The sequence below is a fragment of the Roseiconus nitratireducens genome (genome assembly GCF_008629675.1).
GTDB classification, from domain to species: domain Bacteria; phylum Planctomycetota; class Planctomycetia; order Pirellulales; family Pirellulaceae; genus Stieleria; species Stieleria nitratireducens.
The window spans coordinates 57,672-173,014 of the sequence record NZ_VWOX01000002.1; the positions used below are offsets into that span (position 1 = coordinate 57,672).

Below are 115,343 nucleotides of genomic sequence, written 5' to 3' on the forward strand. Positions count from 1 at the left end.
TCGACATCCGTGATAGAAAGTCCGACCATGTCGTAGCGACCACTTTGGTTTCGCCCTCGCTGCTACACCAGACGACGGATGGGTTTCGTTTCGTCCCGAACCAAAAAGAAACAAATCCGCCATCAGGAAGTCGAAGGACGGGAACCATGTGGCCCTCCGGTTCAAATCCCAGCAGGTCCTTCGGTTTGGTGTGCTTGATTGCGAACCAGCCAAGGTCACCTCGCTGCGATTGCTGACACGCCTGGACAAACGCGTGAAACGTCGCTGGTAAATCGAAGTGCTTCGGTAGCTGTCGTTCGATGGTGGAAAGCTTGATTTCGTATTTCATCGGCCAAGTGTTCAATGAATTCTTTGAAAACGGGTTTCGCGAAATATGAGTTCGTTCTGGCTGGTCCGCGACGAATGAAAACGCTTCCCGATCCTTCTGTCAACGAACTGCGGCTTGATTGGACACGCTCAGGTCGCCCGGATGACGGGCATCCAGATTTGACCTGCCCAACCGTTCTAAAGTACTTCTTGTTGAGCGGGATGAAAGTTGCTTGGCTTGTCTTTGCCCAGTGATACCCTCTGAATGTACAGGGTCAGCGACTGGCCCAAGCCCGCAGCAGTGGACGGCACTTGGAAAACAACAGCAGTCCGGGAAACGTGTCGCATCTCAAGGACGCACCGTGTTTCTTTGGCAATTTCATTCGCCACCGCGCCGGCCAACCGGATGGACTCGCTGTAGCTGGACAGCGGCACTTTGGGTAAGCCGCATGGCGCTGATTGCACTGAGAATCACGGTGTTTTTTTTGATAGTGGCGCTGTCCAGCTATTTCACGCGTTCGTCGGACTGGATTGAGCTCCGATTGACAGCCGCTTAGAATTGAACGGGGCTGTCTAGAAAGTGAGGATCAGCATGAATTCCGAAGACACCGAGCCGACACCAGACGAACCGAAAGAACAAAAAGAAACGAAGATTCACGCCGAGGAGGCAAAGGATCGGCAAACCACGCACTGGGATATGGACTATCTCCCAGCCAATCAGATTGAGGATGCGTATAAAGAGGGTGAGGAAGATGGCGACGCCTGATTCCGGGAGTGGGTGTTGATCCGTCTCACCGCGAACCAGACGCGTGAGGTGCCGTTTTCTGAATGCACTGCTGACTCCTCATTTTGGTGCCGGATTGCACTCGGGACTCCTGAAGTTTCTGGTACGGTATTGAGTCAATTCAAGGCAGGGAGCCCCGTCCACTTTATTCTGAGCCCCCCTGTTGATTGCTTGCGAGCCCAAGTCGAACTTCGAAGTCCTTTCTGTCTGGTTCGTCGTTTGAACCCGCTCCGATTGACGAAGACGGCTTTGCTTTAGATTACTGGCGGGGGCATCTCCGCCATCTCAAGGAGTGGGACTCAAAAACGTTCAGCTGATGATCAAATGTAAGCTTCCTGGATTGGCCGGGGCACTCTGAGAGTTCTTTCAGGCTGCGGACTGGCAGCGTGACACAGCTTACGTTTGTCGGTACGTCCTCAAAATTTCTAGCGAGTCATTGAATCTGAGGGTTGATTGGCTGCCGCCAGTTCGGTGCGAAGCGAGTCACGTAGATTGAACGTTTCTTTTGGGCACCCCGGAATCTGTGTCGCAGTTGCTAGTTCCGCTAGTGCGCTATCGATTCGCCCATGGTCGAGGTCCAAGACCGCAACATTGTGATGGGAGCCGGCAGGCCCGTAGAGCTCCCTAAACACCTCAATCGATTCCTCGCGCTTTCCGAGTTTGTACAGCACGATAGCCAGAGCCGATCGAAGACGTTCATCTTCGGGATGTTTATTCAAACCTTGGCTGATTATCAATTCTGCTTCGGCATTCCGCTTGGACTCGATAAGTGTCCAAGCAAGGTTGTTGTAAATCTCGGAAGTAGCAACTCCCTTCGCCAGCACACTTTGATAGCGGCTGAGTGCTTTTTCCGTTTGTCCCGTCTGTGCGTACAGCGGAGCCAGCTCAAGATCTAGCGCTCCGGCTTTGGAGTCTAATTGCTCGGCTTTCTCGTACAGCAAGATGGCCTCTGACGCGTGCCCCTTCGCCGCGACAGACCTCGCAGTTTCAATGCAGAGTTCTCTTTCGTCGGGCTTTTCGCGAAGTAGCTGAGAGTTTGGCTCGCTGCTCAGCGGTTTAAGAAATTGGCTGGTGCTTCGTTTTTCAAGGCTGCTGCAGCCAACGTGAATGGATGCAAGGAGCAAAGCCAGGAAGACGGTGAATCGGGCCATCAGAAGCTTCCCCCCAGCCCATTCACACCACCGAATCCGAATCCTCTCCGGCCAGAGCGAGCGGACCCTCGAGATCGGCCTCCCAAAAGACTGCCCTCAGCGACCGGCCCCGATAGACCAAGTGCCGCTGGAGTTGCCAGCTCGAGATGGATACTGGCGATGCCAAGCTCGGCGAGCCTGTTGCCAACAGCCTCCAGTCTTCTTTGGTCCAAGTCTCTGTCACCGGACGGCTCAACAATCAAAGTTTCGTTGCCAAGTCGTCCTGTCACGTTGTGGCGGGCAAGCCGGTCCAATGCGGCGGGTGCGAGGTCGGTGGACTTTCCAACGAAATCTGCCCGGTAGAGGACATTCTGGTCGAGATTTGCCGCTTCCACTTGGGACTGCTGAACATTGCACAGCTTCGAGCCAGCTGGCTCGGGCACTGCGCCGGCAGGGATATCCGAGCAACAATCGACTCCCAGGATTCCGCCCCGACTCGCGCAGCCCGCTAAACCAACGCACGCGCAAAGTACCAGCATCAGGCTCTTGACCTTCCCGATCTCAGGGTGACTATGGCCTGACGAAGCGTTTCGACGCAATCTCATGGTCAGGATTCTCTTCACGGTTCTATTCATTCGGGCCCCGACGGATCAGGCCCTCAAAGTCAACACTTTGTTCGATTTGCATAACGTCCGGTCCAATCGATTCGACGGTCGCTTGCACTCCAAGTGGCGAATACGGCAGGTGAGGATTCGCCATTGAACTCGCGCAGCATCGATCCGTTGGCCCTACCTGCCCGATCATGTATCGATCGGCACGGCAATGCTGGGCACGTTTTTGACGGGCGTGATCCGTTCGAACCGAGGCCCGATAGTCCGTCGATCGACGACTCTCTAAACGATTTGCGATGAAGAACTCGATATCTGTCGGTTCATGGACATCGCTGCCGGGTAAAGCCTGGCAGTTGCACGCGTCGCTGGGTGCAACAAGGTGCGGCGTCACAAGAATCACCAGTTCCTGCTCTCCACTACTGCTTCGATTGACTCCACCGGTCGACCCGATGATCGGAAGATCTCCCCAGAACGGAACGCGGTCCGTGCTTGCGCCGTAGTTGGTTTGTAAGAGCCCCGCGACTGCAATTGACTGTCCACTGCGCAATTTGACAGTTGTGGCAAAGTTGCGACTGTTGAGTCCAGAAACCTGCGTTCCGTTTCCCGCACCACCGATTGTGGTCCCCAAAGACTCATCCCGAGTGCTAACCTCCGCGTTCACTTGAAGGCGGATGACATCGCGATCTTGAATGAACGGGGTGAACTGCAACTGAACGCCGAAAGGCACAAAAGAGACGCCCTGCAGGTTTTGCCCGTTTCCGACGCCGCCTGCAGAAATGATCGGCACGGGAAATCGCCCTCCCGCCTGGAAATCGGCCGGCTGACCATTCATCGTGATCAAATTCGGTTCCGCGAGCGTTCGCGAGAGATTGAGTCTGCGTAATGCCTCGATCGCGAGCCGAACTTGTCCCATGTCGAGTGATGCAAGAATGTTCGCTCCGGATTGGCTGTCGCCTCCCGGTTGCACCAGATTGCCGGCGAGAGATTGAAAGACGGTGAACCCGTCGTTGTCATCGACTGCGAAGTTCAGGCCGATACTGCGGGCCGCGCTACGGTTGACTTCCGCAACCGTCACTTTCAACATGACCTGCTGCTCGCCGACTACCTTCATTTGGTTGATGATCCCTGCTTGTGCGAGAGCAATCGGATCAATCACCCGGCGTCTCTGTGCGGCTGCTTCTTCTGCGGCGAGTGGATCAATGGTTTCCTGAAAGCTAAATGCTCCCGCGAGGGTGACCGGGTTGACGGCAGCAACGGGTTCGTCGGGTCGAATGAGCCCGGCATTCACGCCACGAGCACCGGCAAGCACCTGTAAGATCTGACCCATTTCGACGGTGTCAGGCGTTTGCCCGCGAACGATCATGCGATCTTCGATCTGGTCGAGTTCAATGAAGCTGTTGGGAAACTTCTGGTTGAGCTCTTGTTCCAGTGACTCAATTGGGCGAGCCAGGATTGGATCAGCGAAGACCCGTACCAAATAGCTTACGGTCGATTGGCCCGATGGCGCGCTGCCGTCCTCGAACCATAGGATCAACGTCGTCGAACCAGGCTGCAAACCCGTGATCGCAATCTCCCTGCCGCTTTGTTCGTCGATCACTTCGGTTCTGACGGTCTGGTCGTCAGGCACATAGATTCTTTTGGGAGCCTTGGCTAGCTGCAAGACTTTCGGCCGGCCAAGCACCAGATTGAGCGGCAGTTCGGGATCGATGGTGTTCTCAACAAATCGCTCCGCGCGGCGGACCGCGGCGGCGGCCGGAGGCGGCAAGATAAGGTCCGACGGAAAACCACTCTGGATTCTAGAACTCGGCTGGATCGGCTCGCGTGGTCCGGCCTCTTGCTCCCCACGACTCGCACTCGGGCGTTCGATCGCTTGCATGACATCGGCAGGGGGCAGATCCATCCCGCCAGCCGCCCGCGGGTCGCTCGGAAACGGGTCCTGGCCGGAAACCCGATTCGCCGCCCCACCCAGCACGGTCAGGCTAAATAGAAGCAGTGGGCAGATGGTTGCAGGAAATCGCACGACGTCAGTGGCCTCAGTTGAATTGACACGCACCGCACTCGGCCGGGAACGAGCGAGTGCGTTTGCTTGTGAACGGGCGTAGCCCATTCGGTTGAGTCCGACCACCGGATTTTTCATCTAATCGGAGTAAACCGATCCCTGCTTTAGCAAATAGTGCGGACGAGCTAAGATTTGCTGAAGTCTTTGGTCGGACCAGGTCTTTCACCCTCATTTACGAGAGCCCAGAGATGTATAGAGTCCGCGTTTTCTCCGTTGCCCTGTTGATGTTTGCTTTTTCAACGTCGGCCTTTTCGCAGGACAAAGATCCGCACGAAGGAATGAAGCAAGAGCACGCGGCAGCTCACGTCGACCACGATCGGTGGCAGGCAGAGCACAGCAAGTGGCGGGTCGAGCACTTACGTGCCATGGCGATGCTGGCCAAGCTGCAAGCCAAAATCTACGAACATGAAGCGGAGCTCGAAGAGCATGCTGAAGAGATTCGCGCTCACGAGGACCACGCCAGGCATCACGGGGACGAGATTGCTGAGCATGAGGAATCGGGCAACGACGACGACCACAACAAGCTTGCGGAGGAGCATTCCGACTTCATGAAAAAGCATCAAGCAATGTCAGCAAAGCATGACTCGCTACATGCGGGTCATGAAGAGTTGATGACCTTGATCAAGAAGCTTTTTCAGGCCGACAAAAATTAAAAGCTTGGCGTTAGCGAATCGCCCTGACCAACACTGGCGAGCGAGCTAAGACAGAGTTTTCCTCTTGAGCAAGTTCGCGATGACGTGCCAGAACGGCGTCGCGAACTTTTGGCGGCAATTCGTTGAGTGTTTGCATCGCATCGTGCAATCGAGGCGATGCATTTGGCTTCCTGGAGTCGGTGTCAGAAGCATTGATGTTCAGCATGAAGCCGACAACGTAGTCATTTTGCTCGTAAGTCAATAGTGCTGCGACGTAGCCCGTTGGTACGTCGCGTTCGTCAACCACCGCTCCTGCCGAAACAATCTCTCCCAAACGACGGGGCGCACTGTCGAGCACATGAAAGTCGGCGTCTGGGTACACCCCGTAGGAAGTTGCCGAGTAAAGGGCATCGTCTACACCGGTTCCAACGTAAACGATCGGTCGGCTATCTGAGATTGCGGTCGCGCGGACGGTGACGCCGTCGCGACGTAGGTCGAAGCCCGCTGTTGAATTCGGTATGAACGGCAGGAGATGTCCCACAAGCAGAGGTGATCCGTTTCCGCTTGAGCTTACCCCTTCGATGCGATCCAACGGGGTTGCCACGCCGACCCGCTGAGGCGTTCGCCGAATTCGGGCCAGAAATGCCTGACCTTGAATCGACGCATTAAAATCTACCCGTTGATAGTTGCGCATTTCGGCATGCGAATTCGCATTTTCCTGGTAGTCGCCACTAACCAGATCGCCATGAATTTCGTTGTCGGGATTCAACTCAGGCACAGGCCGGTAAACATACTCGTGGCGATCCGCAAAGAGGGAACTGGCATCCGCCCGCGCCGCAAACCGTGGTCGGTCATTCCCATCGCGTTGGACAAGCGTCTGTTCCGGACCAGCACCCAGAGTGCTCAAGTTGTCCGTCGGATCTAAGTCGTCATCAAAAACATTCCGGATCACTTCGCGAGCCTCCATCCGCCCGCGCTGATCGATGTCGCGGGCACCCTCAAGGGCACCCGTGTTGACTGCTGACTGCATCGTTCGCCGCGATAGCAAGACAAATCCGTAGTCAAGCGTCAGGGTAAGCAGTCCGACCAACACCAGCAGAAATAGCACCAACAGGATCAGTGTTTGACCGCGACGGCTTTTAGCGTTCCTAGGTCCCACTGGAAAACACCTCGCGCCGATAGATCGCTTGAAACGACATCACCTTTCGGTAGGGGCGAACAATTCTGGTAAACGCCTCAAGTTCCCCCAGTCCGTACAAGCCAGCATTGGCATTGGAACCGGGAAGATTCGTCGCCGGCGAAAGTCGCGGCGTAGGATCTTGAATCATGTAGCACCCCGTGGTGGCGCCGGAATCAAGAACGGTATCACCCGCGATCACGATCATGCTGGCGGTTTCGCCGCTCGGTTCGGTGGCTGAGCCCGAAACAGTCTTGCGATTGATCAAGGTCGTTGATTGAGCCGGATAGTTGATTCTCAATGCGACCATGCCGGGCTCAAAGGAGCCCAGAGTAGCGTCGGCTGCGGAATCGAGAGCGAAGGGCCCCTTGCTTGGCGATGTTTCATCACCGTCATGGTCGACTCGGATTTCTTCCAGCGGCGCCACCCATTGGATGACCGTTTCTCCCGCCGTGCGAATCGAAGAGGGAGCGAAGCCACTCCCCGGTGGGTTATCGTTTGGGAACGGGAGATCGTCTTCAAATCCTCGGATGCTATATTCAACGATTGGAATCAAAACAGTTTCTTCCCCGGAAGCCGCGTTCACCACGATCGTGCCGGGATATCGCGTCATACCGTTGTCGCGAATCATCGCCGGGACAATCAGCCGGTTGATCAATGGCAGCTGATCGACGAAAGCTCGGAAGTCGCCATTGAACTCCGTTGAACTGTCCCATTCGCTATCGTGAATCACTAGAAACTGCTCGTCAAAGATTGCGTCTTTGAAACGTTGATCGTTGCAGGCGAAGTTCGATTCATCGCAACTTTCTAGTTGCCCTAATCCCAACTCCTGGTTTGGCCCGAATGGCATTCGAGAGATCTCTTGAGCTGCCACATCGACCGCCTGTTGCAGCACGTTGGCCTGAAAGAAGAACAGGCCAAAGCTGATGGTTGCACCGATCAAAATGATGATGACCGGGACGAGTATCGCAAACTCCAGCAGTGCTTGACCTCGCGGAATCCGTCTCACCGACCGCCGTGGATTTTCGACAGCCTTCATCGGTTGCGATCTTTCAAGTAAACGCTTGTTCCAATCACCAAGCTTTTCGTGCCACTGGGAACTTCCAGCACGGAGCGGGAATCCTGGCAGGGAACGACAATCGACCATGGAGTGACACGTAATCGGTGTTCGACGATTCGTCCGTCTTGATCGATGAAATAGACATCGATCGGCACGCGCATCCACATCGTGTGAATCGAACGGCAGGGCTGCAACCAGAGGCCATATCCTTCGCAAAATTTTCGTCGAAACATCAAGCCACGAAACCGCTGCCAGATTGTGCTCGCGACCTCGACGCTCGGGAGCAAGATCTCCTGCGTCTGGGAATCGATTAATTGCATCCTTCACTGTCCCGTTACTCCGCGCATTGTTTGTCCCATCGCACCGAAGGCCTGGAAGATCATGGGGCCAAGCAAAACGACAAAAATGCCCGGCAAGAATCCGACGACCATCGGAACAACCAACAAGGTGGGGACAGCCATCGCGGCCGCGGAAGCTTTCTCACGTCGACGGGTCCGCATCTCTTTCGCCTGGATTCGAAGTGTCTCGCCCATTCCCGCTCCCACCTGTTCGGCCTGAACAACGGCCGAAACGAACGTCGAAAACACAGGAACTTCCACTCGCCGCATCAGTCGCCGAAGAGAATCGATTCGCGACCGGCCGGCGAGATTGTCTGCTTGAAAGCTGCGTAATTCTTTTGCAAGCGGCCGGTCGGGTGATCCGGCATCGAGGACTCGATCGAGTGCGGCATCAAATCCGACGCCGGCCCGCGAAAGCGTATTCAACAAATCCAGAAGCAGCGGGAGATCTTGCTCGATCTCCAGGACACGCTTTCGTCGAATCGAACGCACGACCAGCATCGGGACCAGCGACAAAACGACAATCAGAACCCACGGCATCGCCAGTGCAAACGGAACCATCACGTTTCCGACTCCGCCCGGTATCGATCGAATGAAGTCGGTCGCAAGATCGATCGTGCCGGTGCTGTACAGGCGAGACCAAACGACTAGCCCCAGCACGAACAGAAGGGAGGTCGAGAGCCAAAAAACCATGGGCGCAAAGGGGCTGCGGAGTCCAGCACGAAAGAGCCAGCCGTGAACACCGCGCAGGTCCTCTTGGCCCAGGACAGACTCGTCAACACCGGCCGCTTTATTCCGGGAGTCTTGCTCTTGAAGGCGAGCATGAATGCTCGACTGACTGGACGCAGCATTCCAAGTCCACAGCCCGATCACCGGTACGAGTACGAGAAGGACAATCCACACGGCAAGTTCCATCCTGAATCTCCGTCTAGACCTTCGGACGACTGATACGTGAGACCAAGGCGACACCGACACCTTGTAAGAACAGGCTGACGGCGACCAACCAAGATCCGACACCGCTCTGCAGGAAGGCCACGAACCGCGGCGGATCTGATTGCCACATCATCGCTGCCATGAACCACACCACCGCCAATACTGCGAGGGTCGTCAACGTGCCTTGTGTGCTGAGTGTGCGAATCTGCCTGGCAATCGCAAGGCGATCACGAATGGTGCTCCCGATCGCCGCAAGTGTCTCCGCCAATTCACCGCCTACTGTCCAATTGACGGTCAGAGTCGTTGCAAATAAGCGGAAAGTTTCCGTCGGGACACGCTGTGCCAACAAATCGAATGCATCCGGGGGTGAGTCCCCCAGCCGCAACCGGGCCACCATCTCGGATAGCTCTCCACGGAGAGGCATCGGCGAGTATTCCGACGCCTGCCGCAGCGATGCCTGCAGCGATGCGCCCGAACTGACGCTCGCAACCAACACGTCAATCGCATCGGCCAATTGGGATTCCATTCGGGACAAACGCAATCCGTAGATCCAGGCATCGATCTCGGTACCGATGAACCCAGCGACAATGACTAACCCGATCACGATGTTCCACGGCCATCCCCAGATCCAACCTAAGCTTAAACCGATTGGCGTGACCACCATCCATGGCAGGAGGTAGTGACGAGCCACAAAGGGCCTTTCGATGTCCGGAAACGACCGATTGCCGGCATCGGCTTCGTTCAACCTCGCAAGAATCATCTCGCGCGTCGCCGCTTTGTACCAATAGACCGCCAAGCCTGCGATCGCCGCGATCAGTCCGCCGGCAGGGAGGAGAATGCCGGTCATCTAAGCTTCCCTCCCAAACCAATTGCGATCCACCTCGCTGATTCCGCGGGACGCTAGCTCGTCGACGATCCGGGGAACCACTCCCGTCGCTTGGAACCGTCCCTCGATTCGGTTTTCCGAGCGTCCGGTTGGTTGAAACGTGAAGATGTCTTGTAGCTGGGGGGTTTTGCCTTCGATGCCAACGACTTCCGCAATTCGCTCGACGCGCCGGACGCCATCTTCGTAACGACGAACGTGCACCAGATAGTTCACCGCAGAAACGGCGTGTTCACGAATTGACTGAGATGGAAGGTCCATACCGGCCATCATGACCATTGTCTCCAGGCGGGCGAAGGCATCCCGGGGGCTGTTTGCATGAATCGTTGTCAAGCTGCCGTCATGGCCTGTATTCATCGCCTGCAGCATGTCGAGCGCTTCGCCGGCGCGCACTTCGCCCATCACAATTCGATCAGGCCGCATCCGCAATGCATTGACGACCAAGTCACGCTGAGTGATGGCCCCTTTTCCCTCCGTGTTCGGAGCTCGTGTCTCCATCCGGATCACGTGCGTTTGCGATAGCATCAGCTCCGCCGCATCTTCGATCGTGATGATTCGTTCGCGATCCGGGATCGCTTCGGCGATCGCACCGAGCAACGTCGACTTGCCGCTACCGGTACCACCCGTCACGATGATACTTTTTCGATGTCGAATGAGTGCTTCGAGAAATCGATCCATGACGTCGGACAACATCCCGAGCCGAAGCAGATCGACGCGAGTGAGTCGTCGGCGTCCAAATCGACGGATGGAGAGAGTTGGTCCATCGATGGTGACCGGGGGAAGTGTCGCGTTGACGCGGCTTCCATCAGGAAGTCTTGCATCCACCATTGGTGAGGACGTGTCGATTCGCCGGCCGACACGAGAAGCGATTCGCCCAATGATCCGAACCAAATGTTCGTCGTCACGAAAACGAACGTCAGTTTCCTCTAGAATCCCGAAACGCTCAACGTAAACGTGATCGTAGCGATTCACCAAAATGTCGGTGACAGCGGGATCGGCCATCAGAGGTGCCAGGGGTCCCGTCCCGAGTGTTTCCTCGAGCAGATCGCTGGCGAGGCGACCACGTTCGTCTTCATTTAACGGCCAGTCTTCCGTCTCCAGAACGTCCGCAACGAACTCATTGATCAGCGGCTTCAATTCACTGTCGCCCCGCGCCAGCGCCCCCTGCCGATTGAGCTCATCGATCAACCGCTCGTGTAAATCACCCTTGATCGCGTGATACTCGATGTTTCGGTTGGCACGCCGTGTTGTCAGCTGTTCAGTATTCGATATTCCAGGCTCGGAAGCTCTCGATCTCAGCCGATCTCTGGGGACTTCGATCGCTTTGCGTTGTAGTCGGTCGCGTAGCGATTGACGATCGCTCATGACGCCTCACTCCCAAGGATGCGACTGGACGCATCGGATGGAACCGGCGCACTTTGCTGGCTAGCCGGGACCGTGCGAGAAGGGGATCGGACGGGTTCGCTTGGAAATTGCTCTTCCCCCAACAGCTCCAAGTCGTCAGCAATTGCTCGAATCGCCGCCGCCGATTTATTCCAGCGAGACGCACCGAGGACGAACGGTTTACCCGTGTTCGCGGCCAGAATGACCCGGCGGTCGAACGGAACGACGTAATCGGGCTTTCGTCCCAGGTAGCGAGCGACCTCGGATACGCGGGGGCCGCCCCCGCGCTTGGAATAGCGGTTCAGAAGGACTTTCTGTCGCCTATCCGGGAACTCAACCTCCTCGAGCAAATCGAAATAGCCGCGCACCGTTTGAAGAGTCGGAACCACATTCTCGACCACAATGATGGCCTGGTCACAGAGGTCCAGGATTGCCATGACCGTTCGATCGAACAGCGGAAAGGTATCAATGATGACATAGTCGTACGCTCGACGAGCCATCAGCAGGACGCGTGAAAGAAACGCGTCATCAATCTCCGCTGCTTCAATAGCACTAGTCGGAGCGGCAAGCAAGTGTAGGCCCGATTCATGAATCGACATCAATTGAGTGAGCAGCTTCTCATCGAGCCGATCCCGCTGCTGCCAAGCGTCGACCAGGGTAGCCTCGGGACGCAGATTGAGTTGCGTGGCGCAAACTCCCATCTGCAGCGACCCATCGATTAGTGCGACGCGATCTGGGTGAGTCGATGCCAATTCAACCGCGACATTCACGGCCGCCGTGCTCTTTCCGACTCCGCCCTTATTGCTGATGAAACTGATCAGTTTCCCGCTCGCGAAACTTTTCCTGCGACGCGGTGACAATCTTCGTTGAAGCACCTGAAGCAGGTCGCCTCCGGCAATCGGCCGACGAAGGAAATCTTCCACCCCTAGTCGCAGCGAGCGCATCATCATTGTGCTCTCGGTCTGCGATGCTGGAAGGCGGTTGACGTCGTAGACGCCAACGATTGCCGCGTCTGGTGCAGCTGCAATTGATTCGTCAACGAGCGCTTTCAGCGTTTCCAAATCGTCGCCGATCTCGAGCATCACGATGGACGGCTGAAAATCCTTTGCGGCACCGATCGTACTCCGTAAATCACTTTGGAAAAGCAAAACCGGATGAACTTCCGCTGAACCCGCAACGGCTGCACGCAATTCATCATCAAGAGACTGGTCCGTGCGATGAACCAAGATACGAGGGCTTGTCATGGTGACCTCCGGTATGCGCGCACCTTCCGTCTACCACCAATCAGTGTTTCCGTGATTGAAATCTCGCTCATCGGATCGGGGTCGGAGACGAGCACGCCAACTGTCTCAGGCGATTCCGATGGGCGGACCATCTGGTTGGCCATCTGGTTTGGATCAGCCGTTCCTGTTCGGGCGACGCAGAACACTTGCGTTTCCTGGGCCAGTGCCTTCGCAACGAGAGAAATTTCGCTCGGTCGGATCGCGACGACAACTTGTTCCTCCGATGTTTGGATGACAAGAGCCTCCGTCGCCAAGACACGATTGACAGCACTCGATTGCAATTCAGTCGCTAAAGATGGAGAAATTTCCACGCCCCGCATCGTCTTCCGCAGATCCGGACGAGTGGATGCCAACAGATCGAAGCGGTCCCCGCGGGACAACTCCGAAGCGCCTCGTATGTCGTCAACGTTGATCGTCAGTGCCATTCGATTCGACGGAATTGCCGAAGCGATTCCGGGCTTGGTTCCGGGAGGAAAGAAATCAGCCTCGCTGAGTTCGGAGCCCGCACTCAGATCTCGCGCCGCGACACGTTCGACCCATTTTGATGTTGAACCCTCAACAACCTGGCCAGGCAAAACCGACTCGTACGCTTCTACATTCTCTTTCAGACTGCCTGGCGGAAGAAAATCGCTCTCGCGAAAGATATATCCGGGTTCGATCGCACGACGAACAACTCGTCCAATCAGCTGCTCGGGTCGCGCGATCCAATCGTTTTCAACATCACCTGGAAGGAAGAAGTATTGGCGAAGTTCTCCCGTGTTCGGTTCAGCAAGATGCTGGGCCTGAATCGACTGAAAAGCCTCGATAGGAACTGCATTTGCCGGCAAGGCGATACGTCCGGCCAGAACGTCGGCATCGTCTTCGGCACCGGACTGCTGGCCGCTACGGGTGACCATGTTGATCTCCAAGCCTGCTCCCAGGGCACCGGTCAGCGCTACCGCTTCGTCTGGATCAATTGCAATGCAAACGCGTTCCTCTTTGGTCGTGTTCACACTACGCCCTCGCGATTCGGTATTCGCCAGGTCAAGACCACCTTGCGTGGTCATGCTGCGGTTCGTTGCCAGTGCGATCAACTCGGCATTCTGGGCCAGGATCTGCACGCCAGTCAGTGGAATCGGTTTTCCTCCCCGTGCTTTGATACCACCCATGAGTAATCCATACTCTGAACTTGAATCCTTCGGCTCATCCGGATTACTGGCCAGCAGATCAAAGCGATCGCCGGATTTTAGAAAACGAAGTCCGGGGATCTTTTCAGCATCCAGGAAGAAGCCTTGTTTTCCATTCGGTACACCTCCCGCAATGCCACTTCGACTACCCTCGGGTAAAAAGTCCTTCTCGCTAAACACGAAGTCTGCCCGCTTTTCGCGCGCCATCACGCGACCAATGATCTCATCGAAACGTGTAATCCATTCTGGATGGTCTGCAACTTGAGCTTCAGGCAACCAGAAATAGCTGTCGGAACCAAGAGTTCGATCGTAGACGTCTTCGCGCTGAACAACATCAAACGCTTTCAAGCGGACCAAAGACTTGGGAACAGGAACCATGCCTTCTCGCGAGGGTTCTTGTGCCAAGGGTGCCGTCTGGTCCAGCCAGCCTGCAGCCCGGACGATTCCGAAGGTCAGCGCGCAACCAGCGAACAGCACCGCGACAACGATTGCGGATTTTGGGATCGACCGTGTTTGGCGTCGACGTCGATTGACCATGATTCTCTCTGCATTCATTTACCAGCCAGATCGTTCCGATCACTGGGCTGGCTAAACATCAAGCCAGGCAGCCGCTTGGGACTGCCTGGCAGACATCGTCTAATTAATGGTCTGATCTCTCTCCCAAGGATCAGTCAGCCACGAAGGCTTCACCGTCAGCAACGCCGCCGTTGACGACGACATTGTTTTCAAGTTCACCATCACCGTCAGCATTGCCGGTCACGCTGGCCCAACTGACTTGACCATTGCCTTCGATGGCACCATCGGCGTTGATCTGCGTATCCGCAAATCCGCCTGTCGCAATTGCATTGTTGTCTTCGGCGTGTGCCCCCGGCAGCATGCCGGCACCGATCGCGTACTGGTCCGCGACTTTGTGTCCAAAGACGGAAACCGCAACAAGCGCAATCAGGGCGACGGCGGCAACGATGACGATGTACTCGACCAGTCCTTGGCCGCGACGATTCTTTCGAGAAGCGAGTTGCTTCGGCATAGCTGTTTCTCCCTTTTGGAAAAACGAGTCAAAGAAAACTGTATTAGCCGCCTGACCAGTTCTCCGCGCGGCAGCGGCCAAGCGAGGACCGCACGAAGCCGAAAGCCGTCAGGAACGCGCCGAAGACGGGTGGCCACGGGAATGGCACCCCTGGCTTCGGGCGTCGAACTACTTCCAGATTGTCTTGTCTTAGGTGCGCCTCGGGAGCCATTCGCTCCCGTGGGGCGCACAAACTTTCAGCGATGATTGCGAATCAAAAGGAGCCCCACCGCGCCGGCACAGCCGATCGGGTTTGGTCGGACCGTTGACCAACTGCACCGCACGCGGCGGAACGTGTTGGCTTTGAAAAAGTCCAGGCAGCAACGACACGCACCTGTTACGGCACACGTCAATCACATCAAGGCGGGGAGACTACGCGAGCGGCGCAGGAGGGCCCCGGGGCTGAGGAATCGACAGAGAGGTCGATTCAAGAATATGAAGGGCGGGAAGCTTCGCGGTCCGAACGTCCAAGCGGACGATCGACAGCGAATCCGGTTTCCACAGCACCCCATTCGGAACGCTCAATGACTGGCAGAGGACACAAGAGTCCGAGTCATGGTCACCATGCGAATGGCGAGGCTCTTCCCCAGATCCGTGCTCGCCTGAGCGTTCAGAACTCTGGGGCGGGTGATGGCAACAATCGTGTCGACAACCACCGCCTTCGGACGCGCTGGACTGGGTGCCAGCCAGCTGCCTTTCGTGGTCGCAACCAGCCACGTGCAGCCAAGCCGGTGCATGACCGAGAGCGGCCATGACGCACAACAGACTGACGGCAAATGGTCGGACGAACGAAGTCATCGACGACTTTCGGGTGCGAGTGAGTGAATGCTGAGATGGTCCGACCAAGGACAATACGCTGGCATACGATGGGCATGCCTACCGGGTTCGTCAAGAGGCGAAAGAATTTTTGTGATGAAGTTTCTGCGTGAGCGGGCCATGCCATGAACTCAATGCATTGACCGTTCGTAAGCCAGCAACGAAACTACAGACGTTCCTTGGTCGGACCGGACAGTTTGTCATCGCCCGAGCAATCTGCTCACTTGGGCTCTCTCGGACTCTTTCGCTTATTGGTTACGGCCTTGGAATTTCGTCGCCAGCTTTGTGCCCATCTTGCTATTGCGTCGTTGCTGCTCGGCAACGTCGCAGGCTGGTTGCACGTTGGCTGTGCAGGCTCCGGGGGTTCTTTTTGCGATCACTCCCCAACGGCACCTGCCTTTTTCGACAAAGCGGAAGCCGGATCTCGGCAACATGAGTGTTGCCATCATTCACATTGCCATCCGGAACCTCGCAAACAGAGCGAGAACGCGGATTGCGCCGACTCCGCGCCGATGGCGCCTGATTGTCCGGTTGAGCATGACTCCGACCGATGCAGCGTCTGCCAAAGCTTCGGGACGTCACGAACTGCTGCTCAGATCGTTGAGAAGACGATCGGAAAATTCGAGCAGGGCTGTGAGTTCGCGTTTGCCGCAACAGACGGCGTGTGTGACCCAAGCACACTCTGGAGCAGCATCACAGTGAGGGGACCGCCGCGAGTCTAAGCGACTCGTAGCATTCTTCACCCCATTCCTGACTCCTCACACCCGAGGTGCGTACTCATGGCAATCGTCCATGATGTGCCCGAGGGCAAGGGATTGGTAGCGCGCCTGCTGACTACCGACTTTTGTCCCTGGGCCAACCGTTTTGTCTTTTGGTTGAGAGAACCGGTCGGTTGGTTCGTACTGGCGACTGCCGCAAGTGTCGTCGTTGGACTCTATGTTGCTCCCATCGGTTGGACGCTTGCGGCTTCTCTTGCATCACTCATTGCTGTTGGAATGCTGTGGCCAGCAGTCGCGGTTCATGCTGCGGAGTGTTCTTTGGGCCCTTATCAGCAGCAAGTTCATGAAGATGAACCTTGCGAGTTACAGCTTGCCGTGCGGAACCGCTGGCCACTTCCGATCTGGGGCTTGGCGATCGAAGGATACCTGGATCGTCGACAGGAGACCGTGGACGAAGCGAACGTCCCCACCGTTGCACTCGCCTTCGTGCGTGCGATGGCAACATCGACTTACCGTATCTCGATTCGACCCGAAATGCGTGGACGCTATCCCGACGGCAACGCCGTATTGACGTGCTCGTTCCCATTCGGGATTTGGACTGCCAAACGAAAGCTGAAAGACGTTTCACCGATCACAGTCTGGCCCAGGGTCTATCCCATTGCAGGCCAAGCCGCGATCGCCGGTAGTAGGGCAGCAGAGTCCGGTGAAGGCCAGCGTCGCGGTCGTACCGGTGATTTTCTGGGTGTCCGTGAATATCGCCGTGGAGACAGCGTGCGCCAGGTCAACTGGATCGCAACGGCAAGATCCGGTGACTTGGTCGTCACCGAACGCAGCGGCCCGCAGTGCCCCACCGTGCTCGTCATTGTCGATACAGCAATCGACGCTGCTAATCCTGACGAGCTTGCTGATCGGGTTCGTGTCGCCGCGAGTCTATTGGCAAACTTGCATCAGTCATCGGTGCCGTTGCGGGTACACGCGGGATCGCCTTGCCTTGCTGTCCGCCGCGGCAGAGAGGGCTTCATTCAGATCATGGATCGATTGGCGGACATTCCGGCTGACGGTTTCGCCCATTCACAGCTCCCTGATTCATTGAAGGCGACTGCCTCGCTCTTGATTTCGTCGAACGGTCGCGGCGAAGTCTTGGTTTGTATCTCCGACCCGTCGGTGAATCCTCGATCCACCGACAGGCGTGCACATCGAGTGATCTGTCGCAATCGGGACCTGTCGGCCCAGCTGCTCTCATTTTGGGGGGAGGTGTGCGATGAAAACCTGGTCGCGTAAGCGAATCGAAACGATCGCGTTGGCGATGCTGGGGATCGGCTCGGTAGTGCCCTTACGGATCTTTGTGGAATCCACCGGTTGGTTCCTCGCAGAAATTGGGTGCTTGTTGATTGCCTGCGTGACGGCAGCATTCGCCCGGTCTCTCGGCGCCCGGTCTCTCGGCGCCCGGTCTCTCGGCGCCCGGTCTCTCGGCGCCCGGTCTCTCGGCGCCCGGTCTCTCGGCGCCCGGTCTCTCGGCGCCCGGTCTCTCGGCGATCGGTCTCTCGGCGCCCGGTCTCTCGGCGATCGGTCTCTCGGCGATCGGCGAAACCACGCAAAACGAATCGCGATCCTCGCATCAATCGTTCTCATCTTGTTGCCAGCCGCCTTTGCCGTGACGGCTCGTGCCTTCGGTTCGCCAATCGCCTTTGAGATGTCAGCGCTTTCGACGTTTGGTGCGGTCTCGCTAGCTATCTCCGTGATCGCAGCGACGGGTCGGACTCTTGCGTTGTCGCTGATCACTAGTGGATTTTTGGTGCTTTTCTGCGCATCGATCTCTGACGACCATGACGCCATTGTGTTTCCGGTCGCATGGATGCTTCTGTGCGTTTGGCATCTGGTCGCTAATCATTGGGAGCGTCTTGATTTAGCGATGCCCGATTCCGTCCAGCGGAATTTCTATCTTCGACCGAGTGTCGTTCTGCTAACCCTGCTCGCATTGACGATCTCAGGTTATGCGATTCGGAACCGCATCCCGAACTCAAAGCGTCTGCCGTACAGCTTCATGCCCACCAGTGGCGGCAGCGTGTGGTCCGACCCGGCATCGCGTGGAGGAGTCGGCACGGGAGATGCCGCGATCGCAGCGAAGGATCACGCGGAATCCTTCGGCGCCGTTGACTCGGACCTTTTCTTGGAATCGACGGAGTCGACCTTGTTCGACATGGTCAATGACATGATCGGAGAGCCAAAGAAGAAGAATATATGGGAAAGACGACAAGCAATGGGGAATGACAACGTGATTCCCTCCCATGAGCAGGCGGCAAAAACCGAACAGGGCGGCGGGACATTCTCGACCGAGCGAATGCCGCCAAAGGAGCACCGTCACTTCAACGATGTCACCGATCCCGCGGTGGTGCAATGGGATGGCCCCACGGGCATCCGGCTAGCGATGCAGCGGTATGACACGTTCAATGGCAGCGATTGGTCCCAGTCCGATGACCTTAGAAATGAGAGGCTCGCGCGGGTCGACATCGGCGATTCTCCGTGGTTCTTCGATCCGACGATGCATCGGTTCTTGCCACGCCAAATCCAAGCGGCAAATGTGGGATTACTGAGGATCCTGCGGCTTGATTCCCAACGCCTGCCCGTGCCGATGATGACCGCCGGCGTCCATATTGGGAAAGTTGATCGACAAGACTTTTTTGGCATCGCGGAGGATGGCAGCTTCTTCATGCCCGGTCGCGATCGAGTTCCACCGTTGACCGTTGTGCATGTCGCCAGCGTGCAGGTCATGGAAGATGAAGTCCGAGAACGATTGGTCGCACGGGCTGACGTTCAGATTCCAACTGTTGGACAAGATGGAGAATCAACGGCAATCAGACTCCATGCGCTTGTTGATTCCGCCGCCGACGGAAGCACTCTTCCCGCTGATCAGCTCACCTCATGTGTCGAGTTGCTTCGTCGTGAATTTACCTTCGCACGCGACGGAGAGACTTCCGCGAATTCCTTGAATGATTTTCTGCAGTCGCGTTGCGGCGGCGATCATCTGTTTGCCACCACCGCTGCTTTGATGGCGCGGCGACTGGGTCTGAAATCACGTCTGGTAATGGGACTTTATGTTCGCCCAGAGGCGTTCGACATCGCGGCTGGCCATGCGTCCGTGCTGCCCAACGACGTTCACGTGTGGACCGAAGTCCAACTGGACGATGGACGCTGGATCGAAATCGAGCCGACACCGGGCTATCGACAGCCCGACTACCGCCCCTCGTGGTGGTTGGTCGCCCGTCGAATGGCCACAGCAAGTTGGCCGATTCTGACCGGCGGGATCGTGGCACTGGGAAGCGTCTATGCCTTGCGAAGGTTCTGGATCGATTGGCTGTTGACTGTCATTTGGAATCTTTCCGGTTGGCTGCGACCGCGTCGGCGAATCCGGCTTGCTCTCCGGATCATTGAAGCGCGAGCAAGACTGGCTGGGCAGGGTCGTCCCGTGGGGAAGACTCAGCGGGCTTGGCTCGAACAACTCACACACGCCGATGCGACCATCGCTGGTGCGGCGACACGGTTCTGCGACGCCGCCGACGCCTTGTGCTTCGGCCACGGAAACGATTCCGCGGCGTTTAATGCCTGCGGCCTGGTTGGCGTGCTTCGCGTCCGAACCATACAAACCATTACAAGGGAGCCAACGAGATGAGTTTGATCGCTACCACAAAAGTTCCGCTGCAATCGACCAATCCCCCTGCGTCACATCGCGTTTCGTCACTACGTGATTACCTCCGCAGCGTTCTGTTGGGAAAGGAGGAACAGGTTGACCTAGTCATCGCGTGCCTACTCTCGCGTGGACATTTGCTGCTGGACGATCTTCCCGGCACAGGAAAAACCACTTTGGCGAAGGCGATTGCAGAAGGGATCGATGGGCGGTTGGCTCGCGTGCAGTGCACTCCCGATCTGATGCCCGCCGACATCACGGGATTCAGCATGTTCAACCAAAAGACTCGCGAGTTTGAGTTTCATCCCGGTCCAGTGTTCGCCGACGTTCTGCTGGCGGACGAGCTGAACCGGACGACTCCGCGAACACAGAGTGCACTGCTGGAGGCGATGGCTGAAAGGCAGGTCACGATTGACGGAAAACCTCAACCGCTGTTACCGACATTTTTTGTGATCGCAACGCAGAACCCGATTGATTCTCACGGCGCGTACCCGTTGCCCGAGGCTCAATTGGACCGATTCGCCATCAAACTACGCATTGGTTATCCGGATCGTGATTCCCAGCGAAAAATCCTTCGGCGAGAGATTCTCGTGTCGGAACGAGACCAGGTAACCGAGACCACGACGACGTCCTCATCGCTTTCGTTGAGCGACTTGCAATGCCTTCAACGAGAGGTGCAGGCGGTGAGTGTCCACCCACGCGTCGCCGATTACCTGCTCGACCTGGTCGAGGCCAGTCGTCAGGACGGAGCAGTCGAGCTGGGGGTCAGCCCGCGCGGCATGATGCAGTGGCAAGCAATCTCGCAAGCTTGGGCCACGTTAAAGGGACGTGACTTTGTCACGCCAACCGATGTTGCCGATGTCGCACACTCGGTGTTGTCCGTTCGGCTTTTGACGCGTGGTGAATCGGTCGACGCTGTGATTGACCGAATCATGAGTTCCGTTCCCTCACCGGAGTATCAGTGATGCCCAAGCTACTCGTTCTTCTCGTGGGAATCTCGCTCCTGGTCGGCTGTGGGGCCAACGACACGCCCAAATCATCCCACTTTGAACATGATCATGAGGTTGCTCAGCATTGGCCCGATGATCTTGCAGATGCGGCAAAGAAGATTCGCGAGAGACTCAATTCACCTGGCCTTGAGACCGTCCACGACCACCCCAGCGACGAACACTCCGGCGACGAACACCATCATGGGAACATGCACGAGCATGACCATGAGCGATTTGGCCAGAACCCTGGTGATGAGATCGCGGACATTGTCAGTTGGTTGCCCGAAATTGCGGCCGACACAAATCTGTCTGAACAAGACTGGAATAGGATCGACAACGCCGCCAGATCGTTGTCAGCGGACCTTAACGAAGCGGGGAACACGTTGACCCAGTCCAATCAAGAGCGGGCGAGTGCACTTTGCGAATTGATCGCACAGGTGCTTCCAAAAGTTTCTGATCAACCTCCTGCATCGAGAGTATCGTCGCCATGAATTCACTCGAAATGATACTGGTCGGCGGATTGGTGCGCGTCACTCAGGGACTGATCGCTTCCGCCCCAACGCTGTTGGCGGGCCTATTGATTGCGGCCATTCTCCGATACTACCTGGGTCGGGATGCCACTCGGCGATTGTTCGGAGGCGATTCGCTGCGGAGCTTGCCTCAATCATGGCTGGTCGGCATGTTGCTACCGGTGTGTTCGATTGGCGTGTTGCCGATTTTGATTCAGATGCGCAAGTCCGGTGTACGTCCGGGTGCGATGTCGGCGTTCGCTCTATCCGCACCGCTCTTCAATCCGCTGTCGATACTTTACGGTCTGACTTTGAGCCGGCCACTGGTGATCATCCTGTTTGCGGTTGGATCGCTCGTCATTGTCACGACACTTGGCTTCCTGTGGGACGCTCTAGATCGGCGTCGGGGCACTGCTGGCGAAAGCGGGGACGATATCGAACGCAATCTGATCGGCCCGCGTCGGCTGGCAGCTTCCATCATTCAGATGGGACGCGATGCTACCGGAAAACCAATGGCGTTGACGCTTCTGGCACTTTCAGGACTCGCGATTCTGGCAGCCGCATTGCCATACGGGGCGATGCAGCACAGCGTCGAGCGTGACGATCCGATGGCGCCGATCACCATGATGGCGGTGTCCGTTCCGGTCTATGCGACTCCGATGCTTGCGATGAGTCAGCTGGGAATGATGTTCCAGCACGCGAACTCGCCTGGCGCCGCGTTCACTTTGCTGATTCTGGGAACCGGAATCAACCTTGCCACGCCAGTCTGGTTTGCCAAACACTATGGGTGGAAATCGGCCGCCGTGTGGTTGACGTCGCTACTGTTGATTGTCTTGGCCATCTCGTACGGAATCAATAAACCGCTCGTGCCGCCCGGCGTCGAACCGGCCGGCCACACCCATGCCTTCGACATCTACGCGAATCCGCTTTCGACGTACCATCAGGATTTTTGGCAGGCGTCGAAGGAAGCTGTCGGCAAGCAGCTGAACATTGCAGGATTGGTCGCATTGGGCGTTTTGGCAGGTTTGATGTTGATCGGCACGGTCGTCCGTACCGCGGGATTTGACGAAAGCGGGCTGGCATACGAAGAGCAGAGCAATCTTGAGCCAATCACACGTGGACGTTTTGACGTCATCGTCCCGCAAAGTGTGATCGGTGTGACGATGCTTGCCGGGTTGATTGCACTAAGCATCGTCGCCTGCTACGCGTACTATCCGTCCCCAGAAGAGTGCCTGGAAGAAATTAGGATGGCTCGTACAGAATGTCTATCAGCCGCGATTAGCGGCGATGCCGACCACGCGCTCTTTTGGCTACCGGTCTGGGAAGAGTGGAGTCGTCGCTTGGAGGTCGGAACCTTTCTTCGTCGCGGCGAAGTGCGGAGATACCAGAGTATGCAGGGGTACTTGATTCGCAAGAAGCTGGAATTGCTGGAACACGAGCTCGAACATGACCCCTTTGAGCCTGAAGAGGTTAGAGCGGTAGTTCGGAGTCTGATGGCGACGGACACGCGCTGGGTGCAGAGTTTCAGGAGTCCGTCTTAGAGCGACACGTGGCTTCGTAGGGGCAGCGAATTACAAGTGGAAGCAGTCGACGGGATCGCCATTTGGAAAATGGCGATCCTATCCGGAATTTTACGAGGACTACGGCGAAGCAACTCGCGCTCGGCTCGGCCGGCTTCTATTCCGGTTTCCAGGTGACCGCCGTGCCGGCCTTTTGGAAGATGAACGGATCGCACTTCCGGAATTTCCCCGAGACTTCGCCTGCTGCTTCGATATCGTTGGCGAGATCGAACCTCTGTTCCGAAGCACCCTCGCTGAGGTCAAGCTTGTCCAAGTCCACCCACACGACGTTGGGCATCCGGGAGAATTCAAAGTAATACCGTTTGTTCTTCAGATCACAGATCGTGGTCCACTGCGTCGGGGAAACGTTCGGCTTGACAGGATCCACAGCACCGAGAGGCGTTGCCATGTTCCGCATCACCGTCAGGACACCGGCGACGGCCTCCTGATAAGATTCAGGCTTTTTGGGGAGTTTCGTCAGATAAAACGCCCCTCGGGCAAAGCGGTCCTCCGCATCCATCGTCCCGGGGATGGGCTTCTTGCCGCCAAGGCCCTGGTACTGCTTTAGGAGAACAAGCTGCTGGTCGTACACGGGGGAGTTCGTCATCACGTTGTACTGTGGCCCGTGATGAATACGAGTTTTGCCGTCGATGATCTCAATGATGGCCGAATCGCCGCTCGCATCGGCAAGGGAAAGGTGGACCGGCGCATCGGCGGGCTCACCCTGGTGGATGAGCTCAAAGGGTTTAACCTGAAACGAATCAGCCGCTTTCACCGCCTCGGCAACGGTCGCGAAGTTGTCAAGGAAATACTGGGCCCAAAGGCTGACCGCAAGTCCCGGGCGTGTCGGATCGCGGTCGCCGTACTTGGTTTCGGCTAGATACAGCAGGTTGGCGTTCAGCCCCGCTTCGTTGATGCCATCGGAGGTTGCTCCATCCCAGATCGTCGCCACAACGCTCCCGTACTTTGAAGTCCATTTGAGCGGGTTCTGGTCGGTCATCCCCTCGCGTGCGATGCCCCTGGGCATCACTTGGAGCTTGGTTCCCATCTTGCCGGTCCAGTCCATCGTGCGGCCGACGAGGACGGGCTGTCCTTCCGATTTCCACAGCGTCCGGGAACAGGCATGGGAGAAGGAACCAGCAGCAGCCAAGCAGGACACGGCGACGGCTGCAGTCGTCAGCAGTCGGTTCGGTAGTCTCAAGTTTCTCATTGGGGTTCCTTTCGGGATTGTGTTGTTCGAAGAAAGCCTCCAAGGCGTCACCACGTCCAGCATCCAAGCTGTCGGTCACCGTGCGACGCAACCAGAGTGCCGAAACAAAAGCATCGCTGTCACCCTTCATCTGTGGCGCGCCCGATCGCCGATCGCCAGCATCACACCAAGAATAAGCGTGCGGCCTTGCACACAACGCCACGAGAAAGGCACACATCTGGGCGAGTCCGCACCGTCATCTGCACAGTCGATTTCACTTTCCTCGAATCGTGAAGTTCGATTTAACAACCGAGCATTAGCGATGAATTTGGAAAGTTGAGTGATAGCCCGGCATCTGGTTCTCGATCCAACTTTCCAGACTGGCTGCGGTGTCGTGCCACCGCGGGTCTTGTAGGGTCTTGGACCAAGCGTATCCTGCCGATACGAGTTCTCTGAGAAGATCGGCGTTCTGATCGGCAACATTTGTCGTCTCACCCGGATCATCGACGATGTTGTGGATTTGCCATTTGCCGCCCATTTTCCGGTACGCCTTCATGTCGCCCTTGCGAATGGCCACCTCGTTGCCCGATCCATGGTGGCGGAGCCACGGAATGAATTCTTCCGCATGGGGGTTGGTTCCAGACTGGATGTCGTTCCAGATGTCCTTTCCATCGAGCACCTTTTCCGCTGGTACCGTTGTTTGCGCGAGCCCCGCGAATGTTGGATAAAGATCCATCGCAAGAATTGGATCATTAAAAACTGAACCCGCAGTAATCGCTCTTGGCCAGTGCATGAACATCGGGACGCGGATTCCCCCTTCATGTGTTGACCCCTTGTCATCGCTCAGCGGCGCATTATTGCCTGCCTGAAGAATCTTGCCTCCATTGTCACTTAAGAACACAATCAACGTGGATTCCATGATCGAATCCGAGTCTTCGCCGTCTCGATTCGGGTCTCGGAGGGCATTGGCGATCTGTCCGATACCGCGATCAACCGCGTACACCATTGCGACGTAGTTCTGGCGCTTTGAATAGTCATGAAAGTCGATCCCGTTGGCAGGATTGCTCGGTTGATGGTTGGGAAAGAGATGAAGCAGATCTTCCGCTTTCCCCTGGAGCGGTGAATGCGGTGCGTTGTAGGCCAAATACAGAAAAAATGGCTCGTCGGATTGTTGCGTGATGAATGAGACAGCTTCTTCGGAGAACATGTCCGTGAGATACTCGCCATCGGGCGATAGCACGGTGTCATCGCTTCGACGCAACAGATACTGGTAGTCGTTGACTTTCGGATGGGTTTTGTCCGTCACCGATGGGAAATAGTGGTGCCCACCGCCGAGGAACCCAAAGAAGTGGTCAAAGCCGCGAGCGCAGGGCCGGAAAGGCTTCGCATCGCCCATGTGCCACTTGCCGATGCAGCCGGTTCGATAGCCTGATCGCTGCAGTAGCGTGCTGATCAAGGTCTCGCTTTGAGGGATGCCTTTGTCATTGTAGTCCTCTAAGTTTTTCGCGACATCGGGGAGATTCTTCTGGCCCCCAAAGCAATGGGGCATCCGCCCCGACATCAGTCCCATTCGACTTGGGCCACAGAATGGATGGGCAACGTACGCCTGCCTAAAGACCATTCCAGCCTTGGCGATGGCGTCGATGTTCGGGGTGACCACTTCGGTCCGAACGCCAAAAAGCTCCGCATTGAACCCCACGTCCGCGTAGCCGAGGTCATCACAAAGGATCAGCAGGATGTTCGGCCTTGTGTCGTTTCCGCCAGCATGCGTCGGGTGCGAGCCCACGGCGAAACAGCAGAGAGCAACCGCGATCTGAATGATTCTGTTCATGGCCCAGGCAAGCGATGGAGTGATAGCGTCGATTACTGATGTAGATAGCCCTTGAACCACGAACCTAACGGTCTTCCAGAAAAAGGCTCTCTTTTCCTGTTAGCTTTGCCCCCGCACGTCTATTCACTTTGCAATGAGTCACTCTAATCCGTCATCGTCGTCACCCCCCGAACAAGATCTCGCCGTGGAGATGGCGAGCATCCAACCGCGACTGTACGGGTTTATCTTGAAGCGATTGGCCGACCGCGAGCAAACACTCGAAGTGCTGCAGCGAACGAATCTGGTGCTCTGCCGGAAACAGGACGAATTCGAGCCCGGGTCGAGCTTTGCAGCATGGGCGTTCACGATCGCCAAATTTCAGGTCATGGCGTGGCGAAAATCAGAGGGCGCTCAAAGGTTGATCTTCACCGATGACGTCAACCAACTGCTTGAGCGTTCCGTAGACCAGGAGATCGAGTCCGTCGATCAGCGAATTCCCTTTCTCAGGCACTGCATGGAACGCCTCAAGAGGCAAGATCGCAACCTGATACAAGAGCGATACCGAGATGGGATTCCCATCGCAGACATCGCCAATGCCGCATCAAAGTCAGCTGACGCGGTCGCGATGCAATTGTCTCGCATCCGGGCTCAGCTGCGGGACTGTGTCCGCATGAAGTTGGAAACGGAGGGGCAGGCATGAACGGCAATCCCGACGATGAAATCGACATTCTGATTTCGGCCCTCGTGGACGGAAAACTTTCTGATCAACAACGTTTGGACCTGAATCGTGTTTTGCGGGAATCCCCCGCTGCGGTTGAACGTTATCACGAGCTGCTCGACAACCATGAAGCTCTGTGTGCGATTTATCCAGGCGAGGTGTTTGCCGAGTCTTTGGCAGATGATTCGTTGGACGGCGACATCGAAAAGAAAACTCGCTCGCGAGCCACGACGCCTCTTGTGTCATCGTTTTCGCGACGACTGATGATTTTCGCATCAGCGGCAATCTTGTTGATTGCAGTCGGTTTGGCCGGCTACTTGGTAGGTACCGATCCGGGTCGGCAACGAGCGGGCGAAAATGAATCCACAGGTAACAATCAGGAACAAACGGTTGCGGGCCACGCGATGCTGCACCGTTCGGTCTCTGTCCAGTGGGCGAAGAACACCAGGCCTTATCGCGATGGTGACGTCATCCCCAATGGCCGACTGCGATTCGACGCGGGTATCGCGGAAATTGAATTCTTCTGTGGAGCGACCTTAACCGTCGAAGGCCCCGCAGATCTCGAGGTTCAATCAGACTGGTCCGTCAAAGTCAGTCAGGGGCGATTGCGTGCTCGCGTTCCGCCGGCCGCACGGGGGTTTGTTGTTCATGCTGATGAGACTGAAATCGTCGATCTGGGCACTGAATTCGCCTTGGACATTGATGCCGAGAATGCACGCGTCGAAGTATTGGACGGTGAAGTCGCGCTCAAGGGTGGAATGCATGACGGCATTCACTTAACAAGCGGACAGCAACGATGGCTTGGACAGTCCGGTCAAGCGAATCCCGACACCTCGATCGACCTTTCGCTTGACGTCGAACAGCAGCGCGATGATGCCGAGGCTCAGCGGTTTGCTGCCTGGAATCGGTATTCCCGGCAGAGGGCTGAAGACGAGCGTTTAGTCGCGTATTACAGAATCGCTAACATGCCGGAGGGACGAACCGTCCCCAACTCGGCACGTGAGCGCCAAGGCAACGAGGCGACGCTGGTGGGTCCTGTCGAGAGGACTAACGGGCGATTTGGGCAGCCATCAACTGGCCTGGAATTTGACCGAATCGGTGCGCGAGCACGGACCAGAATTGACCAACGATTTGAAGCTTTCACGTTTGCTACTTGGGTTCGCATCGATAGCCTCGATCATGTCTACAACGCACTGTTTATGAGCGACGGGTACGAGACCGGAGAACTGCATTGGCAGATCCGGGAAGATGGATCGTTGATGTTTTCGGTCATGGTCGATGACACTCAGGAAGTTCGTCATTTTAGCCAACGTGATAACGCGGAGGTCAAAGCCGCAGGGCTGGCGAAGGTCTACTACTCCGAACCGTTCTGGGACATCTCCCAAAGTGGTCGATGGTTTCATTTGGTCGCGGTTTACGATCCGATCGGACGACGGGTGACCCAATACGTCAACGGACAGCGATTGAGCGACGAACGGATTCCAGAAAAGTTCTACATCGAGGATTTGAAGATCGGGCCAGCCGAGATCGGGAATTGGGGCCAGCCGTTTCGAAAGACACCCTGGTTCGCGGTCCGTAATCTGAATGGAACGATCGACGAACTTGCGATTTACAACGCTGCACTTGAAGAAGAAGAGATTCGTGAGATTTATGAACAGGGAAAACCGCTTGGATACTAAAAGATCACAACGACCGGCTGCGGTGCTGCGATACCTGGCCATTCTAATCCTGTCGTGCGTTCCGCTGTCCGCAGGCGCGGCCGACAAGCCCAATGTGCTCTTCATTGCCGTCGATGATTTGCGTCCCGAACTCGGTTGTTACGGTTCACCCGTTGCCATCACGCCGAACCTCGATCGCTTAGCCGGCGACGGATTGCTATTCGAGCGAGCCTACTGCCAGCAAGCGATCTGCCGGCCTTCGCGAGCGAGTTTGCTGACTGGAGCTCGCCCGGAAACGACCGGGCTCTTCCATAACTACGTTGCCCTGCGCGAACTTCAACCGGACATCGTGACGTTGCCGCAACACTTCATTGCAGGCGGCTACGAGACCGTTTATTGCGGAAAAATCTTTCACAATGGCGATACGGACGAAGGCGTATCGTGGAGCCGCGATCCGGTCAAATGGCTCAAAGGAATCAAGCCACCGAACGGAACGTTTCGCTTGCCGGAGAATCAACGCATCCAAGCGGAAGACCGCAATGCGATGATCGCCAAATACGGGGACGCGGCAAAACGCGGATTAGCCAGCGGACCAGCCTACGAAAAGGCGGACGTGGCCGATACCGCCTATATCGACGGCTACAACACGGAAAAAGCAATTGCGACATTGAACCAGCTTGTTGCTGACAAGGACAAGCCGTTCTTCTTGGCGATGGGCTACAAGTTGCCGCACCTCAATTGGTGTGCCCCAGCAAAATATTGGGACCTTTACAATCCCGCCGACATCCCGATGGCCCGCGAAACATCGGCACCGATCGGCGGTGCGGCGATGGGGTTGCACGCGTCGTTCGAACTTCGCACACGTGCCGGCATCCCAAAGTCCGGTCCGCTCGGTGACGACCTGTCGCGGACACTCAAACACGCCTACCTAGCCAGCACCAGCTACGTGGATGCTCTGATCGGTCAATTGATCGACGCGTTAGAGAGAGCCGGTGTTCGTGACAATACGATCATCGTCGTCTGGGGTGACCATGGTTGGCACCTCGGGGACATGGGAGTTTGGGGCAAGGCAACCAATTACGAGATCGCGACTCGTGTGCCATTGATGATCTGGACCCCCGAGATGAAGACGCGTGGCGCAAAGACGGAGGCGTTGGTCGAGTTGGTGGACATCTTTCCGACGCTTTGCGAATTGGCGGGATTGTCCAAGCCCGAGCATCTTGAGGGACATAGCTTTGCACCTCTCCTCGATGACCCACACAAGCCCTGGAAGAAAGCCGCCTTCAGCCAGTATCCCAATCCGGCGCTGCGTGAATGGGCCGCCAATCCCTTGTCGCCCGCGATGCGAGAAACCTGGTTTGGTCCGCTGATCGCTGAGGTTGAGAACCGTATCAAGTCACAAATGGGTGAGCGGTGGGATCGTGAATTATTTGAGCAACACCTCACCGGATTCACGATGCGAACGGATCGATACCGTTTGGTGCTGTGGAAAGACCGACGCGATCTGCAAGCACCGCCACTCTACGTTGAACTGTTCGATCACCACTCTGATCCCGGCGAGACTCGAAACATCGCTCAGCAGCATCCAGAGTTGGTCGAGCGCCTGATTGCACAACACTCCGCCGGATGGGAGGCAGCGAAATGAGCCGAAGCGTCCTGTTTTTGATCACGGTTGGCACGTTTCAATGTTTTCTGGCGCCAACATTGTCGGCGGTGGATTTCGAACAAGATGTATTGCCGATCTTGGAAGACAATTGCCTTTTTTGTCATGGAGAAGACGAGCAAGAGTCAGGTCTTCGGCTTGATCGCCGTGTGAGCATGATTCGTGGCGGAGACTCGGGACTGGCGGCGTTGGTTCCGGGAAAACCTGACAAGAGCTATTTGATTGAGGTCATCAACCACGTCGATCCGGACATGGCGATGCCCCCCGATGAGGACAAACTTCCCCAAGAACAAATCGACTTGATCACGCGTTGGATCCAAGAAGGTGCCAGGTGGCCGGGCCAGATGGAGGAGGCAGCTGAAGACGAAGTTGATCTGTGGTCATTTCAGCAAGTCGTTCGACCTGAAGTTCCCCAACAGGTTGAGCGTGATGATGTTGGCAAGCCGATTGATGCCTTTCTGCTGAACAAGCTGGAAGAGCATGATCTCTCATATTCCCAACCAGCCGATCCCCGCTCTCTGCTCCGCCGGGTCTCGATCGTGCTGACCGGGTTACCTCCGACACCGGAGCAAACGAAGGAATTCCTCGCGGCTTTCGCAAGCGACCCTGAAAAAGCGTACACCGAGGCGGTTGATCGCCTGTTGGATTCTCCGCACTTTGGCGAGCGGTGGGCACAACATTGGCTCGACGTCATTCGCTGGGCGGAAACAAACGGCTCTGAGGCGAATTTGTATCGCAAGAACGCCTGGATCTATCGCGATTACGTCATTCGTTCTTTCAATGAAGATAAGCCATACGATCAGTTTCTACGCGAACAGATTGCCGGCGACACGATGGGGGTTGGCGAAGCGACCGGATTTCTTGTTGCAGGCCCACACGTTCCCGCTGCCACGGTCGGCCGCGAGCCTGCCGCGATTCGCCAGGCGCGAGCGGATCGCATGGACGAAATCATGCAGACGGTCGGTGCCTCGGTCATGGGTGTCACAATTGGATGTGCCCGCTGCCACAACCACAAATTTGATCCCATTTCGATTCGCGACTATTACGCCATGACGGCCGTTTTCCAAGACATTGAATTTGGAAGTCGGCATCCTGAATACTCACCCGACCATCCGCTACGCGAGCGTGGTGCGGAGTTGTGGAGGCAGATCGCCGAGCAGAGACAACAGCTAAAGCAAATGGGCGGTTGGGAAGAAGACTGGGGCGCCTACCGTGAATTGCACTTCAAACCGGTGTCCACGAAAGCGATTCGCATTCGCTTCAAAATGGCGAACGTCTTCGTGGATGAATTGGAGGTGCTTGGTCCCGACGCTCAGAATTTGAACCTCGCTCTGGCGAGCCGCGGCACCAGGGTTTCTGGGCACCCGGAAAAAGGATTCGAAACCCGGAATCCGATTCAACGGATCAACGATGGAGATTACGGCACGATGATTTGGCGAGCCCAAGTCGAAAAAGACGAGGATCGCCCCTGGGTTCGGTTCGAATTCGAAAAGGCAGAGACGATCAATCGGCTGCGTGTGAGTAACAATCGTGAGTACTTCTACGAGACCGATTACCTGACGAAAAAGCCAAATCTACCGAGGTATGAGTTTGACGTTGACGTGATGACAGATACCGGCGAGTGGCAACCCTGGGTCGGCACTTGGAGCGTCAATAAAAAGCTCAACCAAGAGCACCCCGAGCGAAAAAAACTGCTTGATAAGATTCAGCGTTCCATCGCGTGTCTGTCTGAAGAGGGACCCCGGCCGAGTTTTGTCGGACGACTGATCGAACCGGAAATCACCCGAGTTTTACTGCGTGGAAGCCCTGAGAGCCCGCGTGATGAAGTGTTTCCGGCTGGCCCCAAGATGCTCGGCGGTGATCTCGACTTAACTTCTGAGACATCGGGTCCTCGCCGTCGACGGACCTTCGCTGCTTGGATCACCAAGTCCGATCATCCGCTGACGGCACGAGTGATGGTCAACCGAATCTGGCATCATCTGTTTGGAAATGGACTCGTTCCGACGACCAGCGATTTCGGAAATGCGGGGGCACCGCCCACGCATCCTGAATTGCTTGACTGGCTTTCCGCCGAATTCACCGAGCCGACGGTTTCGCAACGACCTGCATGGTCGGTGAAGTCGATCATCCGTTTACTTGTCTTGTCCGATGCTTTTCGGCAGTCCAGCCATCCGAGAGATTCTGCGCTGAAGGTTGATGCCGGGTCGCAACTGCTGTGGCGATATCCTCCCAAGCGGGTCGAGGCGGAAGTGATTCGAGATGCCGTGCTTCAGGCATCTGGCGTTCTCGACACCACGATCGGAGGAAAAAGCTATCGCATTCACAATGAAAAGGACACCTATGCCCAATGGCAAGTCACCGACAATCACGGTTCTGACACCTGGCGGCGAATGATTTATCAAGAGCGGATGCGCCGCGTCGACGACCAATTGTTCACGGCCTTTGACTTTCCCGACTGCGGACAAGTGAGAGCAAAACGTCCTGTTTCGACAACTCCGCTACAGGCCTTGAATCTGATGAACAGCGACTTTGTGGTGGAACAGTCAGAGTTAATCGCCGAGCGAGCGGAGAAGGAAGCCGGTGGCGATGAGGTCAAGTCTGTTGATCGCTGCTTTGAGCTTCTTCTTGGTCGCGCACCCGATGCGGACGAGCGACGAGACTGTCTTGAACTGGCCAGTGCGAGTGGCTTACCACTGGTGTGTCGCGCCATCATCAATTCCAACGAATTTGCATTTCTACCATGATCAATCCTGAACATCTTTCAGCACAAGGTCGGCGACTTCTCGATCGACGTGGGTTCCTTGGGACAGCGGGTCTGTCAACGGCAGGGCTTGCTTTGACGAGTCTGCTTGACGCCGATGGCCTGTTGGCCAGCGACACACAAACGATAAGTGGTAAGCCGCCGCTTCGACCGAAAATTGACCCGAACAATCCCTATGCGGCCCGCAACCCTCACTTCGAGATGCCGGCCAAACAGGTCTTGGTCATCTATTGCCCTGGTGCTGTGAGTCATGTCGACACGTTCGACTACAAGCCCGAATTGTGGAAGCTTCACGGCCAAAAGCCTCCAGGGATCCCGGCTGTGACCTTCGAGGGACCGACAGGCAATATCGCAAAGCCGTTTTGGGAGTTCAAACCACGTGGCGAAACGGGGAAGATGGTTTCTGAACTACTGCCTCACCTTGCCAGGCAAGTCGACGACTTTTGCTTTCTGCATGCCCTGACGACCGATACCAGTGCTCACCCACAAGGTGAGAACTTCATGAACACCGGCTTCACGATGGAGGGGTTTCCGTCGTTTGGAGCCTGGGTGACGTACGCGCTGGGGACTGAGAATCAAGAGTTGCCCGCGTTCGTTGCCATCAACGACCCACGCGGTCTCGCACGGAGCGGAAAGAACAATTTTGGCAACGGTTTCCTCCCTGCCGCGTTTCAAGGAACGGACTTCACGGCAAAGAACCCACCGAATAATCTGCGACGACCGGCTGAGTTCAGCGGCGAGGCGGATCGGGGAACGGTTCAATTGCTCAAGCGTCTCAATGCGAAGCATCTTGAAATGTACCCGGGCGATGCGAACCTGGCGGGCCGAATTGCAAGTTACGAATTGGCAGGCCGAATGCAGACATCGGTTCCCGAAGTGATGGATCTGTCGGGCGAAACCGAGTCCACGCTCAAGGCATATGGCGTCGAAGGCGGCAGCGAATTGCGGGGGCACTACGCTAGAAACTGTATTCTCGCCCGCCGGTTGTTGGAACAAGGCGTCCGAGTCGTCCAACTCTTTAATGGCAGTGACCCCGCAGGCGGCAACGGCATCACGAACTGGGACTCCCATTCCAATATTGCCGAAACGCACGCGATGCAAGCCGAGATCATGGATCAGCCAACGGCTGCCTTGCTCGCCGATTTAAAACAGCGAGGCCTGCTGGAACACACACTCGTGGTGTGGGCGACGGAGTTCGGCCGTATGCCATTCCTGCAGGCTAACGGCACGGGTCGCGACCACAATCCGAGCGCGTTCACGTGTTTTCTTGCCGGCGCAGGGGTGAAGAGCGGCTTTAGTTACGGCGAAAGCGACGAGTTCGGTTTTAAAACCGCCGTGAATGAAACCACCGTCTATGATTTCAACGCAACGATCCTGCATCTGATGGGGCTCCATCACGAACGACTGACATACTACCACAACGGTCTGGAACGTCGCCTTACCAACGTACACGGACACGTCATTGAAGACGTGCTCGCGTAGCTCCAGATTCGACCTTTCCGCCCGCTCCGAGTGCATTGTCGCAGTAAAAGCAGTATCACCTTCTTTGCGACGCCACTGCAAAATCTTTAGCCAGCGAGCGACTCACCGTGATGGTCACTACTTCACTCCTCGCGAAGACATGTGCTCGCTACGGACAAGTTATGCGACGATTTGTTTACGTCCTTGCGCTCATTGCCTTCGCCAGCCATCCTGTCATTGCCCAACAGCCCGTATCAGAGATCAACTCAGATAAGACTTGGGGAATTCGATGGGCCGCATCCGACGAGTTCTCCGGTGACAGCCTCGATTGGAGGAAATGGGTAGAACAAAGCGGGTTACCAGAGACATCATCATGGAACTGGGACAATGCGGAAAATATCAAGCTTGCCGATGGAAATGCGAAAATCTCACTGCGGTACGGTCCGAAAGACGGCCGCCATTTCTCATCGGGCATTTTGAAGTCGTATCGAACCTTCACCTACGGCTATTTTGAGGCGCGGATCCAGGGCATCGGATGGAATGCTTCCGGAGCGTGTCCGGCCTTTTGGCTTTTCAGTGGCTTCGATGATGATGTGGCAGAAGGCGAGACCATTTACTGCGAAATCGATGTAGTGGAATTACAGCAACTCGATTGGTATCAGGGCCATCAAGATGACGCACATGATATCGATCTGAACCTGCATTGCGTTGTCAAGCAGAACGGGGCTCGGCAATGGCGACGCCCAAAGCGTTTCCCGGATCACCAACTGGGTAAATGGAGAGCGTCTTGGCATCCGGGCGATGGGTTCCACGTCTACGGATGTGAGGTCAATCGCGAAGAAATCATCTGGTTTATCGACGGAGCAGAAATCGCTCGAAAACCCAATACAAACTGGCATGGAGAAAAACACGTCGCTGTTTCACTCGGATTGCGAAAGCCCTTCGTGACTTTCCACAACAACCGAAATCTGCCAGTGGATCCGATGCAATCGCCCGAAGTGAAATCGCGATTGAAGGAGTTTCCGGTCTCAATGCTCGTCGATTATGTAAGAGTCTGGGAAGGGGAGTAAAAATCTCTTTGATGCGTGAAGCGTATGGGGAGGCGAGGCAAAACGAGCGTGGTTGAACCAGCCTCCGCGTGTTTAACGACTCGTGTCGGCTTGAACGACCGATGGTATTCCCATCAACTTGATGATGGTGGTGTTGGTCGACGGTCGCCCGTTGCTCTACCTCCGGCCGTCGATTTCCGCCCGTGCATTAGCGTGCCCGAACGACGCCACTCGACAATCGGCCTCTCCGTGCAATCGGCCGATGCGGTGATCGCAAGGTTCAATGAGGCGGCCAGTCGCTAACCGGTCCACCAACGCAACCATCGCAGCAAGGGTCTTGAGCTCCGCTCGCGCGGCGTTTGCCGGGAACGCACGACCGTTCGCAGTTCCTGTTCGTAGGCGTCCACCATGGCGTCCCAGCCGAAATCTTCCACGACGGATCTACCGGCTCGCCCCAGTCGTTCACGCTCCGCCGGTTCGTTGACCCAGCGCTGCAATCCTTCGCGCAGTCCTTCGACCGACGGCTCGACGAGCAAACCATTCATGCCGTGTTGAATGATCGCACGCGGTCCACTCTCGCAATCCACGCTGATACACGGCACTCCCAAGGCCATGGCCTCCAACAGTGCCGACGGAAACCCTTCGTATCGGCTGGGCAGACAGAACACGGTGGCTTCGGACAACGGCTGCCAGATCGGGCGAACCCAGCCGGGGAGTGCCACACGATCGGCGATTCCCAACTGATCGGCCTGCTGCAGGAGTTGCTCCCGTTCGGATCCTTCGCCATAGATCAGCAGCCGCCAAGATGCATCCTGCTCGGAGAATCCGGCGAATGCTTCGATCAAGCGATCGAAGCCTTTCTCCGGTTCCAAACGGCCCACACCGACGATGGTTTTTCGCTCCGCCGCTGCGACACGATCTGATTCCAGCGGCGGCGGATCGACGGCGGACGGAATGACGATCACCCGATCACACAAGCGTCGCAAAAACCTGGCGGATGTTTCCGTCAGGGCGATCGCCGAAGACGATCGATGGTAGACACGGCGCCGCAGGGAATTCCAAAGCATCCCGAGCGACTGTTGGGCAGGATCGCTTCGCTCACAAATGACGATCGGTGGCGACCGGCGCGACGCCGACATCAGGACATCGATGTTGTTGCGGTCACAAAAAGAGAGCACAACGTCGGGAGATTCCGATGCCATGACACGCGCCACCGCGCGATGGCGTCGGCGGACCTGCATCCACTTTCCCGGCCGCCAGGTTGCATCATGCCGAAGTTCCAAACACCGCCGTCGCACCTCCGGGTCGAGCGGATAGCGATCCCCGCCAGTGTCCGCGTACGTGACCAGGGTCACGCGATGCTGACGCCGGGCCAGTCGCGAAGCCAACCCGGCCATGACGCGTTCCGCACCGCCACCGTCAAGTGAGTGGATGACGCACAGGATGGACAGGGGTGTCGACTCGGCATCTTGCCGCTCGTTCACATCGGCTTCCTTCAGGCAGTTCGTACCAGTCGAAACGCGCTAAATGGTTTCCGGTTCCGCTGCGGGACTGGGCAGGATCTCCACACCCTCTTGCAATTCCGACTCCGGCTCAACCGCCGGGGTTTCGGCCGACGGCTGGCTTTCGTCCGAGGGTTCCACCGGAAGTTCCCATTCCAGGGCTTCGGTCGACGGGATTGGACCGGACGGTACCGGTGTCTCCTGAACCAGTTCACTCAGACGAAGTCGGGTGCTCTCGAATCCGGGAAGCCGGGCGATGTGGCGCAGTTCCGCATTGCGTTTGACGCCGTTGTAGCGTCCCAGCAAATCGTTGAGCTGGTCCAGCGACTGTCCAGCATCCACGGCGTTGATCACCGCCATGGGGTCCAGGAAGTCCATCCAAATCTGGCCCTGCTCTCCTTGGCGCTGCAACGAGCGAAGCAACAGTTCCGCTGATTCACGTAGCGTCGCGGGCGAAGAGAATGGATCGATCTCCGCATACTCGGTCGGCAACGGGTCGGTCAGTTCCGGAATCCCGCCGTTCTCTCCCGGCGAGTAGGAAGGCCCAAAGTATTGACCCGTGATCGGCGGGTCAGAGATCGACGGTCGATAAGAGCGGACGATGGCGTTCGGCGGCGCGCTGCGATAGCGGTCGCCATACCACGGCGAGCCGTATCGATCGTCGCTCAATCCGCGATACCGCAGCGACGACCGATAGCCGTCGTAAGGATAACCGTAACCATAATCGGGATAATCCGGCCAATCGTAGCGTGGGATCGAGGCGCCGATGGACAGCGAAAAGAAGGGAGCGCGGATTCGCAGCCCACGCGACCGCGGGGCGAGTGCGGGTGACCCCCACATCGGCGGCATCAGCCAGGGATCGGTTGCTGAGGGTGGTGGCAACACCGGGATCCCCGCCGGAACCGCGACCACGCTGCGACGCGAATAAATGACTTGGCCGCAAACGAAGTCGACACCGGTCGTAAAAAGAAAAAACATCGCCAGCAGCGGAACCGTCCAGCGAAATCCCACCGTGGTCCGGCGGAACGAACGATCGTTGCTATTCATCACGAATCGTGCCTGATACAGGAGTGAGAGCAGAATGTAACCCACCAGTCTAACTTTCTTTTTGTGACGATACGCCAACGCGTTGCGAATTTGCGGGCGGATTTGGGCGCTTCAAAGCCGTAAATTGCCATCTTTTCCTGGTTTCGGTGGCTCAAATCCACCATGCGCCGCACTTGAGGCGGTGAGTCACTTGTTAAGCTAGGCGGCCGCCAGACAGTGCCGTGTGATCCGTGCGCGTTTCCAGGTACCGACTTCGCCAGAGCGCATGGCATGTCACCAACACCCGAACCAACGGTGAAGGGTGACGGTCGACATCAATCGGTTCGTCCACTGCCTGCTCCCTCCTTCACGCCCCACCTGTCAGAGGAATATCCGATGAAATCTGATCACCAGCCCGCGTCCCCCTCCACGCAGCCCTCACGAAGAAACTTCCTGAAGACCTCCGCGGCAGCCTCATTGGCCGGGAGCAGCTTCCTGATCATCGGGACCAAAGCCAGCGGCGCCATCAAGGGCGCCAACGACCGCGTCCGGATCGCGGTCGCCGGTTTGAACGGCCGCGGCCAATCGCATATCAATGGTTGGAACGACGCGTCGAATGTCGAAATCGCCTACGTCGTCGATCCGGCAAAAAAGGTCCTCAGCCGCACCATGGCCAGCATGGAACGACGCGCCGCGGGAAACTTCAACACCAAAGGGATCGGCGACATTCGCGGTGCCTTGGATGATTCGAACCTGGACGCGATTTCAATCGCCACCCCGAACCATTGGCACTCGCTGATGACGATCTGGGGCGCTCAAGCGGGCAAACACGTTTACGTGGAAAAACCGATGAGCCACGACATTGCGGAAGGCCGCGTCGCCGTGGAAGCGCAAAAGAAGTATGGCGTGGTGATTCAGCACGGCACCCAGCGACGAAGCAATGCCGGTGTCGCGGGACTCCATGAAGCACTCAAATCCGGAAAGCTGCCGCGACTGAAGATCGCTTACGGCTACGCCTGCAAGCCGCGCAACGGGATCGGATTCGAACCGATTTCCGAACCGCCGGCAGATCTGGATTGGGAACACTGGAAGGGCCCTGCGGTGATCGACCACTACCACGCCAACTACGTCCCCTACGATTGGCACTGGTTCTGGCCGACCGGAAACGGAGACCTGAACAACCAGGGCACGCACCAACTGGACGTCGCTCGGTGGGCCATCGACGACGACCAAACCCACCCGGTTCGGGCGATGGCCATCGGCGGGCGTTTCCAGTGGGACGATCAGGGTGAAACGCCCAACACGATGTTCGCAATGGCGGAGTATGCCAACGGCCAAATGGTCTTCTTCAATGTCCGCAACGTGAACTACAAAGACTACAAACGCCAGGTGATCAATGAGTACTACCTGGAAGACGGAAGCGTGATCACCGGCGAAGGCAGGTACCAGATCCTGCGTCCGGGCGCCAAGTCACCCGAACCGCTGGAGATCGAACCCGGGGACGTGACGCCCGGCGGAAACTGGAATGCGTTCATCGCCGCCGTGCGAGCCAACGATCCCTCGATGGCCAACGGCAACGTGCACGATGCCCACTACGGATGCGTGCTCGGCCACATCATGAACAACTCCTACCGTCTCGGAAGCGAAGTCCCCTTCTCTGCCAAGCCAACGGACTTTGGCGGCAACGAAGACGCCGTGGAGCATTTCGGACGGCTACACCGGATCATGTCCGACGGTGTCGGGCTTTCCGCCAAGGACGCGAACTACACCCTCGGACCGATGTTGGAATTCGATCCTTCCAGCGAGCGATTCGTTGGCGAGCGTTCCGAAGAGGCGAATGTTTTGCTCAAGGACGCCGACAATCCGGGATACGAGATTCCCAGCGTCGAGAACGTCTGAACCGGTCGACCGGCGCCCGCCGACAGGTCGCTTCGCTGTCCGGCATGACGTCCGATGGAGGCCTGTCCCACAGGCCTCCGCGGTGATCCTGCTTGGAATGTGGTGAGCAGCGGCGGGCTCAGCTTCTTCGGTGAGCCGATGCCTAGCGTTTCTCGCATGCCACGCGCATCACTCAACCCATGTTGATTTCCTGCCTAACTTGAAAAGTCTTCGTCCTATGTCCATTTGTCGTGCGTCCGTTTGCCGCGCGTGTGTCTTGGGATTCCAACTGGTGCTGCTGGTAGTGGCCGCGCCCCGGTCATCGGCTGAAGGTCCCGATCTGCCACTGCTGGACCTTTCCGACCAGACGTCGCGTCAGGTCGTGATTGCCGAAGGAAGTGAAGCGGTCTATCAGGGACACCCCACCACGTTGTTGATGCCCGATGGCAAAACGATGTTCTGCGTGTGGTGCGTCAATCATGGCGGACACGCCGGACCGATGGCACGCAGTGACGACGGCGGCTTGACTTGGCGGCGGCTGGACGACGGGCTGCCACCCGGATTTTCCACACACCAAAACTGTCCCAGCATCTACCGGATGACGGATCGACAAGGGGTCTCGCGATTGTGGGTTTTCTCCGCGGCCCTGGGACACCGGGGCGGACCCGGAATGCCCAGCATCATGAGTGATGACGGCGGCGCCACCTGGACGGAACAGAAGCCGTTGGGCTTCCCTTGCGTGATGACCTTCAGCAGCATGGTGCGGCTGAAAGACGGCCGCTACCTGGGGCTCTATCACAAGGGCCCGGATGGCGAGGACCGCGCGCCGTTGCGAGTCTATCAAACGCTCAGCGATGATGGTGGCTTTCACTGGTCCGAACCCGTCTTGGTTGCCGCCGTGGAAGGGAAGAACCCTTGCGAGCCGTTTGTCTTTCGCTCTCCCAATGGCGATGAGCTGTGCTGTCTGATGCGTGAGAACACCCACCGGGGACGCAGCCTGATGATGTTCTCGCGCGACGAAGGCCAGACCTGGAGCGAACCGGTTCCGACACCTTGGGGATTGAGCGGTGATCGTCACATGGGGGTCCAAACCGACGACGGCCGCTGGGTGATCGCGTTTCGCGACATGGCTCCCGAAAGTCCCACCCGCGGTCACTTCGTCGCCTGGGTCGGAAAGTATGACGACATCAAACAAGGTCGCCCGGGCGTTTGCCGAGTCAAGCTGCTCCACAATCACGCGCAGCGGGTCACCGATTGCGGCTATCCGGGCGTGGAGAAACTTCCCGACGGCACCATTGTTGCCACGACCTATGTCAAGTATCGGCCCGGACCGGAGAAGCATTCGATCGTCAGTACGCGTTTCATACTGTCGGAGTTGGACGCGATGCTGGAGACGCGAAAGGATTAGCCGAGGAAGCCGGGAACAGTAGGGTGACGCAAACGCTCAGCTCCAACCGCAAAGTGACGAATGACAGCCAAGGAGGTCGTGCAGCTTTGCTACACCCTCCCTCCGGGAGGGTCGCGGAGGAGCCCCGCGACGACGCGGGGAGGGCACGTCCGGCGCCATAGATTTAAGCTGTTTCTGTAAGGCACCCTCCCCAAAGGCTCGTGCCTCGCCTTTGACCCTCCCGGAGGGAGGGTGAATCGCGAGGAACTTCGCGTCCGGCAGATCGCAAACGTCTGGACGGCAATCAATCAGCCACGCGCTTCGATTCGATCGATCGGCTCGGGCGCACCGCTCTTCACCGAGGCGGTCGCGGCCAGGCACATGGCAACCGACCAACGTCCGTCCTCGGCGGTGCAATGCAGCGGACGCCCCGTCTGGATCGCGTCGGCAACGCGTTCGATCTGGTCTTCCAATTCGAACAACTCGCCGGTCGGCTTTTCAATCGGAACTTCCACGACTTCTTTTCCATCGAAAGCACGCAGCGAAAAGGTGGGATGGCGGGTGCGGTCCATCGCACCACTCCACGATGCCCACATCGCACCCTTCTCACCGGTGATTTTCACGGTCTGGTGATGTTCAAACGCGCTCAGTGTCTGAGAAACAACCGCGTAGGCGTTTCCGGTGAAATGCATGATCGCGCTGAAATTGTCCTGCAACTCCGGATGATCGGGTTTCCGTGAATTGGCCGTGGCATAAATCCGTTCCGGCTCGCCGGCGGATTGCAAGTACCAGCGGGCGAGGTCGAAGAAGTGGATCGGTTCTTCCAGAATCCAGTTTCCGACTCTCTGAATGTCGTAACGCCAGCCGTCGGCGCCCAATCGGTAGGGATTGCGGGAAAGTTCCACCAGGCAATACTGCGGACTGCCGATGTAACCCTCGTCAATCATCTGTTTGGCTTTGCCCCACATTGAGGACAGGCGAAGCTCATGTCCGACGCACAGCAGTCGTTCTTTCTGTCGCGCCAGCGTGATCATCGCATCGCACTCCGCCAACGAGATCCCCATCGGCTTTTCAAGCAACAGGTGCTTGCCTGAGTTCAGGACCGCCGTCGCCACCTCGTGGTGCAAGTAACTGGGAACGACCACATCGACCACATCCAGATCGTCACGCTGCAACAGCGTCCGGTAGTCGTTGGTCACCGCGGCGTCTGGATAGGCGTCTCGCGCCGCTTGAACCGAAGCGTCACTGCGCGCGGCGACTGCGACCAGTTCAGCGTTCTTGGCCTTCGCGATTGCGTCCGCGTGGTGCTGTCCCCAGGCGCCGAACCCGATCAAGCCGTATTTTACTTTTTCCATTGCCACTTTGATTCTAAACGCCTTCGATTTCATAGCCCGAACGGTAGGAGCGATCCATCAAAGCATTGGCGACATCGTCACCGGAGACGCGCTCCGCCTTGGCATCCCATTTCAACGTGCGATTGAGTCGCAATGAAAGATTGGCCAGGTGACAGGTCGTCAGAATGCGATGGTGGGAATCAATGTCCGAGATCGGTGTCGCACGCGTCTTCAGACACTCCATGAAGTTCTGCATATGGGAGACTGGCGGCTTGCCGTTGTAAAGCCGGGTGATCGCGTCTTCGGGTAACGGACGTTGGCGAAGCGCCTGGACCGGGACGCCTTCCAGCGTTCCACGATTGACAAAGAACCGGCCTTGATCTCCCTCGAAGGTGATGCCGTTGCGGCCGGCATCGATCACCATTTCGACATCGTTTGGGAACTGGCAGGTCACCGAGAAGTCGATCGGTGTGTTGTAGCTGTCCGAACGCGTGGGCATTCCGGTCTCGGTCAACGGCTGATTCCAGGTCGCCGTTCCGCCAACTTCCCGGGGGCCCCCGTCTTGTTGGCCGATCGCCCATTGCGCGATATCCACGTGATGCGCGCCCCAATCGCAAATCTGCCCGCCGGCGTATTCGTACCACCAACGAAACGTGCGGTGGGTGCGCTGCTTGATGTAGTCGGTCAGGGGGGCGGGCCCCAGCCACCGTTCCCAATCCAAACTTGCCGGGGCAGACTCCGTCTGGAACGGTCCGCCTTCCCAGCCCGGCCCCAATCCGATGTGAATCCGTTGCAGTTTCCCGACGCGGCCGTCCCGGACCAGGGCAATTGCTTTCAAGAATCGGCTGTCATATTCACTTCGCTGCTGCGTCCCGACCTGGAACACGCGCCCGGTCTGGTGCACCGTTTCCCGAATCTTCTTGCCTTCTTCGATCGTCGTCGCGACCGGCTTCTCGCAGTAGACGTCCTTGCCGGCACGCATGGCCTCGATCGCGATCTTGGCGTGCCAGTGATCCGGTGTGGCGATCAGCACGGCATCAATCTCCGGACGATCCAGAACCCGCCGGTAGTCGTTGACCAATTCGGCGCGTCCCTCCGTCAGCTGTTCGCGGGCAAATTCTCCGGCCTCGGAATCCAACTCACAGATCACCGGCAAGTCCGCAAACGCGGTCGCCTGCTGTCCGATTGCGATGCCTCGTCCCCGGCGTTTGGTGTCGCTCTGCCAACCGGCTCCGATCAGCGCGACGGTGGGACGGTCATTCTTTGACAGGTCGTCAGCGGCAAGCCGGTAGGCGACCGTGGACGACGCGGCTACCAGTGTCGATCGCGCCAAAAACGTCCGTCGAGAATATTGCATGGGTGCCGAGCCGGTGCGGTGGGGAAAGTCGCTGACGCGAGCAGGTCGGCGTGGTGTCCGAGTGAAACGCGTCAAAGGGGGGGCCGCGCAGTTTACACAACTGGCACTCTGGAGTGGGCGACGCACCAATCGGTTTCTGTGATCGCGCATCGCTTGATGGAACCCGGCGGCCAATCTAGAAAACAGAGGTTCCACCGCAACACGGTTGTGACGTCGCGCTGTAAGCTTCACTGTCATCACGTTGCCCCCCTCCTTCCCAGCCCCCCTCATGAACACGCCGACCGGTATCCGTCTTTCTCCAGTTCCGGATCAGCGGCACGAAAGTGATTCGGATTTTCCTCTGGCCTACCTGTGCGACGATTCGGCAATCGACCTGGATCAAACTTGCAATTGGGTCGGAGAGAACCGTGACCAGTTGCTGGCGCTGGCGACCGAACATGGCGCGGTCGCATTTCGCGGGTTCCCAACGCCCAACGTCGAGGGCTTTGATCGATTCATCACCAGTTTGATGATCGAGAATTTCCCGTATGAGAAATCGTTGTCCAATGCGGTGCGAATCAATCGGACACCCAGGGTGTTCTCAGCCAACGAAGCGCCGCCGGATGTGAGGATTTTTTTCCATCACGAGATGGCCCAGACGCCAATCTATCCAAAGTACATCCTGTTCTTTTGCGAGGTGGCACCTGAGATTGGCGGCGAAACACCGCTTTGTCGCAGCGACATCCTGTATTCCAGGTTGGCCGAGCGGTGTCCCGAATTTGCGGCGAAGTGCGAGCAGGCCGGCCTGCAGTACACCAACGTCATGCCGGGCAGCAACGATCCCAATTCCGGGATGGGACGGAGTTGGCAAAGCACGTTGGGGGTCGATTCCAAAGAGGGTGCCGAGGCGCGTCTGGAGTCGCTGGGCTATACCTACCAGTGGCTTGAGAACGGTTGTTTGAAGGCCACCACGCCGCCGTTGCCCGCGGTGATGGAAACGACTCCCGGCCAGAAAACCTTTTTCAATCAACTGATCGCGGCGTACTGCGGATGGAAAGATGAACGCAATGATCCCTCGGAGGCGATTCGCCACGGCGATGGTTCTCGCTTGGATGCCGATGCGGTTCGTGTGGCCATCGATCTGTCCGAAGAATTGGCCTACGACCACCGCTGGCAGGTCGGCGACATCGTGCTGCTGGACAATACCGTCGCCATGCATGCCCGCCGGTCCTTCGAAGGCACCCGCAAGGTACTCGCGTCGCTGGCTGAAATGCGAACGCAATCGTTTGCCGTGCAGGGTGGCCCGAGATGACGGTGGACCCGAACGACCCTTACGCGCCGCCAAACGACGCGGAATCGTCTGCGCCGGCAGTCTCAAACGATGACGACTCGTCCGGGCCCTGGTACCGCGGGGTCACGCGCTACCAGTGGTTGATCCTGGTCATCGCCTGCGCCGGCTGGGTCTTTGACGTCTACGAAGGCCAGATTTTCAACATCACCCGCAACGACATGCTGTTGCAGGTGCTCGACGGCAACACCGCGGCCGTCAAAGCTTGGGGCGACAACTTTTTGGCGATCTTCTTGGCCGGTGGCACCATCGGCGGCCTGCTGTTCGGCTCCCTGGCGGACCGGTATGGGCGGCGGCCGATCATGATCGCCACGATCTTGATGTATTCCATCTTTTCGGGGCTGACGTTCTTTGCCAACGACATTTACGTCATCGGGATCTTGCGGTTTCTGGTGGCGTTGGGGATTGGCGGTGAATGGGCCGTTGCCGCCAGCTTGGTCGCAGAAGTGTTCACGCGCCGCGCCCGCGCCCAAGCCGCCGGCATTTTTCACGCCTCCAGCATTTTGGGCACTTGGCTGGCAGCGCTTTCGGGGATTCTGGTGGGCAGCCATTGGCGTTACGCCTACCTGCTGGGCGTGCTCCCGGCGTTGCTGATCGTTTGGGTGCGCGCCAGTGTGAAAGAACCCGAACGTTGGCAGGCAACGAAGTCCAAGACGGCGGGTGCCCGCGCCGGCAGTTTTCGCGACTTGCTACTGAATTCCCGTTGGAACGGGTTGGCGATCCGCGGCATGCTGCTCGCCGCGGTGGGGCTGGGAACGTTTTGGTCGGTCACGGTCGCCGGCCAGGATCTGGTGCGCGAACTGCTGCTCTCACTGGGGATCTCTCCGGAAGAAGCCGGAACCCGTAGCAAGTTCGCTTACGGGATCGTCCAGGCGACCGGCGGCGGGTTGGGATTGCTCTCGTTTGGGCCACTTGCCGCACGCTTCGGGCGCAAGCCGACGTTCATCGCGTTCCAAGCGATGGCGCTGCTGATCGTTCCGATCGTGTGTTTTTTGCCACAGTCGTACGCTCAGATGCTGGTCATTCTGCCGGTGTTCGGTTTCCTGACGCTGGGGATGCATTCGGGTTACGCCATTTATTTTCCCGAGCTTTTCCCGACTCACATCCGCGCCACCGGAGCCAGCTTTTGCTTCAACGGCGGGCGGTTGCTGGCGGTGCCGGTGCTGTTGTTTTCCGGTTGGCTGAAAGGGCGCGAAGACGTCCCGCTGGAATACGCGGTGAGCGGGTTGTCGCTGCTGTTTCTCCTGGGCATCGCTGTCATCCTCACGATGCCGGAGACCAAGCAACGGGATTTGGTTGAAGAATGATCACGCCCGACGGGTACCTGCTGCTCGTTGCCGTCGGCGTGATCGCGTTGGTCGCCGGCTTCATTCACAGCGCCGTCGGATTCGGATTTGGGATCGTCGCCGTCACGCTGTTGCCATGGGTGATCGATGTGGAACAAACCCACGTCGTGACGTCGACAGCCAGCGTGCCCGTGTTGATGATGGCAACTTGGGCCTACCGCCGCGGCGCCGACTTTCAATCGTTGCGACAAGCTTTGATCGCAGCTGCGATCTGCCTTCCGCTGGGGCTGTTTGCATTCGAGCGGATGCCGAATGATCTGTTGGTTCGTGCCACCGGAATCGCCGTCCTTGCGATGGTTTTCCAAAGTTTTCGCAATCGCCGCTATTCCGCCGGGAGTTCCAGCAAAACCGGATCGGCGTGGCTGGCGGGCGGCTTTGCCGGATTCCTTGCGGGTGCGGTCAGCATCGCGGGCCCTCCGATCGCCGCGTTTGCCCTGCAGCAGCACTGGCCGCAGGTTCGGTTCAAAGCATTCGTCAATCAATTCCTGCTGGCGGTTTCGATCTACAAAGTTCTGGGACTCTCTGTCCGCGGCTTCATCGACTCGACCGTTCTCTATCAGGTCGCCTTGATTGCTCCCCTGGCGATCATCGGCATTCAGCTTGGGGCCAGAGAAAGCCAGAATCTATCCGCCCAATCGTATCAACGCTTTGTTGCTGCCGCGCTGATTCTTCTGGCATGCTACTTCCTGCTACGCGGGGCGGGTTGACCCTTCTGTATCGATTAGAATGTCGTCCCCTCCCCCTTTTCCGCCTGCGTCGTCCGACCGTTCCCACTTACCTGCGAGATTGACGATGACTCATTCACGTTGCGCTCCACTTTTGATTCTGTTTGGGGCACTGACCGCCTTGAGCGGTTCCGTTGCCGGCGCCGCCGAGCGTCCAAACGTGGTGATTATCTTTATCGATGACATGGGGTACGGCGATGTCGGCTTCAACGGAGCCACGGTTCCGAAGACGCCGCACCTGGATCAGATGGCCCGTGAAGGGATGAAGTTCACGGATTTTTATGTCGGATGCGCTGTCTGCTCCGGTTCGCGGACCTCGCTGATGACGGGATGCCACTACCAGCGTCTGAGCATGCCGGCCGTCTTATTTCCCAACAGCACCCAGGGGCTTCATCCTGACGAAGTCACGATTGCCGACATTCTCAAGGACGCGGGATATCGAACCGCTTGCGTCGGCAAATGGCACCTCGGTCACCTGCCGCCCTGCCTGCCAACCAACCAGGGATTCGACAGCTACTGGGGCATTCCCTACAGCAACGACATGTGGATTGACCCGGCAAATCAGTTGTCCGATGACATTCACTTGCGGCAGGGTATCACGCGCGACATGTTGGAAGCCGGGCACAAGGCGAAGAACGTGGTGCCGATCCTGCGAGATGAGGAGGTGGTCGAGTATCCGGCGGATCAGTCGACGATCACGCGTCGCTACACCGAACATGCGATCGAATTCATCCGTCAGGAATCCGATCAGCCATTTTTTCTCTACCTTCCGCACACAATGGTGCACCTACCGCTGGCCGTCTCGGAAGCCTTCAATGACCCGAGCAAGGAGATGATCACCAACGCGATAGAAGAAGTCGATTGGTCCGTCGGGCAAGTGCTTGACGCCATCCGTGATGCGGGTCTCGCCGAGAACACTTTGGTCTTATTCACCAGCGACAATGGTGCCGCCGTCGGATCCTCCTTGCCCTTGCGCGGCAAAAAATCAAGCGTTTATGACGGGGGCATTCGTGAACCGACCCTGATGTGGTGGCCGGGGACCATCGAAGCCGGTTCCGTCTGCAATCAGGTCGCTGCTTCGATTGACGTCCTGCCCACCCTCGCGACGCTGTGCGACGGAAAGTTGCCCGACCGTAAGATCGACGGCAAAGATCTGTGGCCCTTGATCCGCGATCCCGAACACGCACCCAGCCCGCACGAGCACTACGTCCTGATGCACGGTCCGGGAACCGTCCGTAGCGGGAAGTGGAAGTTCTATCCTTGGCGTGAAGGCTCCGTCAAACAACGCGGTGCCGAACGAGAGGGACCCGACTCCGAATATCCGGTGCAGTTGTACGACACCGTGGCGGACATCGGCGAAACCCGCAACTTGGCGGCCGACCACCCCGACTTGGTCAGCGATCTGCAGAAGGTCTACGACTCGCACCTGCAGGAGATCCGCGAGAACCGACGTCCCACGGCGCGACTGCAACGTCGGCCCTATGTCGCACCCCCGAATCGCCCCCAAAAGAAGGCGGCAGCGAAGCGGAAGAATTGATCTCCGTCTGCTCGCGGTGGAGGTGGAAAGGCGGAATGCCTACTTTCGATACCATTCGATGTCGCAAGACGGATGCGACTTTTCGAAGGCGAGAACTGCCTCGGTCGTGACAGGTCCGTTGGCCGACAAATCAGCCTCAGTCAGCTTTGGCATCTTGTCCAGATGTTCAAACACCGCATCGGTGACCTGGGTCATGGAGAGCCCCAGGTCCGTGAGTGATTGGCACTGAACCAGAGATTCGACACCTGAATCGTCGACATCGGTGTGATACACGTCCAGCGATTTCAGACGTGGATGCCTGGCAAGGGACTTCATCCCAACGCCCGTCACTTCGGTGCCGCGCAAGCCAAGATCTTCCAATTCAGGCAACGGCCGCAAGGCTTCCAGAAAGGTGTCCGATACCGATGTTGCGTTCAGTTGAAGAAAATCCAGGGATCTCATTTGCGAGATCGATTCGGCGGACGCATCGCTGATCTGTGTGCTTTGCAACCACAATTCCCTCAACGGAAGATGAACGATCCACTGGAGTCCATCGTCGTCAATCTTCGCGTTGCTCAGGTCCAGCCGCCGAACTTCGCTCAAATGACCGATCTGTTTCAGCAGTTCGTTGTCGACGGTTCCCTTGCGGAGGTCGATTTTGTTGACAACACCAAACAACTCCGGACCGAACCATTTTTCAAATACCGTTGGCTCACCGATTCCCATTTGAATCTCGCCACCCGCTTCCCGGACGGCTTCGAACGCGGCCCAGCGTTTCTGAGCGTAGTTGGCGAACCACGCAATGCCGATTGCGACAGCCGTGAAAGCAATCAACAACATTCGCAGGGAAACTCGAAGCCATCCTCGTTTGTTCGACATCTCAATCGATCCAATTGTCTGCCCATCGGGACATTATTTGCGCCATTTCCGTCGGCTTGCGCCGACGGCAGGCAGCTGTCGTCGCTTTGCGACTGGAGTGGAGGAAGGTCGAGCGTCAGCAACCGGCAGGGCTGCCCGGTTTCTCACCCCCTCCCAAGCTACCCGCAGAACAACGGATAGGTTGATTATGGCAAGTCAATCTTGCAAGCAGACCGCTACGAAGTCGGGGCCGAAGTTTCCCGGTCCGCCGGCGGTCCGCTTTCATCAACCGTGCCCTCTTCGGCGCGATGGAACGTCGTTCCGACCAGCGAAATGGATTTGATGGAGCCGCCTTCAAACTGAATGGTCAAAGCCTCCTTCCATTTGAACCCCACCAAGACCGTCGTGCCGTTGGGGTGGGCTCTGACCCAGCCGCGAGTCATGGGCGCGTCGTTCCCCCAGTCGATCGAACAAAACAATTGCCCCTCTCGTTCTGTCAGCGTTAAGGTCTGGTCCTTCTCATTGACGTACTGATCGGCCGCTTTGGCTAATGGGCACACCATGTCGAACCGCACGTTCGCAACGGATAGAGCAAGCACTTTGCCGTCTTTCCGCTCGATCTCCAACAGCTCCGCTGCCCTCGGTTGTTGGAAAGCGATCTGACCGTCATCTCTCAACGTGAGTTTGCCGACGCTTCGCGGAGCGTTTTTGCCCCAGAAGAAGACGGCTTCGAACTGCTGCTCCTGCGGAAGGATTGTCAGATGCCGGCCCTCCTTCGCCTGATACCAGCCGCTGACGCGACGTAGCTCGTCGGCCGGTTTCGCGGGTGTTTCCTCCGCGACCGCGGCCATGGGGACAGCGAACAGAATGATCCCCGAAAGAGCGGACAATGTTCGACACATGGCGGACTCCTGTGTGCATTGACGGTCGGTGCGGCCAGTGTATCCGATTCACCTGCCAAAGGAGAATTGAATTCGGTTTGAGACACTGCTGGGCGAGATTCTCAGCAAGTCATCGTATTGGACACGTTCGAAGTCCGGCGGAAGCTACCCGGTTTCCGTGGGATTTCTCTCGAACGCATCCGGTTCTCCAGTCGAGGCCTGGGATTGCGACTGCACCCGATCCCACGCGTCGCCGATTGACCGCAGAGCGTGTATTCTATTGGCGATCGCGTCATCGACGGATCATCCAACCCTGAACACCTTCACCTTCGTTTTTGCTTCGAAAACCATGCAAAGCGTCCTCAAATCTCTGTCTGTCCTCGCGTTGATGGGTGCGGTCACCCTGCCCGTTGTAGCTGAAGATTGGCCCCAGTACCGGGGCATCACGGGCGATGGAAAATCTCAAGAGAACCTCCCGGCCGCGGACTGGAAAGCAACGGGGCCCAACGTTGCTTGGAAAGTCAAAACTCCGTTGGGCTTCAGTTCCTTCGCGGTGTCCGACGGGCGCTTGTTCACGCTGGTCGCCGTGGACGGCCATGAAGTGTGCCTGGCACTTTCAGCGGACTCGGGAAAGGAACTTTGGCGGGCGGAGTTGGGAGAGAATGATTACGGCCACGACGGCGGCAACTCAGGTGCACCGGGTAACCGTGGTGGCGATGGTCCCCGATCGACACCGGCGGTCGAAGGCGACAAAGTCTACGTGTACGATTCCCATCTGGTGCTCCGCTGCTTGAACGCGACCAACGGGGAAGTCCTTTGGAGGCACGATATCGTCGCCGAGTACGCCGGTCGCAACATCAAATGGCTGAACGCGACCAGTCCCGTGTTGGGTGATCAAGCCGTCTTCGTCAGTGGAGGCGGCGCAGGCCAATCGTTCCTGGCATTCAACAAAGACGACGGGAGTCTGATCTGGAAAAGCGGTGACGAAACGATCACCCATGCCACACCGACGCTGGCGTCGGTCCACGGAACCCGACAACTGGTTTGCTTTGTTCAATCCGGGCTTGTCGGAGTGGAGGCGTCCAGCGGCCGAGAACTGTGGCGCGCCTCCTTCCCGTTCAGCGTTTCGACGGCAGCCTCTCCGGTCGTGTCGGGCAACCAAGTTTATTGCTCAGCTGGCTACGGCGTCGGCGCCGCCCTGTTCGAAATCGCCGGTCAAGGCAACGCGGAAGAGATTTGGTTCAAATCCAACGAATTGATGAACCACTGGAGCACGCCGGTCGCCCACAACGGATACCTGTACGGCATTTTCGAGTTCAAGAAATACGGTCGCGCTCCGCTGCAATGCGTGGAATTGGCAACGGGTGAAATCAAATGGTCCGAACGCGGTTTCGGTCCTGGCAACTGCATTCTGGTTGGCGACAAACTGGTAGTCCTGTCCGACGCCGGGGAAGTGGCCATCGTTGCCGCGGATCCCAGTGGCTACCGAGAGCTGGCTCGGGCCGATGTGCTGGAGGGTAAATGCTGGTCCACTCCAGCTTACAGCGACGGCCAAATCTACGTCCGCAGCACGGAAGAAGCCGCACGGATTGACTTGGCAGAGTAAGCCGCCTTCCGTCAAGCTGATTGCAGAACAGTACCACTGAATCAGTTCTAGTCGCGAAGCGCCGACAGCTCCCTGCCGTCGGCGCAAGCCGACGGAAACGGCTGCCCACCGTCAGCGAGAAGAGCGGCATTCCTCCCTCGCTGACGCTCGACCGTCCTCGGAAAGGCGGATGATCGAAAGCCGGGCAAGTGCCCGTCGCTTATCCTTTCCGTGCCGCTTCGATCAAGAAGTCGATCAGCGGCTGGCAGCGGAAGAAACCCGGCCAGGCACTGTGCCCCTGGCCGGCGGCCTGTTCCAGTTGGAACAACTCCTGTTGTCCACGTTCTCCGTAGACCTCGCCCAACGCGGCAGAATTCGATGCGATTGGCACCAACCGGTCATCGGTCCCGTGGATGATGTAAACCGGGATCTGGGCTTCCGCCAGAACCTCACTTTGCTTGATCGGGTTCCAACGTTCCTGGTGGAATTGCAGTTCATCCGCGCTGACTCCGTAGACAGCCGCGGCACGCTGAACGCCGGGGTAATCCGTGTAATCGAAAACCGGATAGATCCCGCCAATTGCTGCCACGCGGTTGGGCCGTTCGATGGCAAACCGAGCCACATACAGCCCCCCGCGGCTACGCCCCAGCAAAGCCGGTTTGCGGCTGTAGCCCTTGGACACCATGTCATCATACAACGCGTCAAAATACCGTTGACTGTGCGGGCTGCCATAGGCCTCCCCCACATCGATTCCGGCCACCGCCACTCCCGCATCCAGGAACTGCTGGTGCATCCAGGATTCATTCCGATCCGGGTACGGTGACAGCGTGGGGGCGTAAAAGATCCACGGCTTGCCCGTGGCCCCGTCGGCAGGTTCATTCGGTCTCATCAGAAAGGCGTGTCGCCCCTTGATCCGGAACGTTTCCGCATTGATCAGGACCTGGGTGCGTTTCGGCTTGGCCGCTTGCTGGGCTTCCCACATGCGTCCGCTGCGCGCGTTCTGATCCTCCGCCGCGCCCAAGACGCTTTTGGGCAGATCACGCGATGCCAGCTCGATCATGTCGTCAAGCATTTGCTGCCAGGTGGCGACCATTTGATCCAGTCGGTCGCCGCGTGGTAAAGCCAGATCGACCGATTCGGTTCGATCCGTCGACAGGTCATAAAGCTCCCAGGGCTCGCCTTCCGGAGCGACCGCTTTCCAGTCTCCCTGGCGGATCGCGCGGTGCTCGTCGTGATACCACCACAGGGTTCGAGGCTCCGATGGAACTTCCGAGGCAAATTGATCCAGGAAACTTTGACCGGGAGGCTCAGGGGCATCGGCGGGGTGCTTGGTCCCCGTCAATTCCAGCAATGTGGCCGCGATGTCAATCACATGTTGAGGCTGACGTCGGAATTCACCGCGTGCCGTCATCCCGGCCGGCCAGGACAGAATCATCGGAGTGGAGATGCCGCCCTCGTGCGTCCAGGTCTTGTGCCTTCGAAAGGGGGTGTTGCAAGTCGTTGACCAACCCGGCCCCAAGCACAAGTAGCTGGCCGCCGATCCCGCCGGCGCCTCCGGATCGTGTCCATCACCTCTCACCATGATTTCGGCGCTCGCCCCGTTGTCAGACAAAAACATGATCAGCGTGTTGTCCCATTGATCCATTGCTCGGATCTGCTGAAACACGCGTCCGATCGCGACGTCCATTCGGTGCACCATGGCGGCGTGAACGGCCATTTTCTTCGCCTGAAACTGTTTCTGTTCCGCAGTCAAGCTTTCCCAGGGCACGGGCTTGTTGATTTCTCCGTCGCCCAGGATCTCGAATGCCTCCGGAAAGTGATAGGGTGGCCCCAGCTGTCGTTCCGGGGCGGACGGTGACGACACCGCATCATCATCCAACAACCCCATCTGCTGCATTCGCTTCCACCGCTGCTTGCGAATCACATCCCAACCGACTGTGTAGATCGGATCGTACAGCGCAATGTCTTCCGGCAACGCCTGCAAGGGGAAATGAGGCGCGGTGAACGCAAGGTACTGAAAGAAAGGTTCTCCGGCATGGTTGGCGGCGTGATCCTTCAGGTCCTCCACGGCATAGTCAGCCATCGCGCTGGTCAAATAGAACGAGTCGCCATCGTTGATCGCTGGCAAGCGGCGGCCGTCACGCAAGTGCCGGGCTGGATTGAAGTACCGGCCCAGATCTTGAAGGTAGTAAGAGCGGTCAAAGCCGGATTCGGTCGGCATGCCATCCAGATGCCATTTCCCGATGTGATAACTTCGATAGCCGGCCGGATCTAGCAATGCCGGTAATAACGTCGCCCACGCGGGACGTTGCCCCCGATTCCCTCCTCCGGTCGGCACGCCGGGAAGATGGTCGCGGCGAATCTGCTGCGCGTAGTAACCGGTCAGCAGCGATCCGCGCGTGGGCCAGCACCGTGCGGTGTTGTAGAACTGTGTGAACCGCAGCCCCTGCTCGGCAATCGAATCCAAGTTGGGAGTCTTGATCTCTCCGCCATAACACCCCAGATCGGAGAAACCTAGATCGTCTGCCAGGATCAACAGCACATTCGGCGTCGAACTTGGCGGTGCCGCCATGCTGCGACCGACGGATCCAACCCCGGCGAAGAAAATGAACGCTGCTACCGCGGCGAAAGCACTCGGGCGGTAGGTCGAACGTATTCTGCGTCGAAGCGACCGCAGGGGTGTCTCATCCAATTGAAGCATCATCTGGCTCTTTCAAGAAACGTGGATCCGGTGGTCGCACCATCATAGCGGAGGCACGATCCGCGAGGCGGAACGTCTATCAGCCGATCCGCATCACTGGATCACTGGTCTCCCGACGACTGGCCTCCCGAATACTGGGCCCCCGAATACTGGGCCCCCGACGACTGGGCCCCCGACGACTGGGCCCCCGATCACTGCGACGCAGACGGCCAGTGCATTCGGACGCTGACGCCGCGGTGGTCGGATCCGATGTTGCTTCCGATCCAGACGCGATCGACGGAAATCGAATCGCTGACCAGCACGTGGTCCAGGACCAATCCGGCAAGAAAACCGAGACGATTGGCGTACCAAGTCGGCCTTAATCCCAGACCTTCGAAGCTGCGTCGAAGACCGGTCTGACTCTGCAGGTCATAAAACCAGGGCGACCAAGGTGTCAGATTCAAATCGCCCATGACCACGATCGGGGCGTCTTCATCTCGCCGACGGTGCCCCTGCACTTGGTGCACGAGTTTTTGAAGTTGCTCATTTCTCGATTGAAAGTTGGCGGCATTGACTGGTGGCAAGGGGTGCGCGAGGATCATGCGGACCCCATCGATCTCCGCCTGAATCGTTGGCACGCCGCGCTGCCATTGGATTACCTGGGAATCGCTTAGAGGCCGGCGGCTGAACAGTCCGATGCCAAAATTTCCCGCGTCGCTCGGTACGGTCAGTTTGTGGGGATAACGTTCCGAGAATCGCTTTCGCAAGAAAGCATCCAAACCCGGCCCCAGTTCGAGAATCCCGACCGCATCTGGATCGTCTTGCACAATCTGATCAGCGATCCAGTCGTAATGAGTGTTCGCTGACAATGCGTTCAATGTCATGACGGTCATGGTCGACACGTTGTCAGCCTCCTCGGCCATCTCGATCTCCCTGGAGGGACGCCACATCTGCGGCAATAGGAAGCTCGCGTGAATCACCATGCAGGTGGTGATCACACCAGCATTCCAGAAATCGCGATCTACCAATGCCACCAAGAGGAGCGCAGCAGCGCCGATCGAGATTTGGACGCGTAAGCTGGCCACCAGTTCGGCCAGGAACAGCGACCGTGCAAAAAGACTAAACAGGGTCAGAATGACCAGGGTCAAAACGGCTAATCGAAGCACGTATTTGATCGCACGGCGAACGGGTCCAACTGGCTTGGCCATCTTCGAAATTCGGCTCTTAACCGAATGGGAAAGGAGTACGCGACCTGATCTCCGACGGCATCGACGTGTCCGGAACGTCGACGCTACTTGCGAAGTGTACTCTCCCGCATCCGATCAATGACTCTGGAAAGCAGGGTTCGGTTGTCTGGAATGGTCAAGCGACCGATCTGTCCGGCTCGGACCTTCAGACTGGTGTAGGAATCCAGCGGGATCGCCGACTGCAGATGCGGCTTGACCGACCGCGCGCGGCGCTGATCTCCCACGGTTTGTACGGCCAACGGGCCTCCCGCGGTCGCCGCCAGAGCTGCGTGGGGGATGTTTCGGTTCGCGGCGGGTTGCAACTCCGCCAGGGGCGCGCGGAGCGAGACGCCGCCGCGCAGGCGAATCGATGCGACCGCACCGACCTGGGCCGTTTTTCGATAGGAATCCAAGTCGTCTTCGGCAACAAGTGCCAGGATTTCTTTTTGGTGCGGGTCCGACAGCCGCAGCAATTCTTCCCCGGCGGAGACGTATCGACCGACCATGGACTCCGTCTGCGGGCTGGTGATTCTGCCATCGCGTTTGGCGATCACTCGCAAAGATTCCAATTGCTCATTCAACTCCGCAATCTGGCGATCAAAACTGGCCGCGCGATCACTTTCCGCCTTGCCGAGCGCGATTTCGCCCCTGCGTCGGTATTGGATGGACTTTGCCAATGCCGCGTCACGCCGGTCCAACAATTGATCACGACGAATATCCAATTCGGGATGCTCCAGGACCATCAACAAAGCTCCCTTCTGGACGCGTTGTCCGCACTGAACCAAGACCGATGTCACGAACGCATCCACGGGGGCTCGGGCGACCTGCTCGTTTTCGTAGCGAACCACAACGGGGATCCGACGTGCGAACGGTGACGTCTCCACCGCCGCATAGTGTCCCATCAACAACGTCAAAGAACACACCGCGATCAATCGACGCTGATAGACGCTCAACACCATTCCCGACGCTGGCTGAATCGTCCAGATTCGATGCATCCAACGCACCAACGGAATCACGCCCCACAACATCGTCGCGACGATGCCCAGAAAGATCCCGAGCCCCTCCGCCCAAGAAGCAATCGCGACCACCAACCCGGCCATCCAGACAAACTGGAACACCACCGAACAGGCGGCATGGGCCACGGCAAAGTCCGCACGCCAACCGGGCAGCGGACATGCGGGCATTGGCAATCCGAATAGCAATCGCTCCAACAAGCCCAACAGTCGCCGACGGCCGTGATACCGCAGATTTGGAATCTCCAGCCAATCGCTCAACACGTAGTAGCCGTCCAGTCGCAGCAACGGGTTGGCATTGATGAGCAAGGTGGCCGGTCCCGCGATCAAAAAGACCTGGGAAGCCAAGTGCCTTAGAAAGCCCAACGGCAGACTCCACCAGCACCACGCGGCGACCGCCGCCACCGCCAGCTCCAGATAAACGCCTGCGATTCCGATTTGAATCCGATCGCGACGACGCACCAGCTTCCAGGCATCCGTCGCATCCACGTAGGCCAACGGAGCACATAGAAAAAGCATCACGCCCATCCGCCCCACTCGAACCCCGTGACGCTTGGCGCACACGGCATGGCCACACTCGTGCAACGCCTTCATGGTTGCCCAAATCAACAACACGGGGATCCAAAGCTGCTGATCAAAAATGCGGTTCAGTTCCGCTTCGAATTCTTCCGTGTGCTGCCAGACAAGCCCCACGCCCGTGGTCACCAACAACGCCCAGGCGATTGCCGCCGGGAGGGAAAACATCCAACCGAACATCGGCAACAGCCGACTGGCAACCCGGTCCCCGTCAGCCAGGGGAAATCGTTGCGTCAGTAATGCTCCGCCCCACTGCATCAAGCGTTGCCAGCCAGACGGAGCTCGATCGGACGCGGCGGACGTCGGAGCGACATTGCCACCGCCGCCCGTTTTCGGTGACACGAGCGTCGCCATCGGTCCGCCCGAGGTGACCACCTCCGCCAGACGCGACTGAACCAATTGACGGGCAAACGAAACCACTTCATCGCCGGACCAGGGCACGCCGTCAACGTTCAACCGCCGATGGACTTCAGACAGATCAATGGACCCGTCCATCATTGAGGCGGCATGGTACTCGCGAGCCCCGAAGCGGTAGAACTTTCCCGACCGCGTGTCCAGAGCCACGTAGCTTAGCGAAGCGCCCGCGCTTCGCTGTGAGAATTCGATCCCATCAATGATCGCGAGCCGGAGCCCTAACCCGTTGGGCGGCTTCGACGCGTCATTCGGCGGTTCGCTGGAAACGTTCATTTCCGATCAGTACCCGATCCACCAAAGCGTTCGCTCCCACCCAGTTCGAACCATGGACCACAGCCAGGGCCGCACCGGCCCGTAGGCAATTGCGTCGCCGCGCATCCCGGGACGAAGCTTGCGGTCTGCGTTGGGCAGATTCACGCACGCCACAAATACGTTCTGGTCGTCTCGAACTTCGGCCGCCGGGTACAACCGGTCCAAAGGCTTTTCGATCGCGTCGCCTCCTCCCGCATTCAGTCGGATTCGGGCGACAGTGTTGGGTTGGATGAAACCGATTTCGTGATCCGGAATCTCCAGCTCAACCACCATCTGGTCCAGCGGCGCCAGCTCCAGCACGGTCTGACCCATCTTCAATGTCGCGCCGATTGATTGGTCCAGGTCGCCGGAAACGACCACACCGTCAATCGGACTGACCACCTGCAATTGTTCCAGCCGGTCGAGCAACAGCTCCTTTCGGCGTTGGAGCTCCGTCGCCTTCAGCCGAGCCTGCTGGGCATCCGCAACTCGGCCGCCAACCATTGCAATGTCGCGTTCCTTCTCCGCTTGCCCGATTTCCGCATCAAGCGACTCCAATTCCAGCCGGATCGGACGGCCGTCCAGCACGAAAAGCGTGTCACCTTGCCGAATCGGATCCCCCGGCTGCACCTGACTGGACAGCAAGGTCGCGTCGAACGGCGCCGACACCACACGTGAATGTTGGGGTCGGACGACCACGGAACAACGCACCCGGTAGGAGACGGGCCAGATCGAAAGCAGCAACACCAACAGCACGCACAGCCCGATGTAGATGCGGGTCGTCATGCCGCTGTTTGCCAAAAACCGAACCAGCTGCGAGAACATCCCTCCGGTCCGTTGCCAGATGATGGCTCGCAGTGCCGGCAGCGTGCTACGGAGCCACCGGCGGTCGACATCGTCGACTTCCGCTGTCTGCAGAAACAGAACACATCGGCCCAACCCAACCTCGTCGTCGATGTTCAGTCGTAGCAGCCCCGGCTGGGCTGCCACTCGATCTTCCGAGACCTGGGACTGGTTCTTGTCCCGCATCGGTAGCGCCGCCGGATCATCGTTCCAGCAGGAAGATGCGTATTGAAACAGATCGCTCGAAGGGCCAAGCCAGCCCAATCGATTGTCATACAGCCGCCGGATACTGGTTCCTCCAATTCCACAGCGCACCGAAGCGCCCGGAAGACGTCGCGAGATCTCGGCGACCAGCGTCGTCACCGTCTCTGACTCCGTGCGTGCCTTCGCCACGGCTTCAACCAGCGCAAGCGAATTGATCCAACCAGCATTGACGGACCTTTCCACGCTCCCCACGGTTTTCGGCGAAGGAACGTTCCGAACATTCCCCGCGCGATCGACCGCATCGGCGCCGAATGCAGCTTCACCGGTGTCGACCGTTTGTCGCGGGTTCGAATTGGGAGTCCGGCCGATACTCATCGCTGGTATGCGTCCTCCACCGGACCGGCATCAAGATTTCCCATCCGACGGACCGGAAGACTTCGGGTGCGTTTCGCGGACTGGTTTTTCGACTCCGATCGCACCATCCTCAGCCGGCATCGGTCTCCGCTGCGCAAGTCTCCATCCGGGTTCTCCAGCAAGACTTTGACACGGACGGTCCCGCTTTCGCCGTCAATGGCGGGCGAAACGGAATCGATCACGCCTTCCAGGTTGGCCCCCAAACTGATCAGGAATACGACGGCCGATCGCCCGGGCTGCATGTCGTCGACGTTTTCGACCGGCACATTGAAGACCGCATAGATCTGGTCCAGCACCAGTAAGCGGACGACGGCCGGGTCCGAAGGCGTCACGTACTCTCCGGGTGCGTGAAAGATTTCGGACACTGTCCCGTCCATCGGAGATTCAATGCGACGTCGTTTCAACTGCAATTCGTAGCGTTCCAGTTCCAGCTTTCGAAGTTGGTTCTGCTCCATCGCCGACAGCTCTTTGGCCTTGGCGATCTCCCAATCGGCCCGAGCACGTTTCAGTTCGTCCGGGCGAGCCATCTGTTTGTCAGCCAGAGATTGCAGTTGATCCAGACGGATCTTCATCAGCTCCGTTTCGGACTTGGCGGCGTCCAGTTCGCCATGCATCGACGCGCGCCACCGTGCCGTCTTGACCGCATCCTGCTGCAAAGCGTCTTCCATCTTTGCGATCACCTGTCCCCGTTGGACACGGTCTCCGATGGCCACGTACAGATCGTCAAGTCTCCCGATTTCCGTTGCCGCCACCAGCACGTCAAACTTCGGTTCGGTGAATCCGTCGTAGTCGACTGCGATCGAGACGGGACGTTGGTGCTCTCCTTCGATTGCCGATTGGCGAATCGAAGGAGGAACTTGCGCGAGCGAAGTGCCGGATGGCTTGAGCGCCATGCCCAAGACGACGCAGCCGCAGCTGATCCCCGCGACGATGCGAGCCCATGGCAGCCGCTCACGCTTCTGGGCAATTGCACGCTCGGAAAACTTCTGTGTGGTCGTGTTTCGCTGGTTTCTAAACATGATTCAGTCTCAAGGCATCTCGTCTCAAGGCGTTGCGTGCGTTGGACAGTGTTGCTGCCGCTGGGAGCGGCTAGCGTGGGGAAACCGATTCCTTCGGATCGCGACCGGCCCACGCACCGACGGGCGTCGCCCACGAGGGCGACGTTTCGGAAGGAGGCGCGCCTTCAATCAGAGGCGCCGTCGCCATCGGCGGACTCGCGTCCCGTGCCGGGGCTTGGACCGCATCCTGAATTGGATCGGTAACCGGGATCGCGGGCCGATCCGCTCTGTCGCCCGTATCAAATCCTTCGTCGGCGTCTTGGTGATGCAGAAAATCGACCTTCCCAGATCGCTGGTCCTGAGTCGGCTGGATCCCTTCATTGATCAACAGCGTCCCCATCGATCGTTGCATGCGAACCTGCGAGATCATGTAAGCGGCTTCTGCCGCAACCAAGTCTTTTTCCGCATCGGTTCGCCGTCGCTGCGCATCGAGCAGGTTTTCCAGCACGATTCCGACGCGTGATTCGTCGCCTCCGATCAAACGCCAACGCGTCGTCAAGATCGTTTCCTCTTCGAGCGCCGTTTGCAGCACCTTTCGCTTGCTGACAAGTTGACCTGCGTACCGCTGGACATCGATCAGTGCGCTTTGGACTTCGAATTGGGTCCGCTGAATGATCTCACGAAGCTGCTCACTTTGCTGGCGATAGCGGTACTGGGCTTCCCGGTGGCGGGCACGGCTGGCCCTTCGTCCGTAGGGCATGTTGTACAAAACACCCGCGGAAGCCCCCGGCACCGTATCAAACTCGTTCCAAAACGACTGGGCGACGTCGCTGTTTCCGGTCAATTGTGCCAGGTAGCCGTTGAACACCAGATTCAGTTGCGGCTCCAGTTCGGCCCGAGTCACACGCATCGCCAGCGCCGACAACTCCAATTGATGCGTCGCTTCCCGAATTTCCGGCCGGTTCTCCAAGGCCTGCGTCACGGCGTCGCGCAGCGAGAATTGTGTCGGATCGTCGCTGGGAGCAACGGTCGGGATCAATTCCAGTTCGTTGTCCGCACCGATCAACGCTTCGCTTCCGACCAACACCGCCAACCGGCACTGGCTGCGTTTCAGTTCCGCTTCCAGATCCAGGACGCCATCGGCACGCCGCGCGATGCGACCGCGCGCTTTGGCGATTTCGATCCGCCCCGCATCAAAGTGCTGCCTGCTGGAAAGCACGGTCTCCAGTTCGCGACTGCGATCCAGCAGGGCGCGCTGCTGAATCAGCTGGGTCCGGACCTGGTAGAGTTGCCAGTAGGCTGTGATGACGTCCGCCAGGCGTTGTTCGACGTCCGAACGCATGTCCTGCCACGCGACGTGACTTTCCAGACGTGCTTGCGTGATCAGCCGTTCGTTGTAGTACCGGCCGCCACGGGACAACAGCGGCTTGGTCAGGCTGAGACTCAAACGGGAGTTGCCCTGGTTTTGCGGCACGAAAAACGTGCTGTTGCTGTCAAGCAGTCCCAACTGTTGCGTCCATTCGACATTGGTGCCGCGACGAGTCGTCTGACGGGCCCCACCGCGGACGTTCATGGATTGTTCAATCAGGCGGGGCGCTCCGCCGGTGGTCAACGTGTTTCCCACCGGATCGTTGGTTCGCCCCACGTTGCTGCCCAGCAGTACCGCCGGGTCGAATGCCGCGTCCTGTTCGATGATCCGCTGGACAGTCGCGCTGGCTTGATAGGCAACGCTTTGGATCTTGGGACTGTTGGCAAGCGCGTCCAGCAGCACGGTTTCCAGATCGAAAGAAACCCACCGCTGCCGATCCAGAATCTGGTCCGTTGTCTTGTCGGTCCACCAGCAAATCGAGCTATCACCCGGTGACGGCGGCCGTGCGCCGGGGTCAAGCGGAACGGTCGGCCGCGGCAGAATCTCCACCGGATCCGGAGCGGGGTCGGGCGTCAGGCCTGGCAGGGCGATCGGCGATTGGGCGCGCAGGGAGCCTCCGGTCGCGATTGCCGCAGCGACGGTCAACGCGATACTCAGCCGGCAACTCTGCCTGGATGTTCCGAATCGTCCCATGAACACGTGTGGTTCTTCCTGATTCCCAACGCGACCGCAGCATGCTGCCACGGTTGACGGTCCGTCGCATTCCCAGCGCGGGATGATTGGGTCGGACCGGTTCGCATTGGGTCAAATCGGACGCAACGGTCGCATCGGACGGCAGGAGCCGACGGAAAATGCGTCTCGATCCGATCCTAGGGGGGAACAACCGATGCGGCCGCCAAACTCAACCACTTCATGACTCCCGACCGAACCTGCGGGACCGTCAAAGTCGGCTCCAGATCTTCCCTTCGTAGGGGCCTGGGAACCGATCACTCCGTGGCCCCGAGAAAAGCCAGTCGGCACAATCGGCACAATCCATCACCGCGGCGCAAACCCCCTGGCTTTTGCTTCCGGACGGTTTCTTGGTTGCAATCGGAATCGCTCCCCAACGATCGGCAAGCAAAACTTCCCTCGACAACTCCGGATCCGACCGGACATTCCGTCTTTCCTTTCGTTGGTGTGATTGAGCTTTGGCTAGGGTTTATTTCCAATCGCTTCGCCTGGCGATCGCACTGGTGTGTCTGGGGGCCAGCCTGATTCTGGCCAGCCACTGGTTCGGGCTGCTTCCCGATGTCGCGGCCATCCAAAAGGACTCCCGGCGACGTTTGAGCGAGGCGATGGCGGTCAACGCCGCCGCGCACGTTCGCAAAAACCAATGGCTGGATCTGCGCTACGCGTCTCAGACCGTGGTGGACCGTGACGGCGACCTATTGTCCGTTGGGATCCGCAACAACTACGGCGATTTGAAAGTCGATGCGGGGCACCACGCGGAACTGTGGGAGCGCGCCCAAAAGGACGGCGAGGGCATGGACCCGGTGAAGGTCCCGATCACGCTCAACCGCCGTCCGTGGGGATACGTTGAACTGTGCTTCCGAGCGGCCGATCAATCCTGGGCCGGAGCGATCATCGAGCACCCGCTGCTTCGCCAACTTGCCTTTTTCTGCATTCTCGGCACCTTCGGCTACACGTTGTTTGTCGGCAAGGTGATGAAGGTCTTCAATACCACCCAAGTCGTTCCGGAACGAGTCCGTCAGGCTCTGGACACGCTGGCCGAGGGCTTGTTGGTCCTGGATGAGAAAGCACGGATCGTGTTGGCCAATCGCGCCTTTGCCGACACGGTCAATGTTCCCGGCAACGTGCTGGTGGAATCCTGTGCCAATGACTTGCCATGGACGCACCCCGATTCGACGCCGTGCACGGATTTTCCTTGGATGTCCGCGATCGATGAATCGGCCACCCTGACCGAACATATCCTGCACCTGCAAATCGACCAAAGCAATCGCCGCATCTTTTCGGTGAACGCCGCGCCGCTTGGATCTGGACGTGTCCGGCGAGGAGCATTGGCAACCTTTCGTGATGTGACCCACATCGAAGAGCATCGCGCGGAATTGGAAACCATGTTGTCGTTGCTACGGAGCAGCCGCGATGAGATTGAACAAAAGAACAAAAAGCTGGAGATTCTGGCGACGCAGGACGCTCTGACCGGATGCCTGAATCGCCGAGCCTTTTTCGAGCGATTCGGCCGCCTCTGGAAGCGCGAAGCAAATGCGCCCTCGACGCTCGCTTGCATCATGATCGACAACGATCATTTCAAGAAGGTCAACGACACGTACGGCCACTCGGTGGGTGATGACGTGCTGCGTGAAGTGGCGCGGGTGTTGAAACAGCATCACAAGGATCAAGGGCTGGTCTGTCGTTACGGCGGTGAGGAGTTCTGCGTTCTGCTTCCCGGCGTCGACTTGCCCGGTGCGATGCAGATTGCCGAAGCAACGCGGGAAGCCATCACCGAAATCCGGTTCGACGATCCCGAAGAGTTGCGATTGACCGCCAGCTTGGGAGTTTCCGAACTCCGTTTCGGCGCCACGGATCCACAAGAACTGATCAACCAGGCCGACGTTGCTCTGTATGCTGCCAAACGCGCCGGCCGCAATTGTGTGATGGCATTCTGTGAACGGTTGGCACAGTCAGCCGACGAGCTGGCCGAGCACAACAACCGCAAGGGCCATGAAATCCCCTACCAAGCCGTCACCGCCCTGGTTTCCGCATTGTCCTTCCGTGATCCCAACACGGCCGAACACAGTCGTCGAGTCGCGGATCTGTGCATCCGCGTGGCAACTCCATTGATGGACCCGCTGGAGTTGTACGTGATGGAGATTGCCGCATTGCTGCACGATGTCGGAAAGATCGGTGTTCCCGATGAGATCCTGCTCAAGCCCGGAGAACTGACCGAGGACGAGTGGAAGATCATGTCGCGAAACGATCGCATCGGCATCGAAATCATCGAAAGTGCGTTTGAATGCGAGGAGCTGACGCAGTTGGTGCAGGCCTGTCACAAGCAGTTCCGGGACCAGGAGCGCTACGACGACAATCTCCACGGGAGCCAGATTCCGCTGGGCGGGCGTTTGCTGGCAATCTGTGACAGCTACGATTCCATGATCTCCGATCGCGTCTATCGCGCCGGACGTAGCCACGACGATGCCATCGCCGAACTCCGCCGCTGTGCGGGCACTCAATTTGACCCCGAGTTGGTCGAGCACTTTGCCCAAATCGTGACGCGAAAACCCCACGAAGACGGATTCATCAATCGCAACGAGACGGCGATTCAGATTGGTTTTCAGGTGGAAAGGCTAGCAACGGCTGTCGATGAGCAAGACACGGACAGCCTGCGGACGCTCTCGGCCCGCTTGGAATTGTACGCCCGCAGCTGCAACATCGTACCGATTGCCCAAGCGGCGGACCGGATCCACCACCATGCCTCCCAGACGGACATCGCCTGGTTTGACTTGCTGCGTGATACCAACGAATTGCTGGATTTGTGCCGTTCGACTCAATCGGAGATCCTTCGCCAATCGCTTGGGCAAACCCAGGAACTGGCGCGGTTGGAGGTCGAGTTCTGACGCGGGACGCCCCTGGTTCCAAGGCTCCGGCCTTGGAACCCACTGATCGCCCAGCTCTGCCTGCCCCATCACGCCCCGCTGACGGAGCCAGCTTGCAGTACGTTCCCGGGCGGGAGCCCGGGAACGAGGTTGCTCACCTGGTTCCCCCTGGTTTCCCCCTGGTTCCAAGGCTCCGGCCTTGGAACCCACTGATCTCCCAGGCTCCGCCTGCCCCATCGCGCCCCGCTGGCGGAGCCAGCTTGCAGTGCGTTCCCGGTCGGGAGCCCGGGAACGAGGTTGCCCCCCCTGGTTCCAAGGCTCCGGCCTTGGAACCCACTGTTCTCCCAGGCTCCGCCTGCCCCATCGCGCCCCGCTGACGGAGCCAGCTTGCGGCGCGCTCCCGATCTCCGATTTCGGTTCCCCGCACCGGCGAAATCGGCCATACTGTGCCCCGGCGTGATGACAGGGACGAATGACAGGGAGGGCCGGCCATGGACGTGCTCGATTCAAAACAGACGCAATTCGGGTTCGGGGTGGACCCGTTCAACCCACGACCCGCCCGGCCCGTCGAGGCCGTCGGTGGCGATAGCAAGGACTCACTGCGTCGACAGATCGTCGAATCCTGCCCTCGAGTTCCCGGCGTGTACGGGATGCTCGATCGAACCGGCGACCTGATCTACGTCGGAAAGAGCAAGTCACTGCGTTCGCGTCTGCTGAGCTACTTCGCCGCGTCCAACGAAGAGGAAAAAGGCGGACGACTGATCGAATCCGCTCGTGCGATCCAGTGGGAAACGCAACCGAGTGAGTTTGCAGCGTTGCTGCGCGAACAACAGCTGATCCGACAGTTCTCCCCTCGCTGGAATGTCCAAGGGGTGCCCAAGCGCCAGCGGCCGGTGTACCTGTGTTTGGGACGAGCACCGGCGGCGCAATTCTTTCTTGCGCCCAAGCCGCCGAAGGAATGCCAGGCGATTCAGGGTCCGTTCTTTGGCGCCAAGCGGATGGGCGTTGCGGTCGACACGCTTAACAAAGTGTTTCAACTTCGTGATTGCAGCCAGAAGCAAACCTTCCAGTTCGCCGAACAACTGTCGCTGTTCGAGATCGACCATCGACCGGGATGTCTGCGATTGGAGTTGGGGACCTGTCTGGGGCCGTGTGCGGCTGCGTGCACGCAGAAGGAATACGCCAACCAGGTCGACGCCGCGCAACGTTTCCTCAGCGGTGCAACAGACGAACCGTTGCTCGAGTTGCAGCAGCGAATGGAGTCCGCATCGCGCGACCAGCAGTACGAGCTTGCCGGTAAGGCTTACCAAAGCCTGCGTTGCTTGCAGTACGTCCACCGCAAGCTGACGATGCTGGCCACGGCGCGGCGATCCTACAACTTTGTGTACGCCGTCCCCGGGTACGACGGATGCCACACCTGGTACTTGATTCACTGCGGCGAAGTCAGCGCCGTTGCTGCGACACCCGTCGGCCGCGACGCCTATCGTCAAATGAAACCGATGCTCAGCGCTTGGAAAGCGACATTGGAAAGTTCGGTTCAGCGTGGGCACGGACCGTTTCCCTACACGCTGGGAACAGTTGCTTCCTGGTTCCGCCAGAACCGGGCTGAATTGAAGCGATCTTTTTCCCCCTCCCAGGCAGGCCGGAAGTATCACCGTCGGTCCATGGTCGCTTGACCCGACGGACCAATCCTACCGATCAGACAGCGATCGGTGCTTGGCCAGCGTATGAGCAAAGTCGGTGACCGTCTGAACGATCGCGCCGAGATCGTCCGTGATCGTGATCAGCGTGTTGTAGTCGCGATTCGCGGAAATCGTCTTCAGCGCCGGGTAGATCGGTTTTTGGTTCGTCCAGTAGTCACGCCCAAAAAACACCATCGGGCTGGCGTGTTCAAAGGTTTTGTAGCGGTTCTGGGCGGCATCCTGAAACACTTCCTGGATCGTTCCCTCGTTACCCGGCGTAAAGATCACGCCACAGTTGGCGATCGCCAACAAGCCCTCCTCACGCACGCTGTTGGCAAAATACTTCGCGATCTTGGTTGCAAAGCAAGTGGGCGGCTCGTGACCGTACAGCCAAGTCGGTATCCCCAGGCTTTCGCAGGCCGATGACGACGTCAGCGGAAAGCATTCGCAAACGCGAAATGCCGCATCCATCCATTGGGTGATCGGCTGGTATTGGGGGGCCGCGGCAAGCATCGCATTGGCCTGCTGCAGTTCCTCGTCATCTCGTTCAGCAAACCAGGCACCCAGGTGCGTCGCTTCCATGGCCCCTGGTCCGCCGCCACTGGTAACCAACAGCCCCCGACGGGTCAGATCGCGTGCAAGCCGTGCGATCTGCAGATAGAGCTCGGTCCCCCGCGGCATCGAGTGGCCACCCATGATCGCCACCACGTTTCGACCTTCGATTAGTTCCTGCAGCGCATCGGTGATCGAATGGTCGTGCAGTCGCCGGGCCAGAGTCACGTACGCATCGGCCGCATGGGCCTGATGCGTTTGTTGGTAATGCCGAAAGCAGCGGCCGTCCAGGGTTTTCGCATGCCCCTCCGGATCGCCGATCTTGTATCCGCCCAACAGCTCCTCCGGCGTGTACAGATCGCCGCGGTAGGCACGAAACGGTAAATCGTCCAACGGGGGAAAGACCACCGGATGTTCCATCGCATCCAGGGTCGGATCGTCGACTCGGCAACCCAACAGGATCGGCCGACGCGGTTTGGCCGCCAACAGCTCTTCCCGTAGCGGCCGCAGATCCAACGCGTGAAAGACGGCATGATCCACCGACTTTCCAGCCTGCAGATGCTGTTGCAATTCCTGCAGCGTTTCAAACTCTAACCGTTGCATGCCCCGCTACTCCTGCGCAAGCGAGTGGCCGGGCCATCAAGAGTCGTTGCGATCAACCGTCACGTCATCGACCCAGGCCTGTTTTTCGACCGCCAACCGCAATCGGCTCTTGGTGGGATGGCCGATGCCCGGCGACAGGAACTGCCCGACGGTTGATCCATCGATCTGCACGGTCATCGTCTCGCCCTTCAGATCGACCTGGAGATCGTGCCAGGTGTCGGCGGACAGCTGCAACGGGAACTCTTTTTGCTTCGCGGCAATTCGCTTTCGATCCTCAGCCGTCAATTTCCCCGCCTTCGACCGATCTCGCGTCTCCAAGTTCATTCGCCCCGTTTTCAAATCCATCAGCGTTAGCTTATTCAAGCGGATTTTGGCGACACAAAGGTGACCGGCATGCACACTCTTTTCTTTCATGTCGGCAATGTTGATTCCCAACTGATCTCCTTCTCCAATCCGAAATCGCAACGATATCGTCGCGTCCTTGAACTCCAAGTCGTGGACAACGGACACCCCGTGGTCAGCCACCGGATGCCGCGTGATCTTGAGCGCGCCATCGACCAGATCCACCTGTTTGTTGCCTTTGGCCCGTGACGCACTGTTGGTTCCCCAGCCGTTGCCGACCTGTTCCTCCTGGTCGTTCTGCTCCGAGCGTTCAAAGTGGTCTTCCAACAAACGTTCGCCGGCCAGCGCGGGTGTGGCGACCAGAATCAATGACAGCACTCGCAACAAGAAGCCAGTCATTTTCAGATTTCGAATCATGTTCGTACCGGTGGGGAATAGGAGGGCGGATCGAATTGGAAAAACTTGAAGACGGGTTGAAGCCGGGAAGCATCTAGTTCGAAGCGGAGTCGTCTACTTTGGAAAGCGATTGCAACTGTTCCATCAGCGGCCCCTTTTTGAATTGCGGTTCGGCAGACGATTCGCCGTATCCCATCAGCTCCTTTGCCAATCGGCGAACGGTTTGACGATTCTCTTCCTGACCGATCGCATTCTTCAATTCATTCGGATCGCTCTGCAGATCGAACAGCCAGGGGCGTTCGGACGTGGAGACAACCAACTTGTATCGGTCGGTCACCGCTGCCAGCCACGACGGGGGTCCGGCGCCGGCGGCCCGCAAAAACGTGATGTCGTTCCAGTCAGCCGGAGGCGTTCCGCGGAAGAAACCCGATGCGTCTCGGCCATCAAATTCCTGCTTAACGTCTTTGCCAAGAAGTGAAAGAACGGTTGGCATGAAATCGACCGTTCCCAAAGCGTGATCGATGCGTGTGCCGGCTGGAACCACACCGGGAGCAGCTAATAGCATGGGAACTTTTGCGCTCCCTTCGTAGGGATTCCCTTTGTTCAGCCGCCCATGCTCATAGCACAGGTCACCGTGATCGGAGGTGAAGACAATCATGGTTCGGTCCGTTAGATCTAGCTGATCCAAAACCTTCAGAATCTTTCCGACGTTGTCATCGATGCAGCGCACCATGCCGAAGTATCGTGCCATGCTGGCAGCGTTGAATTGCATCGTGCCGTTCTTGCCCTGGGGCGCGGCCCAAGCCGGATTGTCTTTCACCATCGAGAACGTCATCGGCGATCGGATGACCCGGTCCATGTACATGTCGTCGTACGGCGGGCGCACCGTATTGGGCCCGTGGGGATCCGGAAGGCTGAGGTGGTAACAAAACGGGCCTGCTGAGTTTTTACGAATGAATTCGATCGCGCGGTCGGCAAGCCAATCGGTTGAGAAGCTCTTTTCGTCGGCTCCCTCGACACCGTAGGTCGGTTGGTCGCGTGCGTTCCTCGCGGCAACTCGCGGACCGTCGTCCGTCAATTCGAACTGCTTCCAGTGACCACGGTTGAACATGAAACGGTTGTCATCAAAACCGAACTTGCGGCGCGGCTGCCACTGGGGTTTGCCAGGGCCGTCCAGATGCCATTTCCCCGCGTAGCCGGTCGCGTAACCGTCAGCACGCAACACTTCGGCAAAGGTCACCACGTCGCTGTTCATCGGCAGGTTGTTTTGGGGACTGCCGGTTCGCTGGGGGTACAACCCCGAGAAGAGCGACGCGCGCGACGGCGTGCAGACGGGGCTGGTCGCATAGAAAGACGTGCAGATGGCACCCCTCGCGGCGATCGAATCGATCGCCGGAGTTTCGACGACCGCATCCTCTCCCCAGATCAACGCCTGGTCCGCGGGCAACGTGTCGCGGTAGCATCCCAAGGTGCGAAAATTATGTTCATCCGTCTGGATCACCAACAAATTCATCGGTGGGTCCGCACCGACAGCGATCCCCCGGAAGCCCAGGAAGGATACGATCAGGATCAGCGGCAGCGACGGTCGACTCATGAGTGGTGCTCCGTGGGAAAAACCATGCGATTGCCCCACGGCTACTTCCGACGCGACTCTAGCAGCGTATTGATTCTCGATCGTCGCCTTTCACTCTGTGAAAGTTGCGTTCTTGCCGCTGCTTTTTTGGAACAGAAGACGTACGTTGCGGAACGCCCGGTTTGAAAATCAACCGACTGCTAGTTGCCAAACGTGCTCTGAATCAGCACCAGCATCTCGCCCTGGTTGTCCGTGGGGTCCACATCATACATCCGCAGAAACAGGTGGCCGGTCCGGTCGGCAACAAAATCGTCGCCAGCTCGGATCAAAAACGGCTTCTGTTTGTCCAGGTCACCGGAGGAATCCGCAATGACGCCGATCAAAGCGCCCAACTTGATGCGAGAATCCGGGAGCTTTTGATCGTCTGGAATTTGAACTCCTTCGGGCCCGGTTTCCAGAACCACCTTCCAGGTCCCCTTCACTTCCACGTGCACCGGCATCCCCTTTTGCAACTTTGCCCCTGAATCTTGCCAGGATCCGGCCGCGGAAACCTGGGCAATCTTGCGATCCTTCATGGTTTGCATCTGCAGCATGCGTTGGACGCCCGCTTCGCCCTCCGCATAGTTCGGAACCAGCCGAACCATGGCCTCGTAGACTTCCCGGGCATTGTCGTACTGCTTCTTCCGCTCGTACTCACTGGCCAACTTCTCGGCCTTGGCGATGTACTCTTTGTGCAACGACAGAAGTTGGGGATCGGCAGGCAGGTCGGGCTGATTGGCCGCCGCCTCCTTGAGCCGCTGCTCCATCTGCCGTTGCAGTTGCTTTTGTTGCTGTTGAAATCGTTTCAGGTTTGGATTCTGAGCCGATGCATTTTCGAAGCCACCAATCGCTGCGACGAAACCGAAACAGAGACTCGCGGTCAGCACGGCGCGACAAGAAGTTCGCGGAAAAGATGGACGTTGCATGACAAACATTGAGACCGCCGCGTGCGGTGGAAGTGGAGGGGAAAAGGCGGCGTTGAAGAGCGACCAGGACCGCCATCAGCGGAAACAGGGCACGATCGGTTCACCCGCGGTTGCTCCGATCGTGCGTCCCTGCTGGGAAAAACGGTCCGGCTGCCGGAAAGTACCCGGCAGGCAGCGTTTTTACGATGCGCGTGACTGGCTCAGGTGCCGCGACGATTACCGTACCAGCGGATTTGCATCCGGTCGCAATAATGGTAGCCGACGGACTCGGTCAACGGTCGCAGCCACGATTCGGCTCGGTCCAATTCCACCAGCGTTGTCCCTTGCGGCATGATGAAGACGTTGCCCCCCTTCACGTCCAGTGCCTCCGCGATTTCGGCCGCTTCGTCGAATTGTCGTTGATCATTCACGACGAACTTCACCTGAAAGTCCCGAGCCGCATGAATCAACCGCTGCATGGTTTCCAGCGGCAACCGGCGTTCCTCGTGCAAGCGATTCCAACGCGGATGTTCGCCCGGATCAGGAGCGCTGCCGCCGAGCTTAGGGCTGAGTGAAAGCAGGTCACAGGCGATCGGTTTATCGATCGTCCCGGCGGTTTCGATGGTCAAATGAAATCCGGCGTCCATCAGTGCCTGCGACAAGTTGACCGCAGCGGCAGGCAGCAACGGCTCGCCACCAGTCAGGACGACGTGCGAGGGCCCCTCGCCATGGACACGATCGACCAGCGCGTCAATCGCCATCACCTGGCCTTCGGGGTGCCACGATGCGTAGGGCGTGTCGCAAAACCAGCAGCGAAGATTGCAGCCGCTGGTCCGGATGAAGAAGCTTTCGGTGCCGACCAGCCGGCCTTCGCCCTGCCGACTGACGAATGTTTCGGAAACACGGACCTGAGTCGATCCCTGATCGGCCGGGCCAGATACGATCAAGTTCGCATTGTCGCCGTTTGGGGCCAGACCGGTTCCGGGGTCGGCGATCGGCAGCGTATCAGCGGCACGTCGGCCCCTGGTCGATTCGATCGGAGCGTGCGAAACTTGCGGTTTTCCCAAGGGAGAGATCAAAACATTGAGTGATTCAGCGAATTTCCGTGACCTGCTGGAGGTCTTTGACAACCCCAGCCCGTCGCGAGACTTTACCATCGTGCACCACTGCCCGGAGTTCACTTCTGTTTGCCCGAAAACCGGCCAGCCGGATTACGGCAAGATCATCTTCACGTACGTCCCGGACAAAGTTTGCGTGGAACTGAAAAGCTTGAAGATGTATCTGCAGCGGTTTCGCAATGAAGGAATTTTCTACGAAGCGGTGACAAACCGCATCATGGATGACTTCGTGGCCGTTGTACAGCCGAAAACGGCAACCGTGGAAAGCCAGTGGACGCCCCGCGGCGGACTGCACAGCAATATCATCGTCCAACATCCCGCCCCCCAACCGTAGCCCTTCTTGACCACCATGCCCGAGAACCTTCCCGTCCTGCTGTCCGGCTTCGCCGACGAGGCCGCCAACAACAAGACCGCCGCCGAACAGTTTTCCGCCTTCGCTGCGCTCGGACTCCGCTACTATTCCATCCGGTTTGTCGACGCCGGCGATGGCATCAAGAACGTGATGGCACTGACCGATCCGGAAATCCAAAAGCTGGTCCAGATGCAGGCGGACTACGGTCTGAAGGTCAGCAGCATCGGATCACCGATCGGCAAAGTGAAATTGCTGGATGTGGATGACGGCACCGCCAACAAATTCGTTCCCTTCAAACAGTATCTGCAGGAGGATGTGCAGACGGCTTGCGATCGCGCGGAGGCCTTCGGCGCGAAATTGATTCGAGGCTTCTCCTTTTACCATCCCAAGGGGACGTCACCCGAGAGCCACTTGGAACAGGTCGCCGATCAACTTGGCCAGATCGCCGAAGTCTGTGACCGACGCGGCCTGACCTTCGGATTGGAAGTTGAAGCCAACCTGGTCGGTCAAACCGGACCGCTGCTGGAAGCAATCGCGGAGAAGGTCAACCACCCCGCCATGCTGACGATCTTCGACGGAGCCAACATCATCACGCAAGGCTTCACGCCCGACGAGACTTTCGCGCAGTACGTCGCGATGAAACCCAGCATGGGTTGGTTGCACGTCAAGGATTATCACGATCCCTCGCCCACGGGCCGCATCGAGCATGTTGACGAAGCCAGCTTGGACAATTTCGTCCCGGCGGACCGCGGGGATTGTGGGCACGAGGCGATCTTCCGCGACCTCAAGTCCTTCCTGCCAGAACTCCACCGACGCATGACCGAGCGTGGTGCCGACGGCGTTTTCCTGGATTTGGAACCGCACGTCAAAGGCGGAGGACAGTTCGGAGGCTTTAGTGGGCCGGACGGATTCGGGGTCGCATTGCGAGGCTTGTGCAACCTGCTGGATTACATCGGCATTCCCTACGACCTTCGCGGGTTCGACGACATCAAGTCAGCCTGACCTGATTCGATCGGCCCGGCAGGTTTCGATCGGCATCTACTGGGCGCCACTGCCCGCCGAGCATTCGATCAGCGTGGCTGGCGGATCACGTTGGACGACGTCCCAGGTTGACTCGGTCGCACGGCGATCCGAATGCGTTGCTGCGTGGTTGGCGACTGCGTCTGCACAAACGGGTTGACCCGCACGCCATGGGGCGAGACGACTTGGCCGCCGCCCGGTGACATCGTTTTGTGAAGCGTGATGAAATCGGCCGCCGAGGCGGCGCCGGAGCGGTCGGCCGCCTGTTCGGTTTGCTCAGTACGCTGCGGCGCGGTGTCGGCCGGACGCGGCAGACGGCGCGGGACGCCCGGGTTCTGGTCCGGCGAGTCGGGGAGATCGCCACCGCGCGATTCCTGCCGGAGGGCCTCGTCGAATCCTTCGGGAAGGGCCAGGCCGGGCTGAGACCGTTTGTCGGCCGGCGACTGAACCGGCGCGTCCTCTTCGATAGGCAGCGAGCGCCGCACCTCGGCGTCCGACCCCGTCGCGGCCGGCGACGGCAGCAGCATGGATGCTTCCGGCGAGGTGTCCTCGAGAACCTGCGGTGGCAGGTCGTCCGTCCGATTCGGAGCTCGTCCGCTGTGCGACTCGCGTTCGTTCGGATCAACTTGCATCGGAACGGACTCCCCGGGCACTCCGGTCTCGAATGACGCTCCGCCATGGTCCCTTGCAGCCGAGACCTCTTCGGCACCCAGGGCAGGAAAACCAATTTCCCCTTCGCCCACACCGTGGTGACAATGCGGTGCGGTATCGCAATCGCAGGGGTGACTCGCACACAATCCCGTTCCCGCGGGATAGACCAGCCCGCAACTCAGCCCCGGCTTGGCGGGCGCAAATTGATGGTAATACGTTCGCGGTGGCAGGTCGGCGCAGGGGCGGCACCCGCCGCTTTTGCACGTGTGGTATCCGTCACCGTGCCCCACGCCCCACCAGCGTCCGATGCGGGACAGCGTTCCGTGGTGATCGGCCCTCGCGGTGCCGTCCGCCGCGAGAATTGCGGTGCACAACAGAACCGCTTTTAGGACGTGACGTCGCGCCCCTCCCTTCGCGGCGAACGGTTCCCGTCGCGGAAGTCGTTGAGGTTCATCCATGATGGTATCCGTCCAGATCTTGTGAGGGCCGCCGCCACCGGGGACGCGCCGAGACGCAGCAAATTGGTCCTACCGCACCAATCGGCACATCTCGATCGGTGAATTGCCGCCCCGGCAACACGGTGTCGACAATTTGCCGGCGTCGCGTTCACGGTGTTCCGGTCGTATCGGTTGCAACGAAAACCCGGCGAAATTGGGTTGCGAAAAACCAACGCCGGTGGCAATTGGGCGAGCTAGATTTCATGGAATGACCGCAGGACGAGTCCTGTTGGCCTGTCGTGAATCATCCAATCTTGGCTCTCTCCCAGATCCCACCGATGTCGCAACGAAATCTGTATCTGTCTGACCCCAAGGTCCAATGGGCCCTTGTCAGCCGCGTCTTGACGCACTGGTGCTTGATGCTGTTCTGCCTGCTGGCCTTGAGCGTCTTTGTGCGTGTTGCGTTCTACCCGGTTCACCAGTCGTTCATGGAAGCCCTTCGTGAATCGCTGGCTCATCAGGTACCCTTGTTGGTCATCATGGTCATGCTGGTGCCGGTCTTCCTGAGAGACATGGTAAAGCTGAGCCATCGTTTCGCCGGGCCCATGACGCGTCTCCGCGGAGCCTTGAACGAGCTGGCCGAAGGCAAGAAGATCAAGAAGCTGGAGTTCCGTCCCGACGATTTTTGGCAAGACGCAGCCACCGACTTTAACCGGCTGTATGCCAAACACTTGGAACTTCGCGATCGCTGCGAAGAGCTGCAGAAGCAATTGGATTCGAAGAATTCAGAGAACCACGGAACGGTCACGGGTTGACCGACACCGCCACCGAGTGAACTCCGTCGCCATCCTTCTCCGGGTGGGGACTGGCCAGCGGATTGCAGTCGGCACACGGAGCGGGAGCCGGATCGTTCGGGTGGTCCGGTGATCCGCGAGCCCTTTCCGTGTGATCCGCAAAGATCGTGGGGGACGCCAGCGGTGTACCCGACGGCTGACTTCAGGCCAACCGACCGCCGGCATCGGCTCTTTCCGGCCCGGCGGTTTGCACGAAGGGCGTGCCCTGCGGAGCGAAAAAGTTTTCCGCATTCTCGGCTGCCGCACGGCCCAATAATCTGCCTTCGGATGGCTCTCAGTGGACAAACTTGATGCTCCCGGGCCGCTTTTCCGGGAAAGCTCATCTACGCATCGGTTGGTCAACGCGTAATAATGACGGGAGTTTAGAAACTGAACCACCCGCACGAGCCCCTGTGATGTCCCAATCGTTTCTGCGTACGCCCTTCGGTCGTATTTTGCTAACGGCTCTCGCTTCGATCAGCCTCTCGTTCGCCACCGGCCGGCTTTCGGTTGCGTCCGCCCAGGAGGCGACAGCGGACCCGCCCGCCGCGGAGACTACCGAGCAGGAATCCGGAGAGGGGAGTCAGACCGCGGACACGGACGCGCCGTCAGACGCCGCGCCGAAAGAAAGTCCGGGCGAGTTGTCGTTGGATCTCGACACCACTCCGGCCGACCCGGGACAGAACGATTTGGACGAGGCGGCCATCCTGCGTTTTGAGGCGAAGAGCCAGCGAGAACTGCAGGCGGTCGAACGTTTGCTGCAGTCTGCCGTCAAAAAGGGACTGACCGGCGAGAACGCCGCGTTCGCGAAGAAGATGCTGGGGTCGGTTTTGTTGCAAAAAAGCCAGCAGCTGATCGCGGCGATGGGACAAGCCGGCGGTAACCGGCCCCTGGCCCTCCGAGACGAAGCGTTGTCGACGTTGGAGGAAGCGATCAAGAACGATCCCGAACTGGTCGAAGGCTACCTGCTGATCGCGCGGCTGAACATGCTGCCTGGCGGTGACAAGCAGGCCATCACCGACGCGACGACCAAGGCCATCGAAATCCTGAAGGACAATCCTGTCGAACGGAGCGCCGCCCTGGTTCTGCGAGCGTTGACATGGGGTCCCGGTGAAGACGAGAAGCGCATGGAGGACCTCAATGCGGCGGTCCGCGATGACCCGGAGAATCTGGAAGCGCTGCGAGCCCGCGCCGCATTGCGACTGCAACAAGACGACGTCGGCGGAGCGATCGAAGATTTGGAGCTTGTCCTGACCAAGGACCCCACCAACGAACGGGTCGCCCAAACCGTCGTCCAACAGCTGGCCGAGATGGACCGCGTCGATGACGCCCTGGAACTGCTTTCCAAAGCCTTGGAAGCAGAACCTAGCGAAGGCCTGTATCGCATGCGGGCCATTCTGTACCGGATGCAGTTGAAAGAGGACGAGGCCCTGGCGGATCTGAACAAAGCCTTGGCGATGCAACCCAAGGATCCGCTGGCGCTGCTTTCACGGGCCGAAATTGCGATCTCGCGACAGGATGTTCAAGCGGCCAAGAATGACTTGAGGGCGGCCGAACGGATCGCGCCCCAGGTGGCCGGCGTTGAACAAGCAATCTTTGTTCGCTGCCTGATCGCGATCGAGGAAGGCCGGATGGCGGACGCCATCAACGAAATGAAGACGCTGATTTCGCGAGACCCGGAAAACGCGATGCGGCAGCTGCAACTGGCCAACCTGTATCTGCAAGACGAACGCCCTCGTAAAGCCATCGAAGTGCTGACCACCATCCTGGACCGTGACCCGACAAACGTTTCCGTTTTGCGTTCGCGTGCCGACGCTCTCTTGTCGGTCGGAGAACACCGTGAAGCGATCAACGACTACGAACGGGCCCTCAAGGCGGCAGGTGACGACAACGAAAGTTTCGATCTGTCGGGCCTGCTGAACAATCTGGCTTGGGTTCTGGCCACCAGCCCGCAGGAAGGAGTCCGCAACGGTGAGCGTGCGGTCGAACTTGCCAATCGCGCCGTCGACCTCAGCCAGGGCGAAGAGCCTCACATTCTGAGCACGCTTGCGGCGGCCTATGCCGAAGCCGGCGACTTCGACAAAGCGGTCGAATGGAGCACCAAGGCGGTCGAACTGGGCAAGCAGCAAGAACATCACCAGATCGAACAGCTCGAGGGCGAACTGGAAAGCTATCGCGCCGGCAAACCGTGGCGAGAGAAACAGGAAACGGAAGAGAACGATGTTCCGATTCTGTCTCCCGATGATCTGATCGATACCTGATCGCCAAAGCAGGCCTGACACGAACAGGCCGTTGGTTTCCACGCCCAGTGTTCTGCGAAGTCGCCTTCCGCCCGTCGTGAGCAGCAGGAACGGACGCAGCTTTCACGGAGTGAAAGACGACGAACGCTCAGCACGCCCCGAATGGATGGTTCCCAGCGCGGCAGCCCTTGCTGCCGCAGGCGGCACTGCGTGGGCAGTTTCCATGCCGTTGGCCACCACGCGACGGGGAATTTGGGCTTCTGACGTGAAATTCGCCCCGCGACCACTCGTCGAATTTCCGTGCCGCCGTTAAGCTTGCGGGAATTTGTTTTTTCACCACATTTCGCAACGATCGACGCGGGTTTTCGATGTCCTTAACGGCAAAATTGGCACTGGAAGATGGCACGGTGTTCACCGGAAAAGGTTTTGGTGCCGAAGGCGAAATCACCGGTGAGGTGGTTTTCAACACCTCGATGACCGGATACCAGGAGATCCTGACGGATCCCAGTTACCGCGGTCAGATTGTCGCGATGACGTATCCCGAGATCGGTAACTACGGCGTCAACTCGATCGACATCGAACACGAGAAGCCATCCCTGTCAGGATTCATCGTTCGCGAACGAAGCCGAATCTACAGTAACTATCGCGCCGAAGGCGCATTGCACGGCTATCTGAAGGAGCACGGCGTGGTCGCCATCTCCGGCATCGATACCCGGGCCCTGGTGCGCCGGATCCGTGAACACGGTGCCATGCGGGGCATCCTGTCCACGGCCGACCTGGATGACGCCAGCTTGGTGGAAAAAGCGAAACAGTCGCCCGGCTTGATTGGGCGCGACATCGTTCGCGAGGTGATGCCCAAAGAGTCCCGCCACTGGGACACGCACTTGGACGAATGGACCGCCTACGAAATCAAACGCGGGAAACCGGACGACGAAGATCCCACCGCGGCACACATCGTCTGCATGGACTTCGGCATGAAGTGGAACATCCCGCGGCACTTCGTTTCGCGAGGCAACCGCGTGACCGTCGTTCCCGGCGATACCGACGCCAAGGCGATTTTGGACCTGGAGCCCGATGGCGTCTTTTTGTCCAACGGGCCTGGCGATCCGGAACCTCTGGACTACGCGCAAAAGACGATCAGTGAACTGATCGGGAAGCGGCCGGTCTTTGGAATTTGCCTGGGCCATCAGCTGCTTTCACTGGCCTGTGGCGCGAAGACCTTCAAGTTGAAGTTCGGTCACCGCGGTGCCAACCAACCGGTTTTGGACCTGGAGACCGGAAAGGTCGAGATCACGACACAGAACCACGGCTTTGCGGTCGAAGAATCATCGCTTCCGGATTGCCTGGAAATCACGCACCGGAATTTGAACGACGACACGATCGCCGGCGTGCGGCACCGTGACGCCAACGCGTTTGGCGTCCAGCATCACCCCGAAGCCTCTTCGGGGCCGCACGACAGTCACTATCTGTTCGATCGCTTTCAATCGCGTGTCGCCGAGGGCTGATCAGCCCTGGAGCACACAACAATCCGTGTGGCTGCCGTCGCCAGACGGTGGCAAATCACGCTCTGGCGAGCGTGGCGACGTTTGTTCGAACGGAACCTAGCGGATTGGATCCTGCTTCAGGAAATCGTTCACCGACGTCGTATCACGCTCCGGCTCGGGAAAGAATAAGCGGCTGAAGAATCCCGGCTCCTTCGGGGCCGGCTCGGTTTGCTGGTTCTGCTTGAATCCGGCCGGGATCAGCTTCATCGGATTCAGCGTGTCCTTGGTTCGCGTCCAACTGCTCTTGGCAGTCTTGGACACCTCGTCGACCAGGCTGTTCTTCTTGGTGATCACCCGGTCCTGCTCGTCCCGCGTGGGCATGAAGCGGTCCATCGTCGGCATTTTCAGTTTGGGCATCTGCCAGTTTGCCGGGTTCAATCCGTTCATCATGCGGCCAATCGGACCCGGTGCGGGTGCGTCGGCGAGGTCGGGTTCTTGACCTTCAGCAAGCGGACCGGCGGCGAATGCAAACAGCGCCGCCAAGATCAGGGTTTGAGTGAAGCGTTTGGTCTTCATCGCGGTGATCGTCTCCCATGAGCGAAGCATTGCGAGGTTTTATTGGTTGGCCATCTTGGCATCGCCTTGCCTGTCGCAAATATCCGGTCACGGTGGCAAGCCCAACTTGCAGACTCACGTTCACTCCTGCACACCGGTCGTGCAGGCCCGAGCCTACCGACCAGTGGAGGAGCACGCGTCGTTCCCAGGCTCCCGCCTGGGAACGCACTGAAAGCTGGCTCCGCCAGGCTGTCTGGAGGAGTTTTAACTTCCCACGCCATTGAGCAGGCGGAGCCTGCGAGACAGCCGGTTCCAAGGCCGGAGCCTTGGAACCAGTAACCGGAGCACGCCCCTCGGCCCCAAAAACTCACGTGGACGCGCCCGCAAAACCTTGCTACTAGAAGGATCGGGATGTTGCAACGAAATAATCTGCCAACCGCATTGAACGCAGGATTCGCGACCGCTAGATGAAACCACGACTGCTCTTTCTGGACGACAACATTCGCGACGTTGGCGGGCACTACCTGGAGTTGGCAAGTTTGTTGGCCGAAGGCGGCGCGGAATTGGGCTACGATCCGGAGCTGGTCACCCACGCATCGCTGCTGAACCGAAATCCCGCCGCCCGGTCGGACGCACGATTGATTCACCTGCCGTTCGCATGTCGATTCCAGACGCGTCGGATGGAAGACTGGTCTCTAGGAGTCGACGGCCCCGCGCTGGTTGACCGGAACCTGCGGGGGATCCCGACCGGAGGCAGCATTTGGACACGGTCCGCTCAACGGATCTGCGACTACGCGGCTCGTCCGCGCAGGCAACCAGGAAAGATGTTGCGTGCCTGGGCCGGCGCCTTCGAAGAATCCGTCCGAAAATTCGCGCCTCAGCCGGCCGACCGGATCGTCGTCAACACCGGTGGCGACTTTCAAATGATCGCGCTGGCGGAGTCCATTGACCAGCTGGACGATCTGCCGCCGTTGTCGATGCACGTCTTTTTTCACTTCGCGGTTTACGACCAAAACGTCACCGCCCGAGCCCATGCCTACGGCCGCCAGGTTTTGGAGATGGTGCGACACATTCGCCGCCGCAATCACCAGATCTGGTTGCACGCGACGACGGAGCCTCTGACCGAACAACTTCGAGCGGTTGGAATCCCGGCGACAGCTGTTCCCTATCCGACCCGGCCGCGCGAAACCGTTCGAGAGGCCGCCACCGAACAATCCGCAAGAAAGATTGTTTTGGCGGGAATGCCGCGGGCGGAGAAGGGCCGCGGGCAGATCCGATTCATTCTGCAAGAGATCCAATCCAGTCTGCTCCGCAGCGGGCGCATGCAATGGTCGATGCAGCTTCCGCCACGCCGCTGGCAACGCATGATCCCCAAGTCGCTTCAGGACGATTGCCGAATAGCCCTAGCCGATCCCTCCCCGACGGGACCGTTGGAGATTTTGGGTGGCAATCTTTCCAGCGACCGATACCACCGCTGGCTCGACAGCGCCGATGTGGGACTGTTCCTCTACGATGCCCGGCGCTACGCGGCACGCTGCAGCGGTGTCTTGCTGGAAATGATGATCCGCGGCGTTCCCGTCGTCGTTCCGAATCGTTGCTGGCTTGCCGATCAGGTCCGATTGGCGAACAAAGTCAGCGGCACCATCGGATGGATTTACGACGAACCAAAAGAGATTCCCAAGTTGTTGGAATCGATCGACTTGGGCGACTCCAACATGGCCGAGCGTTGCCGACGCAATGCGGACCGGATTCGCAACCTTCATTCGGGCGCCAGCTCCTTGCGGGCGATGGGCATCGAGGACCTTCGCAGAGTTCGACTGGAACGAGCGGGATAAACAATCGGAAACACTTGGCGAATGGGACGTTCGCTTTCAACCCAAGACGGTTTGACGTGAATGGTGACAGTTCGCGCCGGATGCATGTGGAGACAACGCCATGAGATGGAAGCATTGGTTTCGATACCCGACGGCAATCCGCCGCGCCAAACATCATCTCACGCGTCACGGCGTCGATCCGATGACGGAAGATCTCGGGTCATCGATCGGCCTGGATCTGTACACCGACGACCTGCTGCTGGATTGTGGCCGGCACCTCGCCTGCATTGCGGAACACGCCCGTCGAATCCAGTCGCCGGTCATCCTTCGTTGCAGCAAATGGCTGCTGGCTTCTATTGCTCATAAGAAGCTCGGGCAGCGGTTCCTGTCACAACCATCGGTGCGTTGGATTGCCCCACGCGACCGGTTTACGAATGCGACACTGGTCTTCACCGATTACACGGTGCGTCGAGTTGCCCGTGACCTGCACACCTGCCGGACCGTCCGCATGATGATCGGTCGACAGTCGATCCCGGACGTCCCGGTGATGCCGTATCCGATGCACCCGGTCCATGTGCAGCGGGCGACCCCCGAACATCTGGACCAGCGGCGGCAGCAACCGAAGGCGGGGATTTTTTTCGCCGGAAATCAGAAGTCACGTTACGGACGGGATTCGATGGCAGACCAATTTGGCGTTCTGCCGCGTCTGCAGATTTTGGAGATCGTCCGGCGTCACTTCCCCGACCAGGTGACAGACTTGCAGGCCGATGGCAACGAGGAAAGCATCGTCCTGCGTGACAGCCAAGCGGATCCGATTGCATCGGAGGATTGGCTCCCGACGTTGGCGTCGCATCGATTCTTTCTGTGTTGTCCTGGTGCATCGCAGCCGGTTTGTCACAACTTGGTCGAATCCATGTCGGTCGGAGTCGTTCCGATCCTGGAATATGGCGACCGCCTCTCACCGCCTCTTACCGACGGGGTCAACGCGATCCGCTTCCACGGCGAACAGGGGTTGATTGAGGCGATTCGTCGAATTCGATTGATGCACCCCGAACAGAAGCGGCAACTCTCGCACGCCGCAGCGGAATACTACGACCGGCATCTGGACGGCGCGAACTTTCTGAGCGACGCCCTGCATCGTCAAACGTTGGATCACGCCGGCATGGTGATGATGCCGTTCCACCACGTGAATCTTTTCGACGAATCGTTGTTGGACCGACACCGAGACGGCATCGCGGTCCGTTCGGCTTGACGAATTTCGGCGCCCCCGGGAAGATCCTGGATCTCAGCCTGCTCGTCCTCCAGCTTTCAAAACGTTGAAATCTTCTCATGCGCGTGCTCGTGACTGGCCCGGCCGGTTTTCTGGGTGGCGAGATCACCCGACAATTGTTGGCCCGTGGTGACCAGGTCGTTGGCGTCTCGCGTGGTGACTACCCCCAGTTGACGTCTCAGGGAGTCGAATATCGCCGAGCGGACCTATCGGACAGGGACTTCACGCTGTCGGCGATCCGCGACGTCGATGCCGTCATCCACACCGCTGCCGTCGCCGGAGTGTGGGGCGAGTACCAGCACTATTACCGGTGCAACACACTGGCCACCGAGAACGTGATCGCGGCCTGCCGCGCATCTCAGATCGGTCGGCTGGTATTCACCAGCAGCCCCAGTGTCACCTTCAATGGTGACCATCAGCGCGGCGTGGACGAATCGGAACCGTATCCCGATCGCTGGTTGTGCGCGTATCCGCAAACAAAGGCGCTGGCGGAACAAGCGGTGCTCCATGCCCACCAGGTTGGAACGCTGCACACCTGCGCGCTGCGTCCACACCTGGTCTGGGGCGCAGACGACCCCCACTTGCTCGCTCGCGTCGTCCAGCGAGCGCGCAGCGGGCGACTTCGAATTGTCGGAAATGGCGCCAACCGCATCGACACGGTGCATGTCGTCAACGCTGCTGCGGCACACCTGGATGCTCTGGATGCATTGGGACAGCATCCGGAACAAGCTGGAGGACGGGCGTACTTCATCGCCCAGGACGAACCGGTGAACTGCTGGGAGTGGATCGCCACGATCTGCCGAGCGGCCGGCGTTCCCGCCCCGACCAAGCAGATCTCGTTCCGCGCCGCCTACCGGATCGGCTCGATCCTGGAACACACCTACCGTCTGGCGCGAATCAACAGCGAGCCGCCAATGACCCGATTCGTCGCTGCCCAATTGGCCAAGGACCATTACTTTGACATCGGCGCTGCAAAGCAGTATTTGGGCTACCGCGTCCGCGTGCCGATGAGCCAGGGGCTAGAGGAATTGCGTGAAGTGTGGGAAAATCGCTGATTCGGTGGATCGGCAACACGCCGTCCTTTCCGATCCGATTACCTTGGCATTAGGTGTCATCCGGCGGCCTCGGCCGCTCCTTTCCCCGATCACGCACTCCGATCTTTTCGGGTTTTGTTCATGTCCACCAGCGATGTTCGCAACATCGAATCCTTGCAGCGTCTTCGAAACGAGATGCTGGAGCTGGCGGACAATTGGCAAACCACCTTGCAAGAGATTCAGGTGTCGCTGCACCGCGCAGAAGATTACTTCGGATCCCAGGTCCCCCAGTATTGGCGTCATCAGTCGGAATTGGCCGAGCGCGAATTGACGGAAGCCAAAGACAACCTGCAACGGAAGCAGTCGGCTGCCAGGGCCAGCGACCGAGTGCAGGCGTCCGACGCCCAGAAGCGGGTCGCCCGAGCCAAAACGCGGCTGGACGTCTGCCGATCCAAACTGCGCACGGCAAAATCCCTGGCGATCAAAGTCAAACAGCAATGCGATGAGATTCAAGGCCCCATGGCCGACCTGAGTGAACAGAGCGACAACCGGCTTCCTCAGGCTGCCGCCGAATTGAAAACGTTGTTGGAAGCATTGCATCGATACGCCGAATCCCAGGGCTTGTCCTCGCCGCCGCCGCCAGTCGGTGACCGGCCGGCGGGCAACGGTAACACCTAGACACCGACCGCTCGTCCCGCCTGCCATCGCGTTCAATCAACGCTGTTGGCGCTACCTCGCCTGCTCACTCCGATCCCATCTTTGACCAGACCATGTCCAACCAAGTCAGCACCATCTTTGAAACGTTGCGCGACGCAGATCAGTCTCCCACCGAATTGCTGCAGCGATTGGTGGAACACTTCCGATCGGAACAGTTGCCAATGGAACTGTTCGAGGCCCGGAAGCTGTTGGTTCGAGAACAATTGGGTCTGCCGCTCATGTCGGGCGACAATGACCCGCAGCGATCGGAAGCCGTCGAGCGGAAGCTTGAATCCGGTTTGATTGACGCCTGCCGCGAAACCGGCGAAATGTTGATCAAGTCGGGACGCATCTTCGAAGGCTGGACGTACCTGCGGCCCACCGGCGACAACGAACTGATCCGCCGATTGATCGCCGAAGTTCCGATCACCGACGACAATTACGACGAGATGCTGCGGGTTCTGCTGCACGAGGGCGTCGACGTTGGCCGCGGATTTCAAGCCGTCTTGGAGCACCAGGGAACGTGCAACAGCATCACGCTGTTCGACCAGGCCATCGCGCAGCGCAGCAAGGCCGATCGCCAAGCGGCCGGGGCAAAGCTGCTGGATCATTTCTACGAAGAACTGATCACATTGGTCCGCGCCGACATTGCCAACCGAGATAGCGCCCCCGATGACCATGAAACGCTGTACGACCTGATCGCCAAGCGTCCTTGGGTGCTGAAAGATGGCGGATACCATCTGGATACGACACACCTCTCGTCGACCGTTCGGATCGCGTCGACGCTGACCGAGCCGGACCAATTGCGGAAAGCGTGGGAACTGACGCAGTACGGGAAACAGTTGCATCACCAATTCCAGTACCCGGGTGAAGAACCCTTTGTGGACTTTTATCCAGCGTACGCGACGTTCTACTCCATCTTGCGTGGTGAAAACGTCGACGCCGGCTTGAAGGTCTTTCAGCGCAAAGCCCGGACCGTCGACCCGACGGAACATGGAACCGCGGCGATCGAAACCTACGTGGATCTTTTGGATCGAGTCGGACGCCACATCGAAGCCATTGAGGCCGCGATTGAGCTGGTGCCGGACGATGTCCCTCCCCAGGCGATCACTCCGTTGATGATGGAGATCGCGCAGCGTGCCCGCGCGGCGGGGGACTCCAGCGGATTTCAACGCATCATGGACTACTGTGCCGCCAACCGAGACCCGCTGGGATTCGCGGTCGCCCGCAGGGACTTGATGCGTTAGTTCCTCACGGTTCGGCACAATCGCTGATGCGAATTGGGGCACCACCAGCATTCTGTCCCTTGCCGCATCAGGAAGGCTGCAGCAAACATCTGACTCCCTCCGGACATTGATGCCCCATTCGACGCTTTGGATCTCGATCTTCGTCGCCTACCTGTTGACGTGGGGACTGATCCCGTGGGTACTGTTGAAGCCCACGGTGCACAGTTCCGCCGCGATCGCCTGGATCATGGCGATCATTTTTCTGCCGTTCATCGGTCCACTCGCCTGCGTGCTCTTCGGCAGCACGCGCTGGGAACGGCATTCGGAACGGAAACGGTTCTCATCGGCCCACATCGACCATCGCATGCCCGAGCGGACGGTCGACTTCAAGATTCCCGACACGCAATTGCATCCTTGGGGTTCCATCGCCCGCCTGACGCAAAAATCAACCGGCATGCAAGTGCTGGATGGGAACGCCATTGAGCTTTCGGCCAACACCAACACCACTTTCCAACGGATGAAGGAAATCATCGAGTCCGCCGAGCACTGGGTGCATTTGGAGTTCTACATCTGGCGGAACGACGAAACCGGAACCAAGCTTCGAGATTTGCTGATCGCAAAAGCCAAACAGGGTGTCCGGGTCCGATTCCTGTACGACGGATTCGGGTCGATGCTGTTGAGCCGAGAATTCCTGCGTCCGATGCGTCGGGCCGGAGTCCAGATTGCGTCGTTTACGCCGGGGTTCGAGTTTTGGCACATCATGACGCTGAATCTCCGCAACCACCGCAAGATCATCGTCACCGACCAACAGGAGGCCTACACCGGCGGCATGAACATTGGTCACGAGTACTTGCATCCCACCAAGCACTACGGTCACTGGCGAGACACCCAGTTGGTCCTTCGCGGCCCCGCAGCCACACAGTTCCAGCAGGTTTTTGCGCAGGACTGGTTTTACGCCACCGGAGAACAGCTGGTGGAGGAAACGTTCTATCCGATGCCCGAGCGCCGCGGCTCCAGTCGGGCACAGGTCGTCGCCGACGGACCCGACAGCGACGTCGACACCTTTTTGGAACTTGCCGTTGCCGCCCTCGGACAGGCGAAACGCCACGTCGACATGACCACGCCGTTTTTCGTGCCCCCGGACGGCCTGGCCATCAGCATGGCCGCCGCCGCACGTCGAGGCGTTCGCGTGCGTTTGATGATCGCCGGCCGGGGCAATTTCGCCTGGACGTACCACGCCGGACGATCCTTTTATGGCCCGCTGTTGGATGCCGGCGTGGAAATCTACGAATACGAAAAAGGGCTCTTTCACGCCAAAACGATGACTGTCGACGGACAGTGGTCTCTGGTGGGGACGGCGAATTGGGACTGTCGAAGTCTGAGCCTGAATTTCGAAGTCGCGGTTTCAATGTACGACGACGAACCCGCCGAACAGCTGCGTCAACATTTTGAGCGGGACATCCAGGATGCGACGCGCCTGATGCCACAGCAATGGCACGAACGCTCCAACGTCACGCGTCTGAAAGAACAGTTCTACCGGCTGTTTGCGCCGGTTCTGTAGCGGCGGCGAGCACCACGCCGCTCACGAAACGAGACCAAACTACCGAATCACGGCGGGGCGGCCAGCGACGCGGTCTTCTGATTCCCGCTGACTGATGGCCACGCCAATCCAGCCGTCGCGCAGTTCCAACTGCGAGATCTGGGTGCCTTCCGGCACGCGTTCCTGTAACAACTCGGGAGCGGTCAATGAATAAGTCTGATTCGGAGAAAAGACCTTGTTGAAGATCGCCCGCACCGGCAACCGCTGGCGGAACGACATCCCCGGTCCGCTGATGCTCAGATGGCCATCACGCTCCAGCGAAGCAGCTAAACCATCGATGTTCGGCTTGTAGGCGGCACGCACGATGAAATTGCTTAATCGAACCCTGTCACCCTGGTGCAATCGAATGATCCGCATCGTGATGAACGCTTTGCCGTTTTCGATTTCCACGGTGATCGGACGGTGCCTGGCAAATTGGACGGAGACGTCTTCAGGGAAGTCCTCGTTGAGCTCCGGCGGCTGCATGCCCAAAAGCGCATAACATTCTCGCAACATTTCCTCCAGCGGCATCATTTCCTGCTGCGGGACAAGCTGTTCCAGGGTGTTGTTGATCGCCGATTGATGCAGCTGGACGCTCATCATGCTGTCCGAAGGCGCCCGCGGACGCGGTGTCATTGCCGCCAGTTGCCAATCGCCCGCCATTCGGTATCGGGCAACCAGTCGCGACGGAGTCGTTTCCATATCGATGACCGTCGGGTCCAATTGCAGGTGATTCAGCGGCCCCAAAATCGAGTCGCTGAAACGCTGGGACGCGTCAGCAAGTTTGTCCGAGATTCTTTGATCGATCTCCGACCCGACCTGGTTGCTCAATCGCGTGCCGGCAATTCTTTGTGACAAGGGTGCATTCTTCCAATACTCACTCTCGGCAATTCGCCGCACCAAAGTCCCGACCAACGGCCACCCGTCGTAGTCGGTTCGAATGTCTCGCAGTTTGGATCCACCGGCAACGTCTACCACGGAGCTTCCAACGTTGACGTCGGTGGGTAAAACCGTGATCGGTGTCGCTGCGGTAAAGGAATTCTCGCTGTCGGTGTTGAAGACCGCGGGACCCCGCAAGCCGGTCGAACGTGTGGTGACGTTACCGACCGTTTCCAGTTGCAGTTCCCATCGACGCTTGGCGGGAATCAGTCGCAACTGCAAATCACTGTCAATTCTGCTGATGCCTGTCACGCGACTTCCCAACAGGTTGGTGCGAACGGGAACTTCACGCGGCGGGATTTCCGGCAGCAGATAGGCGATCAAATCCTTGCGGATGGCGAATCGCAGATTCGCGTTTCGATAGTGCACATCCAAGTTCTTCGCCAAGCGCTTCGCCTGCGGATGATCCGATGCTCTGAGGGCCCGCATCGATTCTGCGATCTCAGCGGTCACCAGATCGATGGAATTCGATTCGGCTCGCTCGATTTGATGAAGCAACGACGCATAGTCGATCCCGCTGGTCGCCCAGGGACGAACCGCCGACGCCAAATCCTGGACCGCCGGCTCGTTCAGCCACTGGCGGTGTTCCGGCGCCAATGTCGGCCAGTGAAGTCGCGCCAGAAAGGTCTGCGCCAACTCACGCCGCGTCTCTTCGTCACTGGCGACAAAGGACGACTGCAATTCGTCCAACAACAGGAATGCCACCCAACCGTCAACATCACCGGTTGCTGGTAGAGCTTCCCGCAACACACGAATCGAGTCGGAAACCGTCGCAACGTCTTTGTCGCTTGACAGCCGCAACGGACGTTGGCCGGAGTTGATTTCGTGGATCGGTTTCCAGACCGCCAACCGACGCTCAAGCGCATACGCGGCTTGCAGCCAGGCAACCTGCTGACGACGCGCCCGCAAACGCTCTGCCCGAACCGACGCTTGTTGCTGCAAGTCATCCAGTTCCGACAACACCTCTCCAACCTTCGAATCCCCAAGTCGGCGTGCCGAATGCAGCTCGTCAAGCAAGCTTTTGACCGTCCGGGACCATTCCGCGATCGAGATGTCCGGATCGTTCTCCGCCTGGGCGTCGATTTCGGTCTCGCTAGGGGATTGGGGTGAGTCGACGCGGCTGCGAGAATCCTGGGAAACCATGGCATAGCCAGGACCGGAATCCTTGTCGCTGTTCGCGAGGTGATCAAGTGTTTCCAGCTTGGAAATCAGATCGATTGAAACCGGCCAAGCCGGTGAACGCGGGGAGGCCAACCCGCGTTTCGGAAACTTGACCGCGGCAACGTCCGCGCCCTCGGAATCCCTCCGATCCGACGGAAGGACGCGTGCCGGTCGCCCCGGAGATCTTAGCGCGGGAGACGATCCGCCGACCAGAGTGTCCACCGGGGAAGTCGTGTCGTCATCCATCACATCCAGCGGGGGCAGCGAGATGTCGTCACCGAAGTCTTCGCCTGGGGCAACATCGCGGTCAGCCACGTCGCGGGCGACCGCAGTTGAGAAGTTTCCAGCGGAACTGATTTCCGCGGTCTGGAACAGCGGACGGGCCCACTGTTCCGCATCCCGGTTCTCTGGGAAGTCGGCAAACGCCGTGGCTGATTCCCCTTCACGCGTCGCCAGCTTTTGATGTCGCTGCTCCGTTGGCACCGATGCCGAATCGCTCGCGACGGGAAAACCGAACAGATCCGACTGCAGCGTCAGCTTCGGTGCCGGAATGCCCGCCGGCAGCGGGTGCTCGGATTCGGGCGGCAGATTGTCCCAGGAGTCCAGTTCGCGAGGATACCGAGCATCCGCCCAACGCGTCCCCGATGATGGCATCGAGGCTTTACCAGCTGGCCGGGTTCCGTCCACCGGGTCGGATTGATGACGAAAGACCCAACCGTGAAGATTCGGGATCAGATGAACCACCCCCGCGGCAAGGAATCCTGCGCCGTTTCTCGACTGCATCGCCAAGGCGCACAGCGAAACCACGAACAGCACGGCCGTGGCTGGCCAAATGACGATCGAACGTTTGACGTCCTTGCGCATGAATTCTGAGGGTCACGATTTGAGATAGAAGAGAGGTAATGACCGCCTGGTGACTAAATCGGCCGGATCCAGGCCTGCATCCAGCGCCGATGGGAGCGTTGGCAGAATTCGCCCCAAACAGCCCAAACCCCCGGGACAGCCCCTGGTCAAGTCAGCCGCATTTGCCGATGTTTTGGGCAGTTCCCACCACGTTTTGCTGGCTGAAAACGTGCCACCACGCCGGGCCGAGCACGGCCTCGGGTGATGGCAGCGACACGCTGAGGCGAGTTTTCAGGCGGGGCCAATATGTTCTCCGGGCTGTACGAAGACGAAGTGGCTAATGAAACTATGAACAGGTCGAATCGAACGATTGACGGTTCGCCAAGGGCGACGCTTGACAGGCCCGGCTGACAGGCCCGGCTGACTGGGCCGGCTGACTGGGCCGGCTGACTGGGCCGCCAAAAGGTCGGGCGTTCTGGTCCGGACCGATTGATAATTGATCCGGCAGCGAAACCACTTGTTTCGTTATGCTGACCCGACCTGCGAGCTCACAGGCTGATACGGAGTAGCAATGGAAAAGAAGAAGAAAGCAAAAGCAGCATTTGAATACGTCGAACCGATCGGCGACCGAGTGTTGGTTCGAAAGGACGAACCGAAGCGAGAAACACGCGGCGGGATCGCGTTGCCTGACGCCGCGGAAATTCCCACCATCACCGGCCGCATTGTCACGATCAGCGCCGTGGTGGAGAACGACGAAGAACTGCCGCTGCGGCAGTACGACAAGATTCTGTTCCACCCCAAGAACGCGGTTCCGGTCGACCTGGAGCACGACAACCAACTGTTCGTCGTCCCGGTGGAGGACATTGTCGCCGTCTTTCGGCGGGAAAAGCCGGAGGAATGAACACGGCTGTTTTCACGTCTGAGAACTCGCATCGACCCGTCGCGGATCTCCATGCTGTGGCGAATTTGGCCAGCTGCAACCGCTCCGGACAGGCACCCTTTCCGGGGCGGCTGTCATTCTTTGATAGCGGGCCTTCCACCAGGCCCTGGCGAATGTCCGATCGGGTACAATCACCGGGGGGGCGTGCGTCCATCCGAGGACGCCGCTGACGACAAGTTGTCGGTTCTTGCCCGATTCCAAAAGCGCGGCGCCATGACGTCTGTCACCGAACTGTTAAATCGCAGCCAGGACGGCACCGAAGCTGAGACCGACCGGCTGTTCTCGGTGATGTACGATGACTTGCACCGGTTGGCGTCGCGATTTCTCCAGAACGAACCCCTGCGGCACCGGTTGAGCAGTTCCTCGCTGGTCCATCAGGCCTACATGCGGATGGTGGATCATTCGCGAATCAACTGGCAGGGGAAGACGCATTTTTTTGCGATCGGTGCGACCGTCATGCGACGGATCTTGGTCGATCACGCCCGCAAGGTTCAATCGCTCAAGCGTGGCGGCGGCTGGGAGCGGAAACAACTGCATGACGATGTCACCTTCGAACTCAATCGAGATGAAGATATCGTCGCCCTGGACGAATTGCTGCAACGCTTGGCGGTTTTGAATCCGCGACAGTCGAAAATCGTCGAGTTGAGGTTTTTCGGCGGAATGACGATGCGAGAAATCGCCGCCGAAATGAAACTGGGACTGCGAACGGTGGAGAAGGAGTGGGCGATGAGCCGAGCCTGGATGCGACGCGAGTTGCGCCGTGATTCTGACGGTCCTTCCGCCGAGGATGATACCGGCGAAGCCGATTCCCCGCCGGCGCAAGAGAAGCGTTGATGGATTCGGAGCGTTACGCGCGCCTACGCGAGTTGTTTCTTGCCGTCGAGGAATTGCCTGCCGATGAGCAGGTCGCCTACCTTCAATCGCAGGTGGGCGACGACCAGGAATTGATCGACGAAGTGCTCTCGCTGCTTGAAGAGCACGATGAAGAGAGTGCGCGAATCGAGGGCAACGCTGCCAAGCCACCACCTTTGCCATCAACGGGTGAAGCGAGCGATTCCGAATCGGCGAGTCGACGCCCCGGCCAAGCAACAACCGACGATGAGAACGCGTCGGCTTCCGTCGCGCCCTTTCTACCGTCCGCAGATCAGCCCCTCAAGTCCGCGGGGGGACAGCGTCAAGTGGTTGGTGATGCACGGCCGGCGCATTCGCATTCGACGCGGTCCAATTTGCCCGGTTCCGGTGCTCTGACACAACGGGGACCCAATCGGACCCACGCCGGAAAGCGTTACCGCAAGGATTCGATCAACGCGCCCAACGCGGCGGCAGGATTGTGGAAGTATCGTGTCCGGCGACAGCGGCGTTTCAATTCAGGATGGCTGTGGCTGGCCGCGATTTTGCCGACGGCTCTGATGGGATGGTGGACCTACCACAAAGTCACCAACGTGTTGCGGAATGCGGCTGCGAACGAGGTGATTGGAATCGCCGACAGCGTCTCGGTCAGCATTGATCGGTTTCTGGATGACCAGGCGAGGTTGGTCCAATCCTGGAGCCGCCAGCCGGACGTCCGCGATGCCATCCTGGAACTGATTGAAATTGCGGACGAAAAGGAGCCGGTCGAAAAGCTCAAACAAGCCCCCCAGACCGAACAGATCAAGGAGCAATTGGTCGCTCTGTCGCAACGGGAGGACATCAAGTTTGTCGTCTGGGACAGGACGGGGATGATCGTTGCCAGTTGGCTGGACGATCGCGCCGACGTCGGAGGAACGGTCGCGCCCGATGGTGCCGCCAAATTGGCGTTGGCAATGCGTGGGGAAACAGTTTTGTTCGGCCCGGAGATCCTCAAGCCGGATGACTCCGGTTTCATCCCCGAAACCGACCGTCCGGTCATGGCGATCATCGTTCCCGTCTACTCGCAGGACGATCGGATTGTCGCGTCGATGTTGATTCGCGGATTCGGAATGTTTGACGAATTCGATGAAATCTTTCGCCAAGCGTCGGTACCGGGTCGTCTGGACGTCTATGCCGTCAATGGCGACGGCACGATGGTGACCAACAGCCCCTCGGCATTGCTGTGGATCGGTGCGTCCGGCACCCCCGATGAGGTTGAGTTCATCGCGGACCGGATGCGCGTCACCGACCCCGGGAAGGAAACGCCGCGTTCCAGCTTGCCCAACGAATCCCGGACGGTCCAGCCGTTGACCTACGCCGTCGCCCGCGTCACCTCCAGCGACGACGGTTTGCGCATGGACGGCTATCGCAACTACGCCGGGACTCCCGTCGTGGGTGCCTGGCGGTGGCTCGCAGACTGGGAACTGGGCGTCATCGTCGAACGAACGTACAGCAACACCTTTGAAACGGCAGGCATTGTGCTGCTGGGGTTTGTGATTCTGGGAATGCTGTTGACGATCACCGCTCTGATCGCGGCCGCCCGCATCGCCCGACGAACGGTGATGAGCCAGGCCGCGGTACACCCGCTTAGCCGATACGAGTTGATCAAGGAACTGGGGAGCGGCGGCATGGGGGTCGTCTACAAGGCGCGTCACACCCAACTGGGAAGAGACACCGCATTGAAGGTTCTCCGCGGCGACCGGGGCAACGAGGAAGACCAATTGCGGTTCGATCGCGAAGCAAAGTTAGCCGCTTCGCTCAGCAGTCCCCACACCGTGACCATCTACGATTACGGTCGCAACGATGACGGCGAAGCATATTGCGTGATGGAATTCCTGCGCGGGATTACGTTGGACGACGTCGTCGCACGCAGCGGCTATCAGGAGTACGGCCGCGCGCTGTACGTGCTCCGACAAATCTGTGATTCGCTCGGTGAGGCGCATCACCTGGGATTGGTCCATCGGGACATCAAACCCCAAAACGTGATGTTGTCTTTGGACGCATCCGTCGGCGATTGGGCCGTCGTGTTCGATTTCGGTCTGGCGAAACCGTTGCAAACCGATATCGATGCTTACCAGACCACCGAAACCATTTGGGCGGGCACGCCGATGTACATGGCCCCCGAACGCTACCGCGAACCGAACAAGATCGATCCGCGATCGGACATTTACTCGGTCGGTTGCGTCGCCTACTTCCTGCTCGCCGGACGACCACCTTACTTGGAATCGGACCCTGAATCGCTATTCGCACTGGTTCTGACCGAAGACCCGATCAGCATTGGGGTGCACCGGGACGAAACAGTCCCGCGTCAAATCGACGCGCTCGTGCGGCGATGCATGGCCAAACGGGCCGAAGACCGCTACCAGACGATTGACGACCTGGCCAAAGATCTGGACCGCTTGATCGCCCTGTTCCCTTGGACCGTCGATGATGCACGCGGTTGGTGGCGCGTGCACGGCGAAGAAATCAACTGACTAACTGGGCATTGCCATTTTGCCTGAGCCGCTTCGCTAGCCGTAGATTCTCTCGCATCAACCGGCGGCTAACGCCACGCCGCTCATTGCACGGCAAATCACGGTTGATTGATGGAAAATGACGCCGTCCAGCTGGGCTCTGTCTGAATGCTCAGGCCATGTAAACGACCGCGGCGCCGATCCCGGCTCCCAACAGCAACCCGACCGCGTTGAACGTGATGATCTTCCAAATCGGCTCGGATTCCGTGCCGTGGTAGGCCCGCACATCGTCGCCGTGCATGTAGGCCCAAAGTCCGATACCGACCAGAATGCCACCAACGGCACGCATCACGCGGATATCAACATCGGGATCCGTGAGGTCGCCGATCAATCCCAGCACACGGTCGGCGAATCCGTAGCTGTAACTGACAACCAGGATGTACCAGGAAATCTTGCTGCGAACGAAACAGGCGACACAGGTGGCGATCGAAAGAATTCCCAAAATCGCCATCGCACCACAAATCAGATACATCACGCCGCCGCTGGCTTCCGGAATCTCTTCCTCCAGCGCCGGAACCATCGAAAACAATCCGATCAGCAGCATCATCAGCCCGAAATAAGCGACCGCCCACAGGGCATTGACGATCCCGATGAAAATCAGGAACGGTGGCCGGGGCGCCTCGGTCTGCATCGTCAGCGCGTCGCCGCGCCGATCGCCTCCCGAAATCGCATCTTCCAAGGCTTTCGACGAACTCTTGCTGGAATTGACCGCGTACGGATTGGTTTTGCCCGGAAAATGAACCGGCTTGACCGGCGCCAAGTCGGTGTCCGTTAGCTCATCAAAAATGCCGGGCGAGGGCGCTGCGGCAGCCGTGACCCCCGGTGAGACGCGCGGTCGCTGCGCGGGAGCGCCCGCACGAGCGGGTGGGCCGCTGGCCGACCGCGACGCGGTGGCCGCCTGACCCCCGGAGGAACGGGCGGTGCCAGCCCGCGCGGCGCCGGCCGGAGCAGGCGCACGCATCGCCTTGCCACACTTGCACTTCACGACTTTTCCCGCCGCGGTGTCGGGGATCTGCAACAAAGCGGCACAACCGGGGCACTTGATCTTCATCGGCACGAGCGTAGAAAGCGACAAAATGGCGGCATCCACCGATCGTGGACGCGGGTGATCCCAGGCTCTGGCTGAAAACGGATTGCGACGCTCACCAGAGGTGGCTTTCCGCCGCGATTGCGACGGCAGCGACGGGGTTTTGCGACTTTTCAGACGGGCCGAGGGTCCGAACCGCATCAGAATAGCAGACAAAGCCGGTTTGTGCCCCTTTTCCTAGCGGTTCCGCCGCCGGTCGTGGGATTCCCGCCCTCCAAGCGGGCTTACGTCCGCCGCAAACATCACAATCGGCGCCGGTGGTTGACGATCGCAGCCGATCCACCGTCTGGCGACGGTGGCTACCTGCACCGCCGCCGCGCTTGCCGGAGCATGGAGAACTTCCCAACCACCGTCTGGCGACGGTGGCTACACGCGGCTCAAACGTCGCCGCACAGAAAGACTTCCATCCCCAACGCCGCCGCGGCGGCAGCCTTAGCCTCCATCGCCCTGTGAGCGTCCTCCGCGGAGTCCGCGTAGGCCACCTGGATGTGGTTCGCCTTGTGGCGGGCCATCATCTGGTCCCGTGACACGCCTTGCAGGACGGCATGCATGATCGGCCACTGGGGTGTCGTGCTGTTCCAGCGTCGCTCGGTTTCTTCCCGAGGCAGTTCGATGGATTGCGCGAGCCCCAAATCCATCTTCAAGCGATCGTCTTGAACAAAGATCCGCGACCAAACCACATGGCCCGGCTTGGACACCCCGCGGATCGTGCTGCCACCGGAAGGAAAGTACATGGGAGGTTGGCGAAACCCTTCCGCGTCCGACCAGCCGCCGGCAAAGTGTGAAGCCGGAACGGCGCCGCTGATCTCCAGCACCCAGACTTCATCCTCCACCGTTCCGCTCCGGTCCCGGTCGGACCAGCGTAGGTCATGCAGGGTATTCTCGACCGGTTGTCCCAGGGCCGCGTGCACGCGTTGGGTTAGCAATCCGTCCAAGCCCGCACATTCGTCGACTTCGTTGAAATGGGTCAACGGGACACCGGGATACAATTCGCGAGCCCCGTCACGCGAATGAACCGGCGGCCGGTTGGAATCGTTCAGCATCCCCTCGACCAAATCACTCGCCGGCAACAGATCTTTCAAACCCTGTTGATACTGGATTCCGATCAAGTCACACCCGAAGTCATCGGCCAGACGCACCGCCGCAATGTACATCCGACATTGGTCCAGAATCTGCTGATCGGTCAAATCGGTTTCGTGGTTGGGACCGGTATGGAAAGTCATTCCCGCCTGGTCCAACCAGCTCCGAACGGCGCCGGCTTCCTGGTCGGAAACCTGTTTCGCTTCGTAGTAGAGCGCGGACTGGCTCAGTCGTTCCTTGAACACACCGGTTGGGTTCAGCAAGGCATCTGGAATGATCGCGTTGAACATTCCCATGCAGCCTTCGTCGAACACTCCCATGATCGCTTTTTCTCGGCGCAACTTTTCGGCGACACTCTGGCCGACCTCGACCGCCCGACGATCGGCGGCGGACGGATCGAACGGTCGCACGTGGGACGTTTCGTGACTGGCACGGCCGGAGTGCAACCAATCTCCCAGCTTTTCTTCAAATTCCGCGTCGTCGAAGGTTTCGCTCCAAAGCGAACTGTATTCGACTCCGGCTTTGGTCAGAGAGCCGTTCAAGTTCAACAATCCGACCAGCCCCGGCCATTGCCCGGACCAATTCGCAACGGTCAGGATGGGCCCGCGGTGAGACGTCAAACCGGCTAGAACGTGATGCGAGTACTGCCACACGGCCTCCGCGACCACCAGCGGGCTCTCCGGATCGATCCCCCGAAACACCTCGATCCCTTCCCGTTGCGATGCGATGAAGCCGTGTCCACGATCGGCATCAAATGCGTGAGCACGCTTCACCTGAAAGCCATGTTTTTCGATTGCCCGTCCGAGGGCAGCCTCCATCTCTCTCTGCGCCTCCCAACAAACCTGGTTAGCGGATTCACGAAGGTCACCGGAGGCGATCAGCGAAACGGTTTTGGTCATGGGTAGCAGCACCGGTCCAGGAGGACGCCGGCGAATTTCAGAGGATACTGGCGGGTGAATGGCAGACCCGGGTCTGCCGACGATTCAATTCGCGGTTTGGACGCACGTAAAACACGACCGACCGGAGACCGACTTCATTTCCGGCCCGGGATCAGGAGCGTCCTTGCGACATCACATCGGCCAACACGCGATACTGCCGGTACAGGCCATCGTATTGCGTCTGGTGATCAGGATTGGGAAACACAAACTGTCGATGTTCGTGGGGGATTGCCGCCATCGCGGTGGAAGCTTCCGTGACGTCAGCAAACCCGGATCGCTGGGCTCCCGCGGCGACCATTCCCAACACGGCCGCCCCGACCGCCGGCCCTTGCTCGGACGGATGGATCTCGATCGTCTCGCCCAACACGTCTGCATAGACCTGGACGACGGCGGGGTTGTGATGGGGCAAACCGCCGGTCGCAACGAAGCGATCAACGGCAACGCCCCCGTCGCGCAAGACGTCCACGATCCATCGCAGCCCAAAACCGGAAGCTTCCAACAATGCCCGGTAAAGATGTGCCCCATCGTGGGCCAGCGTCAGCCCGGTGAACGCGCCCCGCAGGCTACCATCCATCAACGGCGTTCGGCATCCGTTCATCCAGTCCAGACACATCACGCCATCAGCTCCGGGCGGTAGCGACATCGCCCGGTCGGTCAATTCATGAAACGATTTTAAATTCAATAGTCGCAACAGCCAGGCGAACGCGTCGCCGACGGCAGCCTGGCCGGTCTCATAGCCATACATTCCCGGCAAAATGCCACCGCGCACGATGCCCGCCACGCCGGGGACGGGGTGCCCGCTTCCCGAATTCAACATGTGGCAACTACTGGTCCCAAGGACCATCACCAAAGTTCCCGGCTCGGCCGCTCCGACGCCGGGAACCGCCGCATGCGCGTCGATCGTCGCGGCGGAAACCGCAATCCCGGGCGTCAAGCCGAACCGATCGGCCATCTCTGCCGTTAACGTCCCCGCGGTTTCTCCGGGTGACAGCAGCCGACCGGGCATCTTCGTTCTCGCCGCCCGGCCCAGTTCCGGGTGGACCGCGTCCAAGTAAGCCTCCGAAGCGTAGCCGTCTTCAGCGGACCACAGCGCCTTGTACCCGGCCTGGCACGTGGACCGCGGCAGAACCTCCGCTTCGCAACCGACCAGTCGCCAAACGAACCAGTCACCCGCTTCCAACCAGACTTCCGCGGCCGCCGCGACTTCCGGTGAGAGCTCGATGGTTTCCAGCATCTTGGGGAAAAACCACTCCAAACCAATGATGCCGCCGTAGCGGTCCAGAAAGGACTCACCGCGCTGCCGCGCAAGCTCGTTCATCCGCTCGGTCTGCGACAGGGCACCGTGATGTTTCCAAAGCTTTGGCCAGGCCAACGGGACGCCTTGGAAAGACTCCAGCAGGCACAGTGGCGTTCCGTCGGACTTGGTCGGCAACATCGTGCAACTGGTAAAGTCGACTCCGATGCCGACGACCGCGTCCGCTTTGATCTTTGCCTGCGACAACGCATGGCGTGTCGCCTGGGCGGCTGATTCGATCCAATCCTCCGGATGTTGCAACGCATACTCGGCCGGCAGCGGATCGCCGCCCTGCGGCAGCGTCTTCGTGATCTGCCCGTGCCGATACGCCGAAGTACCGACGCCCAATTCGGCCCCGCCCGCGTCGATCAACACGGCACGTACGGATTCGGTTCCGAAATCCAGTCCAAGTGAAACAGGCGTCATGGTCGAACAACGACGGAGTGTGGAAGTCAGCAAGGTGCGAGAGGGAGGTCCGGTGGTTTCCCAACCATCGGGCATCGTTCAAAGTCGCGGTTTGGGCGGAGTGACCGCCGGCTGCCAAGGAGCGATTCCGGTCATCGCGGTCTTGCGGCGGTACACCTGCTTTCCCGCCGTCACGAACAGCGTTTTGAATTCCGGGCCGGCAAACACGCAGTTGCTCAGCGGTCCCGTTCTTGCCGGCCGGCTGGTAATGACATGCACGCGGCCGGGCTGGTCGAAAATCTGCAAGCCCAAACGCGAGGCGACAATCAACGAGCCGTCGGCGGTCATCGTTGCCCCGTCCGCTCCGGTCTTGAGTGAATCCTCGTGCAAATGAAGGTAACCGTAGGGTTGTCCGGCCGAAAGTGACCCGTCGGATTCGATTCCGTAGGACCAGACATAACGTCCATCCGCATCGACGACGTGCAGGAAACGCTGATCGGGCGTCACGATCAAACCGTTCGGCTTGTTCGGCCCCCGCGCGGCGGTCACCAAGCGTCTCGGTGACGCCTGGTCGTCCTTGCCCCGTGGCAAGGGAAGGTAGGAGATCGTTTGCTCCAGGGGGTTCGTGACGTAGATCCCATGCTTGACCACCACCAGATCGTTACAGGCGACTCCGCTGGCCAAACTGACTTGCTGACCATCGGGACGGATTTGAACGATCTTTCTCGTCGCATTGCATGCACAGTAAAGATTGCCTTCGGCGTCGAACATCAATCCGTTGACGCCTTCCAACTCTGCAAATCGGCTGACCTTCGGCTGATCATCGACCGGATTCTCGATCTGCCAGATCTCACCCTGCTTGGTGTCGACAAAAAAGACGTCTCCGTCCGGCGAAACCGCGGGGCCTTCGGTGTAGGTGTGACCGCTGCTGACCAGTTGCCAGTCCTGATCGGGAAGCAATCGATCCATCAATTCCGGATGCTCGGAAATGTCCGTCTTGATCGGCTGATCCGCGTCTTTCCAAAGCCAACGCATCGCGTCAGGAAAGATCGCGCCGCCGTGCTTGCCATTGTGTCCTCCGGTGCCCCATTCATGTTGGACTTCGTAGCCGGCCCACTGCAGCGCGGACAACATCGTCTGATTGGCGGTCCACCAGTTCCCGCCGTAGATGTTTTGGTCGCCGGATCCGTCTTGCAGGAACACGCGAAGCGGTTTCGGTTCGCACTTGCGGATCAGCGTGGGGTATTCGTTGCCGCCGCGCAGTCCGACAAATGTACCGACGGTGCTGAACACCCGGCGAAATTGGTCCGGCCGATGCCACGCCACCCCGAACGCCGCAATTGCCCCGCTGCTGCTGCCGCCGATGCCGCGAAGATTCGGATCCTGAGTGATCGAATAGCGTTCTTGAACTTCCGGCAACAGTTCATCAACCAGGAAAGTCGCGTAGCGATCGCTGACCGTGTCGTATTCCAAGCTGCGATTGAAACGGTCCTGGCCTTCCGTTCCTGCCGGCACCACGCCCGGATTGACACACACCGCGATCGTCACCGGCATGTCGCCCGAGGCAATCAAATTGTCGAATACAACGGGAAGACGCCAAACGCCTTGCTCGCGCGCGTAGTTTTTTCCGTCCTGGAACACCATCAACGCGGCCGGATTCTCGGCGCGGTATTGGGCGGGGACGTAGACAAAGTAGTCGCGCAGCGTTCCCGGAAAGACTTTGCTGGACTCGAACCGAAACGAATGAACCGCTCCCTTGGGGACGTCCGGCTTGCGCTGAGAATCAGGGTGGACCGGATAGGTCTCCTGTGCCGGAAGGCCGTCGACGACCAGACCGGTCACGGCAAACAGAGTGCAGAGGATCGCGTACGATCGAAAGGTCGGCATCGGGGGAACGTGGTCGGAGGAGCGAACGTCGGGAAGTGATCGCCATCATGGCGGGAACAATTTACCCGACGGCGCCGCGCCCGTGTGACGTGTCCGCATGAGGCCTGCGTGACCGCCCCGGAGCAACGCCGGTTCGGTTCGCCCGCCTCGGCCGGCAGCCACATCCCTATCTGTCAAACCACTTTTTGATCATGTGGACAGTCGTTGCCCGCCCGGCGCGTGCGATCGATGTGGTCAAGGGAATCTCCTTCGGACAAACCGAAACGCAGTTCTGCGCGTTGCCACACACCTGAATTCCGCCGGGCCCGGTCAACGCATCCAATCGCTCACCGGCCAACGCCTTTCCGGTCGGATGATTGTTGAACAACATGGCCTGCGAAATCGCGTGTGGTCCGACAAATCCTTCGTCGAACGCCTCCAGCTCTCTCGCTTGGAAGGCTTCGTCCGATTCTCCCTCTCGCTGTTCCAGCTCGATCTTTCCGTACTGCGGGCAAGCATCCAAACAGCATCCACAGCTCATGCACTGGCTGAGTGGATAATTCTGTTCCTGCGTCGAACGCAGTTGCCGCTCACCGGACCCCATGTCGTAGTAGCTGTCCACTGGGACCCACGCCTTGACCCGTTGCAATGCACGGAACAGTCGCTTGCGATCGACGATCAGATCTCGGATCACCGGAAACTTGCTCATCGGCTCCAGCACCAGTTCGTCGTCGTTCTCCTCCAGCAGGCGATCGACCAGGGCACTGCAACTCTGCCGCACGCGTCCGTTGATCTGCATGGTGCAGGAACCGCAGACCTCTTCCAGGCACCCACAATCCCAGGCGACGGGGGCAACTTTCTTGCCGTCGGACGTTGTCGCCAGCGCCGCAATTCGCTGCAACACGCTGATGATGTTCAACTCCGGCTCGTACTTGATCTGAAACAGTTGCCAATAGGGATCTTTGCCGGGGCCATCTTGTCGCTTCACGCGGACTTTGATGAACTCAGGACGTTTCTTCTCGGCGGGGTCCAGGGCAATCATTCGTTGACCTTTGGATGATCAAAATGGGAATCAATGGATGGGGCAGCGGGGCTTTGGGTGCGGACCACGGATGCGGCGGCGGCCCACCGCACGGGTCTGCTGACGGCTAAGACGTGCTTTCGGCCAGGTCTCGACCGTCCTTCTTGGCCTTGGCCCGCTCTTTCCAGACCTCTTCGATGATGTCCGCACCGACCAATCCGTACAGTCGTGGTCGCGGCGGAATCAAAGATGTGTCGACATCTTCGTAGCTGAGCTTCGGTTGCATCGTGGAACAATCGTATTCGGCAATGGTGCTCTTCAAGTACTTGGCGTTATTGGCCTCGAATGCGTCGCACCATTCCTCCGCCTGACGACGTCGCTCCGCCGGATCTTCGGCCGTCAACGAAGGTTTCTGGAAATTCGGTTTGAAGTGGGCCCCGCGGCATTCGTCACGCTGCAGTGCGCCCTGCAAAATCGTTTTCGCAATCGGGAACATGTCCTGCAACGACTTGGCGAAAATCACATTTTGATTCGACCAGCTGCCGGTGTCGGACAGATTGACCTTCATCGCTCGCTCGTGCAATTCGTTCACGGTGGCGATGGCGTTCTGCAATTGATCATTCTTCCGAACCACGGTCGCGGCCCGCGTCATCACGTCACCCAGTTCCTGGTGGATCAGGTAGGGATTTTCGTCGCTGTCGGGATTTGCACTCAGCAGATGGTCGTGCCGTTGCTGCTGCTTGGACACCGCGTCGGACAATACCGATGCCTCCACGTCTTCGAACCCTTCAGACTGACTTTCGATATAGTTGGAAATCGACGGCCCGGTGAATAAACCGGTGAAGATGCAGGAAAGCAACGAGTTCGCACCCAATCGGTTGGCACCGTGGTAGTGGTAATCACACTCACCGATCGCGTACAAGCCTTCGATGTTGGTCATGTGATTGCGGGGTGCACCGGGTTCCAGCCCGCCGTCGTGGCTGCGGACGTAATCGGCCCAAAGTCCCCCCATGCTGTAGTGGACCGCCGGGAAGATACGCATCGGCTCCACCCGCGGGTCCACGCCCTGGAACTTCTCGTAAATCTCCAGAATCCCGCCCAGCTTGCGATCCAATTCGGCTTTGGGGATGTGCGTCAAATCCAGGTACACGCACATCCGTTCCGGATCGACGCTCAGCCCATCGTTGACGCAGATGTCAAAGATCTCGCGCGTCGCGATGTCGCGCGGGACCAGGTTGCCGTATTCCGGATAACGTTCTTCCAAGAAGTAGTAGCGTTCCGAGTCGGGGATGTCGCGCGGCGCACGGGAGTCATGGGGCTTGCGGGGGACCCAAACGCGGCCTCCTTCTCCTCGAGCAGATTCGCTCATCAGCCGCAACTTGTCGCTGCCGGGGATCGCGGTCGGGTGAACTTGGATGAATTCGCCGTTGGCGTATTTGGCTCCGGCCTGGAAACAACGACTGGCGGCGCTGCCGGTGCAGAAAACACTCATCGTGCTGCGGCCGTACACCAGGCCGCATCCTCCGGTGGCGACGACGACTGCGTCGGCCGGGAAAGCACGGATCTCCATCGATACCATGTCCTGGGCAACCACGCCCCGACAGCGTCCGCTGGCATCTTGAATCGGCCCCAGAAAATCCCAGAACTCGAACTTCCGCACCATGCCTTCCGCTTCGCGGCGACGGACCTGTTCATCCAGGGCGTAAAGCAATTGTTGGCCGGTGGTCGCGCCGGCGAAAGCGGTGCGTTTGTAAAGGGTGCCGCCGAACCGTCGACGGTCGATGAAGCCTTCGCCCGTGCGGTTGAACGGAACGCCCAAACGGTCCATCAGATCGATCACCTTGGGCGCCCAGTAGGCCATTTCCTTGACCGGCGGCTGGTGATTCAGAAAGTCACCACCGTAGACGGTATCGTCGAAGTGCTTCCATTCGTCGTCGCCCAATTGGCGGGTCTGATCGTTGCAGCTGTTGATGCCGCCTTGGGCACAAACGCTGTGCGAGCGTTTGACCGGGGTCAGGCTGATCAGATCGACCTCAATCCCCAATTCCGCCAGCTTCATGGTCGAGGACAACCCCGCCAGTCCGCCGCCAACGACAACAACGCGCTTCTTAGCCATAACAGATCAGTGTGTGAAAAAGTGCATGAATCAGTGGGCTCGTTCGCCGCCGACATGTGTCGGTGCGAGGGAAAACCTCTCAGGCCGCGGGGGCTTCCTGGCCGCGAGACACCTGAACGTTCTCCTCGATTTCGATCTCTTCCTCGATCTCCGACGAGTCGTGCCAGCGTTTCTCCTCCATCTCGGGAACCATTCCCGATTCAACGCCGGCCTCGTACATCCGGTCCTCGACCGCCCGCATCTCAACCGCATCGGCATCGCTGGGGAAAACCGCTGCGGCCCAGGCGCTCAACGAGATAACCGTCAAAATCGCCCCCAACACCACACAGACCTTGGTGGCACGGGCCTGTGCCTGGGGAGAAATCCACAGCCCCCAGGTGATTCCCGCCGTCCACAAACCGTTGATGAAGTGGTAGACCAGCGACAGAACCCCCAACAGGTAAATGACCGGCCACACGATGCCGTAGCCCAAATTCATCGCAAGAACCAGGCTGCTGCCGGCGTTGTACGGCCGGAACTGTCCCAACCCGAAGCGGTCGATCGCCGCCAACCACCATTCGGCGTGGAAACCGCCGTGCAGGTGCATGATGTGCAAAAACAGGTACACCAGCGCGATGATCCCGGTCCACCGTTGCCAGGAATACCGCCGGTTGCTGGTAAACTGGTACTTTCCGCTATTCAGGTGCGCGTTCTTGGTGATCCAAATCCCGATCCCGGCGTGGAAGATCAACGGCAGGAAAATGAAGCCCCATTCGATCAACGGCAGCAGTTTTCCGGGGCTGTGAATCAGGTACACCGCTCGCTGGAACGTTTCCGGACCATTCAACAAACTGGCATTGGTGGTCAGGTGGACCACCATGTACAGCCCCAGCGGGATGATCCCAAGCAGCGAATGCAGGCGCCGGATCGCGAATTCGTGCTTCAGAAAAAATGACGGCTCGTGGCTAGAATCGGACACGTGATTTGTCGATCGGAAGGATTGGAGGGACCACGAGACACTGACGCAGGCAAAGTTTCCATGCGCCAGGAGCGCTCGCTGATCTGTTAGGGTCTGCTACGGCATACTGTAGGCCCCAAACGGCCGGTCGCCTAGATCGACCAATTGACGCAGAACGCGGTCGGCCGGCCTCCCCCGGCCGCTCCGCTTCGCCGGCGCATCCCCTGCCGAGCCACCTGCCGAGTCACCTGTCCAGCCCCGCGCCCCGCCCGGCCTTCACCCCCGCGGTGCGGTTGCTCGGCAGAGGCGTCGGCCAAGCGTTCGGCCTGCTGGGGAGACGGGGAATGCTCCGTCTCCCTCCCCGCCTCGCATCTGAACACCCGCCTCGCACCGGAACATCGGAACCCGCATGAACATTTGGTTGATCGTCGGACTGTCGGTTTGCGTCGTTCTGGTCGCAATCCTTGTTTTTCGGCTCCATGCGTTCCTGACGCTGCTGTTGGCCGGCGTCCTGGTTGCCGGAATGACCGACCGTTCGGCGCTCGATCAGTACGCTCAAAGCAAAATCGAAGCGGGACAGTGGACCGCGCGGGCGGCGGAGTCCTTCCGGACCAGCAGCCCGGTGACCCGGCTGACGACCGAATTCGGTGTGACCGCCGGCAAGATCGGCATCCTGATCGCGCTGGCCAGTGTGATCGGGGGCTGCCTGAGCGAATCCGGCGCGGCGGCGACCATCGTCCACCGCATGCTCCGTTGGACCGGACCGAAACGATCCCCGGAGGCACTCGCGCTCAGCTCGTTCATCATTGGGATCCCGGTGTTCTTTGACACCGTGTTCTACCTGATGGTCCCCCTGGCACGATCCCTGCGTCGCGTGGTGGGCAAGGATTACGTGTTGTTCCTGCTGGCCATCCTGGCTGGCGGTTCCATCGCCCATTCGCTGATCCCACCCACCCCCGGTCCGTTGCAAGTCGCGGAAATCCTGGATGTGGATGTGGGCGTGATGTTGGGCGTCGGATTGGTGATTGGAGGTTTCAGCAGCGTGCTGTCCCTGGGTTCGGCCCGCTTGATCAATCACTTTGTCGATGTCCCGCTGAGAGACCTGCCTTACGACGCATCGCCGTCCCAAAACGCGGACGATGAAAACGCCGGAAACACGGTGCCTGCCGGAAAGGACGGCAGCGTGGTTCCGAACGACACTTTGACGGACGCTTCGGATCCGGCGGGCCGTTCCGAATCGGGCCCCGGGTTGTTGGAATCCTTGCTGCCGATCCTGGTCCCGGTGGTGTTGATCACGATCGGTTCGATCATCGCCTATCTGATCGACTCCGGCGGAATCGAACCGAGTCAGGTGACCGAGTGGTTGAGCTTCGTTGGAGACAAGAACATCGCGATCGCGCTGGGCTTGGCGTTCGCGATGGCGCTGGTGCGCTACATCGATCCGGACAAACGCCGCACCCTGGTCAGCCGCTCACTCGCATCGGCTGGCAACATCATCCTGATCACGGCCGCCGGCGGGGCGTTCGGTGCCATGCTCCGTCAGGCCGGGATCGCGACCGCGGTCGGAAATCTGGTCGATGCCAATGCCGGGCTGATGCTCCTGCCCCTGGCCTTCGCGGTCACCACGGCGATTCGGACACTCCAGGGCAGCGCCACCGTGGCCATGATCACCGCGGCGGGCGTGTTGCAAGGTTTCGCAACCGCCGACACCCTGCCCTTCCATCCCGTCTACCTGGCCATGGCCATCGGGGCCGGAAGCAAACCGGTTTCCTGGATGACCGACAGCGCGTTTTGGGTGATCACTCGGATGAGCGGGATGACGGAGGCGGAAGGCCTGAAAGTGATTTCACCGATGAGCACCGCGATGGGCCTGTCGGCGCTGCTGGTCAGCAGCCTGATGGCATGGCTGGTCCCTGGGGTGTGAGCGTGTGATGTCATCGACGTGACGGCCCGTCCGGGGGATTCGCGCTGGGTCGAACCGTCGTGCGTCCGGCCGATTCGGGGACCGCTGGGTTTCGCAAACAGCTATACTGGACTATCCCGCCTGACTCTCCATCCCGCCTGTCGATCTCATGAAACGTCACCACTGTGGCCGCTTTCGGGCTCCCTCACTGTCCCGCCGTGACCTGTTGACGCAGGTGGGTAGCGGATTGGGGGGCATCGCGTTGGCGAGCCTGCTGTCCGAAACCGCGTCCGCCAAACAGTCTCCCTGGGGTGAGAAGCCGACGCATTTCGCTCCCAAAGCGAAACGGGTGATTTTTCTTTACATGGACGGCGGCCCCAGCCAGGTCGATACATTCGACCACAAGCCGCTGCTGGAAAAGTACAACGGCAGCGACCCGGCCGAAACGATCGGCAATCTGGCGCCCACGCAGTTCGATAACGTGGGCAAAGTCCTCGGCAGCCCCTGGAAATTCAAGCGGCATGGGGAATGTGGCGCAACGGTCAGCAGCCTGTTCCCGCATCTGGCGACCGTCGTCGATGAATTGGCTTTCGTCCGATCGATGACCAGCGAATTCTCCGAACACACCTCGGCCAACTATTTCCTGCACACCGGCAACGGACTTCAGGGACGCCCCAGCATGGGAGCCTGGCTGGGGTACGGGCTGGGCAGCGAGAACGAGGACCTTCCCGGCTTTGTGGTCATCAACGGCGGACTGATCCCACCCGGCGGCCTGGATTGCTTTGGCAGCGGTTTCCTGCCGTCGGCGTACCAGGGCAGCGTCTTTCTTCCGACGGACACGCCAATTGCGAACATCCGCCGTCAGGAGCCGACCGACGCCCTGCAACGCAACAAACTGGAATTGATCCAATCGTTTGACCAGGCCTTCCTGGAGGAATCGTCGGGCGATGCGGAAATCGAAGCGGCGATTCAGAACTACGAAACCGCCTATCAGATGCAGTCCGCCGTGCCGGAGTTGATGGACCTGAGCGAAGAGACGGCGGCCACCAAGCGGATGTATGGCATGGAGTCGACGTTCGAGAACACGAAAACATTCGGTCGGCAGTGCCTGGTCGCTCGTCGGCTGGTCGAACGTGGCGTCCGATTCATCGAACTGACCTGCCCGGACGGCAACGGTGATCGTTGGGACCAGCATCATGGCCTGGTCGAAGGGCACCAGAAGAACTGCCTGACCGTCGATCAGCCGATCACTGCGTTGATCAAGGACCTCCGTCAACGCGGACTGTTGGATTCCACTCTGGTGGTCTGGGCCGGTGAGTTCGGACGCACGCCCTTCGCCCAAGGCACCAACGGTCGCGACCATAACCCGTTCGGGTTCACGATCTGGATGGCCGGCGGGGGTGTTCGGGGTGGCGTCACGGTGGGCGAGACGGACGAATGGGGCTATCGAGCCATTCGGGATCGCTACGAAATCCACGACTTGCACGCAACGATGTTGCATCTGCTGGGACTGGATCACACCCGTTCCACGTTCCGATTCAGCGGGCGCGACATGCGATTGACCGACGTTCATGGGCGTCTGATCGAAGGAGTGCTGGCATGAACGCATCACGAATCGCTTGGGCGCTGGCGTTGATCCTGGTCGCCAGCCTGCCGTTGATCCGAAACGCCGCCGCCAATGAGCTTGACGCGAAATCGATCGGCGATGCCAATGAAACCGAATTCTTCGAAACGGAGATTCGTCCGCTATTGGTCGAACACTGCTACGACTGCCACAGCGGAGACGAAGCCGAAGCGGGATTGTGGCTGGATTCCCGCACGGGCTGGCAGTCCGGTGGCGATTCGGGGCCGGCGATCGTCCCCGGCCAACCCGATGAGAGCCTGGTAATCGAAGCGGTGCGTTACGGGGAGCAGGTCGTCTCCGGGATGCCACCGGATTCAAAATTGCCCGCCCAGAAAATCAAACTCTTGGAAGAGTGGATTCGTCGCGGAGCCCACGACCCGCGTGAGGCCGATCCGTCTTCGGCTCCTAAAAAAGGCTTTGATTTGGCCGGCCGGGTGGAGTCGCACTGGAGCTGGCGTCCGATCGAAGCACCGCCAGTGCCGGCCGTCGAGCATTCGGACTGGCCTCGCAACGACGTCGATCGCTTTGTCCTGGCAAGAATGGAAGCGGTCGGGTTGCATCCCGCCCCCGACGCCGACAAGCTGACCTGGCTGCGACGTGTCACCTACGATCTGACCGGCTTGCCACCGACAACGCAGCAGATCGCCGCTTTCGAAAACGACACCGCCCCTGGTGCTCGAGAACGCGTCATCGACCGTTTGTTGGATTCGATGCAATTCGGCGAAAAGTGGGCGCGTCATTGGATGGACCTGACCCGCTACGCCGACACCTACGGCCATGAATTCGATTACAAGATCGCCCACTCGCACGAGTATCGGGACTACCTGATTCGAGCGTTCAACGCCGACGTTCCTTACGACCAACTGATTCGCGAACACTTGGCCGGCGACCTGATCGAGGATCCCCGCCGACACCCGACCGAGCAGTTCAATGAATCGATCATTGGGACCGGATTTTGGTACCTCCACGAAGCCACCCATGCGCCGACGGACGTTTTGCAGAACGAAGCGGACATCGTGGCCAACCAAATCGATGTGTTTGGAAAAGCGTTTCTGGGCCTGACGATCGCCTGCGCCCGCTGCCACGACCACAAGTTTGATGCAATCTCCACCGCCGACTACTACGCGCTGTCGGCGTTTTTGCAAAGCAGTTGCCGCGAGAATTATCCGCTGGACCCGAGCGGATCCATTGCCCAAACCGCGGAGGAGATCGGCCGACTTCGCGACCGGATTGCCGATTCACTGGCAACCGCATCGATTTGGAAAGACCCGGAAACCCGCCAGCACGTTGAATCCCGTTTTGAATCACTGCCGTTGAAATCACGTCCAGTCGACGAGGGTGCCAGCGACGCCCGATTTGCCTCCGACGCTTGGACCGCTTTTCGCGCAGCTGCCACCCGCATCGCTGATTTCCAAGGCGACTCCCTTCCCAGCGGCTGGACGACCAGCGGAGAGGCTTTCACCTGCATCGATGACTCCTTGCGGTTTGCCGTGGACGTCCAAGAAACGAACCTGGTGCCCGGCACGGTCGACAGTTCGGCGTTGGGAAGCAAGGCAGTTGGCACGCTGCGCTCACCCACCTTCGAAATCACCGCACCGGCGATTCATCTTCGCATGCGGGCCGACAAAGGCCTGCTGGTGCGGATGGTCATCGACAATTACCAGATGGCACCGATGTCTTCGCTGCTGTTCAACGGGACGCTGATGAAGGGCCCTGATACGGACACCCAGGGTGAATGGAAATGGGTCACCATGCGGGGCGACATCAAGAAATACCTGGGACACCGGGCGTACTTGGAATTTGTGGACGATGGTCGCGGCTCGATCGCGATTGATCAAATCTGGATGACCGATCATCAGCCTCCGCCAGAGACCGAAGCCCACGCCGCTGCAACGGATTCGTTCGCGAACCTCTGGCAGCAACTGCAATCGAACCTGGCCGACGGACGCAGTTCGTCGTTGCTCCGGTGGATCTTGAAGGAAACGATTGTTCCGATCGAATCGATTTCCGCGGACCTTCCTCAAGCAATGAAGGCATGGGAGAAGTTGGCCAAGAACCTCGCCCCGCCAAGGTTTGTCATCGCGATGGCCGACGGGACGAGAGAACCGGCTGCCATCTACATTCGTGGAAGCCACACCAACCGCGGCGAATTGGTTCCACCGCGAAACCTGCAAGCATTGGGTGGCCAAGAAGGCTCACGGCTGGATCTGGCCGACGAGATCGCGTCGAAGGACAACCCGTTGACGGCGCGAGTGTTTGTCAATCGCGTTTGGCACCACCTGTTCGGACGCGGCATTGTTCCGACCGTCGACGATTTCGGCCCCCAGGGCATCTCGCCCTCGCACCCCCAACTGCTGGACCACTTGGCGTTCGAGTTTGTTCAGGACGGCTGGTCGATCAAACGACTGATCCGACGTTTGACGCTGTCGCGCACCTATCTGCAATCAAGTCAAGCGGCTGACGACCTTGCGCCGTCGTTGGTGGCGACGGCCGACCCGACCAATTCCCTGCTGTTCAAGATGCGAGTTCGCCGTCTGTCGGCAGAGTCGCTTCGTGACTCCATCTTGTCAAACTCTGGGCGATTGGACCTGCAGCCCTACGGCCCCGGAGTAGCGACCTATCGAACACCCTTCATGACCGGACGCGGTGCCCGGCCCAGCGGCCCCTTGGACGGCGACGGACGGAGAACGATCTACCTGTCGGTGTACCGTAACTTTCTCAATCCGCTGCTGACCACGTTCGACATGCCCAATCCGTTCGGCCCCAAAGGACGCCGGAGCCAATCGAACGTGCCGGCACAGTCGTTGGCGTTGATGAATGATCCGTTTGTCGTGGACCAGGCTCAATTCTGGGCCGATCGAAAACTGTCCCGATCTGGTTCAGTCAAGGATCGCATCGCCGAGATGGTGCTCGCCGCCCACACCCGTCGGGCCAGCGAGGAACAGTTGCAAGCGTTGGCCGATTTTGTGAACCGACAAACGGCTGCCCGCGGCGGTGACGAACGGGCCGCGTGGGCGGACCTGGCTCAATCGCTCTGGAACATGAAAGCGTTCTTGTATTTGCGGTGATCAAACCGTCAGCACGATTTTCCCGCCAACCCCACCGGCTTCTTGCAGCCGGTGCGCTTCGGCCGCTTCCGATAGGGGAAGCGTTTGGGCAACATTTGATTTCAACTGCCCGGATTCCATCCAGCGATTCATATCCTCGGCGCACGCCTTCATTTCGGATGCCGCCGCTTTGAACATCACGAACCCGTGCAGCGAACACTCGTTGACATAAAACGGGCCGACGGGGAATTCCGGCCGGGCATCGCGTCCCGCCATCAGCACCATCCGGCCTCGCTGGGCCAACGCCCCGATCGCCAAGTCAAAGTCCGGTTCGCGACGCGTTTCCCAGAACACGTTCACACCGTCGGGTGCCAATTCTTTCACCGCATCGGCGATCGACTGCTTGGAATAGTCGATCACATGGTCGGCCCCCAGCCGGCTTGCCCGATCACATTTCTCAGCACTTCCTGCCGTTGTGATCACCTTCGCTCCCACCGCCTTGGCCATTTGCACGACCATCGATCCAACGCCTCCTGAGCCACCGATCACCAGGAGCGTTTCCGCAGCCTTCAGTTGGGCGCAACGGAACAGCCCCAAGTGCGCCGTCACACCGACCAGCGCATTCGCCGCCGCCGATTCGTAGTCAACGGAATCGGGAAGTGGAAAACACCATTGTTGGTCCACCGCGAGCATCTCGGAAAAAGTTCCCTGGCGTCCCAGCACCCCCTGGTTGGTGCACCACACGCGATCGCCCGCCGAAAAGCCATTGACTTCCGATCCGACCGCTTCGATCACGCCCGCGGCGTCGCATCCGACGACGAACGGTTGCGGAAGATCGAACGCGACGATGCCGGCACGAACGTAGGTGTCGATGGGATTGACGCTAACGGCGTGGTTGCGAATCAGCACCTGTCCCGGTCCTGGAACGGGATCATCCAGGTCCGAATACTGGATCACGTCGGGAGAACCGGTGCGGTCCAAAAATGCCGCTTTCATGAGAGTGGGTTCCGATGCAAGTTCGTGGAGTGACTACCGCCACCATTTCAATCCATTGAAGGGGGGTTGGAAAAGGGGCGGATGAAAAAGGCCGGGGCCCAGACAATACAAACACGCACGGGCAATACAAACACGCACGGGATCCTAACGCTTTCGCTGGCCGGGAGGCTTTCACTGTTCTGACCGGAACTGGTCCAGGCCCACCGTCTGGCGACGGTGGCGACACGGTTCGACCCTGGACGTACCGTCGAGATCGCTGCGGAAAGCCACACCCCGACGCTAAAGAAACAACGCCTTATCCCAATTTCCAGGGCTGACGGTATTCGTACTGCAGCAATGAATTGGCTTCGGCATCGTCGCGGAAACTTTCCGATTCCGCATCCCATTCCAATCGCCGCCCCACGGCATGGGAGATATTTGCAATCAGACTCATCGTCGTGCTGCGGTGGCCAATCTCCACATCGGCGTGCGGCAGGTCCCGACTCTTGACGCAATCCAGGAAATTCCGCGCGTGCATCTCGGTCAGGATGGCGTTGTTCCCGTCGATCTGCTTCTTCTTTGGTTTCATCCGTTCGCCCTTGGGAGCGAACTGGCCACCTGTCTCGGGAATGATCTCGTAGGCGCGTTCGCTGACAAAACAGGTCCCGTCGGTGCCCCGCAACTCGATTTCTCCATTGGGAAATGGCCGGTGCCCGCTGGTTTCATATTGACCAAAGATTGCCAGGCGCCCTGAATCGAATTGGAAGGTCACCTGCAACGTGTCCGGAATCGTTCGGTCATCGTCGACCGCGAACTGCCCGCCCATCGCACAGACGCTGCTCGGGGCAAGGTCGCCGGTGCACCACCGGATCGCGTCCAAGTAGTGGACTCCCCAGTTCCCCATCTGCGATGAGTACTGTTGCCACCAGCGAAACTTGTACGGTGCAATGTTGCTCTGGTACTCCCGTTCCGGACGCGGTCCCAGCCACATATCCCAGTCCAGCGTCTTGGGTGGCGCGGTCGGCTGTTCCCGTCCGATCCCGTTGGGAAACATGTTGCTGGTGCGATACGCCCGGCTGACGCAAACCTTTCCGATCAGTCCATCCCGAACTTGCGGCGCCAATTCGCGATACAGCGGACTACTGCGGCGATGCGTTCCGACCTGCACGATGCGGTTGTTGCGACGGGCGGCGTTGACCATCGCCCGACCTTCTCGCACGGTGATCGAAAGCGGCTTCTCCACGTACACGTCTTTCCCCGCGTCACACGCGGTGATCGTCTGGATCGCATGCCAGTGGTCGGGCGTCGCAATGACCACCGCATCAATGTCGTCGCGATCGATCACCTGCCGAAAATCGTCATAGGCCTTGGGTTTGCCTTCCAGTTTGTCGACGGACTTTTGCAACGTCACCGAATCCACGTCGCAGACGGCAACGATCTCACAATCGGAATGCGGCAGAAACGCGTCGATCAGCTGGCTTCCCCGGTTGGCCGTCCCGATGACTCCGATCCGAATTCGGTTGCTGGCGGTGGCGGCGGAAACGCCCGAAGCTAAGGTGGAGGATGCCGCGGTCACGGCTGCAGCAAATTGACGTCGATTCGGCATCGTTGGGATCCCGGTGAGA

82 protein-coding genes (1 of these 82 only partly in view) are annotated in these 115,343 nt (G+C 58.9%); 39 read left to right on the top strand and 43 right to left on the bottom strand.

The window, feature by feature from the left end; all coding sequences use genetic code 11:
* Window positions 1-328: the start of a hypothetical protein gene (locus FYK55_RS02865; protein WP_150074705.1), read on the bottom strand. 458 nt of this gene lie to the left of the window's left edge; only the first 328 of its 786 coding nucleotides appear in the window; it begins with the start codon at window positions 326-328; its stop codon lies off the left edge, out of view.
* 570 nt (window positions 329-898) lie between these two features.
* On the opposite strand from FYK55_RS02865, the gene FYK55_RS28900 reads away from it, so the two are divergent.
* A complete protein-coding gene (locus FYK55_RS28900) occupies window positions 899-1,072 on the top strand; it encodes a hypothetical protein (protein ID WP_161604268.1) in 174 nt (57 codons plus the stop codon).
* Between the two features lie 443 nt (window positions 1,073-1,515).
* Here FYK55_RS28900 and FYK55_RS02870 read toward each other — a convergent pair whose 3' ends face one another.
* On the bottom strand, window positions 1,516-2,241 hold the full coding sequence (locus tag FYK55_RS02870) for a tetratricopeptide repeat protein (RefSeq protein ID WP_150074707.1): 726 nt from the start codon (window positions 2,239-2,241) through the stop codon (window positions 1,516-1,518).
* 606 nt (window positions 2,242-2,847) lie between these two features.
* A complete protein-coding gene (locus FYK55_RS02875) occupies window positions 2,848-4,851 on the bottom strand; it encodes a type II and III secretion system protein family protein (RefSeq protein ID WP_235908382.1) in 2,004 nt (667 codons plus the stop codon).
* Between the two features lie 263 nt (window positions 4,852-5,114).
* Between FYK55_RS02875 and FYK55_RS02880 the strand changes: the two genes are divergently transcribed.
* Window positions 5,115-5,543, top strand: coding sequence for a hypothetical protein (locus FYK55_RS02880; protein WP_235908383.1), 429 nt, complete (start codon window positions 5,115-5,117; stop codon window positions 5,541-5,543).
* A gap of 10 nt (window positions 5,544-5,553) precedes the next feature.
* Here the strand turns inward: FYK55_RS02880 and FYK55_RS02885 are convergent, their stop codons facing one another.
* The 9 genes from FYK55_RS02885 to FYK55_RS02925 form a co-directional block, all read right to left on the bottom strand.
* Complete coding sequence (locus FYK55_RS02885) at window positions 5,554-6,681, bottom strand: pilus assembly protein TadG-related protein (protein ID WP_261344944.1); 1,128 nt, start codon at window positions 6,679-6,681, stop codon at window positions 5,554-5,556.
* Window positions 6,671-7,738, bottom strand: a complete 1,068-nt coding sequence (locus FYK55_RS02890) for a TadE/TadG family type IV pilus assembly protein (protein WP_161604270.1) — start codon at window positions 7,736-7,738, stop codon at window positions 6,671-6,673. The genes FYK55_RS02885 and FYK55_RS02890 overlap by 11 nt, the downstream gene beginning before the upstream one ends.
* Complete coding sequence (locus tag FYK55_RS02895; protein WP_150074713.1) at window positions 7,735-8,079, bottom strand: DUF192 domain-containing protein; 345 nt, start codon at window positions 8,077-8,079, stop codon at window positions 7,735-7,737. The genes FYK55_RS02890 and FYK55_RS02895 overlap by 4 nt, the downstream gene beginning before the upstream one ends.
* A 3-nt stretch (window positions 8,080-8,082) precedes the next feature.
* Entirely contained in the window at window positions 8,083-8,790 is a 708-nt protein-coding gene (locus tag FYK55_RS02900) for a type II secretion system F family protein (RefSeq protein WP_161604271.1), read from the bottom strand.
* A 235-nt stretch (window positions 8,791-9,025) separates the two neighbouring features.
* Entirely contained in the window at window positions 9,026-9,877 is an 852-nt protein-coding gene (locus FYK55_RS02905) for a type II secretion system F family protein (RefSeq protein ID WP_150074717.1), read from the bottom strand.
* Complete coding sequence (locus FYK55_RS02910) at window positions 9,878-11,278, bottom strand: CpaF family protein (RefSeq protein ID WP_150074719.1); 1,401 nt, start codon at window positions 11,276-11,278, stop codon at window positions 9,878-9,880. It lies immediately after the preceding gene.
* Window positions 11,275-12,540 (bottom strand): AAA family ATPase, encoded by a 1,266-nt coding sequence (locus FYK55_RS02915; RefSeq protein ID WP_150074721.1) that lies wholly within the window; start codon window positions 12,538-12,540, stop codon window positions 11,275-11,277. The genes FYK55_RS02910 and FYK55_RS02915 overlap by 4 nt, the downstream gene beginning before the upstream one ends.
* On the bottom strand, window positions 12,537-14,282 hold the full coding sequence (locus FYK55_RS02920) for a hypothetical protein (RefSeq protein ID WP_161604272.1): 1,746 nt from the start codon (window positions 14,280-14,282) through the stop codon (window positions 12,537-12,539). The genes FYK55_RS02915 and FYK55_RS02920 overlap by 4 nt, the downstream gene beginning before the upstream one ends.
* Window positions 14,283-14,412: 130 nt before the next feature.
* Complete coding sequence (locus FYK55_RS02925) at window positions 14,413-14,772, bottom strand: class III signal peptide-containing protein (RefSeq protein ID WP_150074725.1); 360 nt, start codon at window positions 14,770-14,772, stop codon at window positions 14,413-14,415.
* 1,634 nt (window positions 14,773-16,406) lie between these two features.
* Between FYK55_RS02925 and FYK55_RS02930 the strand changes: the two genes are divergently transcribed.
* The 5 genes from FYK55_RS02930 (at window position 16,407) to FYK55_RS02955 (ending at window position 23,070) form a co-directional block, all read left to right on the top strand.
* Window positions 16,407-17,627: a DUF58 domain-containing protein gene (locus FYK55_RS02930; RefSeq protein WP_201743609.1), complete on the top strand. Its 1,221-nt coding sequence runs from the start codon at window positions 16,407-16,409 to the stop codon at window positions 17,625-17,627.
* A gap of 631 nt (window positions 17,628-18,258) precedes the next feature.
* Complete coding sequence (locus FYK55_RS02940) at window positions 18,259-20,016, top strand: transglutaminase-like domain-containing protein (RefSeq protein WP_161604273.1); 1,758 nt, start codon at window positions 18,259-18,261, stop codon at window positions 20,014-20,016.
* Complete coding sequence (locus FYK55_RS02945) at window positions 20,013-20,996, top strand: AAA family ATPase (RefSeq protein WP_150074729.1); 984 nt, start codon at window positions 20,013-20,015, stop codon at window positions 20,994-20,996. The genes FYK55_RS02940 and FYK55_RS02945 overlap by 4 nt, the downstream gene beginning before the upstream one ends.
* On the top strand, window positions 20,996-21,511 hold the full coding sequence (locus FYK55_RS02950; protein WP_150074731.1) for a hypothetical protein: 516 nt from the start codon (window positions 20,996-20,998) through the stop codon (window positions 21,509-21,511). The genes FYK55_RS02945 and FYK55_RS02950 overlap by 1 nt, the downstream gene beginning before the upstream one ends.
* Window positions 21,508-23,070 carry a permease gene (locus FYK55_RS02955; RefSeq protein WP_150074733.1) on the top strand — a complete coding sequence of 521 codons (1,563 nt, stop codon included), beginning with the start codon at window positions 21,508-21,510 and terminating at the stop codon, window positions 23,068-23,070. The genes FYK55_RS02950 and FYK55_RS02955 overlap by 4 nt, the downstream gene beginning before the upstream one ends.
* Window positions 23,071-23,206: 136 nt before the next feature.
* On the opposite strand, the gene FYK55_RS02960 is transcribed toward FYK55_RS02955, so the two are convergent.
* Together FYK55_RS02960 and FYK55_RS02965 are read right to left on the bottom strand one after the other, a co-directional pair.
* Window positions 23,207-24,298, bottom strand: coding sequence for a linear amide C-N hydrolase (locus FYK55_RS02960; protein WP_150074735.1), 1,092 nt, complete (start codon window positions 24,296-24,298; stop codon window positions 23,207-23,209).
* Between the two features lie 295 nt (window positions 24,299-24,593).
* On the bottom strand, window positions 24,594-26,168 hold the full coding sequence (locus FYK55_RS02965; protein WP_235908385.1) for a sulfatase-like hydrolase/transferase: 1,575 nt from the start codon (window positions 26,166-26,168) through the stop codon (window positions 24,594-24,596).
* A 130-nt stretch (window positions 26,169-26,298) separates the two neighbouring features.
* Between FYK55_RS02965 and FYK55_RS02970 the strand changes: the two genes are divergently transcribed.
* The 6 genes from FYK55_RS02970 to FYK55_RS02995 all read left to right on the top strand — a co-directional run bounded on the left by FYK55_RS02970 (window position 26,299) and on the right by FYK55_RS02995 (window position 35,418).
* Entirely contained in the window at window positions 26,299-26,787 is a 489-nt protein-coding gene (locus FYK55_RS02970; RefSeq protein WP_161604274.1) for a sigma-70 family RNA polymerase sigma factor, read from the top strand.
* Window positions 26,784-28,484, top strand: coding sequence for a LamG-like jellyroll fold domain-containing protein (locus FYK55_RS02975; protein WP_150074741.1), 1,701 nt, complete (start codon window positions 26,784-26,786; stop codon window positions 28,482-28,484). Before FYK55_RS02970 ends, FYK55_RS02975 begins: the two co-directional genes overlap by 4 nt.
* Before the next feature lie 34 nt (window positions 28,485-28,518).
* The gene (locus tag FYK55_RS02980; RefSeq protein ID WP_390621706.1) at window positions 28,519-30,108 is read left to right on the top strand and encodes a sulfatase; all 1,590 of its coding nucleotides are present in this window, start codon (window positions 28,519-28,521) and stop codon (window positions 30,106-30,108) included.
* Window positions 30,105-32,870, top strand: a complete 2,766-nt coding sequence (locus tag FYK55_RS02985; RefSeq protein WP_235908386.1) for a PSD1 and planctomycete cytochrome C domain-containing protein — start codon at window positions 30,105-30,107, stop codon at window positions 32,868-32,870. Before FYK55_RS02980 ends, FYK55_RS02985 begins: the two co-directional genes overlap by 4 nt.
* A complete protein-coding gene (locus FYK55_RS02990) occupies window positions 32,867-34,369 on the top strand; it encodes a DUF1501 domain-containing protein (protein WP_201743610.1) in 1,503 nt (500 codons plus the stop codon). Before FYK55_RS02985 ends, FYK55_RS02990 begins: the two co-directional genes overlap by 4 nt.
* A 161-nt stretch (window positions 34,370-34,530) precedes the next feature.
* Window positions 34,531-35,418 carry a family 16 glycosylhydrolase gene (locus tag FYK55_RS02995; protein ID WP_161604275.1) on the top strand — a complete coding sequence of 296 codons (888 nt, stop codon included), beginning with the start codon at window positions 34,531-34,533 and terminating at the stop codon, window positions 35,416-35,418.
* A gap of 278 nt (window positions 35,419-35,696) precedes the next feature.
* Here the strand turns inward: FYK55_RS02995 and FYK55_RS03000 are convergent, their stop codons facing one another.
* Window positions 35,697-36,881, bottom strand: a complete 1,185-nt coding sequence (locus FYK55_RS03000; RefSeq protein WP_150074747.1) for a glycosyltransferase family 4 protein — start codon at window positions 36,879-36,881, stop codon at window positions 35,697-35,699.
* A gap of 39 nt (window positions 36,882-36,920) precedes the next feature.
* On the bottom strand, window positions 36,921-37,946 hold the full coding sequence (locus FYK55_RS03005; protein WP_150074749.1) for a hypothetical protein: 1,026 nt from the start codon (window positions 37,944-37,946) through the stop codon (window positions 36,921-36,923).
* Between the two features lie 375 nt (window positions 37,947-38,321).
* On the opposite strand from FYK55_RS03005, the gene FYK55_RS03010 reads away from it, so the two are divergent.
* Both FYK55_RS03010 and FYK55_RS03015 read left to right on the top strand, forming a co-directional pair.
* Entirely contained in the window at window positions 38,322-39,824 is a 1,503-nt protein-coding gene (locus tag FYK55_RS03010; RefSeq protein WP_150074751.1) for a Gfo/Idh/MocA family protein, read from the top strand.
* A 217-nt stretch (window positions 39,825-40,041) separates the two neighbouring features.
* Complete coding sequence (locus FYK55_RS03015; protein ID WP_150074753.1) at window positions 40,042-41,211, top strand: sialidase family protein; 1,170 nt, start codon at window positions 40,042-40,044, stop codon at window positions 41,209-41,211.
* A gap of 287 nt (window positions 41,212-41,498) precedes the next feature.
* On the opposite strand, the gene FYK55_RS03020 is transcribed toward FYK55_RS03015, so the two are convergent.
* Complete coding sequence (locus FYK55_RS03020) at window positions 41,499-42,545, bottom strand: Gfo/Idh/MocA family protein (RefSeq protein WP_150074755.1); 1,047 nt, start codon at window positions 42,543-42,545, stop codon at window positions 41,499-41,501.
* 13 nt (window positions 42,546-42,558) lie between these two features.
* On the bottom strand, window positions 42,559-43,881 hold the full coding sequence (locus FYK55_RS03025) for a Gfo/Idh/MocA family protein (RefSeq protein ID WP_161604276.1): 1,323 nt from the start codon (window positions 43,879-43,881) through the stop codon (window positions 42,559-42,561).
* 268 nt (window positions 43,882-44,149) lie between these two features.
* Here FYK55_RS03025 and FYK55_RS03030 point away from each other — a divergent pair, with 268 nt between their 5' ends.
* From FYK55_RS03030 to FYK55_RS03045, 4 genes are all read left to right on the top strand, one after another.
* Window positions 44,150-45,172: a TauD/TfdA family dioxygenase gene (locus FYK55_RS03030; RefSeq protein WP_150074759.1), complete on the top strand. Its 1,023-nt coding sequence runs from the start codon at window positions 44,150-44,152 to the stop codon at window positions 45,170-45,172.
* A complete protein-coding gene (locus FYK55_RS03035) occupies window positions 45,169-46,515 on the top strand; it encodes an MFS transporter (RefSeq protein ID WP_150074761.1) in 1,347 nt (448 codons plus the stop codon). Before FYK55_RS03030 ends, FYK55_RS03035 begins: the two co-directional genes overlap by 4 nt.
* On the top strand, window positions 46,512-47,261 hold the full coding sequence (locus FYK55_RS03040; RefSeq protein ID WP_150074763.1) for a sulfite exporter TauE/SafE family protein: 750 nt from the start codon (window positions 46,512-46,514) through the stop codon (window positions 47,259-47,261). Before FYK55_RS03035 ends, FYK55_RS03040 begins: the two co-directional genes overlap by 4 nt.
* Window positions 47,262-47,346: 85 nt before the next feature.
* Window positions 47,347-48,816 carry a sulfatase family protein gene (locus tag FYK55_RS03045; RefSeq protein ID WP_150074765.1) on the top strand — a complete coding sequence of 490 codons (1,470 nt, stop codon included), beginning with the start codon at window positions 47,347-47,349 and terminating at the stop codon, window positions 48,814-48,816.
* Window positions 48,817-48,855: 39 nt separating this feature from the next.
* Here FYK55_RS03045 and FYK55_RS03050 read toward each other — a convergent pair whose 3' ends face one another.
* Entirely contained in the window at window positions 48,856-49,674 is an 819-nt protein-coding gene (locus FYK55_RS03050; protein WP_150074767.1) for a leucine-rich repeat domain-containing protein, read from the bottom strand.
* Between the two features lie 215 nt (window positions 49,675-49,889).
* The gene (locus tag FYK55_RS03055; protein WP_150074769.1) at window positions 49,890-50,555 is read right to left on the bottom strand and encodes a hypothetical protein; all 666 of its coding nucleotides are present in this window, start codon (window positions 50,553-50,555) and stop codon (window positions 49,890-49,892) included.
* Between the two features lie 328 nt (window positions 50,556-50,883).
* Here FYK55_RS03055 and FYK55_RS03060 point away from each other — a divergent pair, with 328 nt between their 5' ends.
* Window positions 50,884-52,140, top strand: coding sequence for a PQQ-binding-like beta-propeller repeat protein (locus FYK55_RS03060; RefSeq protein WP_150074771.1), 1,257 nt, complete (start codon window positions 50,884-50,886; stop codon window positions 52,138-52,140).
* 199 nt (window positions 52,141-52,339) lie between these two features.
* Here FYK55_RS03060 and FYK55_RS03065 read toward each other — a convergent pair whose 3' ends face one another.
* The 6 genes from FYK55_RS03065 to FYK55_RS03090 form a co-directional block, all read right to left on the bottom strand.
* On the bottom strand, window positions 52,340-54,823 hold the full coding sequence (locus FYK55_RS03065) for a sulfatase-like hydrolase/transferase (protein WP_201743611.1): 2,484 nt from the start codon (window positions 54,821-54,823) through the stop codon (window positions 52,340-52,342).
* 188 nt (window positions 54,824-55,011) lie between these two features.
* On the bottom strand, window positions 55,012-56,007 hold the full coding sequence (locus tag FYK55_RS03070; protein WP_150074775.1) for an endonuclease/exonuclease/phosphatase family protein: 996 nt from the start codon (window positions 56,005-56,007) through the stop codon (window positions 55,012-55,014).
* An 83-nt stretch (window positions 56,008-56,090) separates the two neighbouring features.
* Window positions 56,091-58,301 carry a biotin/lipoyl-binding protein gene (locus FYK55_RS03075; protein ID WP_150074777.1) on the bottom strand — a complete coding sequence of 737 codons (2,211 nt, stop codon included), beginning with the start codon at window positions 58,299-58,301 and terminating at the stop codon, window positions 56,091-56,093.
* 6 nt (window positions 58,302-58,307) lie between these two features.
* Window positions 58,308-59,741 carry an efflux RND transporter periplasmic adaptor subunit gene (locus tag FYK55_RS03080; protein WP_150074779.1) on the bottom strand — a complete coding sequence of 478 codons (1,434 nt, stop codon included), beginning with the start codon at window positions 59,739-59,741 and terminating at the stop codon, window positions 58,308-58,310.
* Entirely contained in the window at window positions 59,738-60,799 is a 1,062-nt protein-coding gene (locus tag FYK55_RS03085; protein WP_150074781.1) for an efflux RND transporter periplasmic adaptor subunit, read from the bottom strand. The genes FYK55_RS03080 and FYK55_RS03085 overlap by 4 nt, the downstream gene beginning before the upstream one ends.
* 70 nt (window positions 60,800-60,869) lie before the next feature.
* On the bottom strand, window positions 60,870-62,840 hold the full coding sequence (locus FYK55_RS03090) for a TolC family protein (protein WP_150074783.1): 1,971 nt from the start codon (window positions 62,838-62,840) through the stop codon (window positions 60,870-60,872).
* Between the two features lie 494 nt (window positions 62,841-63,334).
* On the opposite strand from FYK55_RS03090, the gene FYK55_RS03095 reads away from it, so the two are divergent.
* Window positions 63,335-65,761, top strand: a complete 2,427-nt coding sequence (locus tag FYK55_RS03095) for a diguanylate cyclase (RefSeq protein ID WP_150074785.1) — start codon at window positions 63,335-63,337, stop codon at window positions 65,759-65,761.
* Window positions 65,762-66,231: 470 nt separating this feature from the next.
* Complete coding sequence (locus FYK55_RS03100) at window positions 66,232-67,416, top strand: GIY-YIG nuclease family protein (RefSeq protein WP_150074787.1); 1,185 nt, start codon at window positions 66,232-66,234, stop codon at window positions 67,414-67,416.
* 15 nt (window positions 67,417-67,431) lie between these two features.
* Here FYK55_RS03100 and FYK55_RS03105 read toward each other — a convergent pair whose 3' ends face one another.
* From FYK55_RS03105 to FYK55_RS03125, 5 genes are all read right to left on the bottom strand, one after another.
* Window positions 67,432-68,577: an LOG family protein gene (locus tag FYK55_RS03105; RefSeq protein WP_150074789.1), complete on the bottom strand. Its 1,146-nt coding sequence runs from the start codon at window positions 68,575-68,577 to the stop codon at window positions 67,432-67,434.
* Between the two features lie 36 nt (window positions 68,578-68,613).
* Complete coding sequence (locus FYK55_RS03110; protein WP_235908387.1) at window positions 68,614-69,318, bottom strand: family 16 glycoside hydrolase; 705 nt, start codon at window positions 69,316-69,318, stop codon at window positions 68,614-68,616.
* Window positions 69,319-69,409: 91 nt separating this feature from the next.
* Complete coding sequence (locus FYK55_RS03115) at window positions 69,410-70,909, bottom strand: sulfatase family protein (RefSeq protein ID WP_150074791.1); 1,500 nt, start codon at window positions 70,907-70,909, stop codon at window positions 69,410-69,412.
* A 179-nt stretch (window positions 70,910-71,088) separates the two neighbouring features.
* Window positions 71,089-71,853 (bottom strand): hypothetical protein, encoded by a 765-nt coding sequence (locus FYK55_RS03120; RefSeq protein WP_150074793.1) that lies wholly within the window; start codon window positions 71,851-71,853, stop codon window positions 71,089-71,091.
* 200 nt (window positions 71,854-72,053) lie between these two features.
* On the bottom strand, window positions 72,054-72,899 hold the full coding sequence (locus tag FYK55_RS03125; protein ID WP_235908388.1) for a 7-carboxy-7-deazaguanine synthase QueE: 846 nt from the start codon (window positions 72,897-72,899) through the stop codon (window positions 72,054-72,056).
* A gap of 16 nt (window positions 72,900-72,915) precedes the next feature.
* On the opposite strand from FYK55_RS03125, the gene queF reads away from it, so the two are divergent.
* Both queF and FYK55_RS03135 read left to right on the top strand, forming a co-directional pair.
* Window positions 72,916-73,284 (top strand): preQ(1) synthase, encoded by a 369-nt coding sequence (gene queF, locus FYK55_RS03130; protein WP_150074795.1) that lies wholly within the window; start codon window positions 72,916-72,918, stop codon window positions 73,282-73,284.
* Between the two features lie 15 nt (window positions 73,285-73,299).
* Window positions 73,300-74,304 (top strand): sugar phosphate isomerase/epimerase family protein, encoded by a 1,005-nt coding sequence (locus FYK55_RS03135; protein ID WP_150074797.1) that lies wholly within the window; start codon window positions 73,300-73,302, stop codon window positions 74,302-74,304.
* Window positions 74,305-74,372: 68 nt separating this feature from the next.
* On the opposite strand, the gene FYK55_RS03140 is transcribed toward FYK55_RS03135, so the two are convergent.
* Window positions 74,373-75,431 (bottom strand): hypothetical protein, encoded by a 1,059-nt coding sequence (locus tag FYK55_RS03140; protein WP_150074799.1) that lies wholly within the window; start codon window positions 75,429-75,431, stop codon window positions 74,373-74,375.
* A gap of 317 nt (window positions 75,432-75,748) precedes the next feature.
* On the opposite strand from FYK55_RS03140, the gene FYK55_RS03145 reads away from it, so the two are divergent.
* From FYK55_RS03145 to carA, 3 genes are all read left to right on the top strand, one after another.
* Window positions 75,749-76,225 carry a hypothetical protein gene (locus FYK55_RS03145; protein WP_150074801.1) on the top strand — a complete coding sequence of 159 codons (477 nt, stop codon included), beginning with the start codon at window positions 75,749-75,751 and terminating at the stop codon, window positions 76,223-76,225.
* 434 nt (window positions 76,226-76,659) lie between these two features.
* Window positions 76,660-78,504: a tetratricopeptide repeat protein gene (locus tag FYK55_RS03150; RefSeq protein WP_150074803.1), complete on the top strand. Its 1,845-nt coding sequence runs from the start codon at window positions 76,660-76,662 to the stop codon at window positions 78,502-78,504.
* Between the two features lie 347 nt (window positions 78,505-78,851).
* Window positions 78,852-79,988: a glutamine-hydrolyzing carbamoyl-phosphate synthase small subunit gene (carA, locus tag FYK55_RS03155; RefSeq protein WP_150074805.1), complete on the top strand. Its 1,137-nt coding sequence runs from the start codon at window positions 78,852-78,854 to the stop codon at window positions 79,986-79,988.
* Window positions 79,989-80,084: 96 nt separating this feature from the next.
* Here the strand turns inward: carA and FYK55_RS03160 are convergent, their stop codons facing one another.
* Entirely contained in the window at window positions 80,085-80,573 is a 489-nt protein-coding gene (locus FYK55_RS03160; protein ID WP_150074807.1) for a hypothetical protein, read from the bottom strand.
* Window positions 80,574-80,989: 416 nt separating this feature from the next.
* Here FYK55_RS03160 and FYK55_RS03165 point away from each other — a divergent pair, with 416 nt between their 5' ends.
* From FYK55_RS03165 to cls, 6 genes are all read left to right on the top strand, one after another.
* Window positions 80,990-82,357 carry a glycosyltransferase family 4 protein gene (locus FYK55_RS03165; protein WP_150074809.1) on the top strand — a complete coding sequence of 456 codons (1,368 nt, stop codon included), beginning with the start codon at window positions 80,990-80,992 and terminating at the stop codon, window positions 82,355-82,357.
* 100 nt (window positions 82,358-82,457) lie between these two features.
* The gene (locus FYK55_RS03170) at window positions 82,458-83,588 is read left to right on the top strand and encodes a hypothetical protein (RefSeq protein WP_150074811.1); all 1,131 of its coding nucleotides are present in this window, start codon (window positions 82,458-82,460) and stop codon (window positions 83,586-83,588) included.
* 77 nt (window positions 83,589-83,665) lie between these two features.
* Window positions 83,666-84,661 (top strand): NAD-dependent epimerase/dehydratase family protein, encoded by a 996-nt coding sequence (locus tag FYK55_RS03175; RefSeq protein ID WP_150074813.1) that lies wholly within the window; start codon window positions 83,666-83,668, stop codon window positions 84,659-84,661.
* Window positions 84,662-84,781: 120 nt separating this feature from the next.
* The gene (locus tag FYK55_RS03180; RefSeq protein ID WP_150074815.1) at window positions 84,782-85,318 is read left to right on the top strand and encodes a hypothetical protein; all 537 of its coding nucleotides are present in this window, start codon (window positions 84,782-84,784) and stop codon (window positions 85,316-85,318) included.
* 92 nt (window positions 85,319-85,410) lie between these two features.
* Entirely contained in the window at window positions 85,411-86,583 is a 1,173-nt protein-coding gene (locus FYK55_RS03185; RefSeq protein ID WP_150074817.1) for a hypothetical protein, read from the top strand.
* Window positions 86,584-86,692: 109 nt separating this feature from the next.
* A complete protein-coding gene (cls, locus tag FYK55_RS03190) occupies window positions 86,693-88,123 on the top strand; it encodes a cardiolipin synthase (RefSeq protein ID WP_150074819.1) in 1,431 nt (476 codons plus the stop codon).
* A gap of 39 nt (window positions 88,124-88,162) precedes the next feature.
* On the opposite strand, the gene FYK55_RS03195 is transcribed toward cls, so the two are convergent.
* Complete coding sequence (locus FYK55_RS03195; protein ID WP_150074821.1) at window positions 88,163-91,105, bottom strand: hypothetical protein; 2,943 nt, start codon at window positions 91,103-91,105, stop codon at window positions 88,163-88,165.
* Window positions 91,106-91,655: 550 nt separating this feature from the next.
* Here FYK55_RS03195 and FYK55_RS03200 point away from each other — a divergent pair.
* The 3 genes from FYK55_RS03200 (at window position 91,656) to FYK55_RS03210 (ending at window position 95,386) form a co-directional block, all read left to right on the top strand.
* Entirely contained in the window at window positions 91,656-91,985 is a 330-nt protein-coding gene (locus FYK55_RS03200) for a co-chaperone GroES (protein ID WP_150074822.1), read from the top strand.
* Between the two features lie 252 nt (window positions 91,986-92,237).
* Window positions 92,238-92,858, top strand: a complete 621-nt coding sequence (locus FYK55_RS03205; RefSeq protein ID WP_150074824.1) for a sigma-70 family RNA polymerase sigma factor — start codon at window positions 92,238-92,240, stop codon at window positions 92,856-92,858.
* Window positions 92,858-95,386: a serine/threonine protein kinase gene (locus FYK55_RS03210; protein WP_150074826.1), complete on the top strand. Its 2,529-nt coding sequence runs from the start codon at window positions 92,858-92,860 to the stop codon at window positions 95,384-95,386. Before FYK55_RS03205 ends, FYK55_RS03210 begins: the two co-directional genes overlap by 1 nt.
* 151 nt (window positions 95,387-95,537) lie before the next feature.
* Here FYK55_RS03210 and FYK55_RS03215 read toward each other — a convergent pair whose 3' ends face one another.
* The 7 genes from FYK55_RS03215 to FYK55_RS03245 form a co-directional block, all read right to left on the bottom strand.
* Entirely contained in the window at window positions 95,538-96,476 is a 939-nt protein-coding gene (locus FYK55_RS03215) for a hypothetical protein (protein ID WP_150074828.1), read from the bottom strand.
* Window positions 96,477-96,889: 413 nt separating this feature from the next.
* Window positions 96,890-98,491: an L-fucose/L-arabinose isomerase family protein gene (locus FYK55_RS03220; RefSeq protein WP_150074830.1), complete on the bottom strand. Its 1,602-nt coding sequence runs from the start codon at window positions 98,489-98,491 to the stop codon at window positions 96,890-96,892.
* 151 nt (window positions 98,492-98,642) lie between these two features.
* A complete protein-coding gene (locus FYK55_RS03225) occupies window positions 98,643-100,250 on the bottom strand; it encodes a ribulokinase (RefSeq protein ID WP_150074832.1) in 1,608 nt (535 codons plus the stop codon).
* Between the two features lie 78 nt (window positions 100,251-100,328).
* Window positions 100,329-102,116 (bottom strand): SMP-30/gluconolactonase/LRE family protein, encoded by a 1,788-nt coding sequence (locus FYK55_RS03230; protein WP_150074834.1) that lies wholly within the window; start codon window positions 102,114-102,116, stop codon window positions 100,329-100,331.
* A 166-nt stretch (window positions 102,117-102,282) separates the two neighbouring features.
* Window positions 102,283-103,137: a succinate dehydrogenase iron-sulfur subunit gene (gene sdhB, locus FYK55_RS03235; protein WP_150074836.1), complete on the bottom strand. Its 855-nt coding sequence runs from the start codon at window positions 103,135-103,137 to the stop codon at window positions 102,283-102,285.
* A gap of 106 nt (window positions 103,138-103,243) precedes the next feature.
* Window positions 103,244-105,232 carry a succinate dehydrogenase flavoprotein subunit gene (gene sdhA, locus FYK55_RS03240; protein ID WP_150074838.1) on the bottom strand — a complete coding sequence of 663 codons (1,989 nt, stop codon included), beginning with the start codon at window positions 105,230-105,232 and terminating at the stop codon, window positions 103,244-103,246.
* Between the two features lie 79 nt (window positions 105,233-105,311).
* A complete protein-coding gene (locus tag FYK55_RS03245) occupies window positions 105,312-106,190 on the bottom strand; it encodes a succinate dehydrogenase cytochrome b558 subunit (RefSeq protein ID WP_150074840.1) in 879 nt (292 codons plus the stop codon).
* A gap of 388 nt (window positions 106,191-106,578) precedes the next feature.
* Between FYK55_RS03245 and FYK55_RS03250 the strand changes: the two genes are divergently transcribed.
* The 3 genes from FYK55_RS03250 (at window position 106,579) to FYK55_RS03260 (ending at window position 112,764) form a co-directional block, all read left to right on the top strand.
* Window positions 106,579-108,093, top strand: a complete 1,515-nt coding sequence (locus FYK55_RS03250) for a GntP family permease (protein WP_150074842.1) — start codon at window positions 106,579-106,581, stop codon at window positions 108,091-108,093.
* A gap of 148 nt (window positions 108,094-108,241) precedes the next feature.
* The gene (locus FYK55_RS03255) at window positions 108,242-109,675 is read left to right on the top strand and encodes a DUF1501 domain-containing protein (protein WP_150074844.1); all 1,434 of its coding nucleotides are present in this window, start codon (window positions 108,242-108,244) and stop codon (window positions 109,673-109,675) included.
* Window positions 109,672-112,764 (top strand): PSD1 and planctomycete cytochrome C domain-containing protein, encoded by a 3,093-nt coding sequence (locus tag FYK55_RS03260; RefSeq protein ID WP_150074846.1) that lies wholly within the window; start codon window positions 109,672-109,674, stop codon window positions 112,762-112,764. Before FYK55_RS03255 ends, FYK55_RS03260 begins: the two co-directional genes overlap by 4 nt.
* On the opposite strand, the gene FYK55_RS03265 is transcribed toward FYK55_RS03260, so the two are convergent.
* Window positions 112,765-113,739 carry an NADPH:quinone reductase gene (locus FYK55_RS03265; RefSeq protein WP_150074848.1) on the bottom strand — a complete coding sequence of 325 codons (975 nt, stop codon included), beginning with the start codon at window positions 113,737-113,739 and terminating at the stop codon, window positions 112,765-112,767.
* A gap of 295 nt (window positions 113,740-114,034) precedes the next feature.
* Window positions 114,035-115,324, bottom strand: coding sequence for a Gfo/Idh/MocA family protein (locus tag FYK55_RS03270; protein WP_150074851.1), 1,290 nt, complete (start codon window positions 115,322-115,324; stop codon window positions 114,035-114,037).
* Between the last annotated feature and the right edge of the window lie 19 nt (window positions 115,325-115,343).

Bases quoted from the DNA above. Each gene is read 5' to 3' on its own strand.
- FYK55_RS02920 (WP_161604272.1), bottom strand. From the start codon at position 14,282: ATGGTCAATCGACGTCGACGCCAAACACGGTCGATCCCAAAATCCGCA.
- FYK55_RS03050 (WP_150074767.1), bottom strand. From the start codon at position 49,674: ATGTCGAACAAACGAGGATGGCTTCGAGTTTCCCTGCGAATGTTGTTG.
- FYK55_RS03030 (WP_150074759.1), top strand. From the start codon at position 44,150: ATGAACACGCCGACCGGTATCCGTCTTTCTCCAGTTCCGGATCAGCGG.
- FYK55_RS03160 (WP_150074807.1), bottom strand. From the start codon at position 80,573: ATGCTTCGCTCATGGGAGACGATCACCGCGATGAAGACCAAACGCTTC.
- FYK55_RS02985 (WP_235908386.1), top strand. From the start codon at position 30,105: ATGAGCCGAAGCGTCCTGTTTTTGATCACGGTTGGCACGTTTCAATGT.
- FYK55_RS03270 (WP_150074851.1), bottom strand. From the start codon at position 115,324: ATGCCGAATCGACGTCAATTTGCTGCAGCCGTGACCGCGGCATCCTCC.
- FYK55_RS03060 (WP_150074771.1), top strand. From the start codon at position 50,884: ATGCAAAGCGTCCTCAAATCTCTGTCTGTCCTCGCGTTGATGGGTGCG.
- FYK55_RS02905 (WP_150074717.1), bottom strand. From the start codon at position 9,877: ATGACCGGCATTCTCCTCCCTGCCGGCGGACTGATCGCGGCGATCGCA.
- FYK55_RS02890 (WP_161604270.1), bottom strand. From the start codon at position 7,738: ATGAAGGCTGTCGAAAATCCACGGCGGTCGGTGAGACGGATTCCGCGA.
- FYK55_RS02870 (WP_150074707.1), bottom strand. From the start codon at position 2,241: ATGGCCCGATTCACCGTCTTCCTGGCTTTGCTCCTTGCATCCATTCAC.
- FYK55_RS03035 (WP_150074761.1), top strand. From the start codon at position 45,169: ATGACGGTGGACCCGAACGACCCTTACGCGCCGCCAAACGACGCGGAA.
- FYK55_RS02900 (WP_161604271.1), bottom strand. From the start codon at position 8,790: ATGGTTTTTTGGCTCTCGACCTCCCTTCTGTTCGTGCTGGGGCTAGTC.
- FYK55_RS03120 (WP_150074793.1), bottom strand. From the start codon at position 71,853: ATGCAACGTCCATCTTTTCCGCGAACTTCTTGTCGCGCCGTGCTGACC.
- FYK55_RS28900 (WP_161604268.1), top strand. From the start codon at position 899: ATGAATTCCGAAGACACCGAGCCGACACCAGACGAACCGAAAGAACAA.
- FYK55_RS02990 (WP_201743610.1), top strand. From the start codon at position 32,867: ATGATCAATCCTGAACATCTTTCAGCACAAGGTCGGCGACTTCTCGAT.
- FYK55_RS02970 (WP_161604274.1), top strand. From the start codon at position 26,299: ATGGCGAGCATCCAACCGCGACTGTACGGGTTTATCTTGAAGCGATTG.
- FYK55_RS03015 (WP_150074753.1), top strand. From the start codon at position 40,042: ATGTCCATTTGTCGTGCGTCCGTTTGCCGCGCGTGTGTCTTGGGATTC.
- FYK55_RS03025 (WP_161604276.1), bottom strand. From the start codon at position 43,881: ATGCAATATTCTCGACGGACGTTTTTGGCGCGATCGACACTGGTAGCC.
- sdhB (WP_150074836.1), bottom strand. From the start codon at position 103,137: ATGATTGCCCTGGACCCCGCCGAGAAGAAACGTCCTGAGTTCATCAAA.
- FYK55_RS03080 (WP_150074779.1), bottom strand. From the start codon at position 59,741: ATGAGTATCGGCCGGACTCCCAATTCGAACCCGCGACAAACGGTCGAC.
- FYK55_RS03045 (WP_150074765.1), top strand. From the start codon at position 47,347: ATGACTCATTCACGTTGCGCTCCACTTTTGATTCTGTTTGGGGCACTG.
- FYK55_RS03165 (WP_150074809.1), top strand. From the start codon at position 80,990: ATGAAACCACGACTGCTCTTTCTGGACGACAACATTCGCGACGTTGGC.
- FYK55_RS03105 (WP_150074789.1), bottom strand. From the start codon at position 68,577: ATGCAACGGTTAGAGTTTGAAACGCTGCAGGAATTGCAACAGCATCTG.
- FYK55_RS03010 (WP_150074751.1), top strand. From the start codon at position 38,322: ATGAAATCTGATCACCAGCCCGCGTCCCCCTCCACGCAGCCCTCACGA.
- FYK55_RS02960 (WP_150074735.1), bottom strand. From the start codon at position 24,298: ATGAGAAACTTGAGACTACCGAACCGACTGCTGACGACTGCAGCCGTC.
- FYK55_RS03215 (WP_150074828.1), bottom strand. From the start codon at position 96,476: ATGAAGATCAAGTGCCCCGGTTGTGCCGCTTTGTTGCAGATCCCCGAC.
- FYK55_RS03135 (WP_150074797.1), top strand. From the start codon at position 73,300: ATGCCCGAGAACCTTCCCGTCCTGCTGTCCGGCTTCGCCGACGAGGCC.
- FYK55_RS03195 (WP_150074821.1), bottom strand. From the start codon at position 91,105: ATGCGCAAGGACGTCAAACGTTCGATCGTCATTTGGCCAGCCACGGCC.
- FYK55_RS03005 (WP_150074749.1), bottom strand. From the start codon at position 37,946: ATGAATAGCAACGATCGTTCGTTCCGCCGGACCACGGTGGGATTTCGC.
- FYK55_RS03255 (WP_150074844.1), top strand. From the start codon at position 108,242: ATGAAACGTCACCACTGTGGCCGCTTTCGGGCTCCCTCACTGTCCCGC.
- FYK55_RS02940 (WP_161604273.1), top strand. From the start codon at position 18,259: ATGCCCGATTCCGTCCAGCGGAATTTCTATCTTCGACCGAGTGTCGTT.
- FYK55_RS03175 (WP_150074813.1), top strand. From the start codon at position 83,666: ATGCGCGTGCTCGTGACTGGCCCGGCCGGTTTTCTGGGTGGCGAGATC.
- FYK55_RS03185 (WP_150074817.1), top strand. From the start codon at position 85,411: ATGTCCAACCAAGTCAGCACCATCTTTGAAACGTTGCGCGACGCAGAT.
- FYK55_RS03170 (WP_150074811.1), top strand. From the start codon at position 82,458: ATGAGATGGAAGCATTGGTTTCGATACCCGACGGCAATCCGCCGCGCC.
- cls (WP_150074819.1), top strand. From the start codon at position 86,693: ATGCCCCATTCGACGCTTTGGATCTCGATCTTCGTCGCCTACCTGTTG.
- FYK55_RS02880 (WP_235908383.1), top strand. From the start codon at position 5,115: ATGTTTGCTTTTTCAACGTCGGCCTTTTCGCAGGACAAAGATCCGCAC.
- FYK55_RS03200 (WP_150074822.1), top strand. From the start codon at position 91,656: ATGGAAAAGAAGAAGAAAGCAAAAGCAGCATTTGAATACGTCGAACCG.
- FYK55_RS02895 (WP_150074713.1), bottom strand. From the start codon at position 8,079: ATGCAATTAATCGATTCCCAGACGCAGGAGATCTTGCTCCCGAGCGTC.
- FYK55_RS02910 (WP_150074719.1), bottom strand. From the start codon at position 11,278: ATGAGCGATCGTCAATCGCTACGCGACCGACTACAACGCAAAGCGATC.
- FYK55_RS03055 (WP_150074769.1), bottom strand. From the start codon at position 50,555: ATGTGTCGAACATTGTCCGCTCTTTCGGGGATCATTCTGTTCGCTGTC.
- FYK55_RS03090 (WP_150074783.1), bottom strand. From the start codon at position 62,840: ATGGGACGATTCGGAACATCCAGGCAGAGTTGCCGGCTGAGTATCGCG.
- FYK55_RS03150 (WP_150074803.1), top strand. From the start codon at position 76,660: ATGTCCCAATCGTTTCTGCGTACGCCCTTCGGTCGTATTTTGCTAACG.
- FYK55_RS03075 (WP_150074777.1), bottom strand. From the start codon at position 58,301: ATGAACGTTTCCAGCGAACCGCCGAATGACGCGTCGAAGCCGCCCAAC.
- FYK55_RS02945 (WP_150074729.1), top strand. From the start codon at position 20,013: ATGAGTTTGATCGCTACCACAAAAGTTCCGCTGCAATCGACCAATCCC.
- FYK55_RS02930 (WP_201743609.1), top strand. From the start codon at position 16,407: ATGGCAATCGTCCATGATGTGCCCGAGGGCAAGGGATTGGTAGCGCGC.
- FYK55_RS03180 (WP_150074815.1), top strand. From the start codon at position 84,782: ATGTCCACCAGCGATGTTCGCAACATCGAATCCTTGCAGCGTCTTCGA.
- FYK55_RS03250 (WP_150074842.1), top strand. From the start codon at position 106,579: ATGAACATTTGGTTGATCGTCGGACTGTCGGTTTGCGTCGTTCTGGTC.
- FYK55_RS03020 (WP_150074755.1), bottom strand. From the start codon at position 42,545: ATGGAAAAAGTAAAATACGGCTTGATCGGGTTCGGCGCCTGGGGACAG.
- FYK55_RS03115 (WP_150074791.1), bottom strand. From the start codon at position 70,909: ATGAGTCGACCGTCGCTGCCGCTGATCCTGATCGTATCCTTCCTGGGC.
- FYK55_RS03065 (WP_201743611.1), bottom strand. From the start codon at position 54,823: ATGATGCTTCAATTGGATGAGACACCCCTGCGGTCGCTTCGACGCAGA.
- carA (WP_150074805.1), top strand. From the start codon at position 78,852: ATGTCCTTAACGGCAAAATTGGCACTGGAAGATGGCACGGTGTTCACC.
- FYK55_RS02975 (WP_150074741.1), top strand. From the start codon at position 26,784: ATGAACGGCAATCCCGACGATGAAATCGACATTCTGATTTCGGCCCTC.
- FYK55_RS03205 (WP_150074824.1), top strand. From the start codon at position 92,238: ATGACGTCTGTCACCGAACTGTTAAATCGCAGCCAGGACGGCACCGAA.
- FYK55_RS03230 (WP_150074834.1), bottom strand. From the start codon at position 102,116: ATGCCGACCTTTCGATCGTACGCGATCCTCTGCACTCTGTTTGCCGTG.
- FYK55_RS03100 (WP_150074787.1), top strand. From the start codon at position 66,232: ATGGACGTGCTCGATTCAAAACAGACGCAATTCGGGTTCGGGGTGGAC.
- FYK55_RS03265 (WP_150074848.1), bottom strand. From the start codon at position 113,739: ATGAAAGCGGCATTTTTGGACCGCACCGGTTCTCCCGACGTGATCCAG.
- sdhA (WP_150074838.1), bottom strand. From the start codon at position 105,232: ATGGCTAAGAAGCGCGTTGTTGTCGTTGGCGGCGGACTGGCGGGGTTG.
- FYK55_RS03220 (WP_150074830.1), bottom strand. From the start codon at position 98,491: ATGACCAAAACCGTTTCGCTGATCGCCTCCGGTGACCTTCGTGAATCC.
- FYK55_RS03260 (WP_150074846.1), top strand. From the start codon at position 109,672: ATGAACGCATCACGAATCGCTTGGGCGCTGGCGTTGATCCTGGTCGCC.
- FYK55_RS03110 (WP_235908387.1), bottom strand. From the start codon at position 69,318: ATGACTGGCTTCTTGTTGCGAGTGCTGTCATTGATTCTGGTCGCCACA.
- FYK55_RS02915 (WP_150074721.1), bottom strand. From the start codon at position 12,540: ATGACAAGCCCTCGTATCTTGGTTCATCGCACGGACCAGTCTCTTGAT.
- FYK55_RS03145 (WP_150074801.1), top strand. From the start codon at position 75,749: ATGTCGCAACGAAATCTGTATCTGTCTGACCCCAAGGTCCAATGGGCC.
- FYK55_RS03140 (WP_150074799.1), bottom strand. From the start codon at position 75,431: ATGGATGAACCTCAACGACTTCCGCGACGGGAACCGTTCGCCGCGAAG.
- FYK55_RS03210 (WP_150074826.1), top strand. From the start codon at position 92,858: ATGGATTCGGAGCGTTACGCGCGCCTACGCGAGTTGTTTCTTGCCGTC.
- FYK55_RS02995 (WP_161604275.1), top strand. From the start codon at position 34,531: ATGCGACGATTTGTTTACGTCCTTGCGCTCATTGCCTTCGCCAGCCAT.
- FYK55_RS02925 (WP_150074725.1), bottom strand. From the start codon at position 14,772: ATGCCGAAGCAACTCGCTTCTCGAAAGAATCGTCGCGGCCAAGGACTG.
- FYK55_RS02955 (WP_150074733.1), top strand. From the start codon at position 21,508: ATGAATTCACTCGAAATGATACTGGTCGGCGGATTGGTGCGCGTCACT.
- FYK55_RS03040 (WP_150074763.1), top strand. From the start codon at position 46,512: ATGATCACGCCCGACGGGTACCTGCTGCTCGTTGCCGTCGGCGTGATC.
- FYK55_RS02950 (WP_150074731.1), top strand. From the start codon at position 20,996: ATGCCCAAGCTACTCGTTCTTCTCGTGGGAATCTCGCTCCTGGTCGGC.
- FYK55_RS03225 (WP_150074832.1), bottom strand. From the start codon at position 100,250: ATGACGCCTGTTTCACTTGGACTGGATTTCGGAACCGAATCCGTACGT.
- FYK55_RS03085 (WP_150074781.1), bottom strand. From the start codon at position 60,799: ATGTTTAGAAACCAGCGAAACACGACCACACAGAAGTTTTCCGAGCGT.
- FYK55_RS03070 (WP_150074775.1), bottom strand. From the start codon at position 56,007: ATGGCCAAGCCAGTTGGACCCGTTCGCCGTGCGATCAAATACGTGCTT.